This is a genomic window from Paraburkholderia sp. BL25I1N1 (assembly GCF_003002025.1).
Classification (GTDB): Bacteria; Pseudomonadota; Gammaproteobacteria; order Burkholderiales; family Burkholderiaceae; genus Paraburkholderia.
On the sequence record NZ_PVZB01000004.1, the window covers coordinates 170,863 to 286,205 of the forward strand.

The 115,343-nt window shown below is 63.2% G+C and carries 98 protein-coding genes and 1 tRNA gene (1 of these 99 running past the window's edge); 66 read left to right on the forward strand and 33 right to left on the reverse strand.

The annotated features are described in order from the left end of the window. Positions 1 to 517: the final stretch of an acyltransferase gene (locus B0G73_RS07535; RefSeq protein WP_106279415.1), read on the forward strand. Its footprint begins 599 nt before the window's first position; only the last 517 of its 1,116 coding nucleotides appear in the window; its start codon lies off the left edge, out of view; the stop codon is at positions 515 to 517. A 248-nt stretch (positions 518 to 765) separates the two neighbouring features. Here B0G73_RS07535 and folD read toward each other — a convergent pair whose 3' ends face one another. The 5 genes from folD to fixL form a co-directional block, all read right to left on the reverse strand. Next, positions 766 to 1,626, reverse strand: a complete 861-nt coding sequence (gene folD / locus B0G73_RS07540) for a bifunctional methylenetetrahydrofolate dehydrogenase/methenyltetrahydrofolate cyclohydrolase FolD (RefSeq protein ID WP_106279417.1) — start codon at positions 1,624 to 1,626, stop codon at positions 766 to 768. A 430-nt stretch (positions 1,627 to 2,056) separates the two neighbouring features. After that, complete coding sequence (locus B0G73_RS07545; RefSeq protein ID WP_106279772.1) at positions 2,057 to 2,998, reverse strand: DUF2950 domain-containing protein; 942 nt, start codon at positions 2,996 to 2,998, stop codon at positions 2,057 to 2,059. Between the two features lie 19 nt (positions 2,999 to 3,017). Beyond that, positions 3,018 to 4,403: a DUF3300 domain-containing protein gene (locus tag B0G73_RS07550; protein ID WP_106279774.1), complete on the reverse strand. Its 1,386-nt coding sequence runs from the start codon at positions 4,401 to 4,403 to the stop codon at positions 3,018 to 3,020. A gap of 563 nt (positions 4,404 to 4,966) precedes the next feature. Further along, on the reverse strand, positions 4,967 to 5,611 hold the full coding sequence (gene fixJ / locus B0G73_RS07555) for an oxygen response regulator transcription factor FixJ (RefSeq protein ID WP_006051254.1): 645 nt from the start codon (positions 5,609 to 5,611) through the stop codon (positions 4,967 to 4,969). Then, a complete protein-coding gene (gene fixL, locus B0G73_RS07560) occupies positions 5,608 to 8,124 on the reverse strand; it encodes an oxygen sensor histidine kinase FixL (protein ID WP_106279776.1) in 2,517 nt (838 codons plus the stop codon). Before fixL ends, fixJ begins: the two co-directional genes overlap by 4 nt. A gap of 275 nt (positions 8,125 to 8,399) precedes the next feature. On the opposite strand from fixL, the gene aceE reads away from it, so the two are divergent. The 3 genes from aceE to lpdA all read left to right on the forward strand — a co-directional run bounded on the left by aceE (position 8,400) and on the right by lpdA (position 14,920). Beyond that, positions 8,400 to 11,096, forward strand: a complete 2,697-nt coding sequence (aceE, locus tag B0G73_RS07565; RefSeq protein ID WP_106279419.1) for a pyruvate dehydrogenase (acetyl-transferring), homodimeric type — start codon at positions 8,400 to 8,402, stop codon at positions 11,094 to 11,096. 87 nt (positions 11,097 to 11,183) lie between these two features. Further along, the gene (gene aceF / locus B0G73_RS07570) at positions 11,184 to 12,848 is read left to right on the forward strand and encodes a dihydrolipoyllysine-residue acetyltransferase (protein WP_106279421.1); all 1,665 of its coding nucleotides are present in this window, start codon (positions 11,184 to 11,186) and stop codon (positions 12,846 to 12,848) included. 263 nt (positions 12,849 to 13,111) lie between these two features. Continuing rightward, positions 13,112 to 14,920 (forward strand): dihydrolipoyl dehydrogenase, encoded by a 1,809-nt coding sequence (gene lpdA, locus B0G73_RS07580; protein ID WP_106279423.1) that lies wholly within the window; start codon positions 13,112 to 13,114, stop codon positions 14,918 to 14,920. A 339-nt stretch (positions 14,921 to 15,259) separates the two neighbouring features. Here lpdA and B0G73_RS07585 read toward each other — a convergent pair whose 3' ends face one another. Then, positions 15,260 to 15,832 carry a phasin family protein gene (locus B0G73_RS07585; RefSeq protein WP_012433576.1) on the reverse strand — a complete coding sequence of 191 codons (573 nt, stop codon included), beginning with the start codon at positions 15,830 to 15,832 and terminating at the stop codon, positions 15,260 to 15,262. A gap of 771 nt (positions 15,833 to 16,603) precedes the next feature. Between B0G73_RS07585 and pbpG the strand changes: the two genes are divergently transcribed. Continuing rightward, complete coding sequence (pbpG, locus tag B0G73_RS07590; RefSeq protein ID WP_106279425.1) at positions 16,604 to 17,800, forward strand: D-alanyl-D-alanine endopeptidase; 1,197 nt, start codon at positions 16,604 to 16,606, stop codon at positions 17,798 to 17,800. A gap of 103 nt (positions 17,801 to 17,903) precedes the next feature. Here pbpG and B0G73_RS07595 read toward each other — a convergent pair whose 3' ends face one another. Next, on the reverse strand, positions 17,904 to 18,710 hold the full coding sequence (locus B0G73_RS07595) for an IclR family transcriptional regulator (RefSeq protein WP_106279427.1): 807 nt from the start codon (positions 18,708 to 18,710) through the stop codon (positions 17,904 to 17,906). A gap of 178 nt (positions 18,711 to 18,888) precedes the next feature. Here B0G73_RS07595 and B0G73_RS07600 point away from each other — a divergent pair, with 178 nt between their 5' ends. After that, entirely contained in the window at positions 18,889 to 19,611 is a 723-nt protein-coding gene (locus B0G73_RS07600) for a (Fe-S)-binding protein (protein ID WP_106279429.1), read from the forward strand. A 100-nt stretch (positions 19,612 to 19,711) separates the two neighbouring features. Beyond that, positions 19,712 to 21,127 (forward strand): lactate utilization protein B, encoded by a 1,416-nt coding sequence (locus B0G73_RS07605; RefSeq protein WP_106279431.1) that lies wholly within the window; start codon positions 19,712 to 19,714, stop codon positions 21,125 to 21,127. A 223-nt stretch (positions 21,128 to 21,350) separates the two neighbouring features. On the opposite strand, the gene B0G73_RS07610 is transcribed toward B0G73_RS07605, so the two are convergent. Continuing rightward, positions 21,351 to 21,920 carry a hypothetical protein gene (locus tag B0G73_RS07610; protein ID WP_106279433.1) on the reverse strand — a complete coding sequence of 190 codons (570 nt, stop codon included), beginning with the start codon at positions 21,918 to 21,920 and terminating at the stop codon, positions 21,351 to 21,353. 267 nt (positions 21,921 to 22,187) lie between these two features. Here B0G73_RS07610 and B0G73_RS07615 point away from each other — a divergent pair, with 267 nt between their 5' ends. From B0G73_RS07615 to iscX, 10 genes are all read left to right on the forward strand, one after another. Continuing rightward, a complete protein-coding gene (locus B0G73_RS07615) occupies positions 22,188 to 22,427 on the forward strand; it encodes a hypothetical protein (RefSeq protein ID WP_106279435.1) in 240 nt (79 codons plus the stop codon). A gap of 160 nt (positions 22,428 to 22,587) precedes the next feature. Beyond that, entirely contained in the window at positions 22,588 to 23,085 is a 498-nt protein-coding gene (locus B0G73_RS07620; protein WP_106279437.1) for a low molecular weight protein-tyrosine-phosphatase, read from the forward strand. 134 nt (positions 23,086 to 23,219) lie between these two features. Beyond that, a complete protein-coding gene (iscR, locus tag B0G73_RS07625; RefSeq protein ID WP_012433568.1) occupies positions 23,220 to 23,750 on the forward strand; it encodes a Fe-S cluster assembly transcriptional regulator IscR in 531 nt (176 codons plus the stop codon). A 74-nt stretch (positions 23,751 to 23,824) separates the two neighbouring features. Continuing rightward, on the forward strand, positions 23,825 to 25,048 hold the full coding sequence (locus tag B0G73_RS07630; RefSeq protein ID WP_106279439.1) for an IscS subfamily cysteine desulfurase: 1,224 nt from the start codon (positions 23,825 to 23,827) through the stop codon (positions 25,046 to 25,048). Between the two features lie 80 nt (positions 25,049 to 25,128). Further along, positions 25,129 to 25,542: a Fe-S cluster assembly scaffold IscU gene (iscU, locus tag B0G73_RS07635; protein WP_007181285.1), complete on the forward strand. Its 414-nt coding sequence runs from the start codon at positions 25,129 to 25,131 to the stop codon at positions 25,540 to 25,542. A 158-nt stretch (positions 25,543 to 25,700) separates the two neighbouring features. After that, complete coding sequence (iscA, locus tag B0G73_RS07640) at positions 25,701 to 26,024, forward strand: iron-sulfur cluster assembly protein IscA (RefSeq protein ID WP_035546490.1); 324 nt, start codon at positions 25,701 to 25,703, stop codon at positions 26,022 to 26,024. A gap of 168 nt (positions 26,025 to 26,192) precedes the next feature. Beyond that, positions 26,193 to 26,720, forward strand: coding sequence for a Fe-S protein assembly co-chaperone HscB (gene hscB / locus B0G73_RS07645; RefSeq protein WP_106279441.1), 528 nt, complete (start codon positions 26,193 to 26,195; stop codon positions 26,718 to 26,720). A gap of 103 nt (positions 26,721 to 26,823) precedes the next feature. Then, positions 26,824 to 28,695 (forward strand): Fe-S protein assembly chaperone HscA, encoded by a 1,872-nt coding sequence (gene hscA / locus B0G73_RS07650; protein WP_106279443.1) that lies wholly within the window; start codon positions 26,824 to 26,826, stop codon positions 28,693 to 28,695. Positions 28,696 to 28,846: 151 nt separating this feature from the next. Further along, the gene (gene fdx, locus B0G73_RS07655; protein WP_106279445.1) at positions 28,847 to 29,188 is read left to right on the forward strand and encodes an ISC system 2Fe-2S type ferredoxin; all 342 of its coding nucleotides are present in this window, start codon (positions 28,847 to 28,849) and stop codon (positions 29,186 to 29,188) included. 15 nt (positions 29,189 to 29,203) lie between these two features. Continuing rightward, the gene (gene iscX, locus B0G73_RS07660; RefSeq protein WP_007181290.1) at positions 29,204 to 29,401 is read left to right on the forward strand and encodes a Fe-S cluster assembly protein IscX; all 198 of its coding nucleotides are present in this window, start codon (positions 29,204 to 29,206) and stop codon (positions 29,399 to 29,401) included. A 125-nt stretch (positions 29,402 to 29,526) separates the two neighbouring features. On the opposite strand, the gene B0G73_RS07665 is transcribed toward iscX, so the two are convergent. From B0G73_RS07665 to B0G73_RS07685, 5 genes are all read right to left on the reverse strand, one after another. Further along, positions 29,527 to 30,267: a glycine zipper 2TM domain-containing protein gene (locus B0G73_RS07665; protein ID WP_106279447.1), complete on the reverse strand. Its 741-nt coding sequence runs from the start codon at positions 30,265 to 30,267 to the stop codon at positions 29,527 to 29,529. Positions 30,268 to 30,578: 311 nt separating this feature from the next. Beyond that, a complete protein-coding gene (gene lysS / locus B0G73_RS07670) occupies positions 30,579 to 32,120 on the reverse strand; it encodes a lysine--tRNA ligase (RefSeq protein WP_106279778.1) in 1,542 nt (513 codons plus the stop codon). Positions 32,121 to 32,279: 159 nt separating this feature from the next. Further along, a protein-coding gene (gene prfB, locus B0G73_RS07675) for a peptide chain release factor 2 (RefSeq protein ID WP_106279449.1) occupies positions 32,280 to 33,384 on the reverse strand; the annotation gives its coding sequence in 2 pieces (ribosomal slippage) (positions 32,280 to 33,302 and positions 33,304 to 33,384; 1,104 coding nt in all). Between the two features lie 260 nt (positions 33,385 to 33,644). After that, the gene (gene recJ, locus B0G73_RS07680) at positions 33,645 to 35,351 is read right to left on the reverse strand and encodes a single-stranded-DNA-specific exonuclease RecJ (protein ID WP_106279450.1); all 1,707 of its coding nucleotides are present in this window, start codon (positions 35,349 to 35,351) and stop codon (positions 33,645 to 33,647) included. Positions 35,352 to 35,415: 64 nt separating this feature from the next. Further along, positions 35,416 to 36,534 carry a regulator gene (locus B0G73_RS07685; RefSeq protein ID WP_106279452.1) on the reverse strand — a complete coding sequence of 373 codons (1,119 nt, stop codon included), beginning with the start codon at positions 36,532 to 36,534 and terminating at the stop codon, positions 35,416 to 35,418. Between the two features lie 150 nt (positions 36,535 to 36,684). On the opposite strand from B0G73_RS07685, the gene B0G73_RS07690 reads away from it, so the two are divergent. The 10 genes from B0G73_RS07690 to ftsB all read left to right on the forward strand — a co-directional run bounded on the left by B0G73_RS07690 (position 36,685) and on the right by ftsB (position 48,590). Then, positions 36,685 to 36,930: a hypothetical protein gene (locus tag B0G73_RS07690; RefSeq protein WP_106279454.1), complete on the forward strand. Its 246-nt coding sequence runs from the start codon at positions 36,685 to 36,687 to the stop codon at positions 36,928 to 36,930. A gap of 374 nt (positions 36,931 to 37,304) precedes the next feature. Beyond that, the gene (locus B0G73_RS07695; RefSeq protein WP_106279456.1) at positions 37,305 to 38,558 is read left to right on the forward strand and encodes a lipoprotein-releasing ABC transporter permease subunit; all 1,254 of its coding nucleotides are present in this window, start codon (positions 37,305 to 37,307) and stop codon (positions 38,556 to 38,558) included. Continuing rightward, on the forward strand, positions 38,551 to 39,294 hold the full coding sequence (gene lolD / locus B0G73_RS07700) for a lipoprotein-releasing ABC transporter ATP-binding protein LolD (protein WP_106279458.1): 744 nt from the start codon (positions 38,551 to 38,553) through the stop codon (positions 39,292 to 39,294). Before B0G73_RS07695 ends, lolD begins: the two co-directional genes overlap by 8 nt. A gap of 47 nt (positions 39,295 to 39,341) precedes the next feature. Beyond that, on the forward strand, positions 39,342 to 40,130 hold the full coding sequence (locus B0G73_RS07705) for a TatD family hydrolase (RefSeq protein ID WP_106279459.1): 789 nt from the start codon (positions 39,342 to 39,344) through the stop codon (positions 40,128 to 40,130). A gap of 111 nt (positions 40,131 to 40,241) precedes the next feature. Continuing rightward, positions 40,242 to 42,854: a DNA internalization-related competence protein ComEC/Rec2 gene (locus tag B0G73_RS07710; RefSeq protein ID WP_106279461.1), complete on the forward strand. Its 2,613-nt coding sequence runs from the start codon at positions 40,242 to 40,244 to the stop codon at positions 42,852 to 42,854. A gap of 117 nt (positions 42,855 to 42,971) precedes the next feature. Then, entirely contained in the window at positions 42,972 to 43,775 is an 804-nt protein-coding gene (locus B0G73_RS07715; protein ID WP_106279463.1) for an alpha/beta fold hydrolase, read from the forward strand. 245 nt (positions 43,776 to 44,020) lie between these two features. Beyond that, a complete protein-coding gene (locus B0G73_RS07720; RefSeq protein ID WP_106279465.1) occupies positions 44,021 to 45,694 on the forward strand; it encodes a CTP synthase in 1,674 nt (557 codons plus the stop codon). Continuing rightward, entirely contained in the window at positions 45,691 to 46,545 is an 855-nt protein-coding gene (kdsA, locus tag B0G73_RS07725) for a 3-deoxy-8-phosphooctulonate synthase (protein WP_106279467.1), read from the forward strand. Before B0G73_RS07720 ends, kdsA begins: the two co-directional genes overlap by 4 nt. 216 nt (positions 46,546 to 46,761) lie before the next feature. After that, positions 46,762 to 48,045 carry a phosphopyruvate hydratase gene (gene eno, locus B0G73_RS07730; RefSeq protein ID WP_012433549.1) on the forward strand — a complete coding sequence of 428 codons (1,284 nt, stop codon included), beginning with the start codon at positions 46,762 to 46,764 and terminating at the stop codon, positions 48,043 to 48,045. A 107-nt stretch (positions 48,046 to 48,152) separates the two neighbouring features. Next, positions 48,153 to 48,590 (forward strand): cell division protein FtsB, encoded by a 438-nt coding sequence (gene ftsB / locus B0G73_RS07735; protein WP_106279469.1) that lies wholly within the window; start codon positions 48,153 to 48,155, stop codon positions 48,588 to 48,590. 136 nt (positions 48,591 to 48,726) lie between these two features. On the opposite strand, the gene B0G73_RS07740 is transcribed toward ftsB, so the two are convergent. The 3 genes from B0G73_RS07740 to B0G73_RS07750 all read right to left on the reverse strand — a co-directional run bounded on the left by B0G73_RS07740 (position 48,727) and on the right by B0G73_RS07750 (position 50,853). Beyond that, entirely contained in the window at positions 48,727 to 49,116 is a 390-nt protein-coding gene (locus B0G73_RS07740; protein ID WP_106279471.1) for a hypothetical protein, read from the reverse strand. A gap of 206 nt (positions 49,117 to 49,322) precedes the next feature. Beyond that, entirely contained in the window at positions 49,323 to 50,273 is a 951-nt protein-coding gene (gene hslO, locus B0G73_RS07745) for an Hsp33 family molecular chaperone HslO (protein WP_012433546.1), read from the reverse strand. A gap of 55 nt (positions 50,274 to 50,328) precedes the next feature. Next, entirely contained in the window at positions 50,329 to 50,853 is a 525-nt protein-coding gene (locus B0G73_RS07750; RefSeq protein ID WP_106279473.1) for a gamma carbonic anhydrase family protein, read from the reverse strand. Between the two features lie 331 nt (positions 50,854 to 51,184). On the opposite strand from B0G73_RS07750, the gene B0G73_RS07755 reads away from it, so the two are divergent. The 9 genes from B0G73_RS07755 to B0G73_RS07795 all read left to right on the forward strand — a co-directional run bounded on the left by B0G73_RS07755 (position 51,185) and on the right by B0G73_RS07795 (position 59,347). Next, the gene (locus B0G73_RS07755; protein ID WP_106279780.1) at positions 51,185 to 52,069 is read left to right on the forward strand and encodes an alpha/beta fold hydrolase; all 885 of its coding nucleotides are present in this window, start codon (positions 51,185 to 51,187) and stop codon (positions 52,067 to 52,069) included. A gap of 118 nt (positions 52,070 to 52,187) precedes the next feature. Continuing rightward, on the forward strand, positions 52,188 to 53,018 hold the full coding sequence (locus tag B0G73_RS07760; RefSeq protein WP_106279475.1) for a 3',5'-nucleoside bisphosphate phosphatase: 831 nt from the start codon (positions 52,188 to 52,190) through the stop codon (positions 53,016 to 53,018). Between the two features lie 130 nt (positions 53,019 to 53,148). Next, complete coding sequence (locus B0G73_RS07765) at positions 53,149 to 53,784, forward strand: L-threonylcarbamoyladenylate synthase (protein ID WP_106279782.1); 636 nt, start codon at positions 53,149 to 53,151, stop codon at positions 53,782 to 53,784. Positions 53,785 to 53,831: 47 nt separating this feature from the next. Continuing rightward, positions 53,832 to 54,494, forward strand: coding sequence for a site-2 protease family protein (locus tag B0G73_RS07770; RefSeq protein ID WP_106279477.1), 663 nt, complete (start codon positions 53,832 to 53,834; stop codon positions 54,492 to 54,494). 6 nt (positions 54,495 to 54,500) lie between these two features. Then, a complete protein-coding gene (locus B0G73_RS07775; RefSeq protein WP_106279479.1) occupies positions 54,501 to 55,703 on the forward strand; it encodes a tryptophan--tRNA ligase in 1,203 nt (400 codons plus the stop codon). Positions 55,704 to 55,720: 17 nt separating this feature from the next. After that, on the forward strand, positions 55,721 to 56,323 hold the full coding sequence (locus B0G73_RS07780; RefSeq protein WP_106279481.1) for a bifunctional 2-polyprenyl-6-hydroxyphenol methylase/3-demethylubiquinol 3-O-methyltransferase UbiG: 603 nt from the start codon (positions 55,721 to 55,723) through the stop codon (positions 56,321 to 56,323). 43 nt (positions 56,324 to 56,366) lie between these two features. Further along, a complete protein-coding gene (gene dapA, locus B0G73_RS07785) occupies positions 56,367 to 57,293 on the forward strand; it encodes a 4-hydroxy-tetrahydrodipicolinate synthase (RefSeq protein WP_106279482.1) in 927 nt (308 codons plus the stop codon). A 133-nt stretch (positions 57,294 to 57,426) separates the two neighbouring features. Then, complete coding sequence (gene bamC, locus B0G73_RS07790) at positions 57,427 to 58,566, forward strand: outer membrane protein assembly factor BamC (protein ID WP_106279484.1); 1,140 nt, start codon at positions 57,427 to 57,429, stop codon at positions 58,564 to 58,566. A gap of 7 nt (positions 58,567 to 58,573) precedes the next feature. Beyond that, on the forward strand, positions 58,574 to 59,347 hold the full coding sequence (locus B0G73_RS07795; protein WP_106279486.1) for an MBL fold metallo-hydrolase: 774 nt from the start codon (positions 58,574 to 58,576) through the stop codon (positions 59,345 to 59,347). Positions 59,348 to 59,476: 129 nt separating this feature from the next. Here the strand turns inward: B0G73_RS07795 and B0G73_RS07800 are convergent, their stop codons facing one another. Next, positions 59,477 to 60,175 carry a Bax inhibitor-1/YccA family protein gene (locus B0G73_RS07800; RefSeq protein ID WP_106279488.1) on the reverse strand — a complete coding sequence of 233 codons (699 nt, stop codon included), beginning with the start codon at positions 60,173 to 60,175 and terminating at the stop codon, positions 59,477 to 59,479. Positions 60,176 to 60,467: 292 nt separating this feature from the next. Between B0G73_RS07800 and ndk the strand changes: the two genes are divergently transcribed. From ndk to B0G73_RS07885, 17 genes are all read left to right on the forward strand, one after another. After that, positions 60,468 to 60,893: a nucleoside-diphosphate kinase gene (gene ndk / locus B0G73_RS07805; RefSeq protein WP_012433533.1), complete on the forward strand. Its 426-nt coding sequence runs from the start codon at positions 60,468 to 60,470 to the stop codon at positions 60,891 to 60,893. A 160-nt stretch (positions 60,894 to 61,053) separates the two neighbouring features. Beyond that, positions 61,054 to 62,205 carry a 23S rRNA (adenine(2503)-C(2))-methyltransferase RlmN gene (gene rlmN, locus B0G73_RS07810; protein ID WP_106279784.1) on the forward strand — a complete coding sequence of 384 codons (1,152 nt, stop codon included), beginning with the start codon at positions 61,054 to 61,056 and terminating at the stop codon, positions 62,203 to 62,205. 216 nt (positions 62,206 to 62,421) lie between these two features. Then, positions 62,422 to 63,513, forward strand: a complete 1,092-nt coding sequence (locus B0G73_RS07815; protein ID WP_106279490.1) for a RodZ domain-containing protein — start codon at positions 62,422 to 62,424, stop codon at positions 63,511 to 63,513. Positions 63,514 to 63,599: 86 nt separating this feature from the next. Beyond that, positions 63,600 to 64,916, forward strand: coding sequence for a flavodoxin-dependent (E)-4-hydroxy-3-methylbut-2-enyl-diphosphate synthase (ispG, locus tag B0G73_RS07820; protein WP_106279492.1), 1,317 nt, complete (start codon positions 63,600 to 63,602; stop codon positions 64,914 to 64,916). A 20-nt stretch (positions 64,917 to 64,936) separates the two neighbouring features. Next, positions 64,937 to 66,277, forward strand: coding sequence for a histidine--tRNA ligase (hisS, locus tag B0G73_RS07825; RefSeq protein WP_106279494.1), 1,341 nt, complete (start codon positions 64,937 to 64,939; stop codon positions 66,275 to 66,277). 78 nt (positions 66,278 to 66,355) lie between these two features. After that, positions 66,356 to 66,985, forward strand: a complete 630-nt coding sequence (locus B0G73_RS07830) for a tetratricopeptide repeat protein (RefSeq protein ID WP_106279496.1) — start codon at positions 66,356 to 66,358, stop codon at positions 66,983 to 66,985. Between the two features lie 86 nt (positions 66,986 to 67,071). After that, positions 67,072 to 68,217 (forward strand): outer membrane protein assembly factor BamB, encoded by a 1,146-nt coding sequence (bamB, locus tag B0G73_RS07835; protein ID WP_106279498.1) that lies wholly within the window; start codon positions 67,072 to 67,074, stop codon positions 68,215 to 68,217. 457 nt (positions 68,218 to 68,674) lie between these two features. Further along, positions 68,675 to 70,012 carry a ribosome biogenesis GTPase Der gene (gene der / locus B0G73_RS07840; RefSeq protein ID WP_106279499.1) on the forward strand — a complete coding sequence of 446 codons (1,338 nt, stop codon included), beginning with the start codon at positions 68,675 to 68,677 and terminating at the stop codon, positions 70,010 to 70,012. Positions 70,013 to 70,165: 153 nt separating this feature from the next. Then, positions 70,166 to 70,402, forward strand: coding sequence for an RNA chaperone Hfq (gene hfq / locus B0G73_RS07845; protein WP_006051315.1), 237 nt, complete (start codon positions 70,166 to 70,168; stop codon positions 70,400 to 70,402). A gap of 30 nt (positions 70,403 to 70,432) precedes the next feature. Further along, entirely contained in the window at positions 70,433 to 71,647 is a 1,215-nt protein-coding gene (gene hflX, locus B0G73_RS07850; protein WP_181196510.1) for a GTPase HflX, read from the forward strand. Positions 71,648 to 71,696: 49 nt separating this feature from the next. Further along, positions 71,697 to 73,097, forward strand: a complete 1,401-nt coding sequence (gene hflK / locus B0G73_RS07855) for an FtsH protease activity modulator HflK (protein ID WP_106279503.1) — start codon at positions 71,697 to 71,699, stop codon at positions 73,095 to 73,097. Positions 73,098 to 73,109: 12 nt separating this feature from the next. Then, entirely contained in the window at positions 73,110 to 74,012 is a 903-nt protein-coding gene (gene hflC / locus B0G73_RS07860) for a protease modulator HflC (RefSeq protein ID WP_106279505.1), read from the forward strand. A 44-nt stretch (positions 74,013 to 74,056) separates the two neighbouring features. Next, positions 74,057 to 74,248 (forward strand): DUF2065 domain-containing protein, encoded by a 192-nt coding sequence (locus tag B0G73_RS07865; protein WP_007181354.1) that lies wholly within the window; start codon positions 74,057 to 74,059, stop codon positions 74,246 to 74,248. Positions 74,249 to 74,520: 272 nt separating this feature from the next. Next, the gene (locus B0G73_RS07870) at positions 74,521 to 75,672 is read left to right on the forward strand and encodes an ATP phosphoribosyltransferase regulatory subunit (RefSeq protein ID WP_106279506.1); all 1,152 of its coding nucleotides are present in this window, start codon (positions 74,521 to 74,523) and stop codon (positions 75,670 to 75,672) included. A 215-nt stretch (positions 75,673 to 75,887) separates the two neighbouring features. Beyond that, entirely contained in the window at positions 75,888 to 77,234 is a 1,347-nt protein-coding gene (locus B0G73_RS07875) for an adenylosuccinate synthase (protein ID WP_106279507.1), read from the forward strand. Positions 77,235 to 77,237: 3 nt separating this feature from the next. Further along, entirely contained in the window at positions 77,238 to 77,828 is a 591-nt protein-coding gene (locus B0G73_RS07880) for a phosphoribosyltransferase (protein WP_106279509.1), read from the forward strand. Positions 77,829 to 78,120: 292 nt separating this feature from the next. Continuing rightward, positions 78,121 to 80,007 carry a potassium transporter Kup gene (locus tag B0G73_RS07885; protein ID WP_106279511.1) on the forward strand — a complete coding sequence of 629 codons (1,887 nt, stop codon included), beginning with the start codon at positions 78,121 to 78,123 and terminating at the stop codon, positions 80,005 to 80,007. Between the two features lie 173 nt (positions 80,008 to 80,180). Here B0G73_RS07885 and B0G73_RS07890 read toward each other — a convergent pair whose 3' ends face one another. Continuing rightward, on the reverse strand, positions 80,181 to 82,529 hold the full coding sequence (locus B0G73_RS07890) for a Tex family protein (RefSeq protein ID WP_106279513.1): 2,349 nt from the start codon (positions 82,527 to 82,529) through the stop codon (positions 80,181 to 80,183). A gap of 157 nt (positions 82,530 to 82,686) precedes the next feature. Further along, entirely contained in the window at positions 82,687 to 82,983 is a 297-nt protein-coding gene (locus B0G73_RS40420) for a hypothetical protein (RefSeq protein WP_181196511.1), read from the reverse strand. Here B0G73_RS40420 and B0G73_RS07895 point away from each other — a divergent pair. The 3 genes from B0G73_RS07895 (at position 82,919) to B0G73_RS07905 (ending at position 86,532) form a co-directional block, all read left to right on the forward strand. Further along, complete coding sequence (locus B0G73_RS07895; protein WP_106279515.1) at positions 82,919 to 83,851, forward strand: hypothetical protein; 933 nt, start codon at positions 82,919 to 82,921, stop codon at positions 83,849 to 83,851. The two genes, B0G73_RS40420 and B0G73_RS07895, sit on opposite strands and share 65 nt — an antisense overlap. 124 nt (positions 83,852 to 83,975) lie before the next feature. Next, positions 83,976 to 84,194, forward strand: coding sequence for a DUF465 domain-containing protein (locus tag B0G73_RS07900; protein ID WP_007181361.1), 219 nt, complete (start codon positions 83,976 to 83,978; stop codon positions 84,192 to 84,194). A 64-nt stretch (positions 84,195 to 84,258) separates the two neighbouring features. Further along, entirely contained in the window at positions 84,259 to 86,532 is a 2,274-nt protein-coding gene (locus tag B0G73_RS07905) for an ATP-dependent DNA helicase (protein ID WP_106279517.1), read from the forward strand. A gap of 145 nt (positions 86,533 to 86,677) precedes the next feature. Here B0G73_RS07905 and B0G73_RS41145 read toward each other — a convergent pair whose 3' ends face one another. Both B0G73_RS41145 and B0G73_RS07920 read right to left on the reverse strand, forming a co-directional pair. After that, positions 86,678 to 86,953: a hypothetical protein gene (locus B0G73_RS41145; protein ID WP_083772052.1), complete on the reverse strand. Its 276-nt coding sequence runs from the start codon at positions 86,951 to 86,953 to the stop codon at positions 86,678 to 86,680. Positions 86,954 to 87,185: 232 nt separating this feature from the next. Continuing rightward, positions 87,186 to 88,436 (reverse strand): cupin domain-containing protein, encoded by a 1,251-nt coding sequence (locus B0G73_RS07920; RefSeq protein WP_106279519.1) that lies wholly within the window; start codon positions 88,434 to 88,436, stop codon positions 87,186 to 87,188. Between the two features lie 32 nt (positions 88,437 to 88,468). Here B0G73_RS07920 and B0G73_RS07925 point away from each other — a divergent pair, with 32 nt between their 5' ends. Continuing rightward, a complete protein-coding gene (locus B0G73_RS07925; RefSeq protein WP_012433513.1) occupies positions 88,469 to 89,011 on the forward strand; it encodes a peptidylprolyl isomerase in 543 nt (180 codons plus the stop codon). On the opposite strand, the gene B0G73_RS07930 is transcribed toward B0G73_RS07925, so the two are convergent. The 4 genes from B0G73_RS07930 to B0G73_RS07945 form a co-directional block, all read right to left on the reverse strand. Further along, a complete protein-coding gene (locus B0G73_RS07930) occupies positions 88,991 to 90,349 on the reverse strand; it encodes a hypothetical protein (protein WP_106279521.1) in 1,359 nt (452 codons plus the stop codon). The genes B0G73_RS07925 and B0G73_RS07930 overlap by 21 nt on opposite strands. Continuing rightward, on the reverse strand, positions 90,336 to 93,020 hold the full coding sequence (gene mutS, locus B0G73_RS07935; protein WP_106279523.1) for a DNA mismatch repair protein MutS: 2,685 nt from the start codon (positions 93,018 to 93,020) through the stop codon (positions 90,336 to 90,338). Before mutS ends, B0G73_RS07930 begins: the two co-directional genes overlap by 14 nt. A 165-nt stretch (positions 93,021 to 93,185) precedes the next feature. Further along, on the reverse strand, positions 93,186 to 94,484 hold the full coding sequence (lplT, locus tag B0G73_RS07940) for a lysophospholipid transporter LplT (RefSeq protein ID WP_106279524.1): 1,299 nt from the start codon (positions 94,482 to 94,484) through the stop codon (positions 93,186 to 93,188). A 198-nt stretch (positions 94,485 to 94,682) separates the two neighbouring features. Further along, entirely contained in the window at positions 94,683 to 95,486 is an 804-nt protein-coding gene (locus B0G73_RS07945; RefSeq protein WP_106279526.1) for an inositol monophosphatase family protein, read from the reverse strand. Positions 95,487 to 95,893: 407 nt separating this feature from the next. Here B0G73_RS07945 and B0G73_RS07950 point away from each other — a divergent pair, with 407 nt between their 5' ends. Continuing rightward, positions 95,894 to 96,712 (forward strand): RNA methyltransferase, encoded by an 819-nt coding sequence (locus tag B0G73_RS07950; protein WP_106279786.1) that lies wholly within the window; start codon positions 95,894 to 95,896, stop codon positions 96,710 to 96,712. A 208-nt stretch (positions 96,713 to 96,920) separates the two neighbouring features. Further along, positions 96,921 to 97,754, forward strand: coding sequence for a serine O-acetyltransferase (gene cysE / locus B0G73_RS07955; protein ID WP_106279528.1), 834 nt, complete (start codon positions 96,921 to 96,923; stop codon positions 97,752 to 97,754). A 160-nt stretch (positions 97,755 to 97,914) separates the two neighbouring features. On the opposite strand, the gene B0G73_RS07960 is transcribed toward cysE, so the two are convergent. The 4 genes from B0G73_RS07960 to B0G73_RS07975 all read right to left on the reverse strand — a co-directional run bounded on the left by B0G73_RS07960 (position 97,915) and on the right by B0G73_RS07975 (position 100,791). Then, complete coding sequence (locus B0G73_RS07960; protein WP_106279530.1) at positions 97,915 to 98,712, reverse strand: UDP-2,3-diacylglucosamine diphosphatase; 798 nt, start codon at positions 98,710 to 98,712, stop codon at positions 97,915 to 97,917. A gap of 46 nt (positions 98,713 to 98,758) precedes the next feature. Beyond that, a complete protein-coding gene (locus B0G73_RS07965) occupies positions 98,759 to 99,253 on the reverse strand; it encodes a peptidylprolyl isomerase (RefSeq protein ID WP_106279532.1) in 495 nt (164 codons plus the stop codon). Between the two features lie 143 nt (positions 99,254 to 99,396). Next, positions 99,397 to 99,978, reverse strand: coding sequence for a peptidylprolyl isomerase (locus tag B0G73_RS07970; protein ID WP_106279534.1), 582 nt, complete (start codon positions 99,976 to 99,978; stop codon positions 99,397 to 99,399). Positions 99,979 to 100,026: 48 nt separating this feature from the next. Beyond that, positions 100,027 to 100,791: a tetratricopeptide repeat protein gene (locus tag B0G73_RS07975; RefSeq protein ID WP_106279536.1), complete on the reverse strand. Its 765-nt coding sequence runs from the start codon at positions 100,789 to 100,791 to the stop codon at positions 100,027 to 100,029. A 239-nt stretch (positions 100,792 to 101,030) separates the two neighbouring features. Here B0G73_RS07975 and cysS point away from each other — a divergent pair, with 239 nt between their 5' ends. The 6 genes from cysS (at position 101,031) to B0G73_RS08005 (ending at position 108,027) form a co-directional block, all read left to right on the forward strand. Then, positions 101,031 to 102,428, forward strand: a complete 1,398-nt coding sequence (gene cysS / locus B0G73_RS07980; protein ID WP_106279538.1) for a cysteine--tRNA ligase — start codon at positions 101,031 to 101,033, stop codon at positions 102,426 to 102,428. Between the two features lie 47 nt (positions 102,429 to 102,475). Then, positions 102,476 to 103,525, forward strand: a complete 1,050-nt coding sequence (locus B0G73_RS07985) for a DNA-3-methyladenine glycosylase (protein ID WP_106279540.1) — start codon at positions 102,476 to 102,478, stop codon at positions 103,523 to 103,525. A 123-nt stretch (positions 103,526 to 103,648) separates the two neighbouring features. Continuing rightward, positions 103,649 to 104,620: an acetyl-CoA carboxylase carboxyltransferase subunit alpha gene (locus B0G73_RS07990; RefSeq protein ID WP_106279542.1), complete on the forward strand. Its 972-nt coding sequence runs from the start codon at positions 103,649 to 103,651 to the stop codon at positions 104,618 to 104,620. 48 nt (positions 104,621 to 104,668) lie between these two features. Then, positions 104,669 to 106,108, forward strand: a complete 1,440-nt coding sequence (gene tilS, locus B0G73_RS07995; protein ID WP_106279544.1) for a tRNA lysidine(34) synthetase TilS — start codon at positions 104,669 to 104,671, stop codon at positions 106,106 to 106,108. 383 nt (positions 106,109 to 106,491) lie between these two features. Then, positions 106,492 to 107,742: an aspartate kinase gene (locus tag B0G73_RS08000; protein WP_106279546.1), complete on the forward strand. Its 1,251-nt coding sequence runs from the start codon at positions 106,492 to 106,494 to the stop codon at positions 107,740 to 107,742. 191 nt (positions 107,743 to 107,933) lie between these two features. Next, positions 107,934 to 108,027: transfer RNA gene (locus B0G73_RS08005), tRNA-Ser, on the forward strand. 148 nt (positions 108,028 to 108,175) lie between these two features. Here the strand turns inward: B0G73_RS08005 and B0G73_RS08010 are convergent. The 4 genes from B0G73_RS08010 to B0G73_RS08025 form a co-directional block, all read right to left on the reverse strand. Continuing rightward, the gene (locus B0G73_RS08010; RefSeq protein WP_106279548.1) at positions 108,176 to 109,087 is read right to left on the reverse strand and encodes an amidohydrolase; all 912 of its coding nucleotides are present in this window, start codon (positions 109,085 to 109,087) and stop codon (positions 108,176 to 108,178) included. A 158-nt stretch (positions 109,088 to 109,245) separates the two neighbouring features. Then, positions 109,246 to 110,430 (reverse strand): porin, encoded by a 1,185-nt coding sequence (locus B0G73_RS08015; RefSeq protein WP_106279550.1) that lies wholly within the window; start codon positions 110,428 to 110,430, stop codon positions 109,246 to 109,248. A gap of 63 nt (positions 110,431 to 110,493) precedes the next feature. After that, positions 110,494 to 112,917, reverse strand: coding sequence for a glycoside hydrolase family 31 protein (locus B0G73_RS08020; RefSeq protein WP_106279551.1), 2,424 nt, complete (start codon positions 112,915 to 112,917; stop codon positions 110,494 to 110,496). A gap of 24 nt (positions 112,918 to 112,941) precedes the next feature. Beyond that, the gene (locus B0G73_RS08025; RefSeq protein WP_106279553.1) at positions 112,942 to 114,228 is read right to left on the reverse strand and encodes an MFS transporter; all 1,287 of its coding nucleotides are present in this window, start codon (positions 114,226 to 114,228) and stop codon (positions 112,942 to 112,944) included. Positions 114,229 to 114,915: 687 nt separating this feature from the next. Here B0G73_RS08025 and B0G73_RS08030 point away from each other — a divergent pair. Further along, positions 114,916 to 115,263, forward strand: a complete 348-nt coding sequence (locus tag B0G73_RS08030) for a hypothetical protein (RefSeq protein WP_106279555.1) — start codon at positions 114,916 to 114,918, stop codon at positions 115,261 to 115,263. Positions 115,264 to 115,343 lie beyond the last annotated feature (80 nt).

Genomic DNA, 115,343 nt, shown 5'->3' on the forward strand with positions numbered 1-115,343 from the left:
TGTGGATCACGCGCATTGGCAGATCGGCTTGCGCGATTTCAGCGAAACGCCCGACGACTATTCGTTCTGGCCGGAGCCGTTTTTCATGCTGGGCATGCTGCTGTATGGCTGGCGTGAACGGATCGACATCAACGGATTGACCGCGCTGGCGTTCACGATGGTGTTTCTGGTGTTCCGCGACACCGCCGGCGCGCAGCCGCTGTTCTATCTAGCCTTCGTGTATGGCGTGCTGTGGATCGGCACCACGTCGCTCCTGCGACGCTTCGTGCCGCGTCACGATTATTCGTACGGCATCTATCTGTATGGCTTCATGGTGCAGCAATGCGTCGCGAACATCGCGCCGCAGTTGAGCCATGTGACGGCCGTGCTGATCGCTGCGCCGGTCATTCTGCTATGCGCGGCGCTGTCGTGGCACTTCGCGGAGCGGCCGGTGCTGAAGTGGTGTCGCGGGCGTCTGGCGCGGCCCTCGACGCCGCTGGCCGCGGGCATGCCGGCTGGCGATCAGGCCGTGCGCTGAGATCTGGTGAGATGCGCTGACGTATGAGGCGAGCGCGGCGCCGATGGATGCGGATACCTTGGCAAGACGCCGAGGCAGCAAGATCGCGAAGGCGGCGAGGGCGCTTCACCGGCGTTCAGGCGATCGATGCGAACGCTGAGAACTGTGGCTCGCGTTAGCGCCGACGAATGTCGATACCTGGCACGACGCCAAGGCCGTAAAGTCCGCGAAGCCGGCGAAGACGCTTCGCCGGCCTTTCTTCTACCGCTTTACGCGTTCGCTGCCGCTTCGCGCTCGGCGGCCTCGATCGTATTGACGAGCAGCATGGTGATGGTCATCGGGCCGACGCCGCCCGGCACCGGCGTGATGTAGCCGGCCACGTCCTTGACGCCCGCGAAATCCACGTCGCCGCACAGCTTGCCGGCTTCGTCGCGATTCATGCCGACGTCGATCACCGCCGCGCCCGGTTTCACCATCTCTGCCGTGAGAATGTTGCGCAAGCCGGTGGCGGCGACGACGACATCCGCGTTGCGCGTGTGAGCGGCCAGATCGCGCGTCTTGCTGTGGCAGATCGTGACGGTCGCCCCGGCTTCGAGCAGCAGCAACGCCATCGGCTTGCCGACGATGTTCGAGCGACCGATCACCACCGCGTTCGCGCCTCGCAGTGGAATCTCGTAAGCGGCGAGCATTTTCATCACGCCGTACGGCGTGCACGGACGGAATAACGGCTGGCCGGTCATCAGCGCGCCCGCGTTGGCGACGTGAAAACCATCCACGTCCTTTTCCGGCGCGATCGCCTCGATCACCTTGTGGCTGTCGATATGCGGCGGCAGCGGCAGTTGCACCAGAATGCCGTGGATGCGCGGGTCGCGGTTCAGTTCGTCGATGCGCGCGAGCAGTTCGGCTTCCGGCAGATCGGCCGGATAGCGGTCGAACGACGAGCCGAGCCCGTTGTCGTGGCACGCCTTCACTTTGTTGCGCACATACACTTCACTGGCCGGATTGTCGCCGACCAGCACCACCGCGAGGCCCGGCTGATGCCCGCGGGCGGTGAGGGCGGCGGCGCGCGCGGCGACATCGGCGCGCAGGGTCTTGGAAAGGGCTAGGCCGTCGATCAGTTTGGCAGTCATGGTCGGGTCGAGATGGGCAGTTTGGGAAGCGGGGCAGCGCGCAGACGCTTGTGCATGCCGCGCGCGATGGCGCTTTTCAACGGGAATGGGTCGGCACGTGAAAAGCGCGCGGCGCGAATCGGGGTTAAGCGGCGCTGCAAAGTGCGACATTATACCGGCCCTGCCTGGGGCGCTGCGTGGGGATTACGGGCGCGGCGCAACGGAGCGCAGCGGGCGCGGGTGCCGCTTGCCTTGCGCATGGTGCACCATGGTGCGCACTGGCGCGCGGTTCGGACGGCGGCATCGGGGGAGGGGGGCGGCCGCCGGCAGGTGCATGCTGAGGACCGCGCCCGCGGCTTGGTGCGGCGGGCAAAGCAGGGCAAGCAATCCAAGGCAAGGCAAGGCAAGGCAAGGCAAGCCAAGCCACGAGCGAAGCCGTCGAACGCAGCCGCTACGGCTGGACCGCCTGCCAACCCGAGTCCGGATCGAACGATGTAATCGCCGCCGCCGCGCGGGCGGTTCGTGGCCCCAGGTTCTTCTGATAGATCTGCCCGTCCTGGTTGACGATGAAACTCATCACGCCCGTCTTGCCATAGTCGTCCGGCGAGGCGATCAATCCGAATCCTTTGCTCAGCACGGCGTTATCGACGTAGTTCCTCGCGCCGCCTTTCGCGTGCGCCCCTTGCGCGGTGAGAATGCGGAAGTGATAGCCGTGATACGCGTTTTCCGGCTGCGTGCCGTCGCGCATGGTGACGGCGAGCGGACCAAGCGGGCTTTCCGCTTCGCCGGGCGCCGTCGTCCAGTACAGGCCGTCGTGCTGTCCCGGCGTACTGACGAAGCGCTGTGCGTAGTGCCGGGTCAGGTTGTGATAGTCGTATTGCGCATCGAGATAGGCGAGCGAGGTCAGGATCGCGGCGTGTTCATTGCGGCCGATGCGTCGTGTCAGCATCTCGTCGCGTCCCGCCGGCGGATCGAAACGCCAGCCGTTGCGCGCGTGCACGAGTGGAATCGGCAACGTCCAGCCGCTGTAGCCGACCGTCAGATGCGCGGTGGCGAGCCCGTTGTCCATGATCGGATCCTCGACGATCTGATGGTTTTTCGACCATTCGCCGAGGAACTGGTAGATGTCGTCCTCGCCGACGTCTTCGGTTGGAATGAAACGATGAAAGTCGCTGCCGAGCACGCGCTTGAGCGCATCTTCGTCGTTGCGGGCGAGGGCTTCGACGAAGGCGTTGGCGGCGTCGTCCGCGCTCGGATAGACCGCCTGCGCATGGGCCGGGATCGCGCTGATCAGCAGAACCGGCGCAAGCAGCAGTGTACCGGTGGTGCCGAGCACGATAGCAAGCGTCAGAGCATGGGCGCGCAGTGTGCCCCGTGAGAATAGATGCATCATCGAACTCGCTCCTTTTTGTTCAACGGCCGCGGCCGAGGTGATGTTCGCCTGCGCCGCCACCGCCCAGGGCGCGGCCTCCGTCACCGCCACCTGGACCTCCGCCACCACCGCCGCTCATGCCGCCGCTGCGCTGGACCCCGCCGCCATTCGCGCCAAGACCTCCGCTCGCCCGTTGTTGCGGATCGCCGCCGTTCGCGCCAGGACCTCCGCTCGTGCGTCGCAGACCGTCGCCATTCGCTCCACTTGCATGTTGCTGGCCACCGCTGCCGGCGAGCGCGTCGCGGCTCGCCTGGCCGCGCCGGGCGTCCTGGCGCGCCGCATTGCCGTCGCCGGCGCTGCGTAGCGCGTTGTCGCGATTCACGTTCTGCACGCGCTTCTGCAAATCGACGTTCGCCGTGCCGCCGTGATGGATCCCTTGCACACGCTGACTCGCGCTGCCACCGAGGTTCTGGCCCGTGCGGCTTTGCAGCGTGTGCTGCGCCCGGGCGCGGGCGTCGTCGCGTGCGCGATACGCATCGCGCTGGGCGCTGCCTACGTTGTTCAAGCCGCGATTGACATTCGCGCCGCCGATGTTGCGATTGACGTCGGCATTGCGGTTCCAGTTCGTCGTGCGGCCGTTCACGTCGAGGCGGTTGTGCACGTTGATATTGTTGTACCGGTTCACGTTGATGTTGACGTCATGCGAGTGCCAGTCGAAGCCGCCCCACAGCGCGTTCGCCACCGCGATGCCGGCGCCGAACGCGAGGCCCGCGAAGAAACTGGTGCCGATCACATAACCGGGCGGCGGCGGCACATACACCGGCGGATACGCGGGATAGGGCCACACGCCGTACACCACCGTCGGGTTGTAGGTCGGCACGTACACCACTTGCGGATTGGCAGGCACGATCTGGATCGTGCTCTGTTCGACCACGATCGTTTGCTGCGACGTCGTCCTCAGATTGCCGGCCGCCTGTGCTTGCCTGCGCAGACGCTGCACGGAGTCCATCACGTCGCCGGGCTGGGCGAGAAACGCGCTGCCGAGTTGCGTGACCCAATCCGCTTTCGAGGCCATGGTGGCGAGCACTTGAGGGAAGGCAACCAGCGACTGCACACTCGGGTCCCACGGCTCTGACGCGACTGCCTTGACGGCGCTGTCGCCTTGCAGCGTGGAGTTGGCTCTGGACCATATGGCGGCGGCCTGCACGGCTTGCGGAAAAGTGGACGCCATCAGCACCTGGGCGAGCAGCGCGTCCGGATAAAGAGCAATAGGGGCGGCCAGCGAATCGAGCTGCTGGCTCGATATCTTTGCGCCACCTTGCGCATGGACGGCGTTCGGCGCGGCCAGTCCGACCAATAGCGGCGCTCCCGCAAAAACGGCGCAAACAAGCAACACACGCATGGCGTGTGCTCCGGATCGTTTCACGATGAATTCCTCCCCGTGGGATTTATACGACGAGATGTCGGTGCGTAACGCGGGCTGCGTCGCTTCGCCGCGAAGGAATACGGCGAGGAAATGACGCGTTGGGCCGGCGTCCGGTGTGTGGTTGGACGATGAGGTCGACACGACTCGATGCATTGGAAAATGCTCAAGCCATCGCAATTCTTTCGCAATACCAGGCAACACCGTATGCGGCGTTTCGCAGCATGGCACTCCAGCGTCGAGCATCGCATGGCGATGTCTGCTAAGGAGTTCTGCCTAAATTAATGGGCGCGTCGGAATCGGTCAATCTTGTCTGAGGAAATAACCCGTTGCGGATTAGTGTAAGCAATTGCTGAGTAATGCGTAGTATCGTGCGCACGCCGGGTGCGTCGATATAACGCGTTTAGCGTTGATTGCCGTGCAATGGAGAGGAGGGAAGGCGGGGAAAAAGAGGGCGAAACAGGCCGGACATTGGGATAGTCCGGCCGTTGGTGCACAGTCACTTCCAGTCTCGCGGCGAGGTCCCCAAAGGGCCCTTCTTCGGGAGATTCGCCGCCGTACGAAGCTTATTGCGCCGGTTGTGGCTTGTTCGACAGCGCCAGTCGCAGCAGATCGGCGACCGTGTTGACGTTGAGCTTTTCCATGATGTTCGCGCGGTGCGCTTCGACCGTCTTGATGCTGATGCCGAGGTCGTCGGCGATCTGCTTGTTCAGGCGGCCGGCGATGATGCGCTCGAGCACCTGATGCTCACGCGCGGTCAGCTTGCCGAGACGTTCTGCCGCGGCGCGCTGCTGCTGCACGCTGGTGCTTTCGCTGCGCGCCTTGTCGAGCATGCGCTCGACCAGCTTGCGCAACTCGGCTTCGTCGAACGGTTTTTCGATGAAGTCCATCGCGCCTTTTTTCATCGTGGACACGGCCATCGGCACGTCGCCGTGGCCCGTCACGAAGATGATCGGCAGCGACGCGTTGTCGGCGATCAGGCGTTCCTGCAACTCGAGCCCGCTCATGCCGGACATCCGCACATCCAGAATCAGGCACGCGATCTGGCCCGGATGCTGATGCGGCTGCCATGCGTCGATGAACTGCTCGGCGCTGGAGAAGCATTGCACGCGGTAGCCGTTCGCCTCCAGCAGCCAGCGCAGCGAATCTCGCACGGCCTCGTCGTCATCGACGACAAAGACAGTTTCCTGTGTGGTGACTGGGCTGTTCATAGCTCTCCCGTAACGGTTTGTGGTGTCGGCGCCTGTGCCCCGCCGTTGCTCGGGCCATCAGGCTCTCCAATAGGCAGACTGCAATGGAACGTGGCGCCTGTGATGTGGCCATCGGATTCGACGTTGTTGACCACCCACAGACGACCGCGGTGCGATTCGATAATCGAACGGCAAATGTTCAGCCCCATGCCCATACCATCGGACTTGGTGCTGTAAAACGGTTCGAACAGCCGCTCGGCTGTTGCTTCGTCGACGCCCGGCCCCTGGTCGACGACGCTGATGCAGACAAACCCGCTTTCCAGCCGCACGACGACGCGGATCACTGGATCGACTGCATTCGGACGGGCTTCGGCCATCGCTTCGGCGGCGTTCTTCAGCAGGTTGACCAGCACCTGCTCGATCAGCACCGGGTCGACGTAGATTACCGGCAGGCGCGAGCGCAGATCCGTGACGATGCGAATGCGGCGCTTCCTCGCCTCGATCTCGGCGAGGCCCACGGCGTCGGCCACGATATCGGCGACGCGCGTGGCTTGCCGCTTCGGCTCGCTGCGCTTCACGAACTCGCGAATGCGCTTGATGATCATGCCGGCGCGCACCGCCTGCTGGGCGGTTTTTTCGAGCACGGGCAGCAGATTGTCAGGCGTCGTCCGACCGGATTTAACCAGCGCCACAGTTCCGGAGCAATAGTTATTGATCGCGGCGAGCGGTTGATTCAGTTCGTGCGCGAGCGACGACGCCATTTCGCCCATCGTCATCAGGCGGCTGGTGAACTGCAGCTTCTCGTCCTGCTGGCGCGACAGTTCCTGCGCCTGCTTGCGTGTCGTAATGTCGGTCGCGATCTGCATCTGCGCGAGGTGGCCGTCCACCCACTGGATGTACTGGCGGCGCACTTCGAACCACTTCTGAATGCTCTGCACGTAAATTTCCTGCGCATCCGCGGTACTTTCGGTCAACGCGGCGGCGGGCAGGCCAGCGTATGTGTCCACCATATCGATCGAATCGGACGACGCCTGTGCGCTATCGAACCCGCCGCCCGCCAATTCCAGATGCCCGTCGGGGCGAATCCCGAACAGATGCCGGTAATAGCGGTTGGCGAACAGGAGTTCGGCTTCGTCGGCGGCCAGCACGGAGACGGCGGCGTCGAGACTTTCGAGCACCGTGGTGAAGCGCTCGTGCGCGGCGGCGAGTTCTTCGCGCGCGCGTTTCGGCTCGGTGATGTCGGTCATCGACGACATCCAGCCGGTCTGGCGGCCCGAGCTGTCGATCAGCGGCGACACGTAGAGGCGAGCGTGGAACAGCGACCCGTCCTTGCGGCGCACCCGCAATTCGAAGCCGGAAGAGGGCGCCTTGCCGCGCAGTGTCATGTCGAGCTGGCGCTGCATTTCGGGGTAAGCGTCGCGCGGCCAGTAGGCGAACGGCGCGTTCTTGCCGACCAGATCGCTTTCGTCCCAGCCGGTCATGCGGCAAAAGGCCGGATTGACGTGGGTGATGCGCCCATGCATGTCGAGCACGCGCATACCGATCAGCACCGAGTTTTCCATCGCGCGGCGGAAGAACGCTTCGGCATATAGCGCCTGCTGCGCTTCGAAGCGTTGCCGCGTGTGTTTCCACAAACTCCACAGGCTCCACAGCACGAAACAGGACAGCCCGGCCACCAGCCACACCAGTGTGTTGTTGGTGAAGTTGGTCATCTGCGGGAACGCGTAGACGCGCACCGAGACGCCCTGGCCCGGCGGGTCGAGCGGCAGGTCGTAGAACATGTCGCGCGGCAGGCGCGGGCGGGTCGACGTGGTGGTCAACTCGCGATTGTTCACGTCGATGATCGAGATTTTGTACTTGGCGGACAACTCGGGCGGAATGTCGTGCTTGAGAATGCCTTCCACCGAGAACACCGCGGCGATCGTGCCGAGGAAGTCGCGGTCGCGGAACACCGGCGTTTGCAGCGTGATGTAGCCGTTGCCGAGGTCGTCGTAGATGAGCGGCGAATACACCTGGCGGCGCGTGTTGCGCGCTTCGGTGAAGGCGGCTTTGACGGCTTCGTCCATCTGCGCGTCGTTCGGCTTGGCCAGACGCTGGCCGAACACGGGCAGCGCGGTATTGGGCCAGCGCGGTTGCTGCGCGCTGGTATACCAGTTCATGTAGAGGATCTCGGGATGCCCCTGCATGATGTCCGTGGTGGACACCTGGAGCGAGTGCGGATCGGCACGGCCGGCAACCAGATCGCGCGCGAGCGCCTGGATCTGTTCCTGCGCGCCGGTCATGGACAGGCGGATCTGCTGCTGTGCCCACGCGACGTTACGGTAAAGCGTGTCTTCCTGCTGTTGCTGTTCGCGCCGGTTCAGGCTCCACAAAATCAGACTCATGACGACCAGAAACACCAGGATCGACAGAAGCGGCGTGAGCAAATAGGAATTGGACCACCATGGTCCATGGTGCCAGCGGGAGGACGGCGTCGAATCCGTCGGCGAACCGGCGGTGCGCGCCGAGCGTGCGAAAAGCCGTTCGGTCAACATGCGTGGCATTGTAGCGCAGCGTGAAGCTAGCAAATGGCGCAAAAAAGCGCGGAAAGGACCATTAATCGGCGCAAACTAGCCAGCGTATCCGTCGATCGGCAGTCAAATCAGGTTGCGCCGCAACAATTTTCCGCATTATGAGATTCGATCTCGCAATTCGAAAATTTTGTTGCGCTGACGTCGGGACCCTTATTACAATCGGCCGAAGCTGCCGCGGCCGTGCTTCGTCCGCGTCGTCTGTTCAAAGAGCGTTCCTCTACATCCAGGAGACGAGCATGTCCGCTGTACCCGACGAAGTCATGAAATATGTCGCTGCTGAAAAAGACGACGATCCCCAGGAAACCGGCGAATGGCTTGAAGCGCTGGATGGCGTGATTTCTGCTGTGGGCCCCGATCGTGCTCACTACCTGATCGAGAAACAGATTGAATTCGCGCGCGTGCATGGCGAACATCTGCCGTTCTCGGCCAACACGCCGTACATCAACACGATCCCGGTTTCGCGTCAGGCGAAGATCCCCGGCGATCAGGACATCGAACACCGCATTCGCTCGTACACGCGCTGGAACGCTATCGCGATGGTGCTGCGCGCCGGCAAGGACACCAATGTCGGCGGCCACATCGCCTCGTTCGCCTCCGCCGCCACGCTTTACGACGTCGGCTATAACCACTTCTGGCATGCGCCGTCCGCTGAACATGGCGGCGATCTCGTGTTCGTGCAGGGCCACTCGTCGCCGGGCGTCTATTCGCGCGCGTTTCTGCTGGGCCGCCTGACCGAGAACCAGCTCGACAACTTCCGGCAGGAAGTGGGCGGCGAGGGCATCTCGTCGTACCCGCACCCGTGGCTGATGCCGGACTTCTGGCAATTCCCGACCGTCTCGATGGGCCTCGGCCCGATCATGGCGATCTATCAGGCGCGCTTCATGAAGTACATGCAGGCGCGCGGCATTGCGAAGACCGACGGCCGCAAGGTCTGGGCTTTCCTCGGCGACGGCGAAACGGACGAGCCGGAATCGCTCGGCGCGATCGGCATGGCCGGCCGCGAACGGCTCGACAACCTCGTGTTCGTGATCAACTGCAACCTGCAGCGCCTCGACGGTCCGGTGCGCGGTAACGGCAAGATCATCCAGGAACTGGAAAGCGAATTCCGCGGCGCCGGCTGGAACGTCATCAAGGTCATCTGGGGCAGCCGCTGGGATGCGCTGTTCCAACGCGACAAGTCGGGCGCGCTGATGCGCCGCATGATGGCAGTGGTCGACGGCGAATACCAGACGTACAAGTCGGAGTCGGGCGCGTATGTGCGCGAACACTTCTTCAATACGCCGGAACTGAAGGCGCTGGTCGCCGAATGGTCCGACGAGGAAATCTGGAACCTGAACCGAGGCGGCCACGATCCGCACAAGATCTACGCGGCGTTCCAGGAAGCGTCGAATTCGCAGGGGCAGCCGACCGTCATTCTCGCGAAGACGATCAAGGGCTACGGCATGGGCGAAGCCGGCCAGGCGATGAACATCACCCACCAGCAGAAGAAGCTGCACGTGGATCAGCTGAAGAAATTCCGCGACCAGTTCCGCCTGCCGATCGCCGACGAAGACCTCGTCAACGTGCCGTACCTCAAGTTCGAAGAAGGTTCGAAGGAACTCGAGTACATGCGCCAGAAGCGCATGGACCTCGGCGGTTATCTGCCGGCGCGTCGCCAGAAGGCCGAGTCGCTGCCGGTGCCGGAACTGTCGGCATTCGAGCCGCTGTTGAAGGGCACGGGCGAAGGCCGCGAGATCTCCACGACCATGGCGTTCGTGCGGATCCTGAACATCCTGCTGAAAGACAAGGCGCTCGGTAAGCGCATCGTGCCGATCGTGCCGGACGAATCGCGTACCTTCGGTATGGAAGGTCTGTTCCGTCAGATCGGTATCTGGAATCAGGAAGGCCAGAAGTACGTGCCTGAAGATTCCGACCAGTTGATGTTCTACCGTGAGTCGGAAACCGGTCAGATCTTGCAGGAAGGCATCAACGAAGCTGGTGGTATGTGTGACTGGATCGCGGCCGCGACGTCGTACTCGACGCACGGCGAGATCATGATCCCGTTCTACATCTTCTACTCGATGTTCGGCTTCCAGCGTATTGGCGACCTCGCATGGGCAGCCGGCGACATGCGTTCGCGCGGCTTCCTGCTGGGTGGTACGGCCGGCCGCACGACGCTGAACGGCGAAGGTTTGCAGCACGAAGACGGCCACTCGCTGCTGTGGGCGGCTTCGGTGCCGAACTGCGTCAGCTATGACCCGACCTTCGGTTACGAACTCGCGGTCATCATGCGGGACGGTCTGCGCCGCATGGTCGCGGATCAGGAAGACGTGTACTACTACATCACGGTGATGAACGAGAACTACGAGCACCCGGCGATTCCGCAGGGCGACTCGGTGGCGGCCGACATCATCAAGGGCATGTACGCGTTCCGCAAGGCCGAAGCGGACAAGAAGGCGCCGCGCGTGCAGCTGATGGGCGCGGGCACGATCTTCAACGAAGTGATCGCCGCCGCCGACCTGCTGAAGAACGACTGGGGCGTCGCCGCCGATCTGTGGAGCGTGCCGAGCTTCACCGAACTCGCGCGCGAAGGCCATGAAGTGCAGCGCTGGAACCTGCTGCACCCCACCGAAGAAAAGAAGCTCTCGCACGTCGAGAAGCTGCTGAAGGACGCACAAGGTCCGGTCATCGCTTCGACCGACTACGTGCGCGCGCTGACCGAGCAGATCCGCGCGTTCGTGCCGCAGAAGTTCGTCGTGCTGGGCACGGATGGCTACGGCCGTTCGGACACGCGCGAAAAGCTGCGCCACTTCTTCGAAGTCGACCGCTACTGGGTCACGGTTGCCGCGTTGAATGCACTCGCAGATGAAGGCACGATCGAACGCAAGGTAGTCGCCGAGGCGCTCAAGAAGTACAACCTTGATCCCGCCAAACCCAACCCGATGACCGTCTAAGGCATCATTCCCCGTGTGCCATGGCGTGCGCGCCCGCTCCTGCGTTGGCAGGGGCAGGCCGCGTGCGCGGCCCAGGAGACACTAACAATGAGTCAAGCGATCGAAGTCAAGGTGCCGGACATCGGCGATTACAAGGACATTCCTGTGATCGAGGTGCTGGTGAAGGCGGGTGACACCGTCGAAAAAGAGCAATCGCTCGTTACGCTGGAATCCGACAAGGCGACCATGGACGTGCCGAGCTCGGCCGCCGGCGTCGTCAAGGAAGTGAAGGTCAAGGTCGGCGACAACGTCTCGGAAGGTTCGCTGATCGTCGTGCTGGAAGGTGCGGAAGGTGGCGCGGCTGCGCCGGCTCCGGCGCCTGCTGCCGCACCGGCTCCGTCGGCGGCACCTTCGGCCGCGCCTGCTGCTGCTCCGGCGCCCGCGCCCGCGGCGAGCGGCGGTGGTCTGCAGGAAGTCAAAGTGCCGGATATCGGCGACTACAAAGACATTCCCGTGATCGAAGTCGCGGTGAAGGTCGGCGATCGCGTCGAGAAAGAGCAGTCGCTGGTCACGCTCGAATCCGATAAGGCGACCATGGATGTGCCGAGCTCGGCCTCTGGCGTCGTCAAGGAAGTGAAGGTCAAGGTAGGCGATACCGTGTCGGAAGGCTCGGTGATCGTGGTCGTGGAAGCCGAAGGCGGCGCGGCCGCGGCTCCTGCTCCGGCTCCGAAGCAAGCGGTCGAAAAGCCGTCAGATGCGCCCGCCGCTCCGTCGCCGGCTCCGGCGGCTCCCTCGGCGCTCGCTCAGGCGCCGGTGATTCCGGCGGGAGAAGGCGGCGCGCGGCACGCGAGTCATGCGTCGCCGTCCGTGCGTAAATTCGCGCGCGAGCTCGGTGTCGATGTGACGCAGGTGCAGGGCACGGGTCCGAAGAACCGTATCACGCAAGCCGACGTGACCGCCTTCATCAAGGGCGTGATGACCGGTCAGCGTGCTGCGCCGGCTGGTGCGGCCGCACCGGCGGCCGCGGGCGGTGGCGGCGAGTTGAACCTGCTGCCGTGGCCGAAGGTCGACTTCACGAAGTTTGGTCCGGTCGATCCGAAGCCGCTCTCGCGCATCAAGAAGATTTCGGGCGCGAATCTGCATCGCAACTGGGTCATGATTCCGCACGTCACGAATAACGACGAAGCGGACATCACCGAGCTCGAAGCATTACGCGTGCAGTTGAACAAGGAAAACGAAAAGTCGGGTGTGAAGATCACCATGCTGGCTTTCGTGATCAAGGCTGTGGTGTCGGCTTTGAAGCAGTTCCCGACGTTTAATGCCAGCCTCGATGGCGATAACCTGGTGTTCAAGCAGTACTTCCATATCGGGTTCGCGGCTGATACGCCGAACGGTCTGGTCGTTCCTGTCATTCGCGATGCGGATAAGAAGGGTTTGATCGATATCGCCAAGGAAATGGCCGAGCTGTCGAAGGCTGCGCGTGACGGCAAGCTGAAGCCGGATCAGATGCAAGGTGGGTGCTTCTCGATTTCTTCTTTGGGTGGCATTGGCGGTACGAACTTCACGCCGATTATCAATGCGCCTGAAGTGGCCATTCTTGGTCTGTCGCGCGGTGCGATGAAGCCGGTTTGGGATGGTAAGCAGTTCGTGCCGCGTTTGATCCTGCCGCTTTCTTTGTCGTATGACCATCGTGTCATTGATGGTGCCGCGGCGGCCAGGTTCAATGCGTATCTTGGGGCGCTTCTTGCCGATTTCCGGCGTGTGATTCTTTGATCGTGTAGTTGCGTGGGACGCGGGTTTCTTTCTGTTTCTGTTATCCGCGTCTCTCTGTGGAACCTGATTGCTTGTCGGTCTATTAGCGTCGCCCCTGTGCGGGGCGGCACCTACTTTTCTTTGTCTTCCAAAGAAAAGTAGGCAAAAGAAAGGCGCGTCCTTGGGCGGACTGCAAAGGATGATTCTGTTCGCCACGCTGCCAGCTTTTGGGCCGCTTTTTTGGGTTCTTCCTTCATCACGATCAATACGAGAAGGGGACACTAATGAGTCTCGTCGAAGTAAAAGTGCCGGATATCGGTGACTTCAAAGACGTCGATGTCATAGAAGTCAATATCAAAGCGGGCGATGTCATCGAGAACGAACAGGCTCTCATGACGCTCGAGTCCGATAAGGCCTCTATCGAAGTGCCGAGCGATACCGCCGGCACAGTCAAGGAAGTTCGCGTCAAAGCCGGCGATAAAGTCTCGCAAGGCACGGTGATCGCGCTCGTCGAAACATCGGCGGATGCAGCGCCCGCAAAAGACGCGCCGAAGGCTCCAGCCAAGGAACCCGAGAAGGCGCCCGCTCAGGCGGACGCCAAACCGCAAGCCGCGCAAGCGGCGGGGGCTCCGGCTAAGGCTGCCGCGCCTGCTCCGCAAGCGGGTAGCTTCTCCGGCAACGCGGATATCGAGTGCGACATGCTCGTGCTCGGTTCGGGCCCCGGCGGCTATTCGGCGGCGTTCCGGTCGGCTGACCTGGGGATGAAGACAGTGCTGGTCGAGCGTTACTCGACGCTTGGCGGCGTGTGTCTGAACGTCGGCTGTATTCCGTCGAAAGCGTTGTTGCACACGGCGCTCGTGATCGACGAGGCCGAAGCGCTCGGCTCGCACGGCATCACGTTCGGCAAGCCGCAAATCGATCTCGACAAGCTGCGCGACTTCAAGTCGGGCGTCGTCAAGAAGCTCACCGGCGGTCTCGCCGGCATGGCGAAAATGCGCAAGGTCGAAGTGGTCACGGGCACGGGCTCGTTCGTCGATCCGCATCATATGGAAGTGCAGGTCGAGGGCGGCAAGAAGGTCGTCAAGTTCAAGCAGGCGATCATCGCCGCGGGCTCGGAAGCGGTGAAGCTGCCGTTCATTCCGGAAGATCCGCGTGTGGTCGATTCGACCGGCGCGCTCGAACTGCGCCAGATTCCGCAACGCATGCTGGTGATCGGCGGCGGCATTATCGGCCTGGAAATGGCGACGGTGTATGCCACGCTCGGCGCGCAGATTGACGTGGTCGAAATGCTCGATGGTCTGATGGCCGGCGCGGACCGCGATCTGGTCAAGGTCTGGGAGAAGTACAACAGCAAGCGTTTCGCCAACGTCATGCTGAAGACGAAGACCACCGCAGCCGAAGCGAAAGACGACGGCATCTATGTGTCGTTCGAAGGCGAGAAGGCGCCGGCTGAAGCGCAACGCTACGACCTCGTGCTGGTTGCCGTCGGCCGTTCGCCGAACGGCAAGAAGATCGGCGCGGACAAGGCCGGCGTCGCGGTGACGGATCGCGGCTTCATCGACGTGGACAAGCAGATGCGCACGAATGTGCCGCACATCTTCGCGATCGGCGATATCGTCGGTCAGCCGATGCTCGCGCATAAGGCCGTGCACGAAGCTCACGTCGCCGCCGAAGTCGCACACGGCGAGAAGGCGTACTTCGACGCGCTGCAGATTCCGTCGGTGGCTTACACCGATCCGGAAGTGGCGTGGGCCGGCAAGACGGAAGACCAGTTGAAGGCCGAAGGCATCAAGTACGGCAAGGCGGTGTTCCCGTGGGCCGCGTCGGGCCGCGCAATCGCCAACGGCCGCGACGAAGGCTTCACGAAGCTGCTGTTCGACGAGGAAACGCATCGCGTGATCGGCGGCGGAATTGTCGGTCTGAATGCGGGCGACCTGATCAGCGAAGTGTGTCTCGCGGTCGAGATGGGTGCGGACGCAACGGATATCGGTAAGACGATTCACCCGCATCCGACGCTCGGCGAATCGATCGGCATGGCCGCCGAGTTGTACGAAGGCGTCTGTACCGACCTGCCGCCGCAGAAAAAGAAGTAATGCGATTCGGTCTGCCTGCACGCGTGCAGGCGGGCTCGACAAAGCAAAAAAACGGCGCGCCCTTTGCGGGGCGCGCCGTTTTTCTTTGGGCAGCGGAGTAGGGCGGTTGCCATGCGACGACGGTGTCGTCAACACATGCTGAACGATTCACGCGACGGCGAGAAAGCGTCGCACAAAAAAATCCCGGCCTTTCGCCGGGCAAACGATACGCTATTCAACGTATCGGAGCGTTCGGCCAGTAACGCCGTGTGAACGGCAACGGCACTACGCTGTTGCTTGCGGTAACGCCGGCACAGCGTTCAAGCTGTGCCGGCGTTGGGTGATGCTTGAAACTGAAACTTAGACTGCCTTCTTGGCCGAGCGCGATGCTTGTGCGGCGGCTTGCGAAGCTGCCTTCGATGCGGCCGTTGCAGCTGCATTGAAGTTGCTTTCAGCGATTTCGACAGCTTGCTTGGTGGCCTTGTGGACCGTGTCGTACGTGGTGTTGGCAGCCGTGATAGCCGACTTCAGGACGGCGACAGCGGTTTCCGAACCAGCCGGTGCATTCTTTGCGACGTTCTCGACGAGCGATTGGACCTTGCGGTTTTGCTCTTCGAATTGCGCTTCCGCGACGCGGGTGAATTCACCTTGCGTTGCCGAAACGATTTCGTACACATGACGGCCGTACGACAGCGCCTTTTCAGCCACCGGCTGTGCAAGGCTTGCTTGCAGTGCCAGCAACTCTTGCGCGTCCTTGACCGACAGGGCGCGTTGGGCATTTTCCTGGCTTTCCGCGAGCGTCGACTTCACGACTTGCAGGTTCAGCTCAACCAGCTTTTCGACGCCTTCAAATGCTTTGGTCGTCAGGCCGAACAACGTTTCAAAGTTGGCTTTCTGGGCTGCGGCGAATTGCTCAGGGGTCAGCAGAGTCATGGTTTACGCTCCTGGAATCGCGGTCTGTCTGTGCGGACCGCATTGGGTGAATGGTGGGACACATTGGTGCATCCCGCCGGACCGCGATGAATTGTGCATCGCAGCAATGACTGCTATTTTAGGATGGCTGCAAGGAATGTCAAGTGCTTTTTGTGCGTCGCACAATATTAAGAAACTACTGATAAAACATAGCGTTATGCGATCGGCATGACATCTTCATGACGCAGGTCAACTTAATCGCCGCACCGCACTGGTGCTCAATCATGCTGTATTTATTACGAAATGGTAAGGTCTATCTAACCGGCGGGTGCATGCTTAACGCGGGGCGGCTAACAGCCGGCACTTGTTAAAAAAGCGCTCGATGGCCGTTTCGGTGTAAACCGAAAAGTGTCACGGAACGTTAATGCTAGATGCTGGTCGAATGCGCGTTGGCGGTCTGCAGCAGGCGTTTAACAACCTCGCTGTTCGACTCCGGCCCGGTTGGTCGGCGGTTTTTGACCGCACGTGCTCTACCGTATTTCCCCTGATCAAGGTTGCCTCGAAATTGCCGTTATGCTGGAAGAATCACCTCGATTCGGGCATAGGGCGGCAGCGGCGAGGCGTAATGCGCCGGCGATCGTTTTTTTCGATCGATGCGCGGCACTTATTCGTGTTTTTGCGATCGGAGCTTACAAGCCGGTTTAAGGAGCGCGTATAAGTGCTTCAAATTGCTAATTTTTCGTTGTTTTACTACACTTGCGGAAACCTCTCGCCGCTCCCTACCGAACACCCATGAAAACCGACATGTTTTCGTCGCTAAAAGTGATCCACGGCGCGGCCCGCAGCACCGCGCTGTCGGTGGCCGTCTCCATGGTCATCGCAGCGGCGTTCGCCACGCCCGTGAGCGCTTTTGCCGCCACGCCCGCTGCAACTGCAAAAACTTCCAAACACGCCAAAGCGGCGAAAAAGCCGGCTGCGGAGTCTGATACCAAGACCAAGGTGTCGAGCAAGGCCTCGAAAGCGACCAAAGGCGCGGCTGCAAAGACCGTAGCCGCCGCTGACGACGACGCACCGCGCGCGGGCGTCAAGCGCAAGCGCGTCACGTACACGTCGAACGGCCGTCATCACTCGGTGGTGCGTCGCATCGCGTACGAACCGCGTCAGCCGAGCGTCGGCCAGGCTTTCGGTCTGCACGAAACGCCGGACGCTCTCATGCTGCGCTCGAGCGTCGCGTACGTGATCGATCAGAACTCGGGCGAATCGCTGTTCGACAAGAACTCGCGCGCCGTGGTGCCGATCGCGTCGATCACCAAGCTGATGACCGCAATGGTGGTGCTGGACTCGAAAGAGGCCATGACCGACCAGATCGAAGTCACGGACGAAGACCGGGATTACGAAAAGAACACTGGCTCGCGTTTGTCGGTGGGTTCGGTGCTGTCGCGTGAAGATATGCTGCACATCGCGCTGATGGCGTCGGAAAATCGCGCGGCCGCGGCGCTGTCGCGCTATTTCCCGGGCGGCCGTCCGGCATTTCTCGCGGCTATGAACGCGAAGGCCAGGCAACTTGGCATGACCGACACGCACTTTGAAAACCCCACGGGTTTGACGAGCCAGAACGTGTCGAGCGCGCGCGATCTCGTGAAGATGGTCAACGCGGCGTACCAGTATCCGTTGATCCGCAAGTTCTCGACCGACCACAGCTACGAGGTGTACACCGGCAAGCGCTCGCTCGCGTACAACAGCACGAATGCGCTGGTGCGCAATCCGACGTGGGACATTGGCCTGCAAAAGACCGGCTTCATCAACGAAGCGGGTGAGTGCCTCGTGATGCAGGCGACCATTCACGGCCGCCCGATGATCATGGTGCTGCTCGACTCGTCGGGTAAGTACTCGCGATTCGCGGACGCCACGCGTCTGCGCACATGGCTGGATAACGGTGGCGGCGAGCCGCGCATTACCAGCGCGGACGCCGGCGGCCCGGGGACCTGAAGCGTTTGTTGCGTGGCCGGTTTCCGGCCGGCCGCATGAAAACAAAAAGCCTCGCAAAAAATGCGAGGCTTTTTGTTTTGAGCGGAAGAAGCGAAGTGCCGGCTTACGCGTGATGGCTATGCGAATGGTCTTGCGAGGGTTGCGGCCGGTAGCCGAGCGACTCCGAGATCATCAATGCGGTCTGGCTAAGCTGGCCAATCCAGGAGTCTTGCAGGCGATCCGCCGGCGCCGACAGCGATAGACCGGCGACCAGTTTGCCGGTGTCGTCGTAAATGCCGGCGGCGATGCAGCGCACGCCTAGTTCCAGTTCTTCGTTGTCTCGCGCGCAGGCCTGCTGGCGCACATGCGACAACTCGCGCTCCAGTTTGGTCAGGTCGGTGATGCTGTTCTGCGTGTGGCCCGACAAGCCGGTGCGGGTGGCGTAGGCCCGCACGCGGGTGGATTCGTCGGCGGCGAGGAACAGCTTGCCCACCGAGGTCAGATGCAACGGCGCCCGTCCGCCAATCGCCCGCACCACCTGCATGCCGGATCGCTCGGAATACGCGCGCTCGATATAGACGATCTCGTCGCCCTGGCGCACCGACAGATTCACCGTCTGGCCCGTCTGACGATGCAGTTCGCGCATCGGCGTGAGCGCCGCGTCGCGCACCGACAGGCGCGCCTTCACCAGATTGCCCAGCTCGAGCAGGCGCATGCCGAGACGGTAAGTGCCAGGATCCGACCGGTCGACCAGCCGGCACATCACCATATCGTTCAGGATGCGGTGCGCGGTGGACGGATGCAGCTCCGTGCGGATGGCGAGTTCTTTCAGGCTGACCGGGTCGCTATGCGCAGCCAGTGCGTCGAGCAAGCGCATCATGCGTTCGATCACCTGGATCGAAGTTTTGGGATCCGGGTTCGTATCGCTCATGGGAGGAATCGGTTGACGCGTCAAACAGCGGAAATTGATTGTATCCCGTATTGTGAAAAGATGGAAAGCGGTTGGAACGCCTATTCCAAATCAGGCCGCTTTCGTCCTATGCCTTCCGGCCGTTGGTATTGTGCGGCAAACAGCGGATAATCAGGCACGTTTTCCCGAAGGAGGGCTCATGCGAGTCGGATTGTTCGTTACCTGCCTGATCGACCTGATGCGTCCTGAGATCGGTTTTTCCGTCATCAAATTGATTGAAGGCGCCGGATTCGAGGTGATGGTGCCGCCTGCGCAAACCTGTTGCGGGCAACCGGCGTACAACTCGGGGGAGCGGCGCATCGCGCGCGATCTGGCCGAGAAGACCCTGCGCGAGTTCGAGCAGTTCGATTACGTCGTGGTGCCGTCCGGTTCGTGCGGCGGCATGATCCGCGCGCATTACGGCGACCTCTTCGCCGACGACCCCGAACTGATGAACCGCTTCGGCCGGCTGCGCGCCAAGGTATTCGAACTCACCGATTTCCTTGTCAACGTGGCCAAGGTGCAATTGCAGCCGGGCGAGTTCGCGGGGCAGGTCACGTATCACGATTCCTGCTCCGGGCTGCGTGAGCTCGGCGTGAAGGCGCAGCCGCGCGCCTTGCTGGCGCAGGTCGGCGTGACGGTGAACGAGATGAAGGATTGCGAGCATTGCTGCGGCTTCGGCGGCACGTTCGCGGTCAAGTACGGAGACATCTCCACGGCGATCGTCGACGAAAAGTGCGCGAATATTCGGGCGGCCGGTACTGGCACGGTGGTGCTAGGCGACCTTGGCTGCATGCTGAATATTGAGGGCCGTCTGCGGCGCACCGGCGACGCCACCACGCGCGTGCTGCACATTGCGCAGGTGCTGGCCGGCGACGTATAACGCGGGCTGCCGTAGTTCCGTCGTCTTCGTCCAGATATGCGCGCTTGACTCGTATCCGCTCGCGCTTCGCCCGTTTTGCCTGATTACGCCTAAGGCCGCCATGCAAGTCCAATCGATGCAATTCAAGGCACGCGCCGGTCAGAAACTCGCCGACCAGCGCCTGCAGCAGAACCTCACCAAGCTGTCGACCAAGTTCGTGTCGGCTCGCGCCACGGCCATGACCGCGATCGATTTTCCCGCCACGCGCGCCGCGCTGAAGGAGCGTCGCAATCGCGCGCTGGAAAATCTCGACGTGTGGCTGGAAACCTTCGAGCGCGAAGCGGCCCGGCGCGGCGTGACGGTGCTGTTCGCGGAGACGACCCAGGAGGCCGCGCGGCTGGTCGGCGACATTGCGCGCCGGCACGAGGTGAAGAAGGTGATCAAGACCAAGTCGATGGTCACCGAAGAAATGCGCCTGAATGAAGTGCTCGGGCAGATGGGCGTGCAATCCATCGAAACCGATCTGGGTGAGTACATTCTGCAGATCAACGATAACGAGCCACCGAGCCACATCATCGCGCCGGTCGTCCATAAAGATAAGGACGAGATCGCCGACCTGTTCGCGAAGACTCACAACCGCCCACGCCTGACCGAAATCACTGACATGACGCGCGAAGCCCGCGAGATGCTGCGTCCGCATTTCATGACCGCGGACATGGGCGTGACCGGCGGCAATTTCGTGGTGGCGGAAACGGGCTCGGTCGTGCTGGTCACGAACGAGGGCAACGAGGGCATGTGCACCGTGATGCCACGCGTGCATGTGGCGGTGACGGGCATCGAGAAAGTGCTGCCCACACTCGAAGATCTGGCTACGGCGATGCGTCTCCTGCCGCGCTCGGCGACTGGGCAGACCACCTCGAACTATTTTTCCCTGTTGACGGGGCCGCGCGGCGAGGGCGACCAGGACGGTCCTGAGCATATGTACGTGGTGCTTGTCGACGGCGGGCGCACGGGGCTGATCGGCGGCGACTTCCAAGAGATGCTGAGGTGCATCCGCTGCGGCGCGTGCATGAACCATTGCCCGGTGTATCAGAAGGTGGGCGGGCATGCGTACGGCTGGGTATATCCCGGCCCGATGGGTTCGGTGTTGACGCCGAGCTATGTCGGCATCGACAAAGCGCTGGATTTGCCGCAGGCCGCGACGTTGTGTGGCGAGTGCAATAGCGTGTGCCCGGTGGGCATTCCGCTATCCGACCTGTTGCGAAAGCTGCGCGAGAAGCAGGTGGAGCGGCGTCTGCGGCCGTGGAAAGAGCGCGCCGGGCTCGCCGTGTGGGGATTCCTGGCGCTGCATCCGGATGCTTACGCGCTCTTCACTAAGCTGGCTGTGCGTGTGCTGGAACGCATGGGAGGGAGAAACCGGTCTATCGCCAAGCTGCCGCTGGGCGGCGCGGGCTGGACCAATACACGGGATATACCGGCTCCGGTGGGGCGGACGTTCAGGGAGTTGTACGCGGCGCAGCGCAGCCATATTGGCTGACCAAGCGTCGGTGGGCCGACACTGCTATCGTCTTTTTCTATTCGCTCGGCATTAAGCGACCCGGTGGTTCCGGTATCGCGCTGTCTCGTCTCGCGCCGAACCGCAATGCCGTCTGCGTGATATCGCCGAAGCCACCCTAATGTAGCGGCTGCAAAAACCAGAGCGCGGTGCGCCTGCGCATCAGCACATGCGTACCGCGCGATAACCATGCGGTTCGTCCAGATCAGTGGTCCGTCATCTGGCCCGACTGGCGACCCGGCACGCCTCGCACGGGTGCGCCGTTATTGCCGTTGCCGTGACCGCCTCCGCCACCGGCCTGCTGCTGCGGGGGTGGCGGTGGCGGCGGGCTGCCACCCCCCGGTCGAGGCGCATTGGATCCGCTAGGTCCGCGCGGGCCACCGACAGCACCCTGCGGCGGCGGTCCGCCGCGTGATCCGCCGTTCGGCTGACCGTGCCAGCCGCCGTTGTCGCCGTGATTGCCGTTGTTTCCATAATTGCCGTTGTTCGGCCGACCCCGATCGGGATAGCCGCCGTAGCCGGGTCCGGGTCCGTAATAGCGGCCCGGCCCGTTGTTGTAGTAGCCGGGGCCGTAGTAGTCGCTATAGCCCATGTATACGTTGGTTTGCGGCACGACCGGCACACCGGGGGCGTAGCCATCGTAATTGTCATAGCCGCTATAGCCGCCGCCGTAGCCATTGCTATACATGGGCGTGCCGTCCGGATAGACCGCGCAGCCGCCGAGCAGGGCGGCGACAGCGAGGCAGGCGAGTGGTGCAAAACCAAAGCGTTTCATGTGATCGACCGATGCGGGATTTTGTTTCTATAAGACCGTTATTATCGCCATCCGTCGCAGGAGCTTTGTATGTGTTTGTAAGGATTTATTTTCTGTGCCATGACCCGTGTGGAACGCCGTGCGCACCGAAACCTGAATTCACTGTTCCATCCAGAGCAACGCTCTATGTCGCGCCAGTGGGTTTTTCCCGATTGTGAATTTCTATAAGATTTCGACTGGGCATAGTGGTTAACGAACTCAACTGCCCCAATCGGAACAATCGACATCATGAAAAAGACAATATCGGTGTACTGGCCCCTCGCCATCGTTTTGCCGCTTGCTGCGGCTGCTTATCTGCATATTTGTGGCAACGCCGCGTCGCGCGCCCCGCAAGCTACCCTCGCGGCCGACCAGTTGACGGCCGAACTCGCGCGTGCCGTTTCGTACGGCATGATCGACGACGCCTCGACGTTGCCGGCCAAACCGATGCGCGCCGCCACGGCGATGCCGGCGGCGGAAGCGTCGTAAGCACGAGGTTGAGCGCGACCGGGACAGGCCGCTGTACCCACTGCCACGCTCGCGACAGCCGCGCCCCGGCTCCCGGCGAGATTTCGGCCAGCTTTGTATAATCGCGGCAACATTTATTAACAGTCTGCCTGCGCGCCTCACGCGCCCGAAAAAGCCCTCGATGAAAACCGTATCCATCTGCTTTGTCTGCCTCGGGAACATCTGTCGTTCGCCGACCGCGGAAGGTGTGATGCGTCATCTGGTCGGCGAGGCGAAGCTCGCGGAACGCATTGTGATCGACTCGGCTGGAACGGGTGACTGGCACATCGGCGAGCCGCCGGACGAGCGCGCGCAGCAGGCCGCCGGCCGGCGCGGTTATGAGCTCGCCGACTTGCGCGGCCGTCAGATCGCCGCGGCGGATTTCGACCGCTTCGATCTGCTGATCGCCATGGACGACAAAAACATCGTCGCGTTGCGTCAGATCTGCCCGCCGCAGCAGCGCGACAAGATTCGTCTGCTGATGGAATTTGTTCCAGAAGGGGATGCCCGCTGGAGCGGCGCCCGCGAAGTCGTCGATCCATATTTCGGCGGCGCGGAAGGTTTCGAGCAAGTGCTGGATCAATGTGAAGTTGCCTGCCGCGGGCTCATCGCGACGCTGCGTCCCCAATTGCTTGCATAGAGTTCGGCGAGAGCGCGCGCCGGGCTGATTCAGCAATTAAGCAAATGACCCAAATCGCGGTAGGGATACTTGACTAAATCGCTCATGTATTTATACTTGACAAAACTTGTCGAGAATTGCGGTTCCCACACCATATGAGACTCACCACGAAAGGCCGTTTCGCCGTCACGGCGATGATTGACCTGGCACTGCGCCAGGAGCAGGGCCCGGTGACGCTTGCGGGTATCAGCCAGCGCCAACACATCTCCCTGTCGTACCTCGAGCAGCTGTTTGGCAAGCTGCGTCGTCATGAAATCGTCGAGTCCGTGCGCGGACCGGGCGGCGGCTACAATCTGGCCCGCCGCGCTGAAGACGTGACGGTGGCCGACATCATCATCGCGGTCGACGAGCCGCTCGACGCCACCCAATGCGGCGGCAAGGGTTCGTGCGAGGGCACCAAACAGCACGACGGCCACTGCATGACGCACGAGCTGTGGTCCACGCTGAACCAGAAAATGGTCGAGTACCTCGATTCGGTGTCCCTGAAGGATCTGGTCGATCAGCAGCGCTCGCGGGAAGGCGCGCCGGCCGTGATACGCGACAGGCGCAACGAAGCGCCGGCGGTCGAACCCGTCCGCGTGGCGCCGAAAGGGCCGAATTCAGTTTTCAACATGGCCGGGTCCTAGGCGCGGTATCGAGCAGTCACCGCAGCCAGTAAGAAACCCAGAAGCCAGAGCACATGACGTCCCCGGAGCAATTGATGAATAACGACACTCTCCATCTGCCCATCTACATGGACTACAGCGCGACGACGCCGATCGATCCGCGCGTGGTGGACAAGATGATTCCGTATCTGCGCGAGCAGTTCGGCAATCCCGCATCGCGCAGCCACTCGTATGGCTGGGCGGCGGAGCGCGCAGTCGAAGAAGCGCGTGAGAATGTCGCCGCGCTGGTGAACGCCGATCCGCGCGAAATCATCTGGACCTCGGGTGCCACGGAGTCGGACAACCTGGCCATCAAGGGCGCCGCGCACTTCTACAAGAGCAAGGGCAAGCACATCGTCACGGTGAAGACCGAGCACAAGGCCGTGCTGGACACATGCCGCGAACTCGAGCGCGAAGGCTTCGAAGTCACGTATCTGGACGTCAAGGACGACGGCCTGATCGACCTGGAAAAATTCAAGGCGGCACTGCGCCCGGACACGATTCTGGTGTCGGTCATGTCGGTGAACAACGAGATCGGCGTGATCCAGGACATCGAGGCGATCGGCGAGATCACTCGTGAAAAGGGCATCATTTTCCACGTCGACGCGGCGCAAGCCACCGGCAAGATCGAAATCGACCTGCAAAAGCTGAAGGTCGACCTGATGTCGTTCTCGGCGCACAAGACCTACGGTCCGAAGGGCATCGGCGCGCTGTACGTGCGTCGCAAGCCGCGTATCCGTATCGAAGCGCAGATGCACGGCGGCGGTCACGAGCGCGGCATGCGTTCGGGCACACTGGCCACGCACCAGATCGTCGGCATGGGCGAAGCGTTCCGTCTCGCGCGCGAAGAAATGGCGACGGAAAACGAACGCATCCGCATGCTGCGCGATCGTCTGCTGCGCGGCCTGTCGCAAATGGAAGAAGTGTATGTGAACGGCGACATGGAAAAGCGTGTGCCGCACAACCTGAATATCAGCTTCAATTTCGTCGAAGGCGAATCGCTGATCATGGCGGTCAAGGATGTAGCGGTGTCGTCGGGCTCGGCCTGTACGTCGGCTTCGCTGGAACCGTCGTATGTGTTGCGCGCGCTCGGCCGTAACGACGAGCTGGCGCATAGCTCGATCCGCTTCACGGTGGGCCGCTTCACGACCGAGCAGGACGTCGACTACGTGATCAACCTGCTGAAGACCAAGATTTCGAAGCTGCGCGATTTGTCGCCGCTATGGGAAATGCATAAGGACGGGATCGATATTTCGACCATCCAGTGGGCAGCGCACTGACGCGCCGTTTGGACAACGTCGAATTTATCGAATTGCTAACTGCACGAATTGCAGGTTGAAACGAATCAAGGAGTGTCATCATGGCTTATAGCGACAAGGTTCTGGACCACTACGAAAACCCGCGCAACGTCGGTTCCTTCGCGAAAGACGACGATGCAGTCGGCACCGGCATGGTCGGCGCGCCCGCGTGCGGCGACGTGATGAAGCTGCAGATCCGCGTGGGCGCGGACGGCATCATCGAAGACGCGAAGTTCAAGACGTATGGCTGCGGTTCGGCAATTGCATCGAGCTCGCTCGTCACCGAATGGGTGAAGGGCAAGACACTCGATCAAGCCATGTCGATCAAGAACACGCAGATCGCCGAAGAACTGGCGCTGCCGCCGGTGAAGATCCACTGCTCGATCCTCGCGGAAGACGCGATCAAGGCAGCGGTCGCCGACTACAAGCAACGCCACGGTGAAGCGGTCGTCGCGGACGAAAAGCAGCACGCTTGATCAAGCGGCGGTTGCGGCGCGGTTTCAGGTAAATCGAAACGGACGACGGCGCGAATTAACGCCGGCCGTCCGGCACGAACGATATTTGACGCAGGCAGGGTAGCAGCGCGTGAGCAGGTAGAGGTATGACCCGCACGCATTGCGCAATGAGAAACGCTATGGCAATTACGTTGACCGAAAAGGCAGCACAGCACGTCCAGAAGTATCTGATCCGGCGCGGTAAGGGCGTCGGCTTGCGCGTCGGCGTGCGTACAACAGGTTGCTCCGGCTTGGCTTACAAGCTCGAGTACGTGGATGAACTCGCGCCCGAAGACGAAGTGTTCGATTGCAACGGCGTGAAGATCATTGTCGACCCGAAGAGCCTCGCTTATATCGACGGCACCGAACTCGACTTCGCACGTGAAGGGTTGAACGAAGGCTTCAAGTTCAACAACCCGAACGTGAAGGACGAATGCGGTTGCGGCGAATCGTTCCGCGTGTAAATCGGGACATTCCGCGTGCAGCGGATCAAAGGCGGCGCGTGCCGCCTTTTTAATTTGATCCGCGAATTCGCCTGTGCCGGTGCTGCATGTACCGCCGCCAATTCGTCGCAAGACCGCGCTTTTAGACTGCACTCCGGTGCGCTTTCCTGAACGGACTTCTTTTATCCGATGGCCTCGCTGAACGACAGCCACTTCGACCTGTTCGATCTGCCCGCGCAATTCGCGCTCGACGCATCCGCGCTCGATCACGCCTACCGCACGGTCCAGGCGCAAGTGCATCCGGACCGCTTCGCAGCGGCCGGCGACGCGCAGAAGCGCATTGCGATGCAATGGGCGACGCGGACCAACGAGGCGTATCAGACGCTGCGCGATCCGCTGAAGCGCGCCACGTATCTGTTGCATCTGCGCGGCATCGACGTGGGCGCGGAGAATAATACGGCGATGGAGCCGGCGTTCCTCACGCAGCAGATGGAATGGCGCGAAGGCATCGAAGACGCGGCCGCGGCAAAGAACGTCGACGCGCTCGACGCCTTGCTCACCGAACTGCGCGACGAAGAACGCATGCGTTTCGACAAGCTCGGCGCGTTGCTCGATAGCGGCGCGAATCAGGCGGCCGGCGAGGCAGTGCGGCAGTTGATGTTCATCGAGCGGGTGGCGTCGGAAATCGGCACGCAGATCGAGCGGCTCGAGAACTAGCGGGCGCGCCACGAATGCGGCGATGCCCGCCAGAAGAGCCGTAGCATTTCATCCAGCAACGCGAAAATTCAGGACGGGGCCGAGCGGCCCCGAGAAGATCCAGATGGCCCTACTGCAAATCTCCGAACCCGGCATGGCGCCGGCGCCCCACCAGCGGCGTCTGGCGGTCGGTATCGATCTCGGCACCACCAATTCTCTCGTCGCCGCCGTGCGCAGCGGCGTGCCCGACGTGCTGCCCGACGCCGACGGCCATGCGCTGCTGCCGTCGGTGGTGCGTTACCTCGAAAAAGGCGGCCGACGTATCGGCCGCACGGCCAAGGCTGAGGCGGCGAGCGATCCGCGCAACACGATCGTCTCGGTCAAGCGCTTCATGGGGCGCGGCAAGGCGGAAGTGGAGGGCGCCGAAAACGCGCCGTACGATTTCATCGACGCGCCCGGCATGGTGCAGATTCGCACCGTCGACGGCGTGAAGAGCCCGGTCGAAGTGTCGGCCGAAATCCTGGCGACGCTGCGCCAGCGCGCCGAAGACACGCTCGGCGACGAACTGGTCGGCGCGGTGATCACGGTGCCGGCTTACTTCGACGAAGCCCAGCGTCAGGCGACCAAAGACGCGGCGCGTCTGGCCGGCCTGAACGTGCTGCGTCTCCTGAACGAACCGACCGCGGCCGCGATTGCCTACGGCCTCGACAACGGTTCCGAGGGTCTGTACGCCGTGTACGACCTCGGCGGCGGCACCTTCGATCTGTCGATTCTCAAGCTCACCAAGGGCGTATTCGAAGTACTCGCGGCCGGCGGCGATTCCGCGCTTGGCGGCGACGATTTCGATCACGCGCTGTATCGCCATGTGCTGGAGCAAGCGGGTATCGCGCCGCAAACGCTCGCACCGGAAGATGTACGCCTGCTGTTGGACAGCGTCCGCGAGGCCAAGGAGGCCTTGTCCGACGCGCCGAGTGCGAAGCTGCAGACCACGCTTTCGAACGGCGCTCAGCTCGATCTGACGATCGACGAAGCCACTTTCGAAGCCATCACACAGGCGCTAGTGCAGCGCACGCTCGGCCCGACGAAAAAGGCGCTGCGCGACGCCAAGGTCACGACGAAGGAAATAAAGGGCGTGGTGCTGGTCGGCGGCGCGACGCGCATGCCCGTGATTCGCCGCGCGGTCGAGGCGTTTTTCGGCCAGCCGCCGCTGATCAATCTCGACCCCGATCAGGTGGTCGCGCTGGGCGCCGCGATCCAGGCCGATCTGCTCGCGGGCAACCGCGGTGCGGACGGCGACGAGTGGCTGCTGCTCGACGTGATTCCGCTCTCGCTCGGCGTCGAAACGATGGGCGGCTTGACCGAAAAGATCATCCCGCGCAATTCGACGATTCCGGTCGCGCGAGCGCAGGATTTCACGACCTTCAAGGACGGCCAGACGGCCATGGCGATCCACGTCGTGCAAGGCGAGCGCGAGCTCGTCAGCGACTGCCGCTCGCTTGCGCGCTTCGAGCTGCGCGGCATTCCGCCGATGGCCGCCGGCGCGGCACGCATTCGCGTGACCTATCAGGTGGACGCGGACGGCCTGCTGTCCGTGTTCGCGCGCGAACAGGGCTCGGGCGTGGAAGCGTCGGTAGTGGTCAAGCCGTCCTACGGTCTCGCCGATGACGACATCGCCCGCATGCTCGAAGACAGTTTCGCGACCGCTGAAGTCGACATGCGCGCGCGTGCACTGCGCGAAGCGCAGGTCGAAGCGCGCCGTCTCCTGGAAGCCACCGACGCCGCCCTGGCCGCCGACGCCGAACTGCTCGACGACAGCGAACGCGCCGAACTCGACAAGCTCCGCGATGCATTGCGCAACGTCGCGCAAAGCGACGACGTCGACACGATCGAAGCCGCCACCAAAACGCTAGCCGAAGGCACCGACGAATTCGCCGCCCGCCGGATGAACAAAGGCATTCGCCGCGCGCTCGCCGGCCGCAAGCTCGACGAGATCTGAGCCTGCGCTAGCGGCAGGCGGCCTTGACTTGCAAGAGGCCGCCGCAAAAAACCGAATCGCGCCGCGTGGACTTAAAAAGTCCGCGCGGCGCCAGTAAAATGGTACGGAGCCTGTTTGCGGCCGCCGTGCCGCAGACCCAAACGGAAAATGTATGCCTCAAATCGTTGTGCTGCCTCACGTCGAACTGTGCCCGGAAGGCGCGGTGATCGATGCCGTGCCCGGCAAGAGCATCTGCGACAACCTGCTCGAACACGGCATTGAAATCGAGCACGCGTGCGAGAAGTCGTGCGCCTGCACGACCTGTCACGTGATCGTGCGTGAGGGTTTCGCCGCCTTGACGCCGTCGGAGGAAGACGAGGACGATCTGTTGGACAAGGCGTGGGGGCTCGAACCGGCCTCGCGCCTGTCGTGCCAGGCCTTGGTGCCGGCTGAGCAGGATCTGGTTGTCGAAATCCCTCGCTACTCGATCAATCACGCGAAGGAAAATCACTAACAGGAGGATGCAGCCATGAAGTGGACCGATACGCAAGACATCGCGATGGCCCTGACTGACAAGCACCAGGACATCGATCCGCAACAGGTGCGCTTCACCGACTTGCACCGTTGGGTCACCGAGCTGGAAGGATTCGACGACGATCCTAACCGGTCGAACGAAAAGATCCTCGAGGCGATTCAGGCTGCATGGATTGAAGACGCCGATTACTGAGCGTCACTGAATTTTGCGGCACCGGTCAGCCATCTGGTCGCGCTTCCCGGTTGCGGCAAAAGAAAAAGGCGATTCCATTTGGAATCGCCTTTTTTGCGTCTGGCGGAAAGTCTACCTGCGTGCGGTCAGCTCGCCACGAGCGTTCCGTTCTGAACCCTGACGCGCTGACCTTGCTGGAACGGCGGCGCTTCATGGTAGGTGAAGTAACGCGTCTTGCCGTTTTCCATGCGCACCCGCACCGAATACGACGTGGTGCTGCGGATATGTTTTTCGACCGAGTTCCCGGCAAGGCCGCCGCCCAGCGCACCGAGAACCGTCATCGCGGTGCGGCCGTTGCCGCTGCCGAACTGATTGCCGACCACGCCGCCAGCCACTGCGCCGCCGACCGCGCCGATGCCGGTGCCGTGACCTTCCTGACGTACCGCCGAGATGGCCTCGACCGTGCCGCAAGTCGAGCAGTATGCGGGTTGCGGCGGCGGTTGCTGTGCATAGTTAGGTGCCGCCTGCGCCTGTTGCTGCTGCGCGTATTGCGGTTGCTGTGCGGGGACCTGCGTCCTGGCGGGCGCGGGTTGCGGCTGTTGCGCCGCCTGCTGCTGGGCAGCTTGTTGCTGCGCCGCCGGATTCGCGGGCGCCGCCGAATCGACTACGCCCGGTGGCGTGGTCTGGGTGGCGACCTGCGCCGTTTGCGTCTGATCGTTTTGCGCGCCGGTGCCGGACGCCTTCGAAAACAACCCAGTGACAGCCGCCGTGGCGGCGAGGCTGGCGATGATCACCGCGCCGGCAGCGGTCGCGACGAGCGGGTGAATCCGGCGTTGCGGCGCGGGTTGCGCGGATTGAGTGGTGGGTTGCGTGTTGGGATTGTCCATTTTTGGCCTCCGTCTTCAACAGAGTCGACTTTTAGTAAGACAAAGTGTCGGATAAATCGATTCCGCGAGGGTTTCAATTTGTAACGATTTCCAGGCAATCATCGCGCCGGCGCCGCATCACAGCCGCGCGCCGCGGCGGGGCGCCGCTTCCGGCCAGCGCGAGCGCGATGAACGTCGGCAGTCGCATCATCGCACGACCGGCAGCTTTTACCGCTGGTTACAAACCGTCGGGCGGCCGCCAGACACAGCACACGCAAAAAAACGCCCGGCATGGAGCCGGGCGTTTGCACATGCCTTGAACAACGCAAGTCTCAGTCTTCGCGGCGCAGATGCGGAAACAGAATGACGTCGCGGATGCTCGGGCTGTCAGTCAGCATCATGACCAGACGGTCGATGCCGATGCCGCAACCGCCGGCCGGCGGCATGCCGTATTCCAGTGCGCGAATGTAGTCCGCGTCGTAGAACATGGCTTCTTCGTCGCCGGCCTCTTTCTGGTCGACCTGCTTCCTGAAGCGCGCGGCCTGGTCTTCCGGATCGTTCAGCTCCGAGAAGCCGTTGGCGATCTCGCGGCCCGTGATGAACAGCTCGAAACGCTCGGTGATGCCCGGCTGCGCGTCCGACGCGCGCGCGAGCGGCGACACTTCGACCGGGTAGTCGATGATGTATGTCGGCTCCCACAATTGCGACTCGGCGGTCTCCTCGAACAGCGCCAGTTGCAGCGAACCGACGCCCGCGTTCAGGAACTGCGGCTGCGACGCATCCACGCCGAACTTCTTCAACTCGGTGCGCAGGAACGCGCTGTCCGCCAGTTGCTCGTTCGTGTATTGCGGCGCGTACTTCTGGATCGCCTGCGTGATCGTGAGTCGATGGAACGGCTTGGCCAGATCGAGCTCGCGGCCCTGATACGTGATCGCGGCGGTGCCGAGCGAGTCGATGGCCGCCTGACGGATCAGCTGCTCGACGAAATCCATCAACCACTTGTAATCCGTGTACGCCGCGTAGAACTCGATCATCGTGAATTCCGGATTGTGGCGCACGGACACGCCCTCATTGCGGAAGTTACGGTTGATCTCGAACACGCGCTCGAAGCCGCCGACCACCAGACGCTTCAGATACAGCTCCGGCGCGATACGCAGGAACATCTGCATGTCGAGCGCGTTGTGGTGCGTGGTGAACGGCTTGGCCGCCGCGCCGCCCGGAATCGGGTGCAGCATCGGCGTTTCGACTTCCATGAAATCGGCCTTCGCCATGAAGTTGCGGATCGACGAAATCGCCTTGGTGCGCGCGACGAAAGTCTTGCGCGTTTCCGGCGTGACGATCAGATCGACATAACGCTGGCGATACTTCATTTCCTGGTCGGCGAGACCGTGGAACTTGTCCGGCAGCGGACGCAGCGACTTCGACAGCAGACGCAGCTCCGTGCAGCGCACCGAGAGTTCGCCCTTGTTGGTGCGGAACAGCACGCCGCGCGCCGCGACGATATCGCCCATGTCCCACTTCTTGAAGGCGTCGTACGTTTCCTGACCGACGTCGGCGGGCGTGATGAAGAACTGGATCTGACCGGAACCGTCGCGCACGGTCGCAAAGCTCGCCTTGCCCATCACGCGCTTGAGCATCATGCGGCCGGCGATCGCGACTTCGAGCGGATTCGCTTCGAGCGCTTCCTTGTCGGAGTGTTCGAACTGCGATTGCAGATCTTCGGCGTGATGCGAGGGACGGAAATCGTTCGGATAGGCGACGCCTTGCTCACGCAGTTCGCGCAGCTTTTCGCGGCGCTCGGTCATGATCTTGTTGTCGTCCACCTCGGGCACGACATTAGGCTGGGCCGCATTGGGCTGGGTCGGTTCGGTCATGGTGATCTGATATTCGGTGGCCCGCAGGGGCGTGGCGCGCATGCGGGTGGCCAGTCAGTAAAAAACCTCAGGCGGTGTAAGGAAACAGCGAGAACAGCGAAGCAGCGATGAACCAGAGGCGAAGCCGCGGCGCGGCCTTGCACGCCGCGCCGGTTGCGCTTAGACGCCCTGTTTCAGGCTGGCGCTGATGAACGGATCGAGGTCGCCGTCGAGCACGCTCTTGGTATTGCTGATTTCGACGTTGGTGCGCAGATCCTTGATACGGCTGTTGTCCAGCACGTACGAGCGGATCTGATGGCCCCAGCCCACATCGGTCTTGCCGGCTTCGAGCTTGTCCTGCTCTTCCTGACGCTTGCGGATTTCCGCTTCGTACAGGCGCGATTTCAGCATGGCCATGGCTTCGGCGCGGTTGCGGTGCTGCGAACGGTCGTTCTGGCACTGCACGACGATGCCCGACGGTATGTGCGTGATACGCACCGCGGAGTCGGTCTTGTTGATGTGCTGACCGCCCGCGCCGGACGCGCGGTACGTGTCGATACGCAGATCGGCCGGGTTGATGTCGACTTCGATCGAGTCGTCGATTTCCGGGTACACGAACACCGACGAGAACGACGTATGACGGCCGCCCGACGAGTCGAACGGCGACTTGCGCACGAGGCGGTGCACACCGGTTTCGGTGCGCAGGAAGCCGTACGCGTATTCGCCTTCGATCTTGATGGTGGCGTTCTTGATGCCCGCGACGTCGCCGTCGGTCTGTTCCAGCACTTCGGTCTTGAAGCCCTTGCGCTCGCAGTAGCGCAGATACTGGCGCAGCAGCATGGACGCCCAGTCGCACGCCTCGGTGCCGCCGGCGCCGGCCTGGATGTCCAGGAAGGCATTGTTCGGATCCGCCGGGTTCGCGAACATGCGGCGGAATTCCATGTCGGCGACACGCTGTTCGATGCCTTGCGCGTCGGCTTCGCAGGCGAGGAGGGTTTCCTCGTCGTCTTCCTCGCGGGCCATGTCGAACAGGTCCTGCGCGTCGCGCAGGTCGTTATCGAGCGACGTGAGTTTGCCGACGGTGTCGTCGAGCAGCTTCTTTTCCCGGCCGAGAGCCTGGGCGTGCTTCGAGTCGTTCCAGACGTCCGGGTCTTCGAGTTCCCGGTTGACTTCGATTAGACGCAGTGCTTTGTCGTCGTAGTCAAAGATACCCCCGTAGCGAGTCCGCGCGATTGCGCAGGTCCGCCAGTGAGGCTTCGATCGCGTTGAGACGTTCCGCTTCCATGTCGATCTTTTATAGCTTCGTAAAAAGGGGAAATTATAGCCGATCGGCACGCCGCGCCGGAGGCTGTTGAGCGATCCGGCGCGTGTTGGCGGTTGATTTTGCGGAGATTTTCGAGGTTTTCGGTGCGGCGACGCCGGCGCGGTCCGCAGGTCGCCTGACGCGCCGGCGTCGACTCATCGGCTGCATTCGTCGCGTGAAGTCTGCGCGCCAGTTCGCGATTGCAACGCGCCCGGTTCAACCGGGCTTTTCAATTGGCCACCTTAGCTCGCCGCGTGCTCGACGATCAGTTGCACGCGCGAGACGCCGTTCCACGTGTCGCTTGCGAGGCGATAGGCGACCGTGGTGCGCGCGGGCAGGGTGTCGGTGTGATTGAACCAGATCGCGTTGAAACGCTGGCGTCCGCGCACGAGTTGCAGCTTCAGGTGCTTGTCCTTCACGAGCGCCTGCGAGGCGATGTCGAATTCGCCTGAAAACACCGGTGCCGGAAAGCCCTGGCCCCACACGGCGGCGTCGAGCATTTCGACGAATTGCGGCGTGAAGTACGCGTCTTCCAGTTCGCCATCGGTTTCCACGGTGCGCGAGAGCGCGTCTTCGGAGAGCCATTCCCGGCCGACCGCTTCGAACGCCGCGGTGAAGCGCGGCACGTCGGCGGCGGCGAGCGTGAGGCCCGCAGCCATTGCGTGGCCGCCGAATTTGACGATCAGGCCCGGTTCGCGCTTCGAAATCAGGTCGAGCGCGTCGCGCAGATGGAAGCCCGAGATGGAGCGGCCCGAACCTTTGACGGTCTGGCCGCTGTCGTCGGCGAGCGCGAAGGTGAATGAGGGCCGGTGGAATTTTTCCTTCAATCGGCCGGCGACGATGCCGATCACGCCCTGATGCCAGCTCGGATTGAACAGCGTGATGGTGGTCGCGCCATCGGGATTGATCGCCGAGAGGTCTTCGAGCGCCTGCTGCTGCATGCCGGCTTCGATCTCGCGGCGTTCGCGGTTCATCGTGTCCAGTTGCTGCGCGAGATCCCATGCGCGGCCGATGTCGTCGGTAGTCAGGCATTCGATCCCGAGCGACATGTCCGACAGCCGTCCCGCCGCGTTCAGGCGCGGCCCGAGCGCGAAGCCGAGGTCGAAGCCCGATGCATTGCGGGCGTCGCGCGCGGCAGCGCGAAACAATGCCGCGATGCCCGGCTGCATCTTGCCTTTGCGGATGCGCTGCAAACCTTGCGCGACCAGCACGCGATTATTGCCGTCGAGCTTGACCACGTCCGCGACCGTGCCGAGCGCGACCAGATCGAGCAGGCCGTCGAGGCGCGGTTCGGGAAACGCGTCGTTGAAGGCGCCACGTCGGCGCAATTCCGCGCGCAATGCCAGCAGCACATAAAACATCACGCCGACGCCGGCGATGCACTTGCTAGGGAACGTACAGCCCGGCTGGTTCGGATTGACGATCGCGCGCGCGGCCGGCAGTTCGTCGCCGGGCAGATGGTGATCGGTAACCAGCACGTCGATGCCGAGCGCGTTGGCCGCCTCCACCCCATCGACGCTGGCGATGCCGTTGTCCACCGTGATCAGCAGATCCGGTTTGCCCGACGCATTGCGGGCCGCCAGCGCGACGATCTCCGGCGTCAGACCGTAGCCGTACTCGAAACGGTTCGGCACCAGATACTCGATCCGGCCGCCGAACATGCGCAGGCCGCGCACGGCGACCGCGCAGGCGGTGGCGCCGTCGCAGTCGTAGTCGGCGACCACCAGCATGCGGCGGTTCTGCTGGATCGCGTCGGCGAGCAAGGCGGCGGCGTCTTCGCAACCCTTGAGCGCGACCGGCGGCACGAGCCGCGCGAGGCCGGTTTCGATTTCGTCAGGCATGCACACGCCGCGCGATGCGTACAGGCGCGCGAGCACCGGATGCAGGCCGTGGCGCGTGAGGATTTCGGCGTCGACGGGAGAACAGGCGCGCGTAACGATTCGAGTCATTCGGAGAGGCCGCGTGTCATTTGTTGAATCATTCGTTGAATCATTCGTTGAGTCATGCAATCAGTTATTCGATGAAGAGCGAGGCGAGCACACGCCGCCGCCAGAATTTACGCAGGTCGCCGCGCGTGACCGAGAGCGTGACCGAGCCGGTGTCGCCGCACAAGGTCAGGCCGAGTTCGGCCAGATCGCCGGATTGCAGCGCGGCGAGCGCCGGTTCGAACCAGTCGATCTGCATGGCGGCGAACGCGTCGTTCCAGCGCGCCCAATCCTGCTCGATGTAGGGCGCGGAGAATGGATCGAGTTCGACCAGCGTGATGCTCGCGCCCGCGTGCGTGGCGCCGTTCGCACTGCCCGCGAGCGACGCCAGCGCGCCGAACGAGGCCGGCGGCGTGCCGGCCGCAACTCCGGCGGTCAGCGCAAGACCGCGCGTAGCGGCTGCATGGGAGAACACGCGTGCGAACGGACTGCGTACCGGCTGGACCGCGCCCTGCGCGTGAAACCAGATCGAGTTGACGGCCGGCAGGCCGCGCGCCTCGCGCGCTTCGTTGACCGGATGCTCGAACCACGCCATCTGCACTTCGTTCTGCAGCTTCATCCACGCGCGCGAACGTTCGCCGGAATGCGCCTCGTGTGGCAGCCAGATTTCGATGTTGCGCCCGCTCGCGCGCAACGGCGACGCGCCGGCGAGCGTGCCGAAGCCGTCGCCCGACAGATACCAGCGCGCGGGCCGCGGCGCTTCGATACGCACGCCGAGTTCCTCGATCAACGGCCGCGCGACGGCGAGCAGCGCGCCGGCTTCTTCGTCGGACAGGTCGAGCGAGGCCGGGTCGATCAGCACCAGATGATCGTGCGCAATGCGCACGTGTACTGGCTGCACGCAGGCCCATGTCGCGGTGCCGGGCTCGCCGCCGTCGGCGCGTAGCATGTAGGGCGCGAGCGGCGCTTCGTCGGCGGCCGCCGCGCCGCTCGGCAGCGCGCCGAACTGGCGCGCCACCCAGCGCTCGTGCGGCAGCGTGCGCTGAAAGTCTTCACCCACCACGCGCTCCACCAGCGTCGCGCGCGCGATCAGCCGGTCGAGGGCCGGACTGCGGATGTCGTGAAGGGCGGTGGAGGCGTCCGCTGCGGCGGGCAGCGCGAAGGGCAGGAGAAGATGGAGACGGTTGGCGAGCATGATGCTGCGCATTGTAGGGCAAAGAGTGCGAGTATTCCGACCATCAGCATCCGCATCCGCTCGACGAAGCTCGGCGGCAGCGGACCTCCGGGTTCGCCGCCGGCCGGCCGCCGGAACAGCAGCCGCGCGCGGCGGCACCGCGCACATGACGAGGAGACCGGCATGTCGCGTGAACTCAAAACCGAGCAGGAGTTGCTAGCACTGGTCGTCAAGGCGCTCGATGCAAACCCGGCCACGGCCGGCTGGATCCCGACCGGCTTTCACGAAACGGTGGACGACGAGACGGGCTGCAACTGGGACATCAGTCATCTGCACCGCGACCGTAAGGACGCCGACGTGCGTGACGCCGCCAACAGTGCCGCCGCGGGCATCATCAACGAGTTGCGCGGGCGTTACAACCTGCGTTAGATGCAAGCGGCGCCGCGCCTGAGGCCCGCACGGCAAAGCCGGCCCGTTTCACGACGGCAGCCGCCGGGTCTGCCTGAGCGCTCGCAGCGGCGTTTCTGTGCAGAGCCCGGTCCACACTGCCTTTGCGCGAGCGGGCCGCATTGTATGGCAAACTTCGCGCGTGATTAGTGGTGGCAGCGATGTCGGCAACGGCAGAACCATGCCTCCCAAACGCCGCGCACCGCGGTGGCGCGCGCATTGCTACGCAACGGCGCGTCGTACCGGAACCATCCGCGTCGCAACGACACCAATGATCACGACGCTCGGGCCGCACGAAGAGGCGCATCACGCCTTCGTGCGCGGCACAAAGCCGAAAAACGCAGAAAAGGATTCGCTTGAAATTTCCCTACGAATGGCAGATTGGCTGGCGCTACACCCGCGCCGGCAAACGCACGACCGGTAACGGCTTCATCTCCTTCATCGCGCTCGTGTCGATGTCGGGCATCGCGCTCGGTGTCGCGGCGCTGATCGTCGTGTTGTCCGTGATGAACGGTTTTCAGAAAGAAGTGCGCGACCGCATGCTGTCGGTGCTCGCGCACGTCGAAATCTTTTCGCCGACCGGCTCGATGCCCAACTGGGAGCTGACCGCGAAGGAAGCCCGCCAGAACAAGGAAGTGATCGGCGCGGCGCCATATGTCGAAGCGCAGGCGTTACTCACGCGCCAGGACGTGGTGAGCGGGGTGGCGCTGCGCGGCGTGGAGCCGTCGCTGGAGCCGCAGGTATCCGACATCGGTAAGGAGATGAAAGGCGGCAGTCTGAACGCGCTGGTGCCGGGAGATTTCGGCATTGTGCTGGGCGCCGACCTCGCCACCAATCTCGGTGTGACGGTCAACGACAAGATCACGCTGGTCGCGCCGGAAGGCACCATCACACCCGCCGGCATGCTGCCCCGGCTGAAACAGTTCACGGTGGTGGGCATCTTCGAGTCGGGGCACTATGAATACGACAGCACGCTCGCGCTGATCAACATCAAGGACGCGCAGGCGCTTTTCCGGCTGCCGGCGCCGACCGGCGTGCGGCTGCGCCTGACCGACATGCAGCGCGCGCCGGAAGTCGCGCATCAGCTTGCGCGCACGCTGTCCGGCGATTTATACATTCGCGACTGGACGCAGCAGAACAAGACGTGGTTCTCCGCGGTGCAGATCGAAAAACGCATGATGTTCATCATCCTCACGCTGATCATCGCGGTGGCGGCGTTCAATCTGGTGTCCTCGCTGGTAATGACCGTGACCAACAAGCAGGCCGACATCGCGATTCTGCGCACGCTCGGCGCGCAGCCCGGCTCGATCATGAAGATTTTCGTGGTGCAGGGCGTGACGATCGGCTTTATCGGCACGGCGACCGGCGTCGCGCTCGGCTGCCTGATCGCGTGGAGCATTCCGTGGCTCGTGCCCATGATCGAGCATCTGCTCGGCGTGCAGTTTCTGCCGCCGTCGGTGTATTTCATCAGCGAACTGCCGTCCGAACTGGTTCCGGCCGACGTCGCGCGAATCGGCGTGATCGCCTTCGTGATGTCCGCGCTGGCCACGTTGTACCCGAGCTGGCGTGGTGCCAAAGTCCGTCCCGCGGAGGCACTGCGCTATGAATGACCGTTCCGCTAACTTATCCATGGCTTCTTCCGACACCGTGCCGCATCCCTACGTGCTGGAAGCAACCGGCATTTCGAAGTCGTTCGTGCAGGGCGGTCTGAACGTGACGGTGCTCAACAACACCGAGCTGAGCGTGCGGCGCGGCGAGAAGCTGGCGATTGTCGGCGCCTCGGGGTCGGGCAAGAGCACGCTGCTGCACGTGCTCGGCGGCCTCGACGATCCGAGCGCCGGCCATGTGTCGGTGATGGGCAAGCCGTTCACCAAGCTCTCCGAGCGCGAACGCAATGACCTGCGCAATCGAGCGCTGGGTTTCGTGTATCAGTTCCATCATCTGCTGCCGGAATTCACCGCGCTCGATAACGTCGCGATGCCGCTGCGGATTCGCCGCATGACGACCGAAGCATCGCGCCGCGAGGCGCTCGCGGTACTGGAGCGCGTCGGCATGGGGCATCGCGCGAAGCATCGGCCGGGCGAGTTGTCGGGCGGCGAGCGTCAGCGCGTTGCGATTGCGCGCGCTCTGGTGACTAAACCCGCCTGCGTGCTGGCCGATGAACCGACTGGCAATCTCGACGGCGGCACCGCCGACACCGTCTTCAACCTGATGCTCGAACTGTCGCAAACGCTCGACACGAGCTTCGTGATCGTCACGCATGATCCCGAACTCGCGGGACGTTGCGACCGCATCATGCGGCTGCGCGACGGCGTGCTGCACGAAGAGCCGCCGGTGCCGGTTTAAATGGCCCGCCTTCGTTTGCCGATGTTGCGCCGTTAGCGAGGCATGTCATGTGGATCGATACGCACTGTCATCTCGACGCATCGGAATTCGACGCCGACCGCGCGGAAGTCGCGGCGGCGGCGCACCGCGCGGGCGTGGGGCGAATCGTGATTCCGGCGATCGGGCGGCAGAATTTCGCGGCGGTGCGTGAACTGGCACGCCAGGTTGAGGGCGGTGCGTACGCGCTTGGCATTCATCCATTGTTCACGCCTCGCGCGCAGGAAAGCGATCTCGATCTGCTGCGCATGGAAATCGAGGCGAGTCTCGATGATCCGCTGTTTGTCGGCATCGGCGAGATCGGACTCGATTATTTCGTCGACGGTCTCGACGACGCGCGCCAGCAATTCTTCTACAACGGCCAGTTGCAGATCGCCCGTGAGTTCGATCTGCCGGTGATTTGCCATGTGCGCAAATCGCAGGATCAGGTGATCAAGGGACTGCGGCGGCATCAGATTCATCGCGGCATCGCGCATGCGTTCAACGGCAGTTTTCAGCAGGCTCAGGCGTATATCGATCAGGGCATGCATCTCGGCTTCGGCGGCAACCTGACTTTCGAGCGCGCACGGCAGATTCGCCGTCTTGCCGAGCAGTTGCCGTTCGACGCGCTGGTCGTCGAAACCGATGCGCCGGACATCGCGCCGTCGTGGATCTACAAGCAGCGCAACACGCCGGAGCAGATTCCCGCAATCGGCGCGGGCCTCGCGCAGCTACGCGGCATGGCCGCCGACGAAGCCGCCCTAGGCACAACGGCTAACGCGCTCGCCGCGCTGCCTCGGCTGGCACTTTCCTCTGCATAATTAAGCCCGATGGTCTGAGTGGTTCGCGCCGGGCGATACCCACGCCTGGCGGGCTCGCTCACGCCTGCGCGCCGGGTGGTCCATCGTCCGGCGATTGCTGGCGGAGGGCGGATGCGGGCATGGTGGTGTGGATTTGCGTTGGGCGTGATCGCGCTGCAACGGCAGGCGGCGTTACCGGATTGGACGGTGTTGTGCGGGTTGGTGTTGCTGGCTTGCGCAGCGGTCGTGGTGGCGGTGTGGGATTTGGGCGAGGATAGCCGGCGCCCGTGTGCGGCGACCCTCGCTTCGCTTTTACACCGCATCCGCTTCGGCCGGCGTGTGCGTTTCTTCGCAGGCTGGGGCGCCGTGTGGTGCGCGGCAATGTGCGTGGGCTTCGGCTACGCAGCCATACGCGCGGACCTGCGCCTCGCGGTGAGCTTGCCGAACGAATGGGAAGGGCGTGATATCGAGGTCGTCGGCAGTATCAAGGGCTTGCCGTCACGCGATGAAAACGGCGCGCGTTTTCTATTCGACGTCGAGTCGGCTGAAGCGCCAATCGACGCTTTTCCGCGCGTGATCCAGCTCTCGTGGATCGCCGAAGATGCGCCGCCGCCTTTGCTCGAACCCGGTTCGCGCTGGCGGCTGACCGTGCGGCTCAAGCGCCCGCACGGCAATGCCAATTTCGGCGTGCGCGATGCTGAGGCGACTCTGCTTGCGCGCAACGTTCGCGCCACCGGTTATGTGAGCGCCCCGGCTCATGCCGTGCGATTGCCAGGCAGAGCGCGCGGCGTCGGCGTCACGGTGGACGGCTGGCGCGCCGCGTTACGCGAGCGGATCGACACGGTGCTGACCGACGCGCCGCATCGGGGGATCGTCGTGGCGCTCGCCATCGGCGCGCAGGACGAAGTCAGCGCCGCGGACTGGCTGCTGATGCGCGGCACGGGCACGAGTCATCTGGTGGCGATTTCGGGGCTGCATATCGGCTTCGTCGCGGGCCTCGCGGGCTGGCTGGCGGGCGCGTTGTGGCGACGCTCCGGATGGATCGGCCGCAACTGGCCGTTGCGGCTGCCGGCACAAGTCGTCGCGGTGACGGGCGGCGCGCTGTTCGCCGCGCTGCATGCCGCGTTGGCCGGCTTTAATGTGCCGGCGCAGCGCGCGCTGTGGATGGTGGGGGTCGTCGCGCTCGCTTTTATCAGCGGGCGCAATGTAGCGCGCTCGGCGGTGCTCGCGTGGGCCTTGGGGCTCGTGCTGATAATCGATCCGTGGGCGGTCGTGTCGGCGGGATTCTGGTTGTCGTTCTGCGCGGTGGCGGCGATTCTGTACGCCATGTCCGGGCGGCCGCATGTGCAGGATCACGAACAGCGCCGCGACGAAACAGCCGAGGATGGCGCGGCGGCGGGCCGCTTGTCGAGACTGGGTTCTGTCTTGCGCCGCCGTTTGCGCGATGCAGGCGCGCGGCTGCGCGGTGCCGCGCAGGTGCAGTTCGCCGTGACGGTCGCGCTCGCGCCGTTGACCGTCTACTGGTTCGCGCAGATTCCGTTGATCGGGCCGCTCGCGAATGCCTTTGCGATTCCGTGGGTGAGCCTGCTGGTCACGCCCGCGGTGCTGGCGGGCGTCGCGTTGCCGGCGCCGCTCGACGCGTACGCCTGGCACGCCGCACACGCTTTGCTGGCGCTGCTGACCGTGGGCTTGCAAGCGCTTTCCGGCCCCGCCTGGACGCTCTGGCGTCTGCCGCAACCGGATCCGTGGACGCTGGCCGCGGCGGCAGTGGGCGTGCTCTGGTGTCTGGCGCCACACGGCTGGCCGCTGCGCTGGGCCGCGCCGCTGACGTGGCTGCCGCTGCTGATACCCGCACCGTCCGGACCGCCGCACGGCAGTTTCCGTTTGACCGCGCTGGACGTCGGCCAGGGCACCTCGGTGCTGGTCGAAACGGCGCATCACACTTTGCTGTTCGATACCGGACCGGGTCCGGAATCGACTCACGCGGGCGAGCGGGTGGTCGTGCCGTTTTTACAGGCGCATGGCGTGACGGCGCTCGACACGTTGATAGTGAGCCACGCCGACTCCGACCATTCGGGCGGCGCCCCCGCCGTGCTGGAGGCGATCGCGGTGCATCAAATGGTGGCGGCATTGGCGCCGTCGAATGCGCTGTGGTCGAACGCGAAGCAACGCGGCGCCCAGACACTGCCTTGCGCGGCTGGCCAGCGCTGGCAATGGGACGGCGTGGAGTTCGCGATGCTCTGGCCGGACGCCGGTCCGCTGCAAGGCAAGCCGAATGCGCATTGCTGCGTGCTGCGGGTCAGCACGTTGCCGGTTGCGGCGAGCCCGCCGCCCGGACGTATCCACACAGTGCCACCGCGCATGACGGCCTTGTTGACGGCGGACATCGAGGCGCCCGTCGAACGCGTTCTGCTCGCGCGCGATCGCAAGGCGCTGCGCGCGCAGGTGCTGGTCGTGCCGCATCACGGCAGCAAGACTTCGTCGACCGAGCCGTTCCTCGACTCTATCGACCCGCTCATCGCGCTATTTCAGGTAGGCTATCGCAACCGTTTTCATCATCCGAATGCGGGTGTGTTCGAGCGCTACAAGGCGCGGCGGATCGAACTCGGGCGCAGCGATACGGACGGTGCGGTGCGGATCGAGGTGAGGCCGGCCGGCGAGACGAATCGGGCCGCCGGCAGCAGCGCCACTGTCACGCTCGAGCGCTATCGGGACACGCAGCGCCGCTACTGGATGGATCGCTGACCGGTTATTGGGTGAGGCGCCGGCCGCACAGGTAGAAGAAACACGCGCCGGGCGTGTTGATTGCACGCAGGTGCGTGCCATGCCCCGCACGCAAGAACAGAACGGAGACAGCCGCAGTTGAAAAACATCATCCACTTCTCGCACGCGAACGGCTTTCCGGCATCGACCTACCGCACGATCTTCGCCGAGCTTGCCGACGACTACGAACTGCGCTTCATCGAACGGATCGGCCACGACGCGCGCTTTCCGGTGACGCAGGACTGGCCGCATCTGGTCGAACAGTTGCTCGACGACATCCGCAGGACGTATGAGCAGCCGGTGTGGCTGGTGGGGCATTCGCTCGGCGGCTATCTTTCGTTGATGGCCGCGCTCAAGAAGCCGCAATGGGTGCGAGGCGTGGTGATGCTCGATTCGCCGGTGATCGCCGGCTGGCGCAGCAGCATGCTGCGCGTGTCGCAATGGACTGGCCTCGACGAGCGGCTCTCGCCCGCGGCCGCGACCCGTACGCGACGCACCCAGTGGGCGAGCCGCGACGAAGCGTGGCGTCATTTCCATTCGAAGCCCGCGTTCGCGCGCTGGGACGAGCGCATGCTGTCCGACTACATCGACTTCGGCATTCCGCAGACTTCGCCCGACGGCTCGCGCTCGCTGGCCTTCGACCGTCGTACCGAATATCAGATCTACAAGACCTTGCCGCACACGCTCGGCTCGCGGCTCGCCCGGGGCGCGCCGGTGCCGGTGGGCTTCATCGCCGGCACGCGGTCGAAGGAAATCCGCCAGGCCGGTCTCGACGCCACCCGCCGCGCGACCGGCGGCCATGTGGAATGGATCGAGGGCAGTCATCTTTACCCGATGGAAAAACCCGTCGAAACCGCGCGCGCGGTGCAAAGCATGTTGCATGAACTGGAGCAGCGCGGCTGACGCGAACGCACGCGCCGACGTTGGTGGGGCCGTGGGCGCCGACGGCGACGGCGGGCAGCCTCAGCCATGCATCGCGACGCCGGCCATGGCGCGCCGCGCCGGTACGCGCCGCAGGAAACGGTGCATGATCCCATCGCGGCAACGGCCGCCGCCGCGGCGCGCGCACGTGTGGATGCCGCCAGGATTTTGCTGGGGTTGGGGCCCTGCTTTACGGTATAATCCGTTTTTCCCGCGAGCATCCAGCGATGACCAAATATGTTTTCGTCACCGGCGGCGTAGTATCTTCCCTCGGCAAGGGTATTGCCGCCGCTTCCCTCGCCGCGATCCTCGAATCGCGCGGTCTTAAAGTCACCCTCCTCAAGCTCGATCCCTACATCAATGTCGACCCCGGCACGATGAGCCCGTTTCAGCACGGCGAAGTGTTCGTGACGGAAGACGGAGCGGAGACCGACCTCGACCTTGGCCACTATGAGCGCTTCATCAGCACGAAGATGCGCAAGGCCAATAACTTCACCACGGGCCAGATTTACGAATCGGTGATCCGCAAGGAACGCCGCGGCGATTATCTCGGCAAGACGGTGCAGGTCATCCCGCACATCACGAATGAAATCCAGGCGTTCATCGAACGCGGCGCGGCTTCCGCGACGTGCGGTGAGCCGGACGTCGCCATCGTCGAAGTGGGCGGAACCGTGGGCGATATCGAATCGCTGCCGTTCCTCGAGGCCGCGCGTCAGATGAGCCTGCGCATGGGCCGCAACAGCGCGTGCTTCGTGCACCTCACGCTGGTGCCCTGGGTTGCCACGGCCGGTGAACTGAAGACCAAGCCCACGCAACACAGCGTGCAGAAGCTGCGCGAAATCGGCATCTCGCCGCACGTGCTGCTGTGCCGTGCCGACCGCCGCATTCCGGACGACGAGCGCGCCAAGATCTCCATGTTCTCGAACGTGCCGGAAGACGCCGTGATCTCCGTGTGGGACGCGGACAGCATCTACAAGATTCCGCAGATGCTGCACGATCAGGGTCTGGACGCGATCATCTGCGAAGAACTCAAGCTCGCGCCGAAGGCCGCGGACCTGTCCATGTGGTCCGACCTCGTCGAGAAGCTGGAGCATCCGAAGCACGAAGTCACGATCGGCATGGTCGGCAAGTATGTCGATCTGACCGAGTCGTACAAGTCGCTGATCGAAGCGCTGCGCCATGCGTCGATGCATACGTCGACCAAGGTCAACATCGAATATATCGATTCGGAAGAGGTCGAGACGCAGGGCGTCGAAAGCCTCAAGCATCTGGACGCCGTGCTGGTGCCGGGCGGCTTCGGCCGTCGCGGTACGGAAGGCAAGATCGCCGCGATCCGCTATGCACGCGAGGCGAAGGTGCCGTATCTCGGCATCTGCCTCGGCATGCAACTCGCCGTGATCGAATTCGCCCGCGACGTGGTCGGTCTGAAAGACGCGAACAGCACCGAGTTCGATCAGGAAACGCCGAACCGCGTGGTCGCGCTGATCACCGAGTGGTACGACCGCGAAGGCCGCGTCGAGAAGCGCACGGAAGAGTCCGATCTGGGCGGCACGATGCGCCTCGGTTCGCAACGTTGCCCGATCAAGCCCGGCACCATGGCCGAAGAGATTTACGGCAAGGACGTGAACGAACGCCATCGCCACCGTTATGAAGTCAATAACCGCTTCGTGCCCCAACTCGAAGCCGGCGGCCTTATCATCAGCGCCCGTACTCCGAGCGAAGATCTGCCGGAAATGATGGAATTGCCGCGCAGCATGCACCCGTGGTTCGTCGGCGTGCAGTTCCACCCGGAATTCACGTCCACGCCGCGTGACGGGCATCCGCTGTTCAAGTCGTTCGTCGAAGCAGCGCTTGCGCATCACGAGGCGCAAGCGCCGGTCGCAGTCGGGGAGAAAGCATGAAACTGGGCGATTTCGAAATCGGGCTCGACAAGCCGTTTTTCCTGATCGCAGGCACCTGTGTCGTCGAATCCGAACAGATGACGATCGACACAGCCGGCCGGCTGAAGGAAATCTGCGCGAAGCTGAATATTCCGTTCATCTACAAATCGTCGTACGACAAGGCCAACCGCAGCAGCGGCAAGTCGTTCCGCGGTCTGGGCATGGACGAAGGCTTGCGGATTCTGTCGGAAGTGAAGCGTCAGCTCGGTCTGCCGGTTCTGACCGATGTTCACGCCGAGCACGAGATCGAGCAGGTCGCCTCGGTGGTCGACGTGTTGCAAACGCCGGCTTTCCTGTGCCGCCAAACGGACTTCATCCACGCCTGCGCGCGTTCGGGCAAACCGGTCAACATCAAGAAAGGCCAGTTTCTCGCACCGGGCGACATGAAGAACGTGATCGACAAGGCGCGCGATGCCGCGCGCGAAGCGGGTCTGTCGGAAGACCGCTTCATGGCGTGCGAGCGCGGCGTGTCGTTCGGTTATAACAACCTCGTGTCGGACATGCGTTCGCTCGCGATCATGCGCGAAACCAATGCGCCGGTCGTGTTCGACGCCACCCACTCGGTGCAGTTGCCGGGCGGGCAGGGCACGAGTTCGGGCGGTCAGCGCGAGTTCGTGCCGGTGCTGGCGCGTGCCGCGGTGGCGGTGGGCGTGTCGGGGCTCTTCATGGAGACGCACCCGAATCCGGCTGAAGCCAAGTCGGACGGTCCGAACGCCGTGCCGCTGCATCGCATGGCCGATCTGCTCGAGACGTTGGTTACGCTCGATCAGGCCGTCAAGCGCGCGCCGTTCCTCGAAAGCGATTTCAACTGATTCAGGCGTTCACCGCGTGTCACGATCGGTACGCACAATCGTGGCACGCGGCGAATGCACGCAATGGTCGTCGAACGTATCTGCGCGCGGGTAGTTTGCCGGGGAGACCGGTGCTCTGCACGGGACCGAAGTGAGCGATGAAGCGCTGACTCCGGATCGTCAGGCGCCAGATACAGTGTCACAGTAAAGAATTCAACGTCATTTCTTGAGGAAACCATGAGTGCTATCGTAGATATCATCGGTCGAGAGATTCTCGATTCGCGAGGCAACCCCACCGTCGAATGCGACGTGCTGCTCGAGTCGGGCACGATGGGCCGCGCCGCGGTGCCGTCTGGCGCGTCGACGGGTTCGCGTGAAGCAATCGAACTGCGCGACGGCGAAACCGGCCGTTACGGCGGCAAGGGCGTGCTGAAGGCTGTCGAGCACATCAACACCGAAATCTCCGAAGCGATCATGGGCCTCGACGCTTCCGAGCAGGCTTTCCTTGACAAGACCCTGCTGGAACTCGACGGTACGGACAACAAGTCGCGCCTCGGCGCGAACGCGATGCTGGCTGTCTCGATGGCCGTCGCGAAGGCCGCCGCTGAAGAAGCCGGCCTGCCGCTGTACCGCTACTTCGGCGGCTCGGGCGCAATGCAACTGCCGGTGCCGATGATGAACATCGTCAACGGCGGCGCGCACGCCAACAACAGCCTGGACATCCAGGAATTCATGATCGTGCCGGTCAGCCAACCGACCTTCCGCGAAGCGCTGCGCTGCGGCGCCGAAGTGTTCCACGCGCTGAAGAAGATCCTGTCGGATCGCGGCATGAGCACGGCAGTGGGCGACGAAGGCGGCTTCGCGCCGAACTTCGGCAGCAACGACGAATGCCTGTCGACCATTCTGCAAGCCATCGAGAAAGCCGGCTACCGCGCCGGTGAAGACGTGCTGCTGGCTCTCGACTGCGCAGCGAGCGAGTTCTACCACGACGGCAAGTACCAACTGGCCGGCGAAGGCCTGCAACTGTCGTCCACGGAATTCGCGGACTACCTCGCGAACCTGGCCGACAAGTTCCCGATCGTGTCGATCGAAGACGGCATGCACGAAAGCGACTGGGCTGGCTGGAAAACGCTGACCGACAAGCTCGGCAAGAAGGTGCAACTGGTCGGCGACGACCTGTTCGTCACCAACACGCGCATCCTGAAGGAAGGCATCGAGAAGGGCATCGCCAACTCGATCCTGATCAAGATCAACCAGATCGGTACGCTCACGGAAACCTTCGCGGCGATCGAAATGGCCAAGCGCGCCGGTTACACCGCAGTGATCTCGCACCGTTCGGGCGAAACCGAGGATTCGACGATCGCGGATATCGCGGTCGGCCTGAATGCCGGTCAAATCAAGACGGGTTCGCTGTCGCGTTCGGACCGCATCTCGAAGTACAACCAGTTGCTGCGCATCGAAGAAGACCTCGGTGATATCGCCAGCTACCCTGGCAAGTCGGCGTTCTACAATCTGCGCTAATGGCTGGTGTGCTGGCGCTGACCGATGAGCCGGTTATCCTTCGTTTCTGATTGAACCCGCCGCCCTGCGTATAGCGCAGGGCGGCGTGTATTTATTGTGCTTACTTCATGCGGCTTGTCACTGCTGTCCTGATCGTTCTACTGGCGCTGATCCAGTACCCGCTCTGGTGGGGGCACGGCGGTTGGTTGCGCGTGCACGAGTTGCAGCAGCAACTGGCGCAGCAGGTGCAAAAGAATGCCGATTCGAAACTGCGCAACGAACGCATTCAGGGCGAAGTGCAGGACTTGCAGAACGGCACGTCCGCCGTCGAAGAGCGGGCGCGTTATGAGATGGGCATGGTGAAGGACGGCGAGGTGTTCGTGCAGTTCGTCTCGCCGAACGCGCCGTTGCCGTCGGGGAACACGCCTTCGGTCACGACCTCCACACGGGGCGAGATGTCGGCGGCGCCGCTGCATGTCGTGCCGAATCCGGAGTCGCGCGCGAAGCCGGATCGCAAGCATGGCGGCAAGGCGGCTGCGGCGAAAGACAAGAAGCCTGCGCACTGAGCGTCGCCGTAGCACGGCAACGGTTCAGTACGACGGATGCAATAAAGGCACGGTGAGAACCGTGCCTTTTTCTTTGACCCTGGCCGCCGCGCGCCGAGCCGCGATTTCCGCAGTGCGCATCAGAGCCTGTGGGCGCTCACCAGCCCCAATACGGCCCGTAACCGACGCCGATACCCGTACCCCAGCCGTGTCCCCAACCACCGCCGTAGTAGCTGCCGTACACGCTGACAGGCGGCGTGTAGTAACGCGACCAGGCTTGCGCTGCGTTGTCGGCCGCAATCGCCTGATTCTGCTCGGCCATCACCTGGCGGTCGATCGCGTCATAGCGCTGGCGTTCTTCAGGGGTCAGCGGTTGGGCGGTGGCGGCCATGCCCGACTGGTCGACGGGTAGCCGGCTATAAATCGGCGACGGCCCCGGCGGGTCCATCATGCAGCCCGCCAGCGCGCCACTGCCGACGACGACAGCCAGCACAGCCACCGTGCGCGCACGGCACAGCAGCGGGATCAACGAAGTAGGGTGGTTCATGTTCGATCTCCATCGGTCGGATGCCTAAGCAAATCATGCGCCGCGCGCACCGCCAATGATTCAACGCAATGATCAAAGATACTGCGCCGCCCGGGCCCTGAAAAGGCAGCGGGCGGCGCGGTATTTTTACTGCCGTGATACAGGCGTGATACAGGCGTGATGAACCGCCGTTCGGCGCGTATGCAATCCGCGCGCCGGCGAGCCGTCTAGTGCCGCTGTTCAGCCGCAGGCGTCACACCTTGTGAGAGCGCCTCGGCGACGAAAAGTTGCGCCACGTCGACCGGATCGAACTCGTAACGCTGGTTGCAGAACTCGCAATGAATCTCGACATGGCCGCGCTCTTCGAGCACGCCGTCGACTTCCTCGCGGCCCAGCATCTTCAGCATGCCGCCGACTTTTTCGCGCGAACACGTGCACTCGAAGCGCGCCGTGGCCGGTTCGAAATGCTGGACGTTTTCCTGCCAGAAGAGGCGCCGGAAGATCGTTTCCGGTTCTTCCTTCAGCAGCTCGTCTTGCGACATCGTGCCGCCCAGCGTGCAGACGCGCTCCCACGTGTCCGCGTCCAGATCGCCCGGATGGGGCACGATGCCGCCGTCGCCCGGCAGCTTTTGCAGCAGCATGCCGACCGCGCGCTCGGTGTTCGCCGCGAGCCACAGGCGCGTGTCGAGCTGCTCCGAGTGATGCATGTAATGCTCGAGCACTTCGGCCATGGAGTTGAGCGGGCCGTCCACGCCCGACAGCGGCACGATACTTTGATACGGCTGCTGACCGGGCTGCTTGCTGGCCGGGTCGAGCGTGATCACGCAGCGGCCGTGGCCGCTTGCGTTGAGCAGGTCGACCATGCTGGCGGTCTCGCCGATCACGTTGGCCGCCTCGCCGGACAGCTTGGCGGTGGCGCGCATCGACAGATCGGAGCCGCATTGCACCACCAGCATCTTGACCGGGCCGTCGCCGAAAATCTGCATGATGAGCGTGCCGTCGAACTTGAGATTCGCCGACAGCAGCGCGCACGCCGCCATCATTTCGCCCAGAACCGTCCGCACCGGCGCCGGATAGTCGCGGCGCGTCAGCACTTCCTGCCATGTATTGCGCAGGGAAACGATCTCGCCGCGCACTGGCGCCGCGCTGAACATGAATTTTTGCAACTGGTCGCTCACAACTTTTCCTCGGTCAAATGACGCAGCATGATGCCGCGCCGCGCGCTCCGGCTGGTTAGCCGATGCGCACGAGCTGCGCCTTGTAGTATTCGCGGCGCTCGGCATAAACTGCCGCGCCGCGCTGCATGTTGGCGATATCCGCCTCGGTCAGTTCGCGCACCACCTTGGCGGGCGCGCCGAGAATCAGCGAATTGTCGGGAAACACCTTGCCCTCGGTGACGATGGCGCCCGCTCCGACCAGACAGTTGCGGCCGATTACCGCTCCATTCAAGACCACGGCCTGAATTCCGATCAGCGAACCTTCCTTGATCGTGCAGCCGTGCAGCATGACCTGATGGCCGACTGTCACGTTCGGCTCGATCGTGAGCGGAAAACCGGGGTCGGTGTGCAGCACGGCGTTTTCCTGCACGTTGCTGGCGGCGCCGATGGTGATCGGCTCGTTGTCGCCGCGAATCGTCGCGCCGAACCAGACGCTGGCGTTCTCTCCGAGCGTCACGTTGCCGATGATGCTCGCCGAATCCGCGACAAAGACGCTTTCATGGATGGTTGGGGCGGCTTCGCCAAGCTTGTAAATGGTCACGGTGTCTCCTCTTGATCGGTCGCTGCGTGCGCTGGACCGGGCGCTGAACTGCCCGGAACGGTTGTCTCACCGGGCTGTCCGGCCTCGCCGGCGCATCGGGCGCGTTGGATGGTCGAATCGGGTATTGTAAACGGTTGTGTGGTTGAGCCGCTTGGCCGGCCACGAGGTGCTCGCTTCGCGGCTCGCGGCAAGGTCCCCGCGGATGCGATGCGGACCGCGTCCTGGCGCCGCTCTTGTCCGGCGATTGAGATTTACTTCACCATCCGGCCCGCGCATAGGCGGGCTATCTCGTTATAATCGAACGACCATTCGTTTTTTGGACGTGCCGTTCATGAACACTTCCCAGTCTGAATTCGTCGCCGTGCGCGGCATCCGCCTGCATGTGCGGCGTTGGGGCAATCCGGATGCGCCGATGCTCTTCATGCTGCACGGCTGGATGGACGTGGCCGCATCGTTCCAGTTCGTCGTCGATGCGCTCGGCGGAGACTGGCAGGTGCTGGCGCCGGATATGCGCGGTTTTGGCCTGTCGGACTGGCCGGTGGCGGAGCACGGCGGCGGCAACTACTGGATTCAGGACTATCTGGCCGATCTCGACGCGTTGCTCGACCACTACGCGCCGACCGGCGAAGTGAATCTGGTCGGCCACAGCATGGGGGCGAACATCGCCTGCGTGTATGCGGGCGTGCGGGCGGAGCGGGTGCGGCGGGTGGTCGATCTGGAAGGCTTCGGTCTTGCGCCGTCGCACTCGGCGCAAGCGCCCAGGCGCCTGCGCAACTGGCTCGACGAGTTGCGCGATCCGCCGCAACTGAAGCGCTACGCGTCGCTCGACGACGTCGCCGCGCGCCTGATCAAGACCAATCCGCGCCTCGATCCGCAGCGCGCGCAATTTCTCGCGCAGCATTGGTCGAAGCCGGACGGCGAAGGGCGCTTCATGCTGCTCGCAGATCCCGCGCACAAGCTGCGCGGCCCGGCGCTGTACCGTCTCGACGAAGTGATGGCGACCTGGCGTAAGGTAAGCGCGAAGGTGCTGCACGTGGAAGCCGCCAATTCGCCGACCCTCGCGCAGATTGCCGGCGAGATTCCACTCGACGAATTCAAGGCGCGTTTTCAGGCGTTCCCCGACTGGCGCGAGAAAATCATCGATGGAGCGGGGCACATGGTGCATCACGACCAGCCGGAACAGGTGGCCGCGCTGATCGAGGGATTCTGCGCGTAGCGCTTTCGAGAAGTCCTCGGGTTCCGGGGCAGCTGCTTCGGGGCGTCCGTTGTGAGATAGCTCTGCGTCCGCTTACTGCGTTGCAGTAAAATGAGCGCAGAACCTTTTCAAGACGACGATGAACGCCGACCTCCACTGTCACTCCACCGTTTCCGACGGCCAGTTCGCGCCGGCCGACGTCGCGCGCCGCGCGCATGCGGGCGGCGTGACGTTGTGGGCGCTGACCGATCACGATGAGCTGGGCGGCCAGCACGAAGCGCGAAGCACCGCCGAGGCGCTCGGCATGGACTATGTGAGCGGCGTCGAGATTTCGGTCACGTGGGCGTCGCGCACGGTGCACATCGTCGGGCTGGGTATCGATCCGACCAGTTCGATCCTGATCGACGGCCTCGCGCGTACGCGCAACGGCCGCGCCGCGCGGGCGGAGGCGATCGGCGAGCAACTCGCCACGCTCGGCATTCCTGACGCCTATCAGGGCGCGCTCAAATACGTGTCGAATCCGGACATGATTTCGCGCACCCATTTCGCGCGCTTCATGGTGGAAAGCGGCTACGCCAGTTCCACGCAGGACGTGTTCAGCCGCTTTCTCGGCGACGGCAAACCGGGCTACGTGGCGCACCGCTGGGCCAAGCTGGCCGACGCGGTGGGCTGGATTCAGGCCGCCGGCGGCGAAGCGATCATTGCGCATCCGGGTCGCTACGCTTATTCGCCGGTCGAATTCGACGCATTTTTTGCCGAGTTCATCGATCTCGGCGGCAAGGCGATCGAGGTGGTGACGGGCAGCCACACGCCGGATCAGTACCGTGAATACGCCGATGTCGCGCGCCGTTTCGGTTTCGAGGCGTCGCGCGGATCCGACTTCCACGCCCCGGGCGAAGGCCGCGTCGATCTCGGCACGCTGCCGCCGCTGCCCGCCGATCTGAAGCCCGTCTGGGAACGCTGGCTGTGAGCGCGCCGTGCCGTCGCGGCACGTCGTCGACGAAAAGCGGCCGGGCAAGGCGCATATTTTCGGCCGACGCTCAGCGGCAGCCCGCTTTGCCGACCGTCCGCCTTCCATCCGTGAGCCAACGTTAGCCGCCATGTCCCAATACTTCCGGCTTCATCCTGATAACCCGCAGCCGCGCCTCGTCAAGCAGGCCGTGCAGATCATCAACGATGGCGGCGTGGTCGCGTTGCCGACGGATTCGAGCTACGCGCTCGCCTGCCATCTGGACGACAAGGACGCGGTCGAGCGTCTGCGGCGCATTCGCGGACTCGACGAGAAGCAGTTGCTGTCGCTGCTGGTGCGCGACCTGTCGGAACTCGCCAATTTCGCGATGGTGGACAACCGCCAATACCGGCTGATCAAATCGGTGACGCCGGGTCCGTACGTGTTCGTCCTGCAAGCCACCAAGGAAGTGCCGCGGCGCCTGTCGCATCCGTCGCGCAAGACCATCGGGCTGCGCGTGCCGGATCACGCGATCACGCTGGCGATTCTCGAAGAACTCGGCCAGCCGCTGCTCGGCTCGACGCTGATCATGCCGGGCGAAACCCAGCCGTTGAATGACCCCGAAGAAATCCGCGAGCGCCTCGAGAAGCAATTGGATCTGGTGATCGACGGCGGTCCGTGCGCGTGCGAGCCGTCCACGGTGATCGATCTGACCGGCGCGGAACCGGTGCTGGTGCGGCCGGGGCGTGGCTCGCTGGCGCCGTTCGGCCTCGAAGAAACGGCATGAGTGAAAGCGGACAGACGCACGCAATCGCGTTGTTACAATAACGAGTTATGGATTCTTCCCTGATACAGACCATTGCGGTGTACGCGCTGCCGGTGATTTTCGCCATCACGCTGCACGAAGCCGCCCATGGTTACGTCGCGCGCTGGCTCGGCGACAATACCGCTTATGTGCTCGGCCGCGTCTCCGTCAATCCGATGCGGCATATCGATCCGCTCGGCACGATCGCGATTCCCTTGCTGCTGTACTTCGCCACGAGCGGCGCGTTCATGTTCGGCTACGCCAAACCGGTGCCGGTCGCCTTCGGCAACCTGCGCAATCCGCGTTGGGGCAGCCTGTGGGTCGCGGCCGCGGGCCCGGCCTGCAATTTCGTGCAGGCGGTGATCTGGGGGCTGTTCGGCGTCGCGCTCGCGGTCATGAACGTGGACGAGCCGTTCTTCACGCGCATGGCGGGCGCGGGCGTCGGCGTGAATCTCGTGCTCGGCGTGCTCAACCTGTTTCCGCTGCCGCCGCTCGACGGCGGCCGTGTGCTAATGGCGCTGCTGCCGCCGCGGCAGTCCATCACGCTGTCGCGCCTCGAACCGTACGGGTTTTTCATCGTAATGGCGCTGGTCATGACGGGCACGCTCACGCGATACTGGCTGAACCCGCTGGTCACGATCGGCTACAGCGCGATCACCGCCATTCTGACTCCCCTTGTTTCGCTTTTCTAGATAACCATGTTCCCAGACCGTATCTTCTCCGGCATGCGGCCCACCGGGTCGTTGCACCTCGGCCACTATCACGGCGTGCTGAAAAACTGGGTGCGGCTGCAGTCCGAGTACCCGTGCTTTTTTTGTGTGGTCGACTGGCATGCGCTGACCACGCACTACGAAACGCCCGAAGTGATCGAAAAGAATGTCTGGGACGTGCTGATCGACTGGCTGGCCTCCGGCATCGATCCGGCGCAGGCCACGCTGTTCATTCAGAGCAAGGTGCCCGAGCATGCCGAACTGGCGCTGCTGCTCGGCATGAGCACGCCGCTCGGCTGGCTCGAACGCGTGCCGACCTACAAGGAGCAGCAGGAGAAGCTGAAGGACAAGGATCTGTCCACTTACGGCTTCCTCGGCTATCCGGTGCTGATGGCGGCGGACATTCTGCTGTATCGCGGCTCGCTCGTGCCGGTTGGCGAAGACCAGGTGCCGCACGTTGAAATGACGCGCGAAATCGCGCGCCGTTTCAACTATCTGTACGGCCGCGAACCGGGCTTCGAAGAGAAGGCCAACGACGCCGCGAAAAAGCTCGGGGGCAAGCGCGCCAAGCTCTACCACGAGCTGCGCAACGCCTACCAGCAGGAAGGCGACGACGAAGCGCTCGAACAGGCGCGCGCCATGTTGCAGGAGTCGCAGAGCCTGTCGATGAACGACCGCGAGCGCCTGTTCGGCTACCTCGAAGGTTCGCGCAAGATCATTCTGGTCGAGCCGCAAGCGATGTTGACGGAAGCGTCGCGCATGCCGGGTCTCGATGGCCAGAAAATGTCGAAGTCGTACGGCAACACGATCGGCCTGCGTGAAGATGCGGAGACCATCACGAAGAAAGTCCGCACCATGCCGACCGATCCGGCTCGCGTGCGCCGCACCGATCCGGGCGACCCCGACAAATGCCCGGTGTGGCAGCTTCATCAGGTCTACACGGACGAAGCCACCCACGAATGGGTGCAGAAGGGTTGCCGCACGGCCGGCATTGGCTGCCTCGAGTGCAAGCAACCGGTGATCGAAGGCATCCTGCGCGAGCAGCAGCCCATGCTCGAGCGCGCGCAGAAGTACATGGACGATCCGTCGCTGTTGCGCGCGATCGTTGCCGACGGTTGCGACAAGGCCCGCCGGTTCGCCACGGAAACGATGCGCGACGTACGCGAAGCCATGGGGCTCTCGTACAACTGACGAGCGGCGCTGATCTCATGAGTATTTCCGCTGCTGCCGCCGTGCATGGATTGGGCGAGCCGTCGCCGTGGGTGCGCGATTGGGCGCATCTGGTCGCGAAGGGCGGCGCTGTGCTCGACGTCGCGTCCGGAGCGGGGCGGCATGCGCGTTTCTTTACGTCGCTTGGGCATCCGGTAACCGCCATCGACCGCGACGCGGCGGCGCTCGACGCGCTGCGCGGCGAGCCGCTCGTCACTCCGCTCCAGGCCGATCTCGAAGGCGCCGCGTGGCCTCTGCCGGCTGACGCGAAATTCGCCGCCGTCGTGGTGACGAATTACCTGCACCGGCCGCTCTTTCCGCAGCTTCTGGACGCGCTCGCGCCCGGCGGCGTACTGGTTTACGAGACCTTCGCGCAAGGAAACGAAAGCGTCGGCAAACCCTCTAATCCGGCGTTTCTGCTGGCGCCGGGCGAGCTCCTCGACCGTGTGCGCGGCCGGCTCCGGGTCGTCGCTTTTCAGGACGGTTTTCTCGCGCAGCCGCGCCCGGCCTACGTCCAGCGGATCTGCGCAATTCTGGAGGCGGAGCGCTCAGTCGACCCCGCGCAGGCGGCACCCCCGCCTTGTTACGAGTTGGCTGGCTAATCCGCTACAATCGCGGTTTACCTGATCAAATTCATGGCGTTTCATGACTAACGGCAACCACAGCGGCAACCAAGGCAGCAACACCGGCGTTCAGATTCGCGGCAGCATTCCTGCCATCATCACCCCGATGCTCGAAGACGGCGGCCTCGATCTGCCGGCGTTTCGCAAACTGATCGACTGGCACATCGCGGAGGGCACGAACGCTCTCGTGGTGGTCGGCACGAGCGGCGAGTCGGCCACGTTGTCGGTTGAAGAACACGTGCTGATGGTCAAGACCGCAGTCGAGCATACAGCGGGCCGGATTCCGGTGATCGCGGGCTCGGGCGGCAACTCCACGACCGAGGCGATCGAACTTACCCGCCAGGCCAAGGAAGTCGGCGCCGACGCCACGCTTCAGGTCGTGCCGTACTACAACAAGCCGACGCAGGAAGGCATCTATCGCCACTTCGCGAAGATCGCCCAAACCGTCGATCTGCCGGTCATTCTGTACAACGTGCCGGGCCGCACCGTTGCGGACATGAGCAACGAAACCATTCTGCGTTGCGCGCAGGTGCCGGGCATCATCGGTGTGAAGGAGGCGACCGGCAATATCGATCGCGCCGCGCATCTGATCAAGTCCGCGCCGGCGCACTTCGGCATCTACAGCGGCGACGATCCCACCGCGATCGCGCTGATGCTGCTCGGCGGCCACGGCAATATTTCGGTCACCGCCAACGTCGCGCCGCGCGCGATGAGCGAGCTCTGCAAGGCCGCCCTGGCCGCGGATGCGAAGACCGCGCGTGAAATTCATCTGAAACTCCTGTCGCTGCACAAGAACCTGTTCATCGAATCGAATCCGATTCCGGCCAAATGGGCACTGCAGCAACTGGGTCGTGTGCAGGGCGGAATCCGCCTGCCGCTCACGCCGCTCGACGCGCAATACCACGAAGTGGTGCGCGCCGCGCTGCGCGAAGCGGGCCTGCTGGGCTAGGCGGATAGCGTCCGCGGCACCCAGTAGCGCTAACGAAAGCCTGCCACCGGCACTCCCTTAACCGACGTCGATCCAGCCCACGTTCCCGGCACACAGAACCAAGGCACCGCGTTCCAGCATCACGAAGGACCTCATGAAACGTTCCGCACTTTCCCTCCACGCAACCCGCATGGCGGCGCTGGCGCTTGCCCTCACGACGCTCGCCGGCTGTGACACGCTGAACGACTGGTTTGCTTCCGACCGCGTCAACTACAAGGGTGCGGGCAGCGCGCCGCCGCTCGCCGTTCCAAACGATTTGAGCACCACCAAGACCGACGAGCGGTATGTCGCACCGCCGGCCAATCTGGCATTGGGCGGCGCGCAGAAGCGCGCGGTGACGGCTGCCGGCAATACGACCGAAGGCCAGCCCAACGCGCAGGATCCGCTCGGCATGCATATCGAACGTGATGGCGATCGCCGCTGGCTGGTCGTCGACGGCCGCTCGCCGGATCAGCTCTGGCCGCAGTTGCAGGAGTTCTGGCAGGAAAACGGCTTCGCGCTGAAGACCGACGCGCCGGCCACCGGCATCATGACGACCGACTGGGCGGAAAACCGCGCCAACATTCCGGACGACTGGTTCCGCCGCACGGTGGGCAAGGTCATCGATTTCGCGTATTCGTCGGGCACGCGTGACAGCTTCCGCACACTCGTGTCGCGCGCGCCGGGCGACACGACCGACATCTCCATTACGCACAGCGCCATGGAGGAAGTGTTGACGGGGCAGGACAAGACGTCGTCGCGTTGGGAAGAGCGCCCGCGCGATCCGGCGCTCGAGGCCCTGTTCCTCACCAAGCTGATGCAGAAGTTCGGCCTGACCGAAGCGCAATCGAAGCAACTGCTGACCGACGCGCGCTCAGCGGTTGCGCCGGCCACGATCGACCAGAGCGCGGGCGCATCCACGCTCGACCTGCCTGAGTCGTTCGACCGCGCGTGGCTGCGCGTGGGCCTCGCGCTCGACCGCACCAACTTTACCGTCGACAACCGCGATCGCGCGAAGGGCATCTACTACGTGCGCTATGCGGACTCGATGCAGGAACTGAAGAAGGAGGGGCTGCTCGGCAAGCTGTTTTACAGCGGCAGTTCCTCGAAGAAGCCGAGCCAGGAATTCCTCGTCAACGTGCGCTCGAAGGGCGACACGGTGACGCAGGTGGCGGTGCTGACGGCGAACGGGCAGGTCGATAATTCGTCCGACGCGCAGCGCATCGTGACGCTGCTGCACGCGCAACTGAACTAAGCGGACTGTGAGGTTCGCGAGTCTCGGTAGCGGCAGTGAAGGCAATGCGTTGCTGGTGGAAGCGCAAAGCGGGGCAACCACCACACGCGTGTTGCTCGACTGCGGTTTTTCGGCCAAGGAAGTCGAGCGGCGTCTAACGCGGCTCGGCGCGAGCGTCGAGGGTCTCGACGCGATATTGATCACGCATGAACATAGCGACCACATTGGCAGCGCGCTGACGCTGGCGCGCAAGTGGTCGATTCCGTTGTACATGAGCTGGGGCACCGCCCGCGCGGTGGGCGCCGACGAAGCCGATATCGACCTGCAGGTGCTGTGGGGCGATGAAGCGGTGGCGATCGGCGACCTCAGCATTCTTCCCTACACCGTTCCGCATGACGCGCGCGAGCCGCTGCAATACGTGCTGTCGAACGGCGCGAGCCGGCTCGGCGTGCTGACGGATGTCGGCACCTCCACGCCGCATATCAGCTCGGTGCTGAGTGGCTGCGACGCGCTGGTGCTCGAATGCAATCACGACGTGCGGATGCTGGCGGGCAGCCGCTATCCGCAGTCACTGAAGGCGCGCATCGGCGGGAATCATGGGCATTTGAACAACGACGCGGCGGCTGAAATTCTCGCCTCGCTCGATCGTTCGCGATTGCGCCATCTCGTTGCCGCGCATTTGAGCCAGCAGAACAATCTGCCGGAACTGGCGCAGGCAGCGATGGCCGGTGTGCTGGGCGCGGCGCCGACGGAAGTGGTGGTGGCGTCCCAAGATGAGGGATTTGCGTGGCTGAGCGTGTGACGCGCGTCTGACGCTGGATTTGCGCGCGGCAGACACCGCGGCGCCATGAAAAAAGCCCATAACGATTGCTCGTTATGGGCTTTGTCTTTCAGGGCTGTGGCGTTTCGAACGCCGCGCCCCAAACCAGGCTTAGTTGCGATTGCCGCCGAAGATGCCGAGCAGCGCCAGCAGATTCACGAACACGTTGTACAGATCCAGGTAGATCGCGAGCGTGGCGGTAATGTAATTCGTTTCACCGCCATTCACGACGCGCTGCACGTCGAACAGCATGTAGGCCGAGAAGATCACGATGGCCATGACCGACACCGTGAGCATTAGCGCCGGCAGATGCAGGAACACGTTCGCGACCGACGCGAGCAGCAGCACGATCACGCCCATGAACAGCCACTTGCCGAGACCCGAGAAGTCGCGCTTGCTGACCGTGGCGATGGTTGCCATGGACGCGAAGATCACACCAGTGCCACCGAAGGCGAGCATGATCAGCGACGGGCCGTTCGAAAAACCGAGCACGAAGCTCAGGATGCGCGAGAGCATCAGGCCCATGAAGAACGTGAAGCCGAGCAGCACGAACACGCCGGCCGCGCTGTCTTTGGTCTTCTGAATGGCGAACATGAAGCCGAAGGCGATCGCGAAGAACGCCAGCATGCTCATGGCGGGACTCGTGGCGGCGAACAGCGAGAAACCGGTGGTGAGGCCCACCCACGCGCCCAGCACTGTCGGAATCATGGACAGCGCGAGCAGCCAGTAGGTGTTCCGTAGCACGCGGTTACGCGTTTCGACCGTGCTGACCGCGCCATTGCGGCCAAAGCTATACGGATGTTCGTTCATGGTCTCTCCTTACCTCAGAAGCGTGATGCGTATGGTTGTGAAGCGGGTTGTAGCAAGTGGTGCGGCGCCGGTAGGATTTCCCGCCGCCAGCAGCGCTCTCATCCCTAAGATTGGCGCGCGGGCGGGGAGTTTCAATACCGTCAAAATACCGCACCACCAACGCTACCAGTATTCGGAAACTCCTGCTTGGAGTCTTTCAATTCTGTAAGGGTTCAATCGCAATCATACACGGGAACATGCTACAATAGCGGATTCATTTGAATCTGTAACCTCTTAATTTTTTGGAGTTTTTATGGCGATCGAACGCACCCTGTCGATTATCAAGCCGGACGCAGTGGCCAAGAACGTGATCGGCCAGATCTACAGCCGTTTCGAAAACGCTGGTCTGAAGATCGTGGCTTCGCGCATGGTTCACCTGTCGCGCGCCGACGCGGAGAAGTTCTACGCTGTGCACGCTGCACGTCCGTTCTTCAAGGACCTGGTCGATTTCATGATCTCGGGCCCGGTCGTCGTGCAAGCGCTGGAAGGCGAGAACGCCATCCTGAAGCACCGTGATCTGATGGGTGCAACGGACCCGAAGAAGGCGGAAAAGGGCACGATCCGCGCCGACTTCGCCGACAGCATCGACGCGAACGCAGTGCATGGTTCGGACGCCGCTGAAACCGCTGCCGTTGAAATCGCGTTCTTCTTCCCGCAAGTGAACGTGTACTCGCGCTAAGCAGAACTCCCGTGCGCGATTCGTGCAGCCGACCGGATTTATCGCACGAATCGCCCGGCAAAGTAGTAAGGTAAAAGCAGCAGGAATGGGCGCGAACGGCATTGCGTTCATGCAGCTTGTTGCATGAACGTAGTCTCGCACTGAAATGGCAGGATTCGATATGACGAGCAGTCCCACCGTCAACCTTCTCGACCTCGACGCCCAAGGGCTTGTCGCTTACTGCGACAGTCTGGGCGAGAAGCCGTTTCGCGCCAAGCAATTGCAGCGCTGGATTCACCAATACAACGCTGCCGACTTCGACGGCATGACCGATCTCGCGAAGTCCTTGCGCGAAAAGCTCAAGGGGCGCGCCACGATCTCGATGCCGGGCATCGTCAGCGACAATATTTCGACCGACGGCACACGCAAGTGGCTGATCGACGTCGGCAACAGCAACGCGGTTGAAACCGTCTACATTCCCGAAGAAACGCGTGGCACGCTGTGTGTGTCGTCGCAGGCCGGGTGTGCGGTCAACTGCCGTTTCTGTTCGACCGGCAAGCAGGGTTTCTCCCGCAATCTCACCACCGCTGAAATCATCGGCCAGTTGCGCATGGCCGAGTTCGCACTGCGCGCGTCGCGCGGCGCGGACGGCGGGCGCGCCACGGGTGGCGACGGCAAGGGCGAGCGGGTCGTCACGAACGTCGTGATGATGGGCATGGGCGAGCCGCTGCTCAATTACGACGCGGTCGTGCCGGCCATGCGCCTGATGCTCGACGACAACGCCTACGGCCTGTCGCGCCGCCGTGTCACGCTGTCCACCTCGGGCGTCGTGCCCATGATGGACCGGCTCGGCGCCGATCTGCCGGTCGCGCTCGCGGTCTCCTTGCATGCGCCTAGCGATCCGCTGCGCGACATGCTCGTGCCGCTGAACAAGAAGTACCCGCTGCGCGAACTGATGGCGGCTTGCCAGCGTTATCTGAAGGTCGCGCCGCGCGATTTCATTACGTTTGAATATTGCATGCTCGACGGCGTGAACGACAGCGAGGCGCAAGCGCGCGAATTGCTCGCGGTCACGCGCGACGTGCCGTGCAAATTCAACCTGATCCCGTTCAATCCGTTCCCCGAATCGGGCCTCATCCGCTCGAAACCGGAGCAGATCAAGCGGTTTGCACAAGTATTGATGGACGCGGGCGTCGTCACTACGGTGCGCAAGACACGCGGCGATGATATCGACGCTGCCTGCGGTCAGTTGGCCGGCGCGGTGAAAGACCGCACTCGCCTCGCTGAGCGCACCGGGAAGGCAGCCAAGGTGATCGAGGTTCGCGGCGTGTAATCGCGCGGTGAAGGCAGGGCGCCCGCGTTCGGAGAAGCTCCGCGAACGCGCGACAACCTGCCGCGCCGGCGTCGATTGAAAAGAAAGTTTGCAGAAGCGATCGGAAGCGGCGCACAAGGCCGCACATTTTGTTATAAACGGTCTGCGATTCGGACGTGAGGCTTTAGCCCGTCCGGCTCGCACGAGTGAAAAAGAATCGACGCGAAAGGATTTGGGATGAGTGAGCCGCAGCACCCGCAGCCGCAGGACACAGACACGAACGAAAGCCATCCGGCGCCGGTCGCACGGGCGGCGGTGCAGCCTGTTGTGCAGCCGGGCATGGATTCGTTGGCGGCGGTTGGCGCGCGCTTGACTCAATTGCGTGAATCGAAAGGCTGGACGATCGACGACGTGTCGGCGCGTTTGAAAGTGTCCGTCACCAAGTTGCGCGCGCTCGAATCGGGTGACATCAGCCACTTGCCGGATACGACCTTCGCGCTGGGCGTGGTGCGCAGCTACGCGAAAATGCTCGGTGCGGATCCCACGCCGTTCACGGCGGCACTGCGCCGCGAAAAGGGAGTGCCCGCGCCGGATCTGTCGATGCCGGCGTCGTCGGGTAGGGACTTGCCGCGTGGCAAGGTATCGCTCTCGCTGGGCGGCAGTGGGCAAAAGAGCCGCTCGTGGCTGTGGGGCGTGGCGGCGGTGATCGTCGCGGTGATCGCGCTCGGCATGTGGCACACCAATGGCGGCGATTCGTCGGCCTGGCTGGCGCGCTTGAAAGCGAGCGCGAACGGTGCCACTGGCGGCGCAACCGGCGCATCGGGCGCGGTGGCGCAGGGCCAATCGGCAGGTTCGGAAGCGACTGCGGAAGAGGCTGCTTCAGCGCCGGATACGCAGGCGGCAGCGGAGAATGCAGCGTCGGCTACGCCGATGCCCGCGCCGCTCGCCACCGGTACGGCACCTTCGTCGGCCCCGGCAGTTACGGCAATGATGGCCGCGCCTAAGACGGGCTCGCAGGCACCGGTTGGGACAACCGCACCGGGCGCGAGCGCGCCGGCGGCCATGGTGACGCCGGCTGCGGGTCAGTCGACCGTCGCGTTGAGCGTGAAGCAGGATAGCTGGTTCAGCGTGCGTGGCAAAGATGGCAAGGAAGTGTTCTCCGGCCTCGTGCACGCAGGCGATACCAAGGCAGTAACGGGCGAAGCGCCTTTCAAGGTCACGCTCGGCAACAGGGCCGGCCTCGACTCGCTGACGCTCGACGGCCAGCCGGTCGATCCCGCGAAATATGCGGCGGCCAAGGGCAACGTGGCGCGCTTCGCGCTGCCTTGACAGATACGGTATGCGCCGCGGCCAACCGGTCCGCGGCGCTTTTTCAATTCAGGCGCGACGTCTTTTGTGTGGCGCATGCGGCGTAAATGGGTTTTTCGATGCAATCCGAAGCTCAATCCCAATCCAGTAGCAAGATCGTTTCAACCGAGCCGGTGTTCGGCGGCCAGGCACCGCGGCGCAAGTCGCACGCGGTCGACGTCCGTTGGGGCGGCCAGCTCGTTACCATCGGCGGCGACGCACCCGTGCGCATCCAGTCGATGACCAACACGGACACCGCGGACGCGATCGGCACCGCCATCCAGATCAAGGAACTGGCGCAAGCCGGTTCGGAACTGGTGCGTATCACGGTGAACACGCCGGAAGCGGCCGCAGCCGTGCCGGCCGTGCGCGAGCAGCTCGACCGCATGGGCGTGTCGGTGCCGCTGGTGGGCGACTTCCATTACAACGGCCATTTGCTGTTGCGCGATTACCCCGAGTGCGCGGAGTCGTTGTCCAAGTACCGGATCAATCCGGGCAACGTGGGTCACGGCGCGAAACGCGACACGCAGTTCGCGCAGATGATCGAAGCCGCGGCGAAGTACGATAAGCCGGTGCGTATCGGCGTCAACTGGGGCAGCCTCGATCAGGATCTGCTCGCGAAGATGATGGACGAGAACGCCGCGCGTTCCACGCCGTGGGAAGCGCAAAGTGTGATGTACGAAGCGCTCATCCAGTCGGCGATCGGCTCGGCGGAGCGGGCGGTCGAACTCGGTCTCTCGCGCAACCAGATCATTCTGTCGTGCAAGGTCAGCGGCGTGCAGGATCTGATCGCCGTGTACCGCGAACTCGCGCGCCGTTGCGACTTCGCGCTGCATCTCGGCTTGACCGAGGCAGGCATGGGTTCGAAGGGCATCGTTGCCTCGACGGCGGCGTTGTCCGTGTTGCTGCAGCAGGGCATCGGCGACACGATCCGTATTTCGCTCACGCCGGAACCGGGCGCCTCGCGCACCGGCGAAGTGATCGTGGGCCAGGAAATTTTGCAGACCATGGGGCTGCGCTCGTTCACGCCGATGGTGATCGCGTGCCCGGGTTGCGGTCGCACCACCAGCACGCTGTTCCAGGAACTGGCGTCGCAAATCCAGACCTATTTGCGTACGCAGATGCCGGTTTGGCGCGATCAGTATCCGGGCGTCGAAAAGATGCACGTCGCGGTGATGGGCTGCATCGTCAACGGTCCGGGCGAGTCGAAGCAGGCGAATATCGGCATCAGCCTGCCGGGCTCGGGTGAGAATCCGGCGGCGCCGGTGTTCATCGACGGCGAAAAGGTCAAGACGCTGCGCGGCGATAACATCGCGCAAGAATTCCAGCAAATCGTGAGTGACTACGTCGAGCGCAGCTATGGCCGCGCCACGGTAGCCAACTAAATATCGGCTCTCGAATACAGATGACTGAACAGAAGAAAAAGCTCGAAAAGCTCTCCGGCGTGAAGGGCATGAACGACATCCTTCCGCAGGAAGCCGGGCTGTGGGAATTTTTCGAAACGACCGTCAAGTCGATGCTGCGTTCGTACGGATACCAGAATATTCGTACGCCGATCATCGAGCATACGCAGCTGTTCAAGCGCGGTATCGGTGAAGTGACCGACATCGTCGAGAAAGAGATGTACAGCTTTACCGACGCACTGAACGGTGAAAATCTGACCATGCGCCCGGAAAACACGGCGGCGGTGGTGCGCGCGGCGATCGAACACAACATGCTGTACGACGGCCCGAAGCGTCTGTGGTACATCGGCCCGATGTTCCGTCACGAGCGTCCGCAGCGCGGCCGTTATCGCCAGTTCCATCAGGTCGGCGTGGAAGCGCTCGGCTTTGCCGGCCCGGATGCCGACGCTGAAATCATCATGATGTGCCAGCGCTTGTGGGACGACCTCGGGCTGATGGGCATCAAGCTCGAAATCAACTCGCTGGGCCTCGCGGATGAACGCGCGGCGCATCGTGTGGAACTGATCGCGTACCTCGAAAAGCACATGGACGTGCTCGACGAAGAAGCGAAGCGCCGTCTCTACACGAACCCGCTGCGCGTGCTGGACACGAAGAATCCGGCCATGCAGGAAGTCGCGCAGAACGCGCCCAAGCTGATCGATTTTCTCGGCGAAGAATCGCGCGCGCACTTCGAAGGTTTGCAGCGCATTCTGAAGGCGAACAATATCCCGTTCAAGATCAATCCGCGTCTCGTGCGCGGTCTCGATTACTACAATCTGACCGTGTTCGAATGGGTGACCGACAAACTCGGTGCGCAAGGTACCGTCGCGGCGGGCGGCCGTTACGATCCGCTGATCGAGCAGCTTGGCGGCAAGCCGACGGCGGCATGCGGTTGGGCAATGGGCATTGAGCGCATCCTCGAGTTGCTGAAGGAAGAGCAACTCGTGCCGGAAGACGAAGGTTGCGACGTGTACGTGGTCCATCAGGGCGACGCGGCGCGCGAGCAGGCCTTTATCATCGCCGAGCGTTTGCGCGACACCGGTCTCGACGTGATCCTGCATTGCAGCGCCGACGGTCAACCGGCCAGCTTCAAATCGCAGATGAAGCGTGCCGACGCAAGCGGCGCGGCCTTCGCCGTGGTGCTCGGCGAAGACGAGATCGCCAACGGCACGGTCGGCGTCAAACCACTGCGCGATACAAATGCTAACGGCGGTAAAAACGAGCAACAAAACGTGCCGGCCGAAGACTTGACCGAATTTCTAATCAATGCGATGGTTGCAACCGCCGAAGACGGCGACGACTGATCGCGATGTCGTCGAGCCGGTTGGTTTTCAATCGGATTCGACACGCACACGTAGCAAGAAAGAGGAAATCGCCGGGCAATGAGTTACCACGACGAACAAGAATCGATTGAAAGTCTGAAGGCATGGTGGACGCAGTGGGGCAATGCAACCACATGGATCGTGCTGGTGGCACTGGTGGCCGCCGCCGGCTGGAACGGCTGGAATTTCTGGCAACGGCGCCAGGCGGCTGAAGCCGCCGTGCTGTATGACCAGGTGCAGCAAGCCGTGGCATCGGGCGACAAGGCGAAGATCACGCGCGTCGCCACCGACATGGAAGACAAGTTCAGCCGCACCGCGTATGCGCAAATGACCGCGCTCGGCGCCGCCAAGGCGCTGTACGCCGCGGGCGACGAATCCGCCGCGAAGGCGCAACTGCAATGGACCATCGATCACGCGAAAGATGACGAGTTCAAGCAGATCGCCAAGTTGCGTCTCGCTTCATTGCTGCTCGACGACAAGGCTTACGATCAGGGCCTCGCCTTGCTCGCCGAACCGCAGTCCGACGCGTTCAAGGGCATCGTGGCGAACGGCCGCGGCGATCTGCTCGCCGCCCAAGGCAAGCGTGACGATGCACGCGCGGCCTATAAGCTCGCGCTCGACTCGCTGTCGAAAAACGATAGCTCGGCACGCCAGTTGATTCAGTTCAAGCTGGACGCGCTGGGCGGCTGATCGCCGCACATGAGCGCCCCAATCAGCGCCGCGTGCAACGACCAACCGGTCTCTTTTAACTAATTTCCTGAATGCTTCGTCCACCGATGAATCTGCTGAAACGTTACGCTGTGCCCGTTGCCTGTGCGATGACCGTGCTCACCATGGCGGCTTGCTCATCCACGAAAGACGAGCGCCGCGTGCCCACGCCGCTCACCGAGTTCAAACCCGTGCTCGACGTGCAGCAGGCCTGGAAGGCAAGCGTCGGTAAGGCAGGGCGTTACCTGTTCTCGCCGGTTGCGGTGGGCAACGCGGTGTACGCGGCCGGCGCGAACGGTTCGGTTGCGAAGATCGACGCGCAGACCGGTCAGGACGTTTGGCGCGTCAAACTGCACGACGACCTGTCGGCAGGCGTCGGCAGCGACGGCACACTTACCGCGGTCGGCGGCCTGAAGGGCGACGTCTACGTGCTCGGCGCGGATGGCAAGCAACTCTGGACCGCCAAGGCGCCGGGCGAAATCATCTCGCCGCCGCTCGTCGGCAACGGCCTCGTGGTGGTGCGTACGGTCGACGGCCAGATCACCGCGTTCAACGCGCAAACCGGCGAGCAGAAGTGGAATTACCGCAATCGCGCGGTGCCGCTCAATCTGCGCGTGTCGTCGGGCATGACGTTCGCGGGCGACGCGGCCGTGCTGGCCGGTTTCCCCGGCGGCGCGTTCGCGGCGATCAACCTGCAAACGGGCGACAACTACTGGCAAACGCCGGTGTCCTATCCGAAGGGCGTGACGGAAGTCGAGCGCATCAATGACGTGACTGGTCCGCCCACGCTGGTCGGTTCGGAAACCTGCGCCGTGACGTTCCAGGGCCAGATTGGCTGTTTCGACGCGAACTCGGGCCGCGCCGTGTGGGAAAAGGCGTTTTCGAGCACGAGCGGTCTGGCGCAGGATGAGCGCGCCGTGGTCGCGGCGGACGACTGGTCGGTGGTGTCGGCGTTCGATACCAACAGCGGCGCGCCGCTGTGGAAGAACGACAAGCTGAAGAATCGCGACCTGAGCGTGCCGTTCATTCTGGGTCACGCCGCGGTACTCGGCGACTACGAGGGCTACGTGCACTTCCTGTCCCGCGACGACGGCACGCTGGTCGCGCGCGTGAAGACCGACGGCAGCCCGATCACCGCAGCGCCGGTGCTCGCCGGCGAAACGCTGGTGGTGCTGACGCACGACGGCGATTTGTACGGCTACCGCCCGCGCTGATCGCGCGCAGCAATCGCTGTCTGGCGCGCAGGCCGGCTTCGCCGGCCGCGCATGTTTTTACCGAGATGCAGTTCGAGTTGTAGTAGCAGGGCAGAGTAAGTAAAAGAATTCCGCCGGACTGGCTGGTCCGGCAAGTCGGATCAGATATGGCGCACGGGCCCACGTGGCCATCGGTGAGTGCTTGCGGCATCACCTTCGACGGCAGGTTCGCCAATACCGCACAGAATCGGTTTCGAACCGGCGTGCGAGCCGTCGAGCAATCAAGACTGAATCTGGCGGCCCGCTGGCGTCGCCCATACAGCCAAACCCCCGTCCGCCCGGGCGTGCATATTGACAGCACATCCGGGGCTGGCCGAATTCGTGATAATTTTCGTCAAACGCTGCCGTGTAGCGGCCGCATGGCGTCGCTACGCGGCCGGTCGATTTCGATCCCGCGTTTCACCGTGAACAACATCTGATGAAACCCGTTATTGCCCTCGTCGGGCGCCCCAATGTGGGGAAATCCACGCTATTCAACCGGCTCACGCGCACGCGTGATGCGCTGGTTGCCGACCTGCCCGGTCTCACCCGCGATCGCCATTACGGCGAGGGGCGCGCCGGCGACCGGCCGTATCTGGTCGTCGACACCGGCGGCTTCGAGCCGGTCGCGAAAGAAGGCATCCTGCACGAAATGGCGCGTCAAACCCGCCAGGCGGTCGAGGAATCGGACATCGTCGTGTTCATCGTCGACGGTCGCAATGGCCTCGCGCCGCAGGACAAGTCGATCGCCGACTATCTGCGCAAGGTCGGCCGGCCGATTTTCCTGGTCGTCAACAAGGCGGAGGGCATGAAGTACAGCAACGTCGCCGCCGACTTCTACGAACTCGGCCTCGGCGACCCGCGCGCGATTTCCGCGGCGCATGGCGACGGCGTCACCGAAATGATCAACGAGGCGCTCGAAGTCGCCTACGCCGGCCAGCCGGAAGAAAGCGACGAAGAGAAGCAGACGCGCGGCGTGAAGATCGCGATCGTCGGCCGTCCGAATGTCGGCAAGTCGACGTTGATCAATGCACTGGTGGGCGAAGAGCGCGTGATCGCGTTCGACATGCCGGGCACCACGCGCGATTCGATCTATGTCGATTTCGAACGCGGCGGCAAGCCGTACACGCTGATCGACACCGCCGGTTTGCGCCGCCGCGGGAAAGTGTTCGAAGCGATCGAAAAATTCTCGGTGGTGAAGACGCTGCAGTCGATCTCCGACGCCAATGTCGTGATCCTGCTGCTCGACGCGCGCCAGGACATTTCGGAGCAGGACGCGCACATTGCCGGCTTCGTGGTGGAGCAGGGCCGTGCGCTGGTGGTGGGCGTGAACAAGTGGGACGGTCTCGATCCGCATGTGCGCGACCGCACCAAAGCGGACCTCGAGCGCAAACTAAAATTTCTCGACTTCGCCAAATTCCATTTCATTTCCGCCGCGGAAAAAACCGGGATCGGCCCGTTGATGCGCTCGGTTGACGACGCCTACACAGCCGCCATGGCCAAGCTGCCGACGCCGAAGCTCACGCGCGCGTTGATCGATGCCGTCGAATTCCAGCAGCCGCGCCGACGCGGTCCGGTGCGCCCGAAACTGCGTTACGCGCACCAGGGCGGACAGAATCCGCCGATCATCGTGATTCACGGCAATGCGCTCGACGCGATCACCGAAACGTACAAACGCTATCTGGAAAACCGCTTCAGGGAAACTTTCAAGCTGACTGGGACTCCATTGCGCATAGAGTTCAGATCGTCGACGAACCCTTACGCGGATAAAGGCTAGACCTAGGCTGAAACCCGCGTGTGTGCTGGCTTTGGCCGCCTGGCCAGGCCTCCCGCGCAAAAATGAAAATCGGCTATAGTGTAGCGGTTGACGCTGGATCTCTTTTTCTTCCGCGTCAATTCAGTCAACCTGCAAAAAAATACGGAGTTTGCTATGAGCAACAAAGGGCAATTGTTACAAGACCCGTTTTTGAACGCACTGCGTAAAGAGCATGTGCCGGTGTCGATCTATCTGGTCAACGGCATCAAGCTTCAAGGGAACATCGAATCGTTCGACCAGTACGTCGTGTTGCTCCGGAATACGGTCACCCAGATGGTCTACAAGCACGCAATCTCGACAGTCGTGCCAGCCCGTCCGGTGAATTTCCACCCGGATTCTGAACAGTCCTAACCCCCGTCGCGGCCGGCGTAGCGTCGCCCGTTGGCGATTACTCCCGGCCGCCTCATCTTGATACCCTCCAATTTGATTAATGCAGCGCTTGTCGGCATCGACTTCGGTAAGATCGATTTCGAAGCCAGTCTGGAAGAACTCAGCTTGCTCGCGCAAAGCGCGGGCGCGAATCCCTTAGTCACCCTCACCGGGCGCCGTTCCAGTCCCGATGCCAAGATGTTCGTCGGCAGCGGCAAGGCCGAAGAACTGCGTCTTGCGTGTGAGGCGAACGACATCGAACTCGTCATTTTCAATCACGCACTGGCGCCTGCGCAGCAGCGCAATCTGGAGCAGGCGCTTAATCGGCGCGTGATCGACCGCACCAGTCTGATCCTCGACATTTTTGCGCAACGCGCCCGCAGCCATGAAGGCAAGCTGCAGGTGGAACTCGCGCAACTGCAGTATCTGTCGACGCGGCTAATCCGCGCATGGACTCACCTGGAGCGGCAAAAAGGCGGTATCGGTTTGCGCGGCCCTGGCGAAACGCAGCTCGAAACCGACCGTCGTTTGATCGGCGAGCGCATCAAGGCGCTCAAGACGCGACTCGAGAAATTGCGCCGTCAGCACGGCACGCAGCGCCGCGCGCGCAGCCGCAATCAGACCATGTCGGTGTCGCTCGTCGGCTACACGAACGCGGGCAAGTCCACGCTCTTCAACGCGCTCACCAAGGCTCAGGCGTACGCCGCCGACCAGTTGTTCGCGACCCTGGATACCACCTCGCGGCGCGTCTATCTCGGCGACGAAGCGGGGCAGGTGGTGGTGTCGGATACGGTCGGTTTCATCCGCGAACTGCCTCACCAGCTGGTGGCGGCGTTTCGCGCCACGCTCGAGGAAACGATTCACGCTGACCTGCTGCTGCACGTGGTCGATGCGTCGAGCGCGGTGCGGCTCGACCAGATCGATCAGGTGAACGAGGTATTGCACGCAATCGGTGCAAACACGATCCGGCAGGTGCTGGTCTTCAACAAGATCGACGCGGTGCCGGAGTTGGCGGCCCGTGGGGACGCGGTTGAAAGGGACGAGTATGGTAATATTTCGCGCGTCTTTTTGAGCGCGCGCACGGGGCAAGGGTTGGACACATTGCGCGCAGCCATCGCTGAAATCGCAACTGCCGAACCTCTTCCCGAAACGCTGGTCGATCTCTCGGAAGAGGACCGGTCGGCAGCACCACGCGACGACCGCAAGGTCCCAGAACTCGGGCACTGACCCGTTCCAATTGCACTGACCCGCTGTCTACTCTGGTGAACGAACACAGGTGAACGATTACAACGAGCGGAGTATCTGGGTGCGCATGCGCGCCATGCTGTCACTGAACGATCCGCGCTGGGGCCGGGGAGACGCCAATGGCGACCGGCAACGTCCCAACGAGCCGAAGCGTCCGCCGAACAAAGACGGCGAGGGACCGCCCGATCTCGACGAGATGTGGCGCGATTTCAACCGTCGTTTGAGCCGGGTGTTCGGCCGCAAGGGCGGCGGTGCGGGTGGCGGGCGTCCCGACAACGGTCGTAGCGCGCGGATCGGCGTGGGCATCGTGATCGGCGTGCTGCTGGCCATTTATCTCGGCAGCGGCGTGTTTGTCGTGCAGGACGGCCAGGCCGGCGTGGTCATGCAGTTCGGCAAGTATCGCTACACGGCGGGACAGGGCGTGCACTGGCGTCTGCCGTATCCGTTCGAAGCACACGAGCTCGTCAACATCGGCCAGATCCGCCAGGTGGAAGTGGGCCGCAACAACGTGGTGCGTCTCGCGAATGTGAAAGACGCGTCGATGCTCACGCACGACGCGGATATCGTCGACGTGCGCTTCGCCGTGCAATACCAGGTGAAGAAGCCGACCGATTACCTGTTTCGCAGCGTCGATCCCGATCAGGGCGTGATGCAGGCCGCCCAGGCGGCGGTGCGTAACATCGTCGGCGCGCGCAGCACCAATGACATCCTCTATCAGGATCGCGAAACAATTCGCCAGCAACTCATGGCGGCGATCCAGCAATCCTTGGATGAATATCAGTCCGGCCTCGCCGTGACCGGTGTGACGATCCAGGGCGTGCAGGTGCCCGACCGCGTGCAGGCCGCCTTCGACGACGCCGCGAAAGTCCGTCAGGAAAACGACCGCGCGAAACGCGATGCCGAAGCCTATGCCGCGGATCTTCTGCCGCGCGCGCAAGCCGACGTGGCGCGCCAGATCGACGCAGCGAAAACCTACAGTGAGAAGACCGTGGCCCAGGCACAAGGCGACGCCGAGCGCTTCAAGCAGGTCTACGCGCAGTACTCGAAAGCGCCCGCGGTGATTCGCGAGCGCATGTACCTGGACACCATGCAGCAGATCTATTCGAATACGACCAAGGTGTACGTGGACAGCAAGAGCGGCAACAACGTGCTGTATCTGCCGCTCGACAAGCTGGTCGAGCAGACTCGCCAGCGGGTCGCCGACGCTGCCGCCGCCTCGGGTGCGGCAGCAGGCGCCACCGCCGCTGCCGCGCCGCAAGCGGCGAGCAATGCCGCGTCGCCTTTGGCTGCACCGTCCGCCTCCGCAACCGGCTCCGCGGCTTCGGCGCCTGCGGCATCCGCCGCGCCGGCCAGCCAGGCCGCAGCCGGCAGCGACGCGCTGCGTTCACGCGACTCCTTCCGCAGCCGTATGCGCGAAGACGACGTTCAATAAGGAGCGCACATCATGAACAAGATCATTGCGCTCGTCGTGGCTGTCGTCATCGTGCTGTTCGCCGCTTCGTCGATGGTGTTCGTCGTCGATCAGCGCCACATGGCCGTGCTGTCCTCGCACGGCGACGAAGCGCCGAGCCTGCTCGGCCCCGGTCTGCATGTGAAATTGCCGCCGCCGCTGCAAACGGTCACGCTGGTCGATAACCGCATTCAGTCGCTCGATGCGCCGGACGAAGACCGTTACGTGACGTCCGACAAAATCGATCTGCTGGCGAACCCGGTTCTCAAATATCGCGTGACCGATCCGCTCAAGCTGCTCGCCGAAACCCGCGGCGATGCGCAGAGCCTGCCGGACCGGCTCGCGTTGCTGTCGCGCGGCGCGCTCGGCGATGCGTTCGCGAAGGTCACGCTGTCCGACGCGCTCGCGCGGCAACAGGCCGTCGCCGACGAAGCGCGCGCCGCGATGGACAAGGCGGCGGCATCGCTCGGCGTGTCGGTGGTCGACGTGCAATTGACGCGCGTCGATTTCCCGGCGTCGATGGCGGACTCGGTCTACAAGCGCATGATCGCCGCGCGCCAGCAGGTCGCGGCCGACGAACGCGCGAAGGGCACCGCCGAAGCCGACAAGATCAGGCAGGACGCGATCGGCCAGCAACAGGCGATTCTCGCGGACGGTTATCGTCAGGCGCAGACCATCAAGGGCGAAGGCGATGCCAAGGCAGCGCAGATCGCCGCCGACGCTTACGGCAGCGACCCGCAGTTCTACCAGTTCTATCAAAGCATGCAGGCGTACAAGAACACCTTCAAGCCGGGCGACGTGATCGTGGTCGATCCGAGCAACGAGTTCTTCCGCTTCATGCGTAGCCCGACCGGCGGCGCCGCCCCGGACGCTCCCGCGGTCCCGCGCAAACCCTGATAACCGGAACGCCGCGGCACCCGCATCGCGGCCCTTTGAATCGCATGGATATAGCCGGCTCGTTACTGCTCGCGATCGCGTTGATGCTGATTATCGAGGGAATGTTTCCCTTCGTTTTTCCGAGCGCCTGGCGCGACACGTTCCGTAAAATAGCGGAACGGCCGCCGCATCAGATTCGGGTGGGCGGCCTGATCGTGATGGTGCTCGGGCTGATCCTGCTGTTTATCGTGACCTGAAGGCGTTTGTTTTGCCGCTGGCCTCGCGGTCCGACGGTGCGCGCGATCATCCGCGATCACCGTAATTACCCGCGGCCAGATGTGATCGGCCGCCATGGCCCGCGGTGCTCTGAACGCCGCATTGTGCAAGGCCCTGCGGCCAAAAGCCGGATAGGGTCGCTGCAGCCAATCCAGACGCCCGCGATGGCCGCCAAAATCGAGCCGCCGCCCGCCATTCACTCTCACTTACCGGCGCACCCAGCCGCCGTGTTCAACGTCGTAGGACTGTATCGATGTCGACCTGGTTACTTCCCGAAAATATTGCCGACGTGCTGCCGTCGGAAGCCCGCAAGATCGAAGAATTGCGGCGCCATTTGCTGGACCGTTTCCGTTCGTACGGTTACGAGATGGTTATGCCGCCGTTGCTCGAATACATCGAGTCGCTGCTGACCGGCGGCGGGCGCGATCTGAATCTGCGGACCTTCAAGCTGGTCGATCAGCTGTCCGGGCGCACGCTCGGCCTGCGCGCGGACATCACGCCGCAAGTCGCGCGCATCGACGCGCATCTGCTGAATCGCCAGGGCGTGACGCGTCTTTGTTATGCGGGCAATGTCGCGCACACGCGTCCGCGCGGCCTGCATGCCACGCGCGAGCAAATCCAGATCGGCGCGGAAATCTATGGACACGCCGGCCTCGAAGCGGACCTGGAAATCCAGCAACTGATGCTCGACGCGCTGCGTCTGGCCGGCCTCGCGAAAGTGCGCCTCGATCTGTGCCACGCGGGTGTGCTCGCGGCGCTGATCGAAGCCGAGCCGGCCGCGGCCGAGCTCGGGCAGTCGCTCTACGACGCGCTGGCGGGCAAAGACGTGCCGCGTCTCGTCGAACTGACAGCCAGCCTCACGCCGGTGATCCGCGACGCCTTGCGCGCGCTGCCCACGCTTTACGGCGACGCCTCGGTGCTCGACGAAGCCCGTGCACGCTTGCCGAATGCGCCGGCCATCGCCCGCGCGCTCGACGACCTGGCGTTCCTCGCAAGCCAGGTGGACGGCGCCGAAGTGATGATCGATCTCGCTGATCTACGCGGCTATGCTTACCACAGCGGCGTGATGTTCTCGGCGTATGTGGACGGCGTGCCCAATGCGGTAGCGCGCGGCGGCCGTTACGACCACGTGGGCCAGGCGTATGGCCGCGCGCGGGCGGCCACCGGCTTTTCGCTCGATCTGCGCGAAGTGGCGCGGATTTCGCCGGTCGAAGCGCGCAGCAGCGCGATTCTCGCGCCGTGGCAGCACGACGAAGCATTGCGCGTGAGCGTCGCCGCGTTGCGCGATGCCGGTGAAGTGGTGATTCAGGCGCTGCCCGGCCATGAACACGATCTGGACGAATTCGCTTTCGACCGCGTGTTGGTCGAGCGCAACGGCAACTGGGTCGTCGAACCGCGCGCCTGAGCGCGTTGCCTGAGCGTTCCGTCGGACCCGCCCGAGGGTGATTCTCAGGGCATCTCAGACGGCATCGAACGTGCCGTTAAAACGCGGCGCGGCCATCGGCCGCGCTACTTTCGCAATACCCAACATAACGTGCATACCGTTGAGCGGAAACGGAAAAATTCGGAAGGTTCCGCGAACATAGGTAGAATACATTTTTAACCAGCTTACGAAACAACATGTCTGCCAGCGCAGTGAATGTGAACCCCGGGCGTAACGTCGTCGTCGTGGGAACCCAGTGGGGTGATGAAGGCAAGGGCAAGATCGTCGACTGGCTGACGGACCACGCTCAAGGCGTCGTTCGCTTCCAGGGCGGTCACAATGCCGGTCACACGCTTATCATCGGCGGCAAGAAAACCATCTTGCGTCTGATTCCGTCGGGCATCATGCATCCCGGCGTCGCGTGCTACATCGGCAATGGCGTCGTGTTGTCGCCGGAAGCGCTGTTCAAGGAAATCGGCGAGCTCGAAGCCGCCGGGGTCGACGTTCAGAATCGCCTCTTCATTTCCGAAGCCACCACCCTGATCCTGCCGTATCACATCGCCATCGACCAGGGCCGCGAAAAGCGCCGTGGGGCGGCCAAGATCGGCACCACCGGCCGCGGCATCGGCCCGGCTTACGAAGACAAGGTGGCACGCCGTGGCTTGCGCGTGCAGGACCTGTTCGAGCCGGAAACCTTCGCCGAACGTCTGCGTGAAAATCTCGATTACCACAACTTCGTGTTGACGCAATACCTGGGCGTTGACGCTGTCGACTTCCAGCAAACGCTCGACACGATGCTCAGCTATGCCGACCGTCTGAAGCCCATGGTCACCGACGTATCGCGCCGTCTCTACGACGCGAACGCGGCCGGCAGCAACCTGCTGTTCGAAGGCGCGCAAGGCACGCTGCTCGACATCGACCACGGCACGTATCCGTACGTCACGTCGAGCAATTGCGTGGCGGGTGCGGCCACGGCGGGCGCGGGTGTCGGTCCGCAAAAGCTGAACTACATTCTCGGCATCACCAAGGCATATTGCACGCGCGTCGGTTCGGGCCCGTTCCCGAGCGAACTGTACGACGCGGATAACGCCGCCCGTCAGGAAGCGATCGGCCTGGAACTGGCTACCGTCGGCAAGGAATTCGGCTCGGTCACCGGCCGTCCGCGCCGCACCGGCTGGCTCGACGTCGCCGCGCTGCGCCGCTCGATCCAGATCAACGGTGTATCGGGTCTGTGCATGACCAAGCTCGACGTGCTCGACGGTCTCGACGAAGTGAAGCTGTGCGTCGGCTACACGGTCGACGGCAAGCATGTCGACCTGCTGCCGCGTGGTTCGTCCGAAGTCGCGCGTTGCGAGCCGGTGTATGAAACCTTCGCGGGCTGGAAGGAAAGCACCGTCGGCATCAAGGAATGGGACAAGCTGCCCGCGAATGCGCGCGCTTATCTGTCGCGTGTGCAGGAAGTCGCGGGCATTCCGATCGACATGGTGTCGACCGGTCCGGATCGCGACGAAACCATTCTGCTTCGTCATCCGTTCAAGGTTTAAGCCATGGTTCAAGGTGTACCCATGATTGCGATGAAAGATCCGCGCAACGACGACAAGAACCTGTGGGTCGGCTGGGACGAGTATCACCGGCTGATCGAATTGCTGGCGTTGCAGGTGCATGAGTCGGGCTGGAAGTTCGACAAGATCCTGTGCCTCGCGCGCGGCGGTCTGCGCGTCGGCGATCAGCTCTCGCGCATTTACGATCTGCCGCTGGCGATTCTCGCCACGAGTTCGTATCGTGAAGCGGCCGGCACCGAGCAGGGCGAACTCGACATCGCGCAATACATCACCATGACGCGCGGCGAGCTGCACGGCAACGTGTTGCTGGTCGACGATCTGGTCGATTCGGGCGTGACGCTCGCGCGCGTTCAGCAGCATCTGAAAGAGCGTTATCCGGCGATCACCGCCGTGCGTTCGGCGGTGCTCTGGTACAAGGGCTGCTCGAAGGTGAAGCCCGACTATCACGTCCAGTATTTGCCTACCAATCCGTGGATCCATCAGCCGTTCGAGGAATGGGACACGGTGCGCCCGCATAATCTCGGCGCGTGGATCAAACGCGGCATGCAGCAAGCGCAGGAGTCGTCGGAGAAGTGATGCGCACTTCGGCGCCGAACGTGTTGCATCTTCGTCGCGCCGTACCCTGCGTAGTTTCGCAAAACGGAGCCCAGTGGGCTCCGTTTTTTTATGTGCGGGCCGTGCGTGTGTGCTTCGCAAACCGCGCAACGCCGATGCCGGCAATGCGGCTCGCGCAGCAGACGCGCCCATATCGCAGTGCTACACTGCGCGGACCATCACGTGGCGTATCCACAACAAGCCGGGCGGCGCCATGCCGGCAGTTTAGAATGGCGGTCGTTTTTCCGCTCAGGGAACGGATTTCCTCGCGTTTATGACAGATAACAATCACGTGCACAAACAGCCTCTGCCTTCCCTCGCTCTCGCTGCGATCGGAGTGGTGTTCGGCGATATCGGCACGAGCCCGTTGTACTCGCTGAAAGAAGCCTTCAGCCCCTCTCACGGCATTCCGCTGACCGATCAATCAATCCTGGGTGTGATCTCGTTGCTGTTCTGGGCGATCGTGATCGTGGTCGGCGTCAAGTACGTGTTGTTCGTGATGCGCGCGGACAATAACGGCGAGGGCGGTGTGCTCGCGCTGATGGCACTGGCGCTGCGCTCGCTCGACGAGAAGTCGAAAATGGCCGGCGTGCTGGTGATGCTCGGCATATTCGGTGCCTGCATGTTCTATGGCGATGCGGTGATCACGCCGGCCATCTCGGTGATCTCGGCAGTCGAGGGTCTGGAAGTTGCCGCGCCGCATCTGTCGCATCTGGTGCTGCCGCTCACCATGGTGATCCTCGTGCTGCTGTTCTGGATTCAGCGGCACGGCACGGCGATGGTCGGCCGCCTGTTCGGTCCGATCATGGTGGTGTGGTTTGCGGTGCTCGCGGTGCTCGGCCTGTGGCATATCCTGCAGTCGCCGAACGTGATCCGCGCACTGAACCCGTATTACGCGTACACCTTCATGGCCGCGCACGTGCTGCAGGCCTACGTGGTGCTCGGCTCGGTCGTGCTGGTGCTGACCGGCGCCGAAGCGCTGTACGCCGACATGGGCCATTTCGGTGCGAAGCCGATCCGCATGGCGTGGTATTTCCTGGTCATGCCTTCGCTGGTGCTGAACTACTTCGGTCAGGGCGCACTGCTGATGCACGATCCGAAGGCCATCGAAAATCCGTTCTTCCTGCTCGCGCCGGACTGGGCCTTGCTGCCACTCGTCGTGCTCTCGACCGTCGCAACCGTGATCGCCTCGCAGGCCGTGATTTCCGGCGCTTATTCGCTGACTAGCCAGGCGATCCAGCTCGGCTACGTGCCGCGCATGAAGATCCTGCACACGTCGGAACTGGCGATCGGCCAGATCTATGTGCCGGTGGTGAACTGGATGCTGCTGTTCATCATCCTGTGCATCGTGATTGCCTTCAAGAGCTCGGACAATCTCGCGGCCGCGTACGGCATTGCGGTGACGGCCACCATGGTGATCACCACGATCCTCGCCTGCGTCGTGATGGTGAACGTGTGGAACTGGAACAAGCTGCTGGTGGCGCTGATCATCGGCGTGTTCATGACGGTCGATCTAGGATTTTTCGGCGCGAATCTGCTGAAGGTGGAGGAAGGCGGGTGGTTGCCGCTCGGTATCGGCGCATTGCTGTTCTTCCTGCTGATGACCTGGTTCAAGGGCCGCATGATCGTCAAGGAACGCACGGCCGCGGACGGCATTCCGCTCATGCCGTTCCTGCAGGGCTTGCTCGCGCATCCGCCGCATCGCGTGTCGGGCACGGCGATCTATCTGACCGGCAGCGATTCGCTCGTGCCGGTGAGCCTGTTGCACAATCTGAAGCACAACAAGGTGCTGCATGAGCGCACCATTTTCCTGACCTTCGTGACGCGCGATATTCCGTACGTGAACGACTCGGAGCGCGTGACGGTCAAGGACATCGACGGTGGCCTGTATCTCGTCAAGGCGGCCTACGGCTTCAACGAAACGCCGGACGTGAAGGCGGTGCTGCTCGAAGTCGGCCGCACCCGTGACATGACCTTCGAGATGATGGACACGTCGTTCTTCCTCGCGCGCGAAACGGTGGTGCCGACGCAACTGCCGGGCATGTCGGTGTGGCGCGAACGTGTGTTCGCGTGGATGCATCAGAATGCCGCGAAGCCGACGGATTTCTTTAGTATTCCGGCTAATCGGGTGGTGGAGTTGGGGACCAAGATCGAGATCTGAAGGCTGCCGCTGATTTTCAGGCGCCTCGTGTATCGAGGCGCGAAAAAAAAGCCCACGTGTGTGGGCTTTTTGCTTGCAGCTTGATCGAGCGAGTGACTGATCGGGCACCGCGCGGTGCCCATCAAGCTCATCAAGCGCGTGAGCGAATCACGCGCCTCCAACGCGGCAAAAAATTACTTCTGCTTGAGCTTGGCGAACGCAGCCGCCATCGCGCCACCCGCTTCCGGCTCACGCGAGCGCTGTTGCTGCGCGCCGCGTCCACCGCCGCCCGAACGACCCGCGCCGCCGCGATCCTGCTGGGCGCCGCCACTGCTGCGTGCCGCCGCCACACCGACTTCATCGTCCATCCGCATCGTCAAAGCGATACGCTGGCGCTTCACGTCGACTTCAAGAACCTTCACCTTGACGATTTGACCAGCCTTGACCACTTCATGCGGATCCTTGATGAACTTGGTCGACATGGCCGACACGTGCACCAGACCATCCTGATGCACGCCGATATCGATAAACGCGCCGAATGCCGCCACGTTCGTCACGACGCCTTCGAGCACCATGCCCGGCGTCAGATCGCTGACCTTTTCGACGCCTTCACGGAACGTCGCGGTCTTGAACTCGGGACGCGGATCGCGGCCCGGCTTTTCGAGTTCGAGCAGAATGTCGCGCACGGTCGGCAGACCGAAACGATCGTCGACGAATTCCGCGGGCGAGAGGCCGCGCAATGCGTCGCGATTGCCCAGCACTTCACCCACGTGCTTGCTGATTTTCGCGAGCATGCGTTCAACGACCGGATACGCTTCCGGGTGAACCGACGAGCGGTCGAGCGGATTCTCTCCGTTGTTGATACGCAAAAAACCGGCGGCCTGCTCGAACGTCTTGTCGCCCAGACGCGGCACCTTGCGCAGATGCTCGCGCGATGGGAACGGACCATTTGCATCGCGATAGTCGACGATATTGCGCGCCAGCGTGGCATTCAGACCCGAGACGCGGGCGAGCAGGGCAACCGACGCCGTATTCGCATCCACGCCGACGGCGTTCACGCAGTCTTCGACCACCGCGTCGAGCGAACGGGCCAGTTCACGCTGATTCACATCGTGCTGATACTGGCCGACGCCGATCGCCTTCGGCTCGATCTTCACCAACTCGGCGAGCGGGTCTTGCAGACGGCGCGCAATCGACACCGCGCCGCGCAGCGACACGTCCATGTCGGGGAATTCCTTCGCCGCGAGTTCCGAGGCCGAGTACACCGACGCGCCCGCTTCGGACACGACGATCTTCTGCAGCTTGAATTCCGGATGACGCGCGATCAGTTCGCTCGCGAGCTTGTCCGTTTCACGCGACGCGGTGCCGTTGCCGATGCTGATCAGTTCAGCCTGCGTCTGCGCGCAGATGCGCGCGAGTTTGGCGATCGAGCCGTCCCAGTCGCGGCGCGGCTCGTGCGGATAGATCACGTCGGTGGCGAGCACCTTGCCGGTCCGATCGACCACCGCCACCTTCACGCCGGTGCGCATACCCGGATCGAGGCCGATCACAGCCTTCGGGCCAGCGGGCGCAGCCAGCAGCAAGTCCTTCAGATTGCGCGCGAACACGCGAATCGCTTCGTGCTCGGCTTCGTCGCGCAGATTGGTCAGCAGCTCGTTTTCGATATGCGGCTGCACCTTCACGCGCCAGCACCAGCGGCACACGTCGGAGAGCCACTTGTCGGCCGGCCGGTTCTGATTCGCGATGCCGAAGTGGCGCGCGATCAACGCTTCTCCCGGATGCGGCACCTGCGCGTCGAGTTCTTCGCCCAGACCCAGCTTGACCATCAGCACGCCCGCATTGCGGCCGCGGAACAGCGCCAGCGCGCGATGCGACGGCACCGTGCGGATGGTTTCCGCGTAGTCGTAGTAGTCGCGGAATTTTTCTTCTTCCGCGTGTTCCTTGCCTTCCACCACTTTCGACGACACCACGCCCTGGTTGAACATGTAGTCGCGCAGCTTGCCGAGCAGATCGGCCGTTTCGCCGAACTGTTCCGAGAGGATGTCGCGCGCGCCGTCGAGCGCGGCCTTGACGTCGGCGACGCCTTTCTCCGCGTCCACGTAGGCGGCGGCTTCGGTTTGCGGGTCGAGCAGGGGATTTGCCAGCAGCGCGTCGGCAAGCGGCTGCAGGCCGGCTTCGCGGGCAATCTGCGCGCGCGTGCGGCGCTTCGGCTTATATGGGAGATACAGGTCTTCCAGCACCTGCTTGCTGTCGGCGCCTTCGATCGCGGTGCGCAGCTCGTCGGTGAGCTTGCCCTGTTCATCGATGCTGGCAATGATCGCGGCGCGTCGGTCTTCCAGTTCGCGCAGATACAGCAGGCGTTCCTCGAGGTTGCGCAGTTGCGTGTCGTCGAGATTGTCGGTCACTTCCTTACGGTAGCGGGCGATGAACGGAACAGTCGCTCCTTCGTCGAGAAGTTGCACCGCGGCCGCGACCTGGCGCGGCTGGACGGACAGTTCGGCGGCGATGCGCTGTACGATCTTGAGTGCTACGGTTTCCGTCATAAGGTCTTGGTGTTCCTGCGGACTCAGTTCGGAGGCCGCGCGCTGACCGAACGTGGGCGGCACGCGAGGGCCGCATGAGGCACGTCGGGGCACGCCGGGCGTGCGCGCTGCGACCAGGTTGCTGGAGCGGGGCATTTTGCCATAAATGCAAAAGGGCTCAACCGCAGGGTGATAGAATTTCGGGCATGTTCCGTTGACCCTCTACGACGTTGCCGATCTCCTTGTCACTCAACTGCCTGGGCTCCCGCTTGGTCTCTCGCTTGTCACAACTGCCGCCGTCTTTCCCGCCGGGTCTGGCACCGGGTTTGCCACGTTCTTCGCTCTCTTCGCGCTCTTCGCTCCCATCGGCGCCGCGTTCCGCGTTCAGGTCCGCGTTCGCCTCGCGTGGGGTGTTTTTCGCGTCTTGCGCGTCGTGTGTGCTGGCCGTCGCATTGGGCGCGTCCACGCCGGCCACGGCTCAGTCCGCGACGCCGGCGAGCAGCAGCGCCGCGCGGCCCATAGGCGCCTTGACGCCGTCCGCCGCGTCGGGCGCGCAAGCCACGACGGTCAAGGGCGTCACGAACGCCGACGGCACGGACAGCGCCGGCAACGCGGTGGCGTCGGATAGTGATTTCAACGCGCGCCAGAAAGCCCTCGATCAGCGCACCGAGGAGAACAACTACCGCTACGGCGTCGCGGAACATGACTGCTACAGCAAGTTCTTCGTCAACTATTGCCTGAACAAGGCGCGCGACAGCATGCGCTCGGTGCAGGCGGACATTCGCAAGGAACAACTCGCGCTCGACGGCGAACAGCGCACGCAGCGCGCTCGCGTGCGTGACGAACAGGCCGCGATCAAGCGCGCGCAGGACGAAGCGAGCGCGCCGCAGCGTGCCGCCGACGACGCACGCAACGCGCAGGCGTACGAAGACAAGCAGAAACAGCATCAGATCGATCAGGCGCAGCGCGCCGCCGAGGCGCCGCAGCGCAGCGCGAATGCGCAGGCCTATCAGGACAAACTGCGTCAGCACGCGCTGGATCAGGCGCAGCGCGGCATCAGCCCGTCGCAGGCGGCGGCCAACCAGCAGGCGTACGATCAGAAGCAGGGCGACTTCCAGCGCAAGCTCGACGAGGCGCGTGCGCAAGGCGCGCAGAAGGCGCAGGAGCGCGTGCAGAAGCAGCAGAGCTTCGAGAAGAAGCAGGCGGACGCCGCGCAGCACAAGGCCGAGGTGGAGACGCGTCAGAAGCAGGCGGCCGAGAAAGCCGAGCAGAAGCGTCAGGACGCGTTGAAACAGCAGCAACAGGAAGAGCGGCAAAAGCAGCAGCAGGAGCAGCAGCAGTAAGCGGGCTGAAGGGCCCTGAGCTGAGTGGCAGGGCTGTAGCCGCCGTTATGCGTTTTAAGCCGGACAGCAACCTCAGGCATCGGGCCGCACACGCGGCCCCCGCCGTAGACGAGAGGAGGCGAGCATGCGCGATCAACATCACGTCATCAACGCGGACACACTTCGCGACCGTATTCTGCAACTGGAATCGGAGCATAGTGGGCTCGATCGCTTGATCGACCGAATGTCGGATGAGCCCGGCATCGACGACTTCGAGTTGCAGCGCCTGAAAAAGCGCAAACTCAAAGTCAAGGACACCATCATCTTGCTGCAATTGCAGCTCGAACCGGACGCACGCGCCTGAGTTCGCGGCCTGGCAGGCGCCGGGCGCGCGCCGCGCGAGCCGGATTTTGCAGGAAACGCTTGCCTTGAATTCACCGCTTGAAACTTCATCCCGTGCCACGCCGGGCGACGACGCATCAGGAGCCGTTACACCGGCGCCGCGTCCCGCCGCGTCCGCACTGAGCGCGTCGCTGAATCCACGCCGGGTCGCCGAACTGGACGAGATCTTCGCCGCCAACGGTTTGCTGGCCCGTCAGATCGACGGCTACCGCTCGCGCGCCTCGCAGATCGAAATGTCGCGCGCCGTGGCCGCCGCCATGGAAGCATCGGGCCGCGCAATGCCCGAGCCGGCCATGTTCGAGGCGCAGAAGCGTCCGGCGCGGCGTCTGCAGGGAGCAGGTGCCGATGCCGCCGCCGAGGCCGCTGAGGGCGCCGATTCGAGCGGCCTCGACGGCAGCGAGAACACGCTGATCGTCGAAGCCGGGACCGGCACCGGCAAGACCTATGCGTACCTGGTGCCGGCCATGTTGTGGGGCGGCAAGGTGATCGTGTCCACCGGCACGAAGCATTTGCAGGATCAGCTCTTTCAGCGCGACATTCCGACCGTGCGCGATGCGCTTGCGGTGCCGGTATCGGTCGCCATGCTCAAGGGGCGCGCGAATTATCTGTGCCACTACTATCTGCAGCGCACCGCGGATAACGGCCGTCTGCCCTCGCGTCAGGAAACCTCGTATCTGCAGGATATCGTGCGCTTCGCGAAGATCACGCGCACCGGCGACAAGGCGGAACTGGCGAGCGTGCCGGAAACGGCTGCGGTGTGGTCGATGGTCACGTCCACGCGCGAAAACTGTCTCGGCCAGGAATGTCCGCATTACAAGGACTGCTTTGTAATGCAGGCGCGCCGCGAGGCGCAGCAGGCGGATATCGTGGTGGTGAATCACCATCTGTTTTTCGCCGACGTCATGTTGCGCGATACGGGCATGGCGGAATTGCTGCCCACCGCCAACACGATCATCTTCGACGAAGCGCATCAACTGCCCGAGACGGCGACGCTGTTCTTCGGCGAGACGCTGTCGACCACGCAGTTTCTCGAACTCGCCCGCGATTCGGTGGCCGAAGGTTTGGGCCATGCGCGCGAAACGGTCGACTGGGTCAAGCTCGGCGCCACGCTCGAGCGCGCCGCGCGCGATGTGCGACTGGCCTTCAAGGAAGACTCGGTGCGCTTGTCGATTGGCCAGTTGCCGGACGATCATCCGTTGTTCTCCGCACTCGAAACGCTCGAAACCGAGCTCGATGCATTGGCGTCCGCGCTGGCGGGTCAGGCCGAGCGAGCGGAATCGATCGGCGCGTGTTTGCGCCGCGCACGCGAGCTGCAGGGCGTGCTTGCCGGCTGGACCACGCCACCCACGCAAACCGAGCGCGAAGCCGCTGACGGCGCCTCTGCCGACGGCAAAAGCGAGCGCGCCGATCCCAACGAAAAGGTGCGCTGGATCGAAGTCTTCTCGCATACCGTGCAGTTGCACGAAACACCATTGTCGGTCGCGCCGATCTTCGCGAAGCAGCGCGCCGGTGTGCCGCGCGCGTGGATCTTCACGTCGGCCACGCTGTCAGTGCGCGGCGATTTCACGCACTACGCCGCGCAAATGGGTCTGAACGCGAAGCGTTCGATGACGCTGCCCAGTCCGTTCGACTATCCGACGCAGGGCCTGCTGTACGTGCCGCGCAATTTGCCGCAGCCGTCTTCACCCATGTTCACCGACGCCGTATTCGACGCCGCGCTGCCGGCGATTGAAGCATCGGGCGGCGGCGTCTTCATGTTGTGCACGACGCTGCGCGCGGTGGACCGCATCTCGGCGAAGCTGCGCGACACGATCGAAGCGCGCGGCTGGGACTATCCGCTGCTCGTGCAGGGCGATGCGAGCCGCACCGAACTGCTGGATCGATTCCGGTCGTACGGCAACGCGATCCTCGTGGGCAGCCAGAGCTTCTGGGAAGGCGTGGATGTGCGCGGCGACGCATTGTCGCTAGTGGTAATCGACAAGCTGCCGTTTGCGCCGCCCGACGATCCGGTGTTGTCTGCGCGACTCGACGCACTGACCAAGAAAGGCTTGAGTCCATTCGCCGTGCATCAGTTGCCGCAGGCGGTCATCACGCTGAAGCAGGGCGCGGGCCGTCTGATTCGCGCTGAGACCGATCGTGGCGTGCTGATGATCTGCGACACACGACTCGTCGACAAACCGTATGGGCGCCGTATCTGGCAGAGTCTGCCGCCATTCAAACGCACACGCGAGATCGAGGTGGTGCGCGAGTTTTTTGAAGAGAGCGCGACGCCGGCGCAACAGGCTGATCAGCCTGATTAAAATCAATGAACGCCGCTATAAAAAAGCGGCGCTTGAATGACAAAACGCCACGGATGTGAATCCGTGGCGTTTTGCTTTACTGCCCGGGAAATCGCGATGATTTCCCGATGCAGTTTTCGCCCAGAGGCGAACCCTATGCGACAGCTTACTGGCTTGCGCCCGAAGCCGGAGCAGCAGCCGAAGCGGCAGCGTCCGAAGCAGCAGCGCCTGCGTCCGAAGCAGCGGTCGTAGCCGAAGCAGCAGCGTCGCTCGCAGCAGCAGCAGCACCCGAAGCAGCAGCAGCCGAATCCGAAGCTGCGGCAGCCGGTGCCGAAGCAGCAGCTGCGTCGCTAGCCGGGGCGGCGGCTTGGTCGTTGCTCTTGTTGCATGCAGCCAGTGCCACAGCTGCCAACAGGGATGCTACGAGGAGGGATTTCTTCATGATCACGTCCTTTTATGGTTTAAAGGTAAGCAACAGCGCAAAATAAAACCGGTAATGTGCTCCAACACCGACCTGGGCCGCTGGTGGAGAAGCTCTTTTGACGAGCTCGAATCTTCCCTACGGCTTGGGCGGAAATTATATGCACTTTCGTACTGACAATCCATAAATCCGGGGTCAATACGTTGTCTTTCTCATACAAAATTTCACTGTACGGTATAGCAGGCAGGCAGAGTTACGCAAGCTCGCCCACTTGTATCCAGCCCGCACAATACCACTCGTGTAGCCGTGCTGTCACCGACGAATCGTGTGAGAGTGTTACAAAGCGTTTCGCACTCATACAGCGGTGATTTGCGAGGTCAAACAACCACTTTCTTGCGCCATCAAATGAGGTTTCCTCTCCATTTACGAAGAAAAAACGGCGGTTGTACAACAAATTAGTCTTGCGGTCCAGCCGAATGCCTGACTTCGATGCCAGACTGATGAAATGGGCTTCATTAAGCGGCCTTTGCGGCGGATCAAAGACGACACTCGGCTTGGGTTCGCTGAGATACGTGCCAAGGAACGACGCAATATCCTGCTCATTCCATTTGATGCCAGCAAGGATTGCGCCAACCCTCTCGACTAGCGCCGCGGGGAGCTCGGCCGGACGCTCCACGGCAGGTTGCTGGGGATCGCGATAAAGCGCGCCCGGCTGACCCGCCGACTCGCCACGCTCGGCCAGATGGTAGAGGAATTGCGCGGTCAGTTCGCTCGCCGAAGGGGCGCGAAAACCGATCGAACAGGTCATGCATTCGCCCTCGGCAATGCCGTCGTGCGCGATGCGCGGCGGCAGATACAGCATGTCGCCCGGTTCGAGCAGCCACTCCTCTTCGGGCTGGAAGTTCTGTAAAACTTTCAAAGGCAAACCGGCTTGCAGCGTCAGATCTTTCTGCGCGCTAATGCGCCAACGGCGCTTGCCTTTTACTTGCAAAAGAAACACATCGTAGGAATCGAAGTGCGGCCCTACGCCGCCGCCGTCGCTTGCGTAGGAAATCATCAGGTCGTCGAGACGCGCGTCCGGCACGAAGCGGAAACGGTCTAGCAGGGCGCGGGCGCGATCGTCGTGGAGATCGACGCCTTGCACAAGCAGTGTCCATGCGCGCTGCTTCACCGAAGGCAGTTCGTCAGGCGCGAACGGCCCGTGCTCGAGCTGCCATTTATTGCGGAAATGGGTGATCAGGCGTGCTTCGACTTCGTCCTGATCGGCCAGCTCGAAAAATTCGTCGCGCGACAATGGCGCCGCGACGTTCGGGATCGCCTGGCGAATCAGCAGCGGCTTTTTCTGCCAGTAGCGGCGCATGAATTGCGACGGCGTCAGGTTACCGAGCAGCGGTGTCGGTGTGTCTGGCGAAGGCGGGAGAACCGGAACAGCCGGCTTTGAAGCCGGCGATGAATTCCGTGCCGAAGCTGCGTCGGCCGGGTGGTCAGTGGGCCGCTTGGGCATCGTATAATGTGAGTTGTATTCTGGAGAATCGAATGAAAATCGCAAAGAACACCGTCGTGTCGGTCGCTTACAAGCTGTCGGATGCGCAGGGCAATCTGATTGAAGAAAGCGACGAGCCGATGGTCTATCTGCACGGCGGCTATGATGGCACGTTCCCCAAGATCGAGGAAGAGCTCGACGGCCACGAGGCCGGTTTCGAGACCCAGATCCAGCTCGAGCCGCAAGACGCGTTCGGTGAGTACGACCCTGATCTCGTGAAGATCGAGCCGCGCAATCGCTTCCCGGAACCGCTCGAAGTCGGCATGCAATTCGAAGGCACGCCGGAAGAAGGCGACGAGGACCTCGACTCGCTCGTCTACGTGGTGACCGACGTCGCGGAAGACAAGGTCGTGCTCGACGGCAACCATCCGCTCGCCGGCATGGCACTGCGTTTCGCGCTGACCGTGAAAGACGTGCGTCCTGCTACCGAAGACGAAATCCAGCACGAACACGCGCATGGCGCCGACGGCCTCGAAGTCCTCGACGAAGACGAGGACGACGAAGAAGAGGGCAAGTCAGGGCCCACGCTGCACTGAGCTTGCAGGCATGCCGGGCACGCTTGAAGAAGCGCCCGGCGCGCGCGGTCGAGCGGCGGAGGCGGGCGGCGTCGACATAGCCGGCCCGTAACCGCCGCCACCCTGATCCGCGGGTATGCGCGGTTGCTGATCCGGTTGCGAGTCTCCGGGCGTCGGCAGCAGTGGCGGCAATTCGGAGGCGGGTCCGAGCGCCGGTACAGCCGGCATCGAAGCAGCCGGTTCATCGCGCGGCAGCACAGGTTGCGCGGTGGGCATCGGCATTTGCCTGGGCACGTCGCGCACACTTACGCGGAACGGCGGTTTCCTGCCAAGATCCGCTTCCACCTGAATCCACTGGTTGAGTCGATCATGCGGCGCGAGCGCGACACGCGTGAGATTCGTCACCAGCATTCCCTTGTCATTGCGTAGCGGCTGATCGATCACGAAGCCGGCGCTTGCTCGTTCGTCGTCGCAATGAATCACTAGCACCGGTCCCCGGAAAATCTGCGCGAGTTTCACCAAGCTGCGTTTCAATTCCAGAAAACCGTCGCGGCGGGTGTTGCGTGCAAAGCGCAGCCACGCGAAACGGTCGGGCCGTTCGTAACGCTCAGGGTCAGGATCGCCTTGAATGAACACGACGAGCGCCCGCGCCTCGCGGCGTTTCGCATATTCGCCGGCGTGTTCCAGCCAGAATGCATTGGCGATCACGCGGTCTTCGAATTCGCCATTGCGCCCGCCCGCGGTCAGATAATGATTGTTCGGACTCGGCGCATTCAGGCCGACGAACACCGTATCGCCCACTTGCCAGCGCACGTTCTCGCGATAGGGGCGAAAGCGCGAGACTTCGCTTTCACGCGTCAATGCGATCGGGTTCTGACCCATTGAGGTGGCGTCGGCAAAAAGCGTTTGGCGCAACTGGTCGAGCCGTTCGGTCGGATCAAAACCGCCTGCTTCGCCGATGCCGCAATCGGCCCAGTCGTGCTGGCCGGGAATGAAGAAAAGGGCCGGCCGTGACGTTTCGAGCAGCGCGTGGCGGCGCTCATAAAGCGCGTCGCGGCATGCTTCTTTCGCGCCCTTGAGATTGCCGTCGTACACGATGAACGACACATCGCGCTCGCGGCTGATCGCTTCGATCAACCGCTGCGTGGGCGCTTCGTCGGCGACGCTTTGCATCGTGTTGGCGATGACCGCGAAGGTATAGCGCGGCGTGTCGGCGTAGGCCGCCGGTGTGAAACCCGACAACCCCGCGAACAATCCCACAAGCCGCACGCCACCACCGGTAAGTGTGAGGGCGAGGGTCAGCGCCGCGCGAAGTTTGCGCGGACGCCGCGGGGGTCTGTGTGAGTCAATGATCCGCATCCGGCGCGGCGGCCAGTTCGTGCAATTCGTACAGCAGATCGAGTGCTTCGCGCGGCCGTAGATCGTTCGGATCGATGCCGCGCAGACGTTCGACGAGTTCCTGCATGGCGGGCGACGCCGCCGGTCCCGTCTTCGCATCGCGCTCGTCGTCCGCGTCTTCGAGCAGCATCGGCATGGGCGCGGCGAACAGGTCGAGTTGCGGCGCGGGCTGCGCGGCCGACTGCTGTTCCAGATGCGCGAGATGCTTGCGCGCCGCGCGAATCACCGCATTCGGCACGCCGGCGAGTTGCGCGACCTGCAGGCCGTAGCTCTGATTCGCCGGACCTTCGTTGACCGCGTGCAGGAACACGATGCCGTGCCCATGCTCGACCGCCGACAAATGCACGTTGGCCGCCTGCGGAAACTCCGCCGGCAACTGCGTCAATTCGAAGTAGTGCGTGGCGAACAGCGTATGGCAACCGTTGTGCGCGAGCAGATGCCGCGCGATGGCCCACGCCAGCGCGAGGCCGTCGAACGTGGACGTGCCGCGGCCGATCTCGTCCATCAGCACGAGACTTTGCGGCGTGGCGTCGTTGAGGATCGCGGCGGCTTCGGTCATCTCGACCATGAAGGTCGAGCGCCCGCCGGCGAGATCGTCCGCTGCGCCGATGCGCGTGAAGATGCGGTCGATCGGCCCGAAGGCGGCGCGCCGAGCGGGCACATAACTGCCCACATAGGCGAGCAGCGCGATCAGCGCGGTCTGCCGCATGAAGGTCGATTTACCGCCCATGTTCGGGCCGGTGATCAGCAGCAGTTTGCGCTCGGGCGTGAGCGAGCAGTCGTTGGCGATGAACTGCTCGACCTGCGCCTCGACCACCGGATGCCGCCCCTGTTCGATTTCGATGCCGGTGTTTGCCGAGAACGTGGGCGCGACCCAATCGAGCGCGCGGGCGCGCTCGCCGAAGGCCGCCAGCAGATCGAGTTCGGCAAGCGCCGAAGCGACCCGCTGGCAATCCGGGATGAAGGGCAGCAGCGCCTGCAGCAGCGCGTCGTAGAGCGAGCGTTCGCGGGCGAGCGCGCGTTCCTGCGCGGAGAGCGCCTTGTCCTCGAACGTTTTCAGTTCCGGCGTGATGTAGCGTTCGGCGTTCTTCAGCGTCTGACGGCGGCGATAGTCGTCGGGCACCTTGTCGGTCTGGCCGCGCGTGACTTCGATGTAGAAGCCGTGCACCTTGTTGTATTCGACGCGCAGATTGCCGATGCCCGTGCGTGCGCGCTCGCGGGTCTCGAGGTCGATCAGGAACTGCCCGCAGTTCTCCGAAATATCGCGCAGCTCGTCCAGTTCCGCATCGTAGCCACGAGCGATCACGCCGCCGTCGCGCACCATGGCCGACGGTTCCTGCGCGACCGCGCGCCTGAGCAGTTCGACGCAGGCTTGCGGCGGTTCCAGCGAAGCGTCGATACGCGCCAGCGAATCCGCGTTCGGCGCGACGGCCGCGAGCTGCGTGCGCAACTCAGGCAACGCAATGAAGGTATCGCGCAGGCTCGACAGATCGCGAGGCCGCGCGGACAGCAGCGCAAGACGCCCGGTGATGCGCTCGATGTCCGAGATCTGCCGCAATGCGCCGCGCAACGAATCGACGCCTGCGCCCGGCGGCGCGTCGAGCAAGGCGCCGATCGCCTGCTGACGCGCCTGCGCCACCGCCGATTCGCGCGGCGGATGATGCAGCCAGTGACGCAGCAGGCGGCTGCCCATGGTCGTGCAGCAGGTGTCGAGCAGCGAACACAGCGTAGGCGATTCCGTGCCGCGCAGTGTTTCCGTGAGTTCGAGGTTGCGGCGCGTGGCGGGGTCGAGGCCGATATATTCGGACTCGTATTCGACCTTCAGGCTGCGCACGTGGCGCAACTGCTGACCTTGCGTGGCCGCGGCATAGAGCAGCAGCGCGCCGGCCGCGCCGCATGCGCAGGTGAGCGAATGCGCGCCGAAGCCGTCGAGGCCCGCCACTTCCAGCTGATCGCACAAGCGTTGCGTGCCCGAGGTGACGTCGAAATGCCAGACCGGCACGCGGGTGAGGGCGCCCGCATTGACCGGCGGCGTCCAGCTCGCCGAGTCGCCTGGTGTGTCGGCAACCAGAATTTCCGCGGGACGAATGCGTTCGAGCGCGGCCGCCACCTGGTCCGGTGCGACCTCCGCGAGGCGCAACGCGCCGCTCGCCAGATTCAGCCATGCAAGGCCGACGCTGGTCGCAACGCCGCGTCGGTTATGCGCGACGCACATGGCCAGCAGATAGACGTCGCTCTTATCGGACAGCAGCGCTGCATCCGTGAGCGTGCCCGGCGTGACCACGCGCACCACTTTGCGCTCGACTGGACCCTTCGATGTAGCCGGATCGCCGATCTGCTCGCAAATCGCGACGGATTCGCCGAGCTTCACGAGCTTGGCGAGATATTGTTCGACCGCGTGATGCGGCACGCCGGCCATTTTGATCGGATTGCCCGCCGACGCGCCACGCTGCGTGAGTGTCAGATCGAGCAGACGTGCGGCTTTTTCCGCGTCTTCGAAAAAGAGTTCGTAGAAGTCGCCCATCCGGTAGAACACCAGCGTGCCGGGATGATCCGCTTTAATGCGGAGATACTGCTGCATCATCGGCGTGTGCTGTGCGACGTCGTTGGCCGCTGCGGTTTGAATGCCCATCCTCGGTATCTTCTTGCGTTAGCTGTTCAGGGCGTGAGTTTAACCTGACGGGACGGCGGGCGGACCCTGGCCGGATGGCCAATCTGCGCTGCAAATCCGCATTCCGGCCAAACGCCGCGGCGAGCAGCCGACGCGAGCCGCACCGGCCTCAGCCGCATGAAGGCTTCATTCTTCCACCATCGCCCGTATATCCACCGTGCGTTCGTTCACCGCGCTGCGCCGCTTGGCCAGCCACATCATGAAGGTGATGAACGTGCCGAACACAACGATGATCCACTGCGCCGGCATCTTCGCCGTAAGCAGCAGCGCGTAGACGCCGAGCATCAGCAGCACCGCGAGGTTCTGGTTGAAATTCTGCACGGCGATCGAATGCCCCGCGGACAGCAGCGTCGCGCCGCGATGCTGAAGGATCGCGTTCATTGGCACGATGAAAAACCCTGACAGCGCGCCGAGCAGAATCATCAGCGGATAGGCGAGCAGAATGTAAAACGGCATGACGTACGTGCCGATGCGAATGCCTGAACCCGGCGGGAACAGATCCTTGTTGTAGAACGCCATGGCGATCGCCACCGCGCCGGTCAGAATGCCGACCGGCAACACGCGCAGCGACTTGCGCAACGGAATCAGCGCAGCGGCCGCCGCCGCGCCGACTGCGATGCCGAGACCCGTGACGCCCTGCATGACCGCCGCCTTCGAGAGCGACAGCCCGAGATTCACATTGGCCCATTTGAGCACCAGCAACTGCAGCGTGACCGCGCCGCCCCACATCAGGGTCGTCACCCACAGCGCGATCTGCGCGAGTTTGTCGGCCCACAGCACGTTGAAGCAATGATAGAAATCGCCGACCAGTTTCTTAGGTTCGCTCAGGCGGCTTTCATAACGCGCGCCAGTGTCGGGAATGAAGATGTTGATCGCGGCGGCGATCGCATAGGTCACCATCGTCGCGAACATGGCGAGATCGGCGGAGGAGCGGATCAGCGGCAGATGCGCATGCGCGACGAATTTGTCGGCGAAGGTGCTGATCAGCGCGCCGCCCACCATCGTGCCGACGATGGTCGACAGCACGGTGGCCGATTCGAGCCAAGCATTCGCCTTGACGAGTTTTTCCGCGGGCAGCAGTTCGGTGAGGATGCCGTACTTGGCCGGCGAATACGCGGCCGCGCCGAAGCCGACCACGCCGTAGGCAATCATCGGATGAACGCCCGCGATCATCATCAGGCAGCCGCTCGCCTTCAACGCGTTGGAGATGAACATGACGTGGCGCTTTTGCATCGAGTCGGCGAAAGCGCCGACGAACGGTGCAAGCAGCACGTACGAGACAGTGAAGAAAATCTGCAGCAGCGGCGTGACCCAGGCGGCCGAGCGAATCACGGAGAGCAGCGCGATGGCCGCGATCAACAGTGCATTGTCCGCCAGCGACGAAATAAACTGCGCCGCGATAATTGTGTAGAAGCCTTTTTTCATGAAGCGGATCGGAAGCTGCGCGAGACGGCGGGCGCAAGGCAGGGCGCAGCGAAAAACGCGCGAAACGCAGCCGGCAATGACCTGCGCCGGCGCGGCATTCCGCTTTGTAGCACGAACGCCCGCTGCATGCAGGCGCGCCAACGAAAAAGCGGCCGCAGCCGCTTTTTCATGTCCCGCCTGCCGGCGCCCTCGTAGGGATTACGCCGCTTGCTGGCGCGTGCGGCTGTAGCGCGACAGGATCGGGATCATCTGCGCGTAAACCTTCGCGTTGCCCGCGACGATTTCGCCGACGTGCAGGAAATCCGAATCGCCCGTGTAGTTGCCGACCAGGCCACCGGCTTCCGTGATCAGCAGGCTGCCGGCGGCGACGTCCCACGCATTCAGGCCTTGCTCGAAGAAGCCGTCCATGCGGCCGGCGGCGACGTTTGCCAGATCGAGCGCGGCGGCGCCCGGACGGCGCAGGCCGGCGCACGCTTCGGTCATTTCAGCGAACTGGCGGCCGTACGCTTCGAGGCCGTCCCTTTCGCGGAACGGGAAACCGGTGCCGATCAGGCCGTCGGCCAGACGGTCGCGCTTGGCCACGCGGATGCGGCGATCGTTGAGGAACGCGCCACGGCCGCGCGAGGCGGTGAACAGATCGTTGCGGGTCGGGTCGTAGACCACGGCCTGCGTCACGATGCCCTTGTGCGCGAGCGCGATCGACACGCAGTAGTACGGAAAACCGTGGATGAAATTGGTGGTGCCGTCGAGCGGATCGATGATCCACTGGTATTCGGATTCGTTATCCGACTTGCCGGATTCTTCGGCGAGGATGGCGTGATCGGGGTAGGCGGTCTTGAGCGTGTCGATGATCGCCGCTTCAGACGCTTTGTCGACCTCCGTGACGAAATCGTTGTGCTGTTTCTTGCTGACCTGAACGAGATCCAGATCGAGCGACGCGCGGGTGATGATCTGTGACGCGCGGCGCGCGGCCTTCACAGCGATATTGAGCATGGGATGCATGAGACTGGATCCTTGTGCCGGGGCAGCGCGGCTGCTGGCCGGAAAATAAGCGCTAACCTGCGCTAATTGGGCGCCCTCTAAGAGGCGCGGAAACAGCACGGAACGCTCGCCCGGTACAACCGGTGCGCATTCCGCCGACGGAGACGAATTGGATAAGAACGAGGCGTTCATGCAGTGCCAGACGGCAAAGCGGACGCGAATTCCGGCATTTTACCTGAGTCCGGACGCCGCGGCAGCGTTTGCGGGGCGGCGGTCGATTTGCCCGCGTTCTGCACGGCTCGGTCCGGCATTCGCGAGCGCTTCGCCGCAGACATCTGCATGCGCGTCTGCGTTCATACCTGTGTTCGTTTCAGACCGGCCGCGGCGTTGGCGCTACCATACGCGTCTTTAGCCAGCCGAATTTCATCGTGGACCATACCCACCATTCCTCCGATCCCGCCGTAGCCGAACTGCGCGGCGGCTTCACCTCGACGCGCTTCGTGCTGGTCGAGCCGAGCCATCCGGGCAACGTCGGCGCCGCGGCACGCGCGCTGAAAACCATGGGTTTCTCGCGGCTCGTGCTGGTGTCGCCGCGCGTGCCGCACGTGCAGAGCGATCCGGAAGCCATCGCCATGGCGAGCGGAGCCGACGACGTGCTGGCGTCCGCGCACGTCGTGCCGACCCTCGCCGACGCCCTGAGCGGCGTGCACTGGTCGATCGCGCTGACCGCGCGGCTGCGCGAATATGGGCCGCCGCAGTGGACGCCGCGTGCCGCCGCCGGTATCGCGCGTGAACAGGCGGTGCATGGCGAGATCGCGCTGGTGTTCGGCAACGAGCGCACGGGTTTGTCGAACGAGGACGTCGAGCGATGCAGCGCGCTGGCGCATATTCCCGCCAATCCTGCCTATAGCTCGCTCAACCTCGCGCAGGCCGTGCAGGTGTTGGCGTATGAACTGCGCACGATGTATCTGTCGGCCGACAGCGGCGCGGCCGTGCCTCAGGCGGCGGAGGAGGGCGAACCCGTCGGCGCGCGCGCCGCCAGCGACGAAATCGAGAGCATGTTCACGCATCTGGAAAGCGCGCTCGTCGCGCTCGATTTTCTCGATCCCGCCAATCCGAAGAAGCTGATGTCGCGCTTGCGCCGGCTGTTTGCGCGCTCGGGTCTCGAGCGCGAGGAAGTGAACATCGTGCGCGGCATCGCCAAACACATTCTGTTGAAGAGCAAGCCCAAGGACGACGCGTCCTGAAGGCCGCGTGTCATACCCGAACTGAATGCTTTCCCGTTAGCCGGCGACGACCCCGTCGGCAGCGTGGACTTCCGGCAGGTTTTCCGCAATCCCCCTACAATCCTCAAAACGTTCTAAGCAAAGCTGCCGCCGTGCTATGCGGCGAGCCACGCCGTCGTGCGCGCCAGCTCTCGCGTGCGGCTCTTTCTCCCACAACACAGTCCCTGCCATGTTCACGAGACTTCGCGAAGACATCGCCACGATCCGCGAGCGCGATCCCGCCGCCCGCAGCGCCTGGGAAGTCCTCACGTGTTATCCCGGCCTGCACGCGCTCGTGCTGCACCGGCTCGCGCATGCGTGCTGGCGAGCCAAACGCCGCTGGCTAGCGCGTTTCGTCTCGCAGATGGCGCGCTTCATGACCGGCATCGAAATTCATCCGGGCGCGACGCTCGGGCGGCGCGTGTTCATCGATCACGGCATGGGCGTGGTGATCGGCGAGACCGCGCAGATCGGCGACGACTGCACGATCTATCAGGGCGTTACGCTCGGCGGCACGTCGCTCACGCGCGGCGCGAAGCGGCACCCAACGCTCGAGCGCGGGGTGATCGTCGGCGCGGGCGCGAAGGTGCTCGGCGGTTTCACGATCGGTGCGGACGCGAAGATCGGATCGAACGCGGTGGTGACCAAGCCCGTGCCGGCACGTGGCACGGCGGTGGGTAACCCGGCGCGGATCATCGTGCCGGCGGCGGCCACTGTGGCTCCGGAAGCGGCTAATGCCGATGCCGGCGACGCCGCGCGCGAGGGCAAACGCTCCGCCGCAAGCAGCGGCTTCTGCGCATACGGCATCACGCCGAACGCCGACGATCCGGTGTCGCTGGCGATTCATGGGCTGATCGATCACGCGGCGACGCAAGCCAAGCGCATCGACGAAATCGTCGACGCGCTGGAGCGGCTGGGTACGAGTCTTGAAGGACTGCAAGGGGCCGATGCGGCGTTGCTCGATCTGAGGCGATTGTCGGCCGCGATTGCAGGGAAAGGGGAAGCGGTGGCGGCGGAGCGGTGAAGTTATTCGCGCGCGCCGCCGACGCTGGCGCTATTGGCCGGCTTCTAACAGCAACGCTGCATGCGGCGCAGAGCGAGAGTAGCCACTACGCTGGCACCCGAACTACCTTGCGCACGTGACCCGTCGGCGTCGGCACGGGTGCAATCAACTGCCACCACACTCAACCCAACGGCAACGCCCGAATCCCTTCAGCGTCGATACGCAAATACCCACCACGGCGCTCGCCGTGGTCGAGATCCCAATCCGGCAGGACCCAGCGCGTGCCGCCCGGCTCGCGATGTCGCGCCGGCCGATGCGTGTGCCCATGAATGAGGGTCGCTGTTTTCGACGACTTGAACAACGCGGCCACGGCCGCCGCCGTCACATCGTATTTCGGCGAAACCGGCCGCGCGCGGCCTTGCTCGCTTTTCGAGCGCATGTTTTCGGCGAGCTTCTGACGCCAGCGCAACGGCCACGCGAGAAACAGCATCTGCGCAAAACGGTTACGCGCAAAACGCCGGAACACTTGATAGCCACGATCGGCCGTGCATAAGCCGTCGCCATGCGCGAGCGCGATACGCGTGCCGAACGCGGTGATCACGAACGGATCGGGCAGCCAGATCGCGCCGGCCGCTTTCATGAAGCGCTTGCCCAGCAGAAAATCGCGGTTGCCATGCATGATGTAGAGCGCGATGCCGCGTTCCGACAACGTATGCAGCAGCGCCGCCATGCGCGCGACGAACGGCTCGGCGAGCATGTCGTCGCCGATCCAGTACTCGAACAGATCGCCGAGTATGAATACCGAATCGGCCTGCTCGGCCGTGAAGCGGATGAAATGCTCGAACGCGGCGACCGTATGCGGGATCGCCTCGCTCAGATGAATATCGGAGAGGAAAAAAAACGGGCGTGCGGCGTGCGGGCGTTTGCCCTCGCCAGGCACGCCCGCGGCGACGCTTCGCAGCGGCGTTTCTTGCAGCATTGAAGGTGCCTGATATCAGTTCGAACGAATCGATGCTCGCTACGACTTAGTCGACGATCACAGCCTTTTCGATCACCACGTCGTCCGCCGGCACGTCCTGATGGAAGCCCTTCGAACCCGTCTTGACCTTCTTGATTTTCTCGACGATGTCGAGGCCCTCGACCACCTTGCCGAACACGGCGTAACCCCAGCCTTGCGGCGTCGGCGACGAGTGGTTCAGGAAGTCGTTGTCGTTCACGTTGATGAAGAATTGCGCCGTGGCCGAGTGCGGGTCGTTCGTGCGCGCCATGGCGACCGAGCCGTTGACGTTCTTCAGACCGTTGTTCGCTTCATTCGGGATCGGCTCGCCCGTCGGCTTCTGCTTCATGCCGGGTTCGAAGCCGCCGCCCTGGATCATGAAGCCGTCGATCACGCGGTGGAACACCGTGTTGTCGTAGTGGCCGGCCTTCACGTAGTTGAGGAAGTTCTCAACCGACTTCGGCGCCTTTTCAGCGTCCAGTTCGAGTTTGATGACGCCGTGGTTCGTATGCAGTTCAACCATGATGGAATCCTTTGATGAACAGGGTGGGTAAAAGGCGCGGCGAGTCGTCATGAGTTGACGTTGAGCCGCGCCGGGGCGTGGATTGAGCGCTGACGCTTTTCTCATGCGCGCGCCTGACTGCGGCGCGCGTCCTGTTGCTGCAATTACTTGCCGACGACCGTGGCCGACTCGATCACGACCGGCTTTTGCGGCACGTCGCTCATCGGGCCGCGCGAGGTGGTGGGCGTGCCTTCGATCTTCTTCACGACGTCCATGCCGCCCGTGACTTTGCCGAACACCGCATAGCCGTTGCCGTCCGGATTCGGATAGTCGAGGCCGGCATTGTCCACCGTGTTGATGAAGAATTGCGCGGTGGCCGAATTCGGGTCGCTGGTGCGCGCCATGGCGAGCGTGCCCGTCATGTTCTTCAGACCGTTACGGCTTTCGAGCGGAATCGGCGCGCGCGTGGGCTTCTCCGCGAAGCTTTGCGTGTAACCGCCGCCCTGAATCATGAAACCACGAATCACGCGATGGAAAATCGTGCCGCTGTACTGGCCGGACTTCACATAGTCGAGGAAGTTGGCGACCGTCTTGGGCGCTTTCTCAGGATACAACTCGACGCGGATGTCGCCTTCCGATGTCTTGAAGAGGACGGACGGATGCGCGGCTTGCGAACCGGACTGGGCAAATGCGGGAGCGTTTGCGATCAGGGCGGCGCTGCCGAGCGCCAACATCAACCATTTCATGAAGATCCTCAGGGTTGGAAAAAACGTATTGCGCGAAACGTGATGGCTTTACTTCGACGGCGCCATGTAAGGCGGCATGGCGAGCGAGCCGTTCGCACCGCCGTACTGGAAGCTCGGCGTTTGCGTCATGTTCGAGGTGGCGCGGGCGGTGTAGTCGTCTTCGGTGCTAACGGCCTGTTTCGCCTTGGCCGCGGTCTTGACCGGCGAGATGACTTTCTGAATGTCCGCGAGCCGCTGCGTGGTGGTGGGGCTCACCTTGCCCAGGCTCTGCGCGTGGCGATAAGCCTCATTGGCCATGCGCAGATACAGGTCGCCGAGATTCTCGTAGGCGAGGCCGTAGCCCGGGTTGACCTTGGTCGCCGTTTCGAGCGCGACGCGCGCTTCAGCGTATTGACCATGCTTCGCGTAAAGCGCAGCGAGGTTGTTGTAGGGCTCGGGCAACTCAGGATAGGTCTGCGTGAGTTCGGTGAAGGCGACGATAGCTTCGTCGTCGCGATTCAGGTGGGCGAGCACCGTGCCGCGCTTGAACTTGGCTTGCGCGTCGCGCGGATTCGAGGCGATGCGCGCGTCGAGCTGGGTCAGCGAGGCGGCCCAGTTTTTCTGCGCGATCGATGCGTCGATTTCCGGCGTGTTGTCGCGCACGGCGGGGCCCTGCGGCAGCGTGGCGGTTTTCTGCGCAAAGGCGGCCGCGGCCGGCATGGCCGCAAGGGCGAGCGCCACGGTGACGCGCAAGGTGAAGGCCCGCGTGGCGCCACCGAAGGCCGTCGCGGCGAGGGTCGCAGCGCTGCGCGCGCGGCCGCTTGAAGGTTTCATAGGCTCAGGTCTGGATGTTATACTCCGACCCATTCTAACAAAAGGTCTGCGCGTTCCGTCGAACCGCAAACTGTCTTTTCGCCACTCGTGGTCGTCTCCGCCTTGATCGCAGCCTGACCGCCGCACCAGGTGCACCGGTTTTGCTGTATGCGACGCGCCCGCCGTCCGCTTCTCGACTGGCGGGGTGCGCCGCGCATGAAACACATTGCGGATTTCTTTCGGCCCACGCACCGTTCTCTATGGAATCACTGCGCATCTACAACACGCTCGCGCGTGACAAGCAAACTTTCGTGCCGCTGCAAGAAGGCGTCGTGCGAATGTACGTCTGCGGGATGACCGTGTACGACTATTGTCACGTCGGTCATGCGCGGGTGATGGTCGTGTTCGACATCGTGCAGCGCTGGTTGCGCACGCTCGGCTACGACGTGACCTACGTGCGCAATATCACGGATATTGATGACAAGATCATCCGGCGCGCAGTGGAGAACGGCGAGACCATCAAGGCGCTGACCGATCGCTTCATCAACGCATTGCACGAAGACGCGGACGCACTCGGCATCCAGCGGCCCGACATCGAACCGCGCGCCACGGATTTCATTCCGCAGATGCTCGGCATGATCGAGCAGCTCGAAGCGAACGGCTACGCCTATCAGGCAAGCGACGGCGACGTGAACTATGCGGTGCGCAAGTTCGCGAACTACGGCAAGCTGTCGGGCAAGTCGCTCGAAGATCTGCGCGCGGGCGAGCGCGTCGCGGCGAACGACGCGAAGCAGGACCCGCTCGACTTCGTCTTGTGGAAGCAGGCCAAGCCGGAAGAGCCGGCGGATACAGGCTGGGATTCGAAGTATGGGCGCGGCCGTCCCGGCTGGCATATCGAATGCTCGGCAATGGGCTGCACATTGCTCGGCGAACATTTCGACATTCACGGCGGCGGGCAAGACCTGCAGTTTCCGCACCATGAAAACGAAATAGCGCAAAGTGAAGCCGCTACCGGTCAAACCTTCGTCAATTTCTGGATGCACAACGGCTACGTACAGATCGACAATGAGAAGATGTCGAAGTCGTTGAACAACTTCTTTACGATCCGCGAAGTATTGGCGCAGTACGATGCCGAGGTCGTGCGTTTCTTTATCGCACGCGCGCATTACCGCTCGCCGTTGAATTACAGCGACGTGCATATCGACGACGCCCGCAACGCTCTCGCGCGTTTGTACACCGCGCTGAAAGACGTCACGCCGGACGCCGCCGAGCTCGACTGGAATGAGGCGCATGCGCTTCGTTTCCAGGCAGCAATGAATGACGACTTCAACACACCGGTTGCAGTGTCGGTGTTGTTCGAGTTGGCAACAGAAGTGAATCGCACGCGCGACCCCGCGCTGGCCCGTCAATTGCGCTCGCTGGGCGCGGTGATCGGACTGCTCGGCCGCGAGCCGCGTGCATACCTGCAGCAGGCAGCGGGGGCTGCAGCTGAGGGCGCGCTCGAGCCCGCCGCGATCGAAGCGAAGATCGCGGCGCGCGTGGCCGCCAAACAGGCGAAGGACTATGCGGCAGCAGACCGGATCCGGGCCGAATTGCTCGAGGCCGGCGTTGCACTTGAAGACAAACCCGGCGGGTTGACCGAGTGGCGGCGCGTGTGAGCGCACCTCGACTTACCCTTTGATCGACTCGCCAGGCAGGAGGCAGGATGGCAACGGCCACGAAGACGCCGGCTAAACGAGCCGCGTCTCAAACAAACGCGGCAGCCGCGGCAAAGTCGACACGCAGGTCGGCTCGCACGGGCAGCGGCGTGGTAAGGAAAGCATCGTCGAAAGCCGCCGGGGTGGTGGCCAAGACCGCAGCGGGCGCAGCGAAAAAGACCACCGTGCAGCGCGCGCTCAACGGCGCGTCGGCGCACGCGCCTGTCGCGAAGCGCGCGAAGCCGCAGCGTGCGAAGAGCAACGGCGCCTTGTCGGCGGAACTGGCCGGTGACGTGCAGGAACTCGCCCGCATCAAGGTCGAGGGGCACGAAGGCGAAGTGGTGCGCAAGACGCGCGCGTCCGCAACCGCGGGCGGCGAAGCGGCGAGCGCGAGCGAAGCCGCGGTGCCGGTGCATATCGCTGGCCTCACGCCTGAAGTCACGCGTCCGGCCTATTGGGACAAGGCGTGTGCCGACCTCGTCAAGCGCGATCGCATTCTGAAAAAACTGATTCCGAAATTCGGCCCGGTGCATTTGCTGAGTCGTGGCGATCCGTTCGTCACGCTCGCGCGTTCGGTGGTCGGGCAGCAGATTTCGGTCGCGTCCGCGCAGGCCGCCTGGGCGAAGGTCGAGGCCGCGTGTCCCAAGCTCGTGCCGCAGCAGTTCATCAAGCTCGGTCTGGAAAAGCTGACCACGTGCGGGCTGTCCAGGCGCAAAGCCGAATACGTGCTCGATCTCGCGCAGCATTTCGTTTCGGGCGCGCTGCACGTCGGCAAATGGACGTCGATGGAAGACGAGGCCGTGATCGCCGAACTCACGCAGATTCGCGGCATCGGTCGCTGGACCGCGGAGATGTTCCTGATCTTCAACCTGTCACGCCCCGACGTCCTGCCGCTCGACGACCTGGGCCTGATTCGTGCGATCAGCGTCAACTACTTCAGTGGCGAACCGGTCACACGCAGCGAAGCGCGCGAGGTTGCCGCCAACTGGGAGCCGTGGCGCACCGTCGCCACCTGGTATATGTGGCGTAGTCTTGACCCGTTGCCGGTCGACTACTGAAAAAGAAGAAACGGGACTATTTCAAAGCTATCAAAGGTTAAAGATCGATAGTTGCGAGATGGTTTTGACATCGGCCCGCGCGGTTAGAATACGCGCTGCCGGTAAGTCCAAGGATTACAAACAATGAAGACCACGTTTCTGGATTTCGAACAGCCGATCGCTGAACTCGAAGCGAAGATCGAAGAATTGCGCTTCGTGCAGGACGATTCGGCCGTCGATATTTCGGAAGAGATCGAGCGGCTGTCCAAGAAGAGTCAACAGCTCACCAAAGATCTGTACGCGAACCTCACGCCGTGGCAGGTTTCGCAAATCGCCCGTCATCCGCAACGCCCGTACACGTTCGACTACGTGAGCGAGCTGTTCACCGACTTCCACGAATTGCACGGCGACCGCAACTATGCGGACGACCTGTCGATCGTCGGCGGCCTCGCGCGTTTCAACGGCCAGGCGTGCATGGTGATCGGCCATCAGAAGGGCCGCGATACCAAGGAGCGCGCGCTGCGCAACTTCGGCATGCCGCGTCCGGAAGGCTATCGCAAGGCCGAACGTCTGCTGCGTCTCGCCGAAAAATTCGGCTTGCCGATTTTCACGTTCATCGACACGCCGGGCGCGTATCCGGGCATCGGCGCGGAAGAGCGCGGGCAGTCGGAAGCGATCGGCCGCAATCTTTACGTCATGGCCGAGCTGAAGACGCCGCTGATCGCGACGATCATCGGCGAGGGCGGTTCGGGCGGCGCGCTTGCCATCGCGGTTGGCGACAGCGTGCTGATGCTGCAATTCTCGACCTATTCGGTGATCTCGCCGGAAGGCTGCGCGTCCATTCTGTGGAAGAGCGCCGCGAAAGCGCCGGAAGCCGCGGAAGCGCTCGGCCTGACCGCGCATCGTCTGAAGGCGCTCGGCCTGATCGACAAGATCGTCAACGAGCCGCTGGGCGGCGCGCATCGCGATCCGAAAGGCATGGCCGCCATGCTGCGCCGTGCGCTCGCCGATTCGCTGCGCCAGTTCCAGGGCATGAGCATCAACGACCTGCGTCAACGCCGTTTCGAACGGCTGATGTCGTACGGCAAATTCAAGGAAACGACGCCGGGTGCCTAAGCCCGCGCGCGTTTTCTTTCGTCCTTCAGCGCTTCATGCGCTAGCGACGTGACCTCCACCGCCGAAACGCCCGCCGACCGCCTCGTTCTCGAGGCGGTCGGCTTTTCTTTGTCTGCGCTTCCCGCTAGCGCGCGTATTGCGATTGCCTTCAGTGGCGGGGTGGATTCGAGTGTGCTGCTCGACGCTGCGGTGCGTGTCGCGGGCGCGTCGCGTTGCATTGCGCTGCATGTGCATCACGGGCTAAGCGCTCACGCCGATGCATGGCTCGCGCACTGCGAGGCGTTTGCGCTGGAGCGTGGCGTCGAGTTCGCGGCAGAGCGCGTCGAGGTGTCGCGTGATGCGGGCGTGAGCGTCGAAGCCGCCGCACGCGATGCGCGTTATCGCGCGCTGGACGAGATGTGCGCGTCGCATGGTGTAGCCACGCTGTGGCTCGCGCAGCATGCGGACGATCAGGCTGAGACCGTGTTGTTGCAATTGCTGCGCGGCGCCGGTCTCGCCGGTCTTGCCGCGATGGCGCCCGAGTATTTGCCGGTGAATGCGTCGGCAACGCGCGTGCGGCCTTTGCTTCACCTGCTGCGCGCACAGCTCGAGCAATACGCGGGCGAGCGCGCGTTGCGTTGGATCGACGATGAATCGAACGCCGATACACGCTACGCCCGCAATGCGTTGCGCCACGAAGTGACGCCGGCGCTGGCCGTGCACTTTCCGGGCTTTCGCGACGCGCTTGCGCGCACGGCGGCGCATGCGGCGTCGGCGCAGCGTTTGCTCGATACGCTTGCGCGCATCGATATGGAAGAAGCGTCACGCGACGAAGGGCGCGCGCTATCCCACGATGCATTGCTCGCGCTTGACGACGACCGCGCGCTCAATCTTCTGCGTTACTGGATGCGCACGTTGGGCTTCGTCGCCGCATCGAGTGCGCGTCTCGGCGATGCGCTGCGTCAGTTGCGTGAGATCGGCGCGGCGGGCGAGGGCCATGGTCTGCGCATCGATCACGCGGGACATGCGTTGCGCAGCTATCGCGGCGTGATCTATTGGGAGGCGGGAGACAGTAGCGAGCCCGCCGACGAAACCGCGCTCGCCGCGCGCGCGGTCAGCGAACTCGCGTGGCAGGGCGAGTCGATCTGGCGGTTGCCGCAATGGCGCGGCACTTTCGTATTCGCCCACGCCGACGCTGCGGTTGGTGACGCCGACGCGACGATTCCCGTGAGCGTTTTGCGGCGTGCGGCGTTGAGCGCGCGTCCCCGCAGCGGCGGCGAACGCATGCGCACGAGCGACGCGCCCGGCGCACCGAGCCGCACGTTGAAGAATCTGTTCCAGGAGCGCGGCATTCCCGCATGGAAGCGCGATGTGCCGCTGCTTTACATCGGCGATGAACTGCTGTTCGTGCCCGGGCTCGGGATCAATCGCGCGACGTTGCCGCAGCCGATCGACGAGGCCGAATCGCGCGTCAGGATCGTCTGGCGCGAGGATTTGCTGATCGCCTGACCGGCCGGTCGGCACCTCGATAGTCCGTGCGGCGAATCCGGAAATAGGGCGCAAATCCGCATGAAACAGGCCTTTGCAGCGCGTATTCAGCGCGATCCGATGGCCTTTCCGGCTTGTCTTTTTTCGCTCGATCGGGTACGTTAACTTGTTTGCCCGACCCGATTTCGCCTTCGCTTTTGTTGAATTAGTCGGTTTGCGATCGTGATCCGTCGTTTCCGGTAAGCCATCAGCGATCATTCCCGGGCAAATCCGCGCGTGCTGCACGCGTGCTGCATTTACGCCGCCACACACTCTGCCGTCGTTCACAAGACGTTGCGCTTCTGTGCTTTTGTGCGGTCGTCTCCAGCGCGCCAGCGCGGTTTCTCCTCCAGTTCAGAACGACAATGGCACTCATCGTACACAAATACGGCGGCACCTCGATGGGCTCGGTCGAGCGCATCAAGAACGTCGCCAAGCGCGTCGCGAAATGGCACAAGGCTGGCCACAAGATGGTCGTCGTGCCGTCGGCGATGTCCGGCGAAACCAACCGCTTGCTCGGTCTCGCGAAGGAAATCACCGGTCAGCCGAGCCCACGTGAACTCGACATGATTGCCGCCACGGGCGAGCAGGTCAGCTCGGGTCTGCTCGCCATCGCGCTGCAGGAAGCCGGCGTCGACGCGGTCAGCTACGCCGGCTGGCAAGTGCCGGTCAAAACGGATAGCGCGTTCACGAAAGCGCGCATTAGCGAAATCGACGGCGAGCGCGTGCTGCGCGATCTCGACGCGGGCAAGGTGGTGGTGATCACCGGCTTCCAGGGTATCGATCCTGACGGCAACATCACCACGCTCGGCCGCGGCGGTTCGGATACGTCGGCGGTCGCGGTCGCGGCTGCGTTGAAAGCCGATGAATGCCTGATTTACACGGACGTCGACGGCGTCTACACGACCGACCCGCGCGTGGTGGAAGAAGCGCGCCGGCTCGATCGCGTGACGTTCGAAGAAATGCTGGAAATGGCAAGCCTGGGTTCGAAGGTGCTGCAGATCCGCTCGGTGGAATTCGCCGGCAAATATCAGGTGAAGACACGTGTGTTGTCGAGCCTGACCGATCCGCTGATACCGCTCGACGCTGAAATGAAGTCGGGCACCCTGATTACTTTTGAAGAAGACGAGACCATGGAAAAAGCAGTCATCTCGGGCATCGCGTTTCAGCGCGACGAAGCTCGTATCGCCGTGATGGGTGTGCCCGACAAGCCGGGCATCGCGTATCAGATTCTCGGCCCGGTGGCGGACGCGAATATCGACGTCGACATGATCATCCAGAACCAGAGCGTGGAAGGCAAAACGGCGTTCACGTTCACGGTCGGCCGCGGCGACTATCAACGCGCCATGGACATCCTCACGAACCAGGTGAAAGGCCACGTGCAGGCCGAGCAGGTGCTGGGCGATCCGAAGGTGTCGAAGGTCTCGGTGGTGGGCGTCGGCATGCGCTCGCATGTGGGTATCGCGAGCACGATGTTCCGCACGCTGTCGGAAGAGGGCATCAACATCCAGATGATCTCGACCTCCGAAATCAAGATATCGGTGCTGATCGACGAGAAGTACATGGAGCTCGCCGTGCGTGCGCTGCATAAAGCGTTCGAACTGGATCAGGCGTAAGTGGTTTTGAATAGACGGGGCGTGCAAGAGCGCCCCGTTTGTTTTGTGCGGCCGCGGTGACCTAGGGGAATAAATTGCGTCGCCAATGACGAAACTGGCACAAAAACTGTCCGCCAGACATTGACCTTCGCGGTTCGGCCCGCTATTATCTTGGCTTCGTCGCGCTGACTCCCTGCGCGACCGAAAGTTTGGGAGACGTGGCCGAGAGGTCGAAGGCACTCCCCTGCTAAGGGAGCATCTGGGCCAAAACCTGGATCGAGGGTTCGAATCCCTCCGTCTCCGCCAGAAGTGGTAGAGAGAACCCCGCAGAGTCTAGGCTCTGCGGGGTTTTTGTTTTTTTGGGTATTGCAGTTCAAACGGATCAGCACGACAACGGTTCGCTTCACCCTCGTTCGCAGCGATACGCGCAGTCCAGTTCTCCCGCAACCAACATTTAGCTCAGCTTGTAAATCGCCGCGGCCGTGTCATGCAGAAGTCTTCGCTGCTCCGAAACGCTGAATTCCGCTATCACCTCAAAGTACGCGCGATACAGCTTTTCGAAGCTGCAGGCCAGCTTGCTTATTGGCATATGACTGGCAAACATGCATCGACCGGGGCCGAAGACTTCAATGGTTTCCAGTATCCAGGGCCGGACCTGAGCGACCGTCCAATGAATGCCGAAGATGCACTCCAGCCCGAATATTTTCACTGCCACATTGGGACACGCGCTCACCGCGTTCATTTCACGTTTCCACGCCGCTCGGCCTTCGCTGGTCAGGTCAAGTGGCCAGCCCATGACGGGCAGCACGAACTGAGTGTCGGGAAACGCAGTCGCCAGCGAAGCAAGTTCGGGCAGTTGTGGCGCGAACATTTCGAGTTCGCAAATCACGCCACGTCCGCGCAGCGACGCGAGTCCGCGTCGCCATGCCTGGTCCGACATGAGGTCCGGCCTTGGCGCATAGCGAAGCAGCGGGTTCGCCGGATGCCAGCCCAGATGCTGGCGAACGCAACGGATCCGTTGCGCTGACGAATACGCGTCTAGTGTGGCCGGCAGATCAGGACTCGAAAAATCGACCAGAGCGATGATGCCGTCGGGGCGTCGTGTCGCGTCCGCCAGTTCCTGTGCCCAGCCTGCCTCGCCCACCGGATCGGTCGACATGAATTCCGCCCAGACTGTGCCGACGACATTTAACGCGCTCGTGTCGCGCGCGTAGTCGTCGGGTAAGTAGATGCGGGGGAGCGCGCCGTAATCGCCGACGAGCGCTTCGAAGCCTTCGCTGCGCGTCGCGAAGACGGGATAAAGGAAGCGTCGGGCGTCGTAGAAGTGTTGGTGACAGTCAAGGATCGGCAGGGCGGCGCAGTCCATCGTCCAGGTCTCCGTACGAGAGCCGGCACTGAAGCACAGTGCCTGTCCAGCGAGGTTAGCACGAGTCGCTTCTGCATCCCGCGAAGTCCCTCGGCGTGTTCTTGCAGCCGATTCTCTTCGCGGGTTCACCGTCGCTTAATTGCCTCTTCAGGTCGCCCTCAAAACGCGTGCCTCAACCCCACCGTCCCGACAAACTGCGAAGGTCCCGATGACGGCGTCGTATTCTGCGAATCCCCGACCACGGCCACCGCGTCAGTGATGCTCGTGGCGCCGCCCGCCGCGATCAGCGTCTTGCCGCGCGCGAGCTGATATGCTTCCAGTGCGTACAACGTGGTGCGCGCCGAGAGGTTATAGGTCTGCTCCAGCGAAATCTGGTGATAACGCGCCGGATCGCTCATGCCATTCGCCTTGCTTGCGCGCGTATAGCTGTAGCCGGCGCCGACGATCACCGCCGGCGTAATCCGATACGTCGAAATCACGCCGTACGTGTTGAATACCGCTTCGCCGGCAAATAGCGAACCGGAGCCCGGCGCATACTGAACGTTCGAATAGTTGACGCCGACCATCAGGTCCCGCAGGTTATAACGAGCGGCCGCGGCGAACAGTTGCGCGCTGCGTGCCGTCGCATAACCGCTATTCACCGGCGAGTTGATGGCGAAGGTGCCGAGCGCCGCGCTCGTCGCAATGTCTTTCAGCTTGACATAGCCCGCCGCGACCGCGAACGGCTTGTAGTCGTAGCGAAACGCCGCGCTGAAATTGCTGCCGTTGGCCACGCTGCCCGGCACGCCGCCCAAGCCGTATTGCGCGCTAAATTGCAGGCCGGCGATGTTCGGCGATAGATAGGTTACCGAATTATTGAAGCGCAGCGTGGTGTCGAGCGCATCGACATCGCCTGGGTGCGCGCCGGTGGCGCCGGTCAGCACGCCGGTCGGCCCGAGTGCGCCGACCATCTGGAAGTAGGGGGTGTATTGACGGCCGAGCGTGAAGGTCCCGTACCGGCCGTTGCTCAGCCCGACATAGGCCTGCCGATTGAATAGGAAACCCGCGCTGCTCTGCGCGCCCGTCAGCGAGTTGAAGCCGCTCTCCAGCCGGAAAATCGCTTTCGTGCCGCCGCCGATGTCTTCCGAACCGAGCAAGCCGAACTTGCTCGCCTGCAGGTTGCCCTGACTCATGTAGAAGTTGGCGTGACCGCGCTGATTGCTGACATAGGTGAACGCGTTATCGACGACACCGTACAACGTGACGCTGCTTTGCGCCGTCGCGTCGCTCGACAGCGCGGCGCCCGCGAACGGCAGGCACGAGAGGACGAGTGCGCGCGTACGCGCACGCTTGAATGAGTTCATCGCTTGCAGGTCTCCGGATTAGATGAGCGGCCTGAGTGCTTCAGGCCGGTGATGCGGGCTTGTTTAGTGGGCCATGGAAATCGTCAGGCATCGCCAGCCGTCGGCGGTGTGATCGGCCACGAGCGCGCCGCCGATGCATTCGACCGCGCGCGCTTCGTCCTTCGGCACAAAGATCCGGACTTCGCGCTGCGGCTGCGGCATCCAGCCTTCGCGTTCGACCGAGACGCGCAAGGTGCTCGCGTCGCCGGCCAGCGTGATGTGCCAGCGGCCTTGTGCGCCTTCTCGCCAGGCTTCGCTCTCGCCGTCGTCTTCGACGCAGCCGCCGCGCGTGGTGCCAACGCCGGCATGCGGCACGGCGATGAACGCGCGTTCGTCGGCGGGGCGGCCGAAGTGTTGTTCAGCCACGTTCAATGGAATCACGCTGCCCTCGCGCAGCAGGATCACCGGCTGCTCGAACGGCGCGGGCAGGTTCACGGTCTGGCCGCCGTCGAACGTTTCGCCGCCCCAGTACGCCACCCAGCGCGAGCCGGACGGCAGATACACGTCACGCGTCGACTGGCCCGCGTCGACCACCGGCGCGACCAGCATCGAGGAACCGAGCATCATGTCGTCGCCGTCCACGAGGCAGCGCGGGTCGCGGGGAAACTCGGCGAACATCGGGCGCAAGACGGGTTCGTAGGCACTGTGAGACTGCCAGAGCAACTCGTACAGGTAAGGAATGAAGCGGTAGCGCAGTTTGATCAGCGCGGCAACCTGCGGCGTGATTTCGGGGTACATCCACGGTTCATTGACGGTGCCATCGTCGTTCCACGAATGAATGCTGAAGCGCGGCAGGAAGATGCCGAACGCGACCCAGCGCGCGAACAGTTCCGGGCCCGGCGCCGGGCCGGAGAATCCGCCGATGTCGTGGCCGCTGTTGGAGATGCCGGACATGGCTAGGCCGAGGCCCATCTTCAGATTGAAGCGCAGCGTTTCCCACGACGTGTAATTGTCGCCGGACCAGGTCTGCACATAGCGATGCATGCCGACGCCGCCCGAACGCGACACGAGAAAGGGCCGCTTCTCAGGCGCGTGCTCGCGCTGCGCGTCGTGCGACGCGCGCATCATCAATTGCGTTTGCAGCACCTTGGCCTCGCGCGCCGGATACGCCGCGCCGAAGCCGCGTGCGATCGCGTCGGGCGACCAGATCTCGAATTCGTTGTTGTCGTTCCACGTGGCCGCGATGCCGTGTTTCAGGAGACTGTCCTTGACGCGCGCCTTCCACCAGTCGATGGTGTCGGGATTGGTGAAATCCAGATACGCGCCCACTTCGTCCCAGAACTGCACCCAGGCAGGATTGCCGTCGCGCGACTCGATCAGCAGGCCGGCTCGGGCAACGTCCGCGAAGGCGGGATGGTCCTGCAGCAGGCAAGGTTTGATGTTCGCGCACAGACGCACGCCGTGGTCGAGATAGCTCTGCACGAAGCCGTCGATATCTGGAAACTTCTCGTGATTCCAGTTGAACACGTAGCGCTTCGCGCCAATTGACGTATAGCCCGACGACAGATGGAACGAATCGCACAGCACGTCGTGTTCGCCGCATCGTTCGATGAATTCGCCCATGCGTTGCTGCGCGTCGGGCGCATCGGTGTAGCTCATCGTCGAGCCGGAATAGCCGAGTCCCCACTTCGGCATCCACGCCGGCCGTCCGGTCAGCCATGTAAAACGACGCACCGCGTGCAGGGGCGTGCCCGCCGACGCGATGAAGTAATAGTCGAGATCGCCATGCTCGGCGACGAAGTGGCGGTAGTGGCCGTGATAGTTGTCCAGCTCGCGGCCCATGTCGAAGCGGCAATCGGCGAGCGTGTCGTAGAAAAGTCCGAAGCCCGTCGACGTCTGCGGCTGCCAGGTCACGTAGAACGGGATGTGCTTGTAGAGCGGATCGGTGGTGCGCGCGCTGTAGCCCATCGCGTCGATATTGCGCATCTCGTAGCTTTGCTGCGCGCGATCCAGCGAACCGGCGCGCTCGCCGAGGCCGACATACATTTCGTCCCGGCGCCGCTCGATGTAGTGATACACGCGCTCGCCCCACCAGCCGAAGTTATACGCCTGCGTCTTGCGATCGCTCATCACGCGCTGCCATGCGCCGTCGTGCAGGATGTCCCACGTGCAGAAACCGCCGTCGAGCGTGACCGTCAGGCGGATGCGCGCCGTTTCGATCACCACCTGTTGCGCGTCGCTCGATACCTCGAATGGCGGCGGCGTGAAGCCGCGCAGGTCGCGCCGCTCGCGCCCTTCGAGCGCGACGTCGTCTTCGCCCGGCGCAATCGACCAGGTGCGCGGCCCGTGCAGTTCGCCGTCAGGCAGCACGAGCACGCGGATGATGTCTTCGGCGAGCACGAACAGTTCGATCCGGCACGGCGCCTGCGCGGCGAGGACGATGTGATTGCCGGTCTGTGTCGACAGCGAGAAGCGCGGCGGGTGCTTCAGATTCGTCGGTGAATGCATGATGTGTCTTCGATTCGATTGAGGTCACGCAGCGGGGCTGGCGCTGCTATCGGTTTGATGCGGACGCGCGTCGCGGGTCACGCCGCGCATCAGGATGATCAGCAGCGTGGCGCCGATCAGATCGAAAGCGCCGAGTGCGCCGAAGAGCGGCGTGTAGCCGATCGAATCGGCAAGGGCGCCCACCAGCAGCGAAAAGCCGAGGCCGCCGATCCACGCGGACATGCCCGCAAAACCGGCGACAGTGCCGACTTCGCTGGGATCGAACACGTCGGCGGCGAGCGTATTCACGAGCGCCGAGATCATCTGGTGCGCGAAGCCGCCCACGCAGAAGAGCGCAATGGCCTGATACGGCGACGCGACGAGACCGATGCACGCGGGTCCGAGCATCATGAGCGCGCCGAGCACGACGCCCGCGATGCGCGACCAGATCAGCGGCACACGCAGATGCTTCATCAGGAACGGCGACAGGTAACCGCCGAACAAGCCGCCCAGATCGGCGGCGAGAAAGGGCAGCCACGCGAACATCGCGATCTGCTTCAGATCCATATGGCGTTGTGTGGCGAGATACAGGGGAATCCAGAAGCTGAATGTCTGCCAGGCCGGTTCGGCGAAAAAACGTGCCTGGGCGATCGCCCAGAAGCGGCGCGTGCGCAGCACTTCGCGGATGCTGCGCCGCTGCGGCGCGCCCGGCGTCTGGCCGCCGACGATCGTCTCGCGCTCCGCCTCGCTGATGCGGGCGTGCTCAGTCGGCGATCGGTACAGCAGATACCAGGCAGCGGCCCAGACGAAGCCGAGTGCGCCGGTCACGGCAAAGGCGCTTTGCCAGCCGTATCGCAACGAGAGAAACACGACAAGCGGGGGAGCTAGCAGCGAACCCAGCGAGGTGCCCGCATTGAAGTAGCCTACCGCGACGGACTTCTCGCGATTGGGAAACCATTCGGCGACCACCTTCATGCCCGCGGGAATAGCGACGGCTTCGGTCAGGCCCATGAGTCCGCGCAAAGCCGCGAGCGAAAGCCAGCCGCTCGCGAAGCCGTGCAGCACGCCTGTCAGCGACCACAGGCAGGCGAATAGCGCAAAGCCGAGCCGCAACCCGATCAGATCGATGATCAGCCCGCAGATGGGCTGCATGATCGTGTAGCCGACCTGAAAGGCGCCCACTACGTACGAGTATTGCTGCGTGCTCATGTGCAGCAACTTCATCAACTCCGGCGCCATCACGCCGAGTGCGTTGCGCGACAGGTAGTTGACGATCGTCCCGAGACACACGAGCGCGATGATCCACCAGCGCAAACCAATGATTGTTTTCAAAATCTGTCTCCATACGCGAAGTGTTCGGTGGCTGGCCGTTGGGAAGGCGGTTGTGCGCGAATTCGAACATTTATCTTCGTTTAGTGTCAGTCATCGTATCACTGATATCGCTGCAGAATACTAGGGGAAAACCATGCATTCAGATCGAGTTATGCAGGGAATTGTCAATGAAACAGGTCTTTGGGTGATGTGCGACCGGGTAGATGTCGGACAACCGGCTACTTCTTGATTTTTCTGTCAATGTTCTTTCGAACATCGAATGTTCGTTTCGCGCATGGGACGCAAATGCCGGATCGCTGGGCGTGTTTGCGGTGGCGACCGTGTGTTGATGCCGTCAACTTGTCTTGAGGTAGGAGCCGGCTCGACTGGCGTCTCGAAATCGGCAGCACTCGAACCGTGCCAGGCGGATCAGAACGTCTCTGTGTCGAGGCAGGGCAGGGCATTGAGGAAATAGTAATTCGATATCCTACGGATTTCGTCCGCGCTGCGAACAGAGCCGCCTCGCGCTTGGCCCGCTCCGATTACAACGCCACCGCCTTTTCACCAAAAGCATGTCCGATGTAACGAGACGTAACCGCGCGGCGATGCGTGCGATGTTATGCATCAGTTATTACAAAGTTGAAATACGCGGTGCGGCGCCTTGCGCTATATTTCCGCCAACAACACATTCTTCTAAAAGGGTGATCGATGAAGTCCGCTCGTCTTGTTCCACTTTTGATCGGGGTTTTCGCACTGGGTGCGTCGGGTGCCGCAATGGCCGGCGGTGTCAACATCGGCGTCAACATCGGTATTCCCGCGCCGGTCTACGTCGCGCCGGCACCGGTATACGCACCGCCGCCGCCGCCTCCTCCGCCGGTCATTTATCAACCGGCACCCGTCTACTACGGCGGCCCGGCGGTCGTGATCGGCTGGCATGGCGACCGCTACTGGGACGGCCGCCGCTACTGGGGGCGCGACGACTGGTATCGTCATCATCCCCCGGGCCATTACAACTACGGCCGGGACCATTACGACAATCATCGCGGCTGGCACTAAGCGTTCAGCCCGCGGTTGATCGGATCGCGAGGTCAAAGAAAAACCGCCCAAGTGGGCGGTTTTTTCGTTGGACTTCTGTC

Bases quoted from the DNA above. Each gene is read 5' to 3' on its own strand.
- B0G73_RS07970 (WP_106279534.1), bottom strand. From the start codon at position 99,978: ATGAAATGGTTGATGTTGGCGCTCGGCAGCGCCGCCCTGATCGCAAAC.
- B0G73_RS08015 (WP_106279550.1), bottom strand. From the start codon at position 110,430: ATGAACTCATTCAAGCGTGCGCGTACGCGCGCACTCGTCCTCTCGTGC.
- B0G73_RS07620 (WP_106279437.1), top strand. From the start codon at position 22,588: ATGAAAACCGTATCCATCTGCTTTGTCTGCCTCGGGAACATCTGTCGT.
- hisS (WP_106279494.1), top strand. From the start codon at position 64,937: ATGACTGAACAGAAGAAAAAGCTCGAAAAGCTCTCCGGCGTGAAGGGC.
- B0G73_RS07930 (WP_106279521.1), bottom strand. From the start codon at position 90,349: ATGCGGATCATTGACTCACACAGACCCCCGCGGCGTCCGCGCAAACTT.
- B0G73_RS07600 (WP_106279429.1), top strand. From the start codon at position 18,889: ATGCGAGTCGGATTGTTCGTTACCTGCCTGATCGACCTGATGCGTCCT.
- bamC (WP_106279484.1), top strand. From the start codon at position 57,427: ATGAAACGTTCCGCACTTTCCCTCCACGCAACCCGCATGGCGGCGCTG.
- eno (WP_012433549.1), top strand. From the start codon at position 46,762: ATGAGTGCTATCGTAGATATCATCGGTCGAGAGATTCTCGATTCGCGA.
- B0G73_RS07900 (WP_007181361.1), top strand. From the start codon at position 83,976: ATGCGCGATCAACATCACGTCATCAACGCGGACACACTTCGCGACCGT.
- B0G73_RS07880 (WP_106279509.1), top strand. From the start codon at position 77,238: ATGGTTCAAGGTGTACCCATGATTGCGATGAAAGATCCGCGCAACGAC.
- B0G73_RS07780 (WP_106279481.1), top strand. From the start codon at position 55,721: ATGAGTATTTCCGCTGCTGCCGCCGTGCATGGATTGGGCGAGCCGTCG.
- fixJ (WP_006051254.1), bottom strand. From the start codon at position 5,611: ATGAACAGCCCAGTCACCACACAGGAAACTGTCTTTGTCGTCGATGAC.
- B0G73_RS07985 (WP_106279540.1), top strand. From the start codon at position 102,476: ATGGCAACGGCCACGAAGACGCCGGCTAAACGAGCCGCGTCTCAAACA.
- iscU (WP_007181285.1), top strand. From the start codon at position 25,129: ATGGCTTATAGCGACAAGGTTCTGGACCACTACGAAAACCCGCGCAAC.
- B0G73_RS07765 (WP_106279782.1), top strand. From the start codon at position 53,149: ATGTCCCAATACTTCCGGCTTCATCCTGATAACCCGCAGCCGCGCCTC.
- B0G73_RS07755 (WP_106279780.1), top strand. From the start codon at position 51,185: ATGAACACTTCCCAGTCTGAATTCGTCGCCGTGCGCGGCATCCGCCTG.
- lpdA (WP_106279423.1), top strand. From the start codon at position 13,112: ATGAGTCTCGTCGAAGTAAAAGTGCCGGATATCGGTGACTTCAAAGAC.
- B0G73_RS08010 (WP_106279548.1), bottom strand. From the start codon at position 109,087: ATGGACTGCGCCGCCCTGCCGATCCTTGACTGTCACCAACACTTCTAC.
- iscX (WP_007181290.1), top strand. From the start codon at position 29,204: ATGAAGTGGACCGATACGCAAGACATCGCGATGGCCCTGACTGACAAG.
- B0G73_RS07605 (WP_106279431.1), top strand. From the start codon at position 19,712: ATGCAAGTCCAATCGATGCAATTCAAGGCACGCGCCGGTCAGAAACTC.
- B0G73_RS07960 (WP_106279530.1), bottom strand. From the start codon at position 98,712: ATGCTGCAAGAAACGCCGCTGCGAAGCGTCGCCGCGGGCGTGCCTGGC.
- pbpG (WP_106279425.1), top strand. From the start codon at position 16,604: ATGAAAACCGACATGTTTTCGTCGCTAAAAGTGATCCACGGCGCGGCC.
- bamB (WP_106279498.1), top strand. From the start codon at position 67,072: ATGAATCTGCTGAAACGTTACGCTGTGCCCGTTGCCTGTGCGATGACC.
- ispG (WP_106279492.1), top strand. From the start codon at position 63,600: ATGGGTTTTTCGATGCAATCCGAAGCTCAATCCCAATCCAGTAGCAAG.
- lplT (WP_106279524.1), bottom strand. From the start codon at position 94,484: ATGAAAAAAGGCTTCTACACAATTATCGCGGCGCAGTTTATTTCGTCG.
- B0G73_RS07990 (WP_106279542.1), top strand. From the start codon at position 103,649: ATGAAGACCACGTTTCTGGATTTCGAACAGCCGATCGCTGAACTCGAA.
- rlmN (WP_106279784.1), top strand. From the start codon at position 61,054: ATGACGAGCAGTCCCACCGTCAACCTTCTCGACCTCGACGCCCAAGGG.
- B0G73_RS07740 (WP_106279471.1), bottom strand. From the start codon at position 49,116: ATGAACCACCCTACTTCGTTGATCCCGCTGCTGTGCCGTGCGCGCACG.
- B0G73_RS07665 (WP_106279447.1), bottom strand. From the start codon at position 30,267: ATGGACAATCCCAACACGCAACCCACCACTCAATCCGCGCAACCCGCG.
- B0G73_RS07920 (WP_106279519.1), bottom strand. From the start codon at position 88,436: ATGCCCAAGCGGCCCACTGACCACCCGGCCGACGCAGCTTCGGCACGG.
- B0G73_RS07945 (WP_106279526.1), bottom strand. From the start codon at position 95,486: ATGCATCCCATGCTCAATATCGCTGTGAAGGCCGCGCGCCGCGCGTCA.
- folD (WP_106279417.1), bottom strand. From the start codon at position 1,626: ATGACTGCCAAACTGATCGACGGCCTAGCCCTTTCCAAGACCCTGCGC.
- aceF (WP_106279421.1), top strand. From the start codon at position 11,184: ATGAGTCAAGCGATCGAAGTCAAGGTGCCGGACATCGGCGATTACAAG.
- ndk (WP_012433533.1), top strand. From the start codon at position 60,468: ATGGCGATCGAACGCACCCTGTCGATTATCAAGCCGGACGCAGTGGCC.
- B0G73_RS07865 (WP_007181354.1), top strand. From the start codon at position 74,057: ATGGATATAGCCGGCTCGTTACTGCTCGCGATCGCGTTGATGCTGATT.
- B0G73_RS07585 (WP_012433576.1), bottom strand. From the start codon at position 15,832: ATGACTCTGCTGACCCCTGAGCAATTCGCCGCAGCCCAGAAAGCCAAC.
- B0G73_RS08000 (WP_106279546.1), top strand. From the start codon at position 106,492: ATGGCACTCATCGTACACAAATACGGCGGCACCTCGATGGGCTCGGTC.
- B0G73_RS07690 (WP_106279454.1), top strand. From the start codon at position 36,685: ATGTCGCGTGAACTCAAAACCGAGCAGGAGTTGCTAGCACTGGTCGTC.
- cysE (WP_106279528.1), top strand. From the start codon at position 96,921: ATGTTCACGAGACTTCGCGAAGACATCGCCACGATCCGCGAGCGCGAT.
- B0G73_RS07705 (WP_106279459.1), top strand. From the start codon at position 39,342: ATGTGGATCGATACGCACTGTCATCTCGACGCATCGGAATTCGACGCC.
- hscB (WP_106279441.1), top strand. From the start codon at position 26,193: ATGGCCTCGCTGAACGACAGCCACTTCGACCTGTTCGATCTGCCCGCG.
- B0G73_RS07870 (WP_106279506.1), top strand. From the start codon at position 74,521: ATGTCGACCTGGTTACTTCCCGAAAATATTGCCGACGTGCTGCCGTCG.
- B0G73_RS07965 (WP_106279532.1), bottom strand. From the start codon at position 99,253: ATGGTTGAACTGCATACGAACCACGGCGTCATCAAACTCGAACTGGAC.
- ftsB (WP_106279469.1), top strand. From the start codon at position 48,153: ATGCGGCTTGTCACTGCTGTCCTGATCGTTCTACTGGCGCTGATCCAG.
- kdsA (WP_106279467.1), top strand. From the start codon at position 45,691: ATGAAACTGGGCGATTTCGAAATCGGGCTCGACAAGCCGTTTTTCCTG.
- cysS (WP_106279538.1), top strand. From the start codon at position 101,031: ATGGAATCACTGCGCATCTACAACACGCTCGCGCGTGACAAGCAAACT.
- recJ (WP_106279450.1), bottom strand. From the start codon at position 35,351: ATGACTCGAATCGTTACGCGCGCCTGTTCTCCCGTCGACGCCGAAATC.
- B0G73_RS07685 (WP_106279452.1), bottom strand. From the start codon at position 36,534: ATGCGCAGCATCATGCTCGCCAACCGTCTCCATCTTCTCCTGCCCTTC.
- B0G73_RS07830 (WP_106279496.1), top strand. From the start codon at position 66,356: ATGAGTTACCACGACGAACAAGAATCGATTGAAAGTCTGAAGGCATGG.
- aceE (WP_106279419.1), top strand. From the start codon at position 8,400: ATGTCCGCTGTACCCGACGAAGTCATGAAATATGTCGCTGCTGAAAAA.
- B0G73_RS07885 (WP_106279511.1), top strand. From the start codon at position 78,121: ATGACAGATAACAATCACGTGCACAAACAGCCTCTGCCTTCCCTCGCT.
- B0G73_RS08030 (WP_106279555.1), top strand. From the start codon at position 114,916: ATGAAGTCCGCTCGTCTTGTTCCACTTTTGATCGGGGTTTTCGCACTG.
- B0G73_RS07815 (WP_106279490.1), top strand. From the start codon at position 62,422: ATGAGTGAGCCGCAGCACCCGCAGCCGCAGGACACAGACACGAACGAA.
- B0G73_RS07610 (WP_106279433.1), bottom strand. From the start codon at position 21,920: ATGAAACGCTTTGGTTTTGCACCACTCGCCTGCCTCGCTGTCGCCGCC.
- iscA (WP_035546490.1), top strand. From the start codon at position 25,701: ATGGCAATTACGTTGACCGAAAAGGCAGCACAGCACGTCCAGAAGTAT.
- B0G73_RS41145 (WP_083772052.1), bottom strand. From the start codon at position 86,953: ATGAAGAAATCCCTCCTCGTAGCATCCCTGTTGGCAGCTGTGGCACTG.
- lolD (WP_106279458.1), top strand. From the start codon at position 38,551: ATGAATGACCGTTCCGCTAACTTATCCATGGCTTCTTCCGACACCGTG.
- B0G73_RS07760 (WP_106279475.1), top strand. From the start codon at position 52,188: ATGAACGCCGACCTCCACTGTCACTCCACCGTTTCCGACGGCCAGTTC.
- der (WP_106279499.1), top strand. From the start codon at position 68,675: ATGAAACCCGTTATTGCCCTCGTCGGGCGCCCCAATGTGGGGAAATCC.
- fixL (WP_106279776.1), bottom strand. From the start codon at position 8,124: ATGTTGACCGAACGGCTTTTCGCACGCTCGGCGCGCACCGCCGGTTCG.
- B0G73_RS07800 (WP_106279488.1), bottom strand. From the start codon at position 60,175: ATGAACGAACATCCGTATAGCTTTGGCCGCAATGGCGCGGTCAGCACG.
- dapA (WP_106279482.1), top strand. From the start codon at position 56,367: ATGACTAACGGCAACCACAGCGGCAACCAAGGCAGCAACACCGGCGTT.
- hscA (WP_106279443.1), top strand. From the start codon at position 26,824: ATGGCCCTACTGCAAATCTCCGAACCCGGCATGGCGCCGGCGCCCCAC.
- hfq (WP_006051315.1), top strand. From the start codon at position 70,166: ATGAGCAACAAAGGGCAATTGTTACAAGACCCGTTTTTGAACGCACTG.
- B0G73_RS07890 (WP_106279513.1), bottom strand. From the start codon at position 82,529: ATGACGGAAACCGTAGCACTCAAGATCGTACAGCGCATCGCCGCCGAA.
- iscR (WP_012433568.1), top strand. From the start codon at position 23,220: ATGAGACTCACCACGAAAGGCCGTTTCGCCGTCACGGCGATGATTGAC.
- B0G73_RS08020 (WP_106279551.1), bottom strand. From the start codon at position 112,917: ATGCATTCACCGACGAATCTGAAGCACCCGCCGCGCTTCTCGCTGTCG.
- lysS (WP_106279778.1), bottom strand. From the start codon at position 32,120: ATGACCGAACCGACCCAGCCCAATGCGGCCCAGCCTAATGTCGTGCCC.
- hflC (WP_106279505.1), top strand. From the start codon at position 73,110: ATGAACAAGATCATTGCGCTCGTCGTGGCTGTCGTCATCGTGCTGTTC.
- B0G73_RS07925 (WP_012433513.1), top strand. From the start codon at position 88,469: ATGAAAATCGCAAAGAACACCGTCGTGTCGGTCGCTTACAAGCTGTCG.
- B0G73_RS07975 (WP_106279536.1), bottom strand. From the start codon at position 100,791: ATGAAACCTTCAAGCGGCCGCGCGCGCAGCGCTGCGACCCTCGCCGCG.
- B0G73_RS07720 (WP_106279465.1), top strand. From the start codon at position 44,021: ATGACCAAATATGTTTTCGTCACCGGCGGCGTAGTATCTTCCCTCGGC.
- B0G73_RS07775 (WP_106279479.1), top strand. From the start codon at position 54,501: ATGTTCCCAGACCGTATCTTCTCCGGCATGCGGCCCACCGGGTCGTTG.
- B0G73_RS07630 (WP_106279439.1), top strand. From the start codon at position 23,825: ATGAATAACGACACTCTCCATCTGCCCATCTACATGGACTACAGCGCG.
- B0G73_RS07770 (WP_106279477.1), top strand. From the start codon at position 53,832: ATGGATTCTTCCCTGATACAGACCATTGCGGTGTACGCGCTGCCGGTG.
- B0G73_RS07595 (WP_106279427.1), bottom strand. From the start codon at position 18,710: ATGAGCGATACGAACCCGGATCCCAAAACTTCGATCCAGGTGATCGAA.
- mutS (WP_106279523.1), bottom strand. From the start codon at position 93,020: ATGGGCATTCAAACCGCAGCGGCCAACGACGTCGCACAGCACACGCCG.
- B0G73_RS07875 (WP_106279507.1), top strand. From the start codon at position 75,888: ATGTCTGCCAGCGCAGTGAATGTGAACCCCGGGCGTAACGTCGTCGTC.
- B0G73_RS07710 (WP_106279461.1), top strand. From the start codon at position 40,242: ATGCGGGCATGGTGGTGTGGATTTGCGTTGGGCGTGATCGCGCTGCAA.
- B0G73_RS07545 (WP_106279772.1), bottom strand. From the start codon at position 2,998: ATGATGCATCTATTCTCACGGGGCACACTGCGCGCCCATGCTCTGACG.
- B0G73_RS07615 (WP_106279435.1), top strand. From the start codon at position 22,188: ATGAAAAAGACAATATCGGTGTACTGGCCCCTCGCCATCGTTTTGCCG.
- fdx (WP_106279445.1), top strand. From the start codon at position 28,847: ATGCCTCAAATCGTTGTGCTGCCTCACGTCGAACTGTGCCCGGAAGGC.